The 115,343-nt window shown below is 38.2% G+C and carries 98 protein-coding genes, 1 tRNA gene and 1 other RNA gene (1 of these 100 running past the window's edge); 53 read left to right on the top strand and 47 right to left on the bottom strand.

What is annotated here, in order from left to right; translation table 11 throughout:
• Positions 1-690 carry the 5' portion of a molybdate ABC transporter substrate-binding protein gene (modA, locus tag IQ215_RS05045; protein ID WP_193800216.1) on the bottom strand. The gene continues 99 nt to the left of window position 1, outside the view, so the window shows 690 of its 789 coding nt (coding positions 1-690); its start codon is at positions 688-690; its stop codon lies off the left edge, out of view.
• A 66-nt stretch (positions 691-756) separates the two neighbouring features.
• Positions 757-2,154, bottom strand: coding sequence for a protein adenylyltransferase SelO (locus IQ215_RS05040; RefSeq protein WP_193800215.1), 1,398 nt, complete (start codon positions 2,152-2,154; stop codon positions 757-759).
• Between the two features lie 541 nt (positions 2,155-2,695).
• Between IQ215_RS05040 and IQ215_RS05035 the strand changes: the two genes are divergently transcribed.
• Complete coding sequence (locus IQ215_RS05035) at positions 2,696-3,739, top strand: 30S ribosomal protein S1 (RefSeq protein WP_193800214.1); 1,044 nt, start codon at positions 2,696-2,698, stop codon at positions 3,737-3,739.
• 83 nt (positions 3,740-3,822) lie between these two features.
• Here the strand turns inward: IQ215_RS05035 and IQ215_RS05030 are convergent, their stop codons facing one another.
• Complete coding sequence (locus IQ215_RS05030; protein WP_193800213.1) at positions 3,823-4,899, bottom strand: glycosyltransferase family 4 protein; 1,077 nt, start codon at positions 4,897-4,899, stop codon at positions 3,823-3,825.
• Positions 4,900-5,382: 483 nt separating this feature from the next.
• Here IQ215_RS05030 and IQ215_RS05025 point away from each other — a divergent pair, with 483 nt between their 5' ends.
• Both IQ215_RS05025 and IQ215_RS05020 read left to right on the top strand, forming a co-directional pair.
• On the top strand, positions 5,383-8,538 hold the full coding sequence (locus IQ215_RS05025) for an ExeM/NucH family extracellular endonuclease (protein WP_193800212.1): 3,156 nt from the start codon (positions 5,383-5,385) through the stop codon (positions 8,536-8,538).
• Between the two features lie 337 nt (positions 8,539-8,875).
• Positions 8,876-9,100 carry a hypothetical protein gene (locus tag IQ215_RS05020; protein ID WP_193800211.1) on the top strand — a complete coding sequence of 75 codons (225 nt, stop codon included), beginning with the start codon at positions 8,876-8,878 and terminating at the stop codon, positions 9,098-9,100.
• Positions 9,101-9,167: 67 nt separating this feature from the next.
• Here IQ215_RS05020 and IQ215_RS05015 read toward each other — a convergent pair whose 3' ends face one another.
• The 3 genes from IQ215_RS05015 to IQ215_RS05005 form a co-directional block, all read right to left on the bottom strand.
• Entirely contained in the window at positions 9,168-9,785 is a 618-nt protein-coding gene (locus IQ215_RS05015; RefSeq protein ID WP_193800210.1) for an ExbD/TolR family protein, read from the bottom strand.
• A gap of 121 nt (positions 9,786-9,906) precedes the next feature.
• The gene (locus tag IQ215_RS05010; protein ID WP_193800209.1) at positions 9,907-10,536 is read right to left on the bottom strand and encodes a MotA/TolQ/ExbB proton channel family protein; all 630 of its coding nucleotides are present in this window, start codon (positions 10,534-10,536) and stop codon (positions 9,907-9,909) included.
• Between the two features lie 120 nt (positions 10,537-10,656).
• Positions 10,657-11,193, bottom strand: a complete 537-nt coding sequence (locus IQ215_RS05005) for a late competence development ComFB family protein (protein WP_193800208.1) — start codon at positions 11,191-11,193, stop codon at positions 10,657-10,659.
• A 340-nt stretch (positions 11,194-11,533) separates the two neighbouring features.
• On the opposite strand from IQ215_RS05005, the gene folE reads away from it, so the two are divergent.
• The 7 genes from folE (at position 11,534) to IQ215_RS04970 (ending at position 19,037) form a co-directional block, all read left to right on the top strand.
• A complete protein-coding gene (gene folE, locus IQ215_RS05000; RefSeq protein WP_193800207.1) occupies positions 11,534-12,193 on the top strand; it encodes a GTP cyclohydrolase I FolE in 660 nt (219 codons plus the stop codon).
• A 128-nt stretch (positions 12,194-12,321) separates the two neighbouring features.
• Positions 12,322-13,311 carry a CobW family GTP-binding protein gene (locus IQ215_RS04995; protein WP_193800206.1) on the top strand — a complete coding sequence of 330 codons (990 nt, stop codon included), beginning with the start codon at positions 12,322-12,324 and terminating at the stop codon, positions 13,309-13,311.
• A gap of 319 nt (positions 13,312-13,630) precedes the next feature.
• Positions 13,631-14,077, top strand: coding sequence for an ABA4-like family protein (locus IQ215_RS04990; RefSeq protein ID WP_193800205.1), 447 nt, complete (start codon positions 13,631-13,633; stop codon positions 14,075-14,077).
• A 200-nt stretch (positions 14,078-14,277) separates the two neighbouring features.
• Entirely contained in the window at positions 14,278-15,651 is a 1,374-nt protein-coding gene (locus IQ215_RS04985; protein ID WP_193800204.1) for a diguanylate cyclase domain-containing protein, read from the top strand.
• A complete protein-coding gene (locus tag IQ215_RS04980; RefSeq protein ID WP_193800203.1) occupies positions 15,645-15,797 on the top strand; it encodes a hypothetical protein in 153 nt (50 codons plus the stop codon). Before IQ215_RS04985 ends, IQ215_RS04980 begins: the two co-directional genes overlap by 7 nt.
• Positions 15,790-17,058 (top strand): glucosylglycerol 3-phosphatase, encoded by a 1,269-nt coding sequence (gene stpA / locus IQ215_RS04975; RefSeq protein WP_193800202.1) that lies wholly within the window; start codon positions 15,790-15,792, stop codon positions 17,056-17,058. The genes IQ215_RS04980 and stpA overlap by 8 nt, the downstream gene beginning before the upstream one ends.
• Before the next feature lie 122 nt (positions 17,059-17,180).
• The gene (locus IQ215_RS04970) at positions 17,181-19,037 is read left to right on the top strand and encodes a phosphodiester glycosidase family protein (RefSeq protein WP_206688514.1); all 1,857 of its coding nucleotides are present in this window, start codon (positions 17,181-17,183) and stop codon (positions 19,035-19,037) included.
• 85 nt (positions 19,038-19,122) lie between these two features.
• Here the strand turns inward: IQ215_RS04970 and glpX are convergent, their stop codons facing one another.
• The 3 genes from glpX to IQ215_RS04955 form a co-directional block, all read right to left on the bottom strand.
• Positions 19,123-20,160: a class II fructose-bisphosphatase gene (gene glpX / locus IQ215_RS04965; RefSeq protein WP_193800228.1), complete on the bottom strand. Its 1,038-nt coding sequence runs from the start codon at positions 20,158-20,160 to the stop codon at positions 19,123-19,125.
• A gap of 145 nt (positions 20,161-20,305) precedes the next feature.
• The gene (locus IQ215_RS04960) at positions 20,306-22,948 is read right to left on the bottom strand and encodes a chloride channel protein (protein WP_206688512.1); all 2,643 of its coding nucleotides are present in this window, start codon (positions 22,946-22,948) and stop codon (positions 20,306-20,308) included.
• Between the two features lie 83 nt (positions 22,949-23,031).
• Positions 23,032-23,514 (bottom strand): DUF4079 domain-containing protein, encoded by a 483-nt coding sequence (locus tag IQ215_RS04955; protein ID WP_193800200.1) that lies wholly within the window; start codon positions 23,512-23,514, stop codon positions 23,032-23,034.
• A gap of 384 nt (positions 23,515-23,898) precedes the next feature.
• Between IQ215_RS04955 and IQ215_RS04950 the strand changes: the two genes are divergently transcribed.
• Together IQ215_RS04950 and lpxC are read left to right on the top strand one after the other, a co-directional pair.
• Positions 23,899-23,971 (top strand) — tRNA-Thr (locus IQ215_RS04950).
• Between the two features lie 111 nt (positions 23,972-24,082).
• Complete coding sequence (lpxC, locus tag IQ215_RS04945) at positions 24,083-24,889, top strand: UDP-3-O-acyl-N-acetylglucosamine deacetylase (protein WP_193800199.1); 807 nt, start codon at positions 24,083-24,085, stop codon at positions 24,887-24,889.
• 332 nt (positions 24,890-25,221) lie between these two features.
• Here lpxC and glpK read toward each other — a convergent pair whose 3' ends face one another.
• Both glpK and IQ215_RS04935 read right to left on the bottom strand, forming a co-directional pair.
• The gene (glpK, locus tag IQ215_RS04940; protein WP_193800198.1) at positions 25,222-26,709 is read right to left on the bottom strand and encodes a glycerol kinase GlpK; all 1,488 of its coding nucleotides are present in this window, start codon (positions 26,707-26,709) and stop codon (positions 25,222-25,224) included.
• A 39-nt stretch (positions 26,710-26,748) separates the two neighbouring features.
• Positions 26,749-32,853, bottom strand: a complete 6,105-nt coding sequence (locus IQ215_RS04935) for a translocation/assembly module TamB domain-containing protein (RefSeq protein WP_193800197.1) — start codon at positions 32,851-32,853, stop codon at positions 26,749-26,751.
• Between the two features lie 264 nt (positions 32,854-33,117).
• On the opposite strand from IQ215_RS04935, the gene IQ215_RS04930 reads away from it, so the two are divergent.
• Positions 33,118-34,533 carry a class I SAM-dependent methyltransferase gene (locus IQ215_RS04930; RefSeq protein ID WP_193800196.1) on the top strand — a complete coding sequence of 472 codons (1,416 nt, stop codon included), beginning with the start codon at positions 33,118-33,120 and terminating at the stop codon, positions 34,531-34,533.
• Between the two features lie 30 nt (positions 34,534-34,563).
• Here the strand turns inward: IQ215_RS04930 and IQ215_RS14470 are convergent, their stop codons facing one another.
• Both IQ215_RS14470 and IQ215_RS04925 read right to left on the bottom strand, forming a co-directional pair.
• Positions 34,564-34,695, bottom strand: a complete 132-nt coding sequence (locus tag IQ215_RS14470; RefSeq protein WP_277815524.1) for a hypothetical protein — start codon at positions 34,693-34,695, stop codon at positions 34,564-34,566.
• Between the two features lie 22 nt (positions 34,696-34,717).
• Positions 34,718-35,335: a hypothetical protein gene (locus IQ215_RS04925; RefSeq protein WP_193800195.1), complete on the bottom strand. Its 618-nt coding sequence runs from the start codon at positions 35,333-35,335 to the stop codon at positions 34,718-34,720.
• A gap of 232 nt (positions 35,336-35,567) precedes the next feature.
• On the opposite strand from IQ215_RS04925, the gene IQ215_RS04920 reads away from it, so the two are divergent.
• Positions 35,568-35,879 carry a hypothetical protein gene (locus tag IQ215_RS04920; protein WP_193800194.1) on the top strand — a complete coding sequence of 104 codons (312 nt, stop codon included), beginning with the start codon at positions 35,568-35,570 and terminating at the stop codon, positions 35,877-35,879.
• 178 nt (positions 35,880-36,057) lie between these two features.
• On the opposite strand, the gene IQ215_RS04915 is transcribed toward IQ215_RS04920, so the two are convergent.
• Positions 36,058-37,050, bottom strand: a complete 993-nt coding sequence (locus IQ215_RS04915; RefSeq protein WP_193800193.1) for a J domain-containing protein — start codon at positions 37,048-37,050, stop codon at positions 36,058-36,060.
• Between the two features lie 212 nt (positions 37,051-37,262).
• Here IQ215_RS04915 and IQ215_RS04910 point away from each other — a divergent pair, with 212 nt between their 5' ends.
• Positions 37,263-38,444 carry an RtcB family protein gene (locus IQ215_RS04910; RefSeq protein ID WP_193800192.1) on the top strand — a complete coding sequence of 394 codons (1,182 nt, stop codon included), beginning with the start codon at positions 37,263-37,265 and terminating at the stop codon, positions 38,442-38,444.
• 185 nt (positions 38,445-38,629) lie between these two features.
• Here the strand turns inward: IQ215_RS04910 and IQ215_RS04905 are convergent, their stop codons facing one another.
• On the bottom strand, positions 38,630-39,211 hold the full coding sequence (locus IQ215_RS04905) for a thioredoxin family protein (RefSeq protein ID WP_193800191.1): 582 nt from the start codon (positions 39,209-39,211) through the stop codon (positions 38,630-38,632).
• Between the two features lie 194 nt (positions 39,212-39,405).
• Here IQ215_RS04905 and IQ215_RS04900 point away from each other — a divergent pair, with 194 nt between their 5' ends.
• Entirely contained in the window at positions 39,406-40,398 is a 993-nt protein-coding gene (locus tag IQ215_RS04900; protein ID WP_193800190.1) for an NAD(P)/FAD-dependent oxidoreductase, read from the top strand.
• 104 nt (positions 40,399-40,502) lie between these two features.
• A complete protein-coding gene (locus IQ215_RS04895; protein ID WP_193800227.1) occupies positions 40,503-41,339 on the top strand; it encodes an alpha/beta fold hydrolase in 837 nt (278 codons plus the stop codon).
• Here the strand turns inward: IQ215_RS04895 and IQ215_RS04890 are convergent.
• From IQ215_RS04890 to IQ215_RS04880, 3 genes are all read right to left on the bottom strand, one after another.
• A complete protein-coding gene (locus tag IQ215_RS04890; protein ID WP_193800189.1) occupies positions 41,336-42,142 on the bottom strand; it encodes a GAF domain-containing protein in 807 nt (268 codons plus the stop codon). The two genes, IQ215_RS04895 and IQ215_RS04890, sit on opposite strands and share 4 nt — an antisense overlap.
• Positions 42,143-42,549: 407 nt before the next feature.
• Positions 42,550-43,491 carry a glycosyltransferase gene (locus IQ215_RS04885; protein WP_193800188.1) on the bottom strand — a complete coding sequence of 314 codons (942 nt, stop codon included), beginning with the start codon at positions 43,489-43,491 and terminating at the stop codon, positions 42,550-42,552.
• Between the two features lie 30 nt (positions 43,492-43,521).
• A complete protein-coding gene (locus IQ215_RS04880; protein WP_193800187.1) occupies positions 43,522-43,833 on the bottom strand; it encodes a hypothetical protein in 312 nt (103 codons plus the stop codon).
• A gap of 265 nt (positions 43,834-44,098) precedes the next feature.
• On the opposite strand from IQ215_RS04880, the gene IQ215_RS04875 reads away from it, so the two are divergent.
• Positions 44,099-45,733 (top strand): Ppx/GppA phosphatase family protein, encoded by a 1,635-nt coding sequence (locus tag IQ215_RS04875; protein WP_193800226.1) that lies wholly within the window; start codon positions 44,099-44,101, stop codon positions 45,731-45,733.
• Between the two features lie 285 nt (positions 45,734-46,018).
• On the opposite strand, the gene IQ215_RS04870 is transcribed toward IQ215_RS04875, so the two are convergent.
• Entirely contained in the window at positions 46,019-48,838 is a 2,820-nt protein-coding gene (locus IQ215_RS04870) for a response regulator (protein WP_193800186.1), read from the bottom strand.
• A 111-nt stretch (positions 48,839-48,949) separates the two neighbouring features.
• On the opposite strand from IQ215_RS04870, the gene IQ215_RS04865 reads away from it, so the two are divergent.
• Positions 48,950-49,363, top strand: a complete 414-nt coding sequence (locus tag IQ215_RS04865; protein ID WP_193800185.1) for a DUF4332 domain-containing protein — start codon at positions 48,950-48,952, stop codon at positions 49,361-49,363.
• Here the strand turns inward: IQ215_RS04865 and IQ215_RS04860 are convergent.
• Positions 49,360-49,761, bottom strand: coding sequence for a hypothetical protein (locus IQ215_RS04860; RefSeq protein ID WP_193800184.1), 402 nt, complete (start codon positions 49,759-49,761; stop codon positions 49,360-49,362). The two genes, IQ215_RS04865 and IQ215_RS04860, sit on opposite strands and share 4 nt — an antisense overlap.
• Before the next feature lie 54 nt (positions 49,762-49,815).
• Positions 49,816-51,162: an acetyl-CoA carboxylase biotin carboxylase subunit gene (gene accC, locus IQ215_RS04855; protein ID WP_193800183.1), complete on the bottom strand. Its 1,347-nt coding sequence runs from the start codon at positions 51,160-51,162 to the stop codon at positions 49,816-49,818.
• A gap of 131 nt (positions 51,163-51,293) precedes the next feature.
• Between accC and cobT the strand changes: the two genes are divergently transcribed.
• Positions 51,294-52,412, top strand: a complete 1,119-nt coding sequence (gene cobT / locus IQ215_RS04850; RefSeq protein ID WP_193800182.1) for a nicotinate mononucleotide-dependent phosphoribosyltransferase CobT — start codon at positions 51,294-51,296, stop codon at positions 52,410-52,412.
• On the opposite strand, the gene IQ215_RS04845 is transcribed toward cobT, so the two are convergent.
• Positions 52,353-52,817: a hypothetical protein gene (locus IQ215_RS04845; protein WP_193800181.1), complete on the bottom strand. Its 465-nt coding sequence runs from the start codon at positions 52,815-52,817 to the stop codon at positions 52,353-52,355. The two genes, cobT and IQ215_RS04845, sit on opposite strands and share 60 nt — an antisense overlap.
• 352 nt (positions 52,818-53,169) lie before the next feature.
• Between IQ215_RS04845 and IQ215_RS04840 the strand changes: the two genes are divergently transcribed.
• The gene (locus tag IQ215_RS04840; RefSeq protein ID WP_193800180.1) at positions 53,170-54,309 is read left to right on the top strand and encodes an extracellular solute-binding protein; all 1,140 of its coding nucleotides are present in this window, start codon (positions 53,170-53,172) and stop codon (positions 54,307-54,309) included.
• A gap of 44 nt (positions 54,310-54,353) precedes the next feature.
• Here the strand turns inward: IQ215_RS04840 and IQ215_RS04835 are convergent, their stop codons facing one another.
• The 3 genes from IQ215_RS04835 to IQ215_RS04825 form a co-directional block, all read right to left on the bottom strand.
• Positions 54,354-54,521 (bottom strand): hypothetical protein, encoded by a 168-nt coding sequence (locus tag IQ215_RS04835; protein WP_193800179.1) that lies wholly within the window; start codon positions 54,519-54,521, stop codon positions 54,354-54,356.
• Positions 54,522-54,593: 72 nt separating this feature from the next.
• Positions 54,594-56,027: a 9,9'-di-cis-zeta-carotene desaturase gene (gene zds, locus IQ215_RS04830; protein ID WP_193800178.1), complete on the bottom strand. Its 1,434-nt coding sequence runs from the start codon at positions 56,025-56,027 to the stop codon at positions 54,594-54,596.
• 168 nt (positions 56,028-56,195) lie between these two features.
• Complete coding sequence (locus tag IQ215_RS04825; RefSeq protein ID WP_193800177.1) at positions 56,196-56,945, bottom strand: hypothetical protein; 750 nt, start codon at positions 56,943-56,945, stop codon at positions 56,196-56,198.
• A gap of 119 nt (positions 56,946-57,064) precedes the next feature.
• On the opposite strand from IQ215_RS04825, the gene fabD reads away from it, so the two are divergent.
• From fabD to IQ215_RS04780, 9 genes are all read left to right on the top strand, one after another.
• On the top strand, positions 57,065-57,928 hold the full coding sequence (fabD, locus tag IQ215_RS04820; RefSeq protein ID WP_193800176.1) for an ACP S-malonyltransferase: 864 nt from the start codon (positions 57,065-57,067) through the stop codon (positions 57,926-57,928).
• A gap of 451 nt (positions 57,929-58,379) precedes the next feature.
• Complete coding sequence (locus IQ215_RS04815) at positions 58,380-59,330, top strand: circadian clock protein KaiA (protein WP_193800175.1); 951 nt, start codon at positions 58,380-58,382, stop codon at positions 59,328-59,330.
• 44 nt (positions 59,331-59,374) lie between these two features.
• Complete coding sequence (gene kaiB, locus IQ215_RS04810; protein WP_069790679.1) at positions 59,375-59,680, top strand: circadian clock protein KaiB; 306 nt, start codon at positions 59,375-59,377, stop codon at positions 59,678-59,680.
• 89 nt (positions 59,681-59,769) lie between these two features.
• Entirely contained in the window at positions 59,770-61,329 is a 1,560-nt protein-coding gene (gene kaiC, locus IQ215_RS04805) for a circadian clock protein KaiC (protein WP_193800174.1), read from the top strand.
• A 226-nt stretch (positions 61,330-61,555) separates the two neighbouring features.
• Positions 61,556-63,310, top strand: a complete 1,755-nt coding sequence (locus IQ215_RS04800; RefSeq protein WP_193800225.1) for a R3H domain-containing nucleic acid-binding protein — start codon at positions 61,556-61,558, stop codon at positions 63,308-63,310.
• Positions 63,311-63,434: 124 nt separating this feature from the next.
• Positions 63,435-64,076: a DUF3038 domain-containing protein gene (locus tag IQ215_RS04795; protein WP_193800173.1), complete on the top strand. Its 642-nt coding sequence runs from the start codon at positions 63,435-63,437 to the stop codon at positions 64,074-64,076.
• Between the two features lie 42 nt (positions 64,077-64,118).
• Positions 64,119-65,717, top strand: coding sequence for a SpoIID/LytB domain-containing protein (locus IQ215_RS04790; protein ID WP_193800172.1), 1,599 nt, complete (start codon positions 64,119-64,121; stop codon positions 65,715-65,717).
• A gap of 295 nt (positions 65,718-66,012) precedes the next feature.
• Entirely contained in the window at positions 66,013-67,392 is a 1,380-nt protein-coding gene (locus IQ215_RS04785; RefSeq protein WP_193800171.1) for a GAF domain-containing sensor histidine kinase, read from the top strand.
• Positions 67,393-67,548: 156 nt separating this feature from the next.
• Entirely contained in the window at positions 67,549-69,783 is a 2,235-nt protein-coding gene (locus tag IQ215_RS04780) for an ATP-binding protein (protein WP_193800170.1), read from the top strand.
• Between the two features lie 2 nt (positions 69,784-69,785).
• Here the strand turns inward: IQ215_RS04780 and IQ215_RS04775 are convergent, their stop codons facing one another.
• Both IQ215_RS04775 and IQ215_RS04770 read right to left on the bottom strand, forming a co-directional pair.
• Positions 69,786-71,159 (bottom strand): CHAT domain-containing protein, encoded by a 1,374-nt coding sequence (locus tag IQ215_RS04775; RefSeq protein ID WP_193800169.1) that lies wholly within the window; start codon positions 71,157-71,159, stop codon positions 69,786-69,788.
• Complete coding sequence (locus tag IQ215_RS04770) at positions 71,138-71,731, bottom strand: COP23 domain-containing protein (protein WP_193800168.1); 594 nt, start codon at positions 71,729-71,731, stop codon at positions 71,138-71,140. The genes IQ215_RS04775 and IQ215_RS04770 overlap by 22 nt, the downstream gene beginning before the upstream one ends.
• A 270-nt stretch (positions 71,732-72,001) precedes the next feature.
• Here IQ215_RS04770 and IQ215_RS04765 point away from each other — a divergent pair, with 270 nt between their 5' ends.
• A complete protein-coding gene (locus IQ215_RS04765) occupies positions 72,002-73,531 on the top strand; it encodes a YifB family Mg chelatase-like AAA ATPase (RefSeq protein ID WP_193800167.1) in 1,530 nt (509 codons plus the stop codon).
• Positions 73,532-73,807: 276 nt separating this feature from the next.
• On the opposite strand, the gene IQ215_RS04760 is transcribed toward IQ215_RS04765, so the two are convergent.
• A complete protein-coding gene (locus tag IQ215_RS04760) occupies positions 73,808-74,578 on the bottom strand; it encodes a TIGR01548 family HAD-type hydrolase (RefSeq protein WP_193800166.1) in 771 nt (256 codons plus the stop codon).
• Positions 74,579-74,685: 107 nt separating this feature from the next.
• Here IQ215_RS04760 and IQ215_RS04755 point away from each other — a divergent pair, with 107 nt between their 5' ends.
• Both IQ215_RS04755 and IQ215_RS04750 read left to right on the top strand, forming a co-directional pair.
• Positions 74,686-75,021: a 30S ribosomal protein PSRP-3 gene (locus IQ215_RS04755; RefSeq protein ID WP_193800165.1), complete on the top strand. Its 336-nt coding sequence runs from the start codon at positions 74,686-74,688 to the stop codon at positions 75,019-75,021.
• A 62-nt stretch (positions 75,022-75,083) separates the two neighbouring features.
• A complete protein-coding gene (locus IQ215_RS04750) occupies positions 75,084-75,647 on the top strand; it encodes a deoxycytidylate deaminase (RefSeq protein WP_193800164.1) in 564 nt (187 codons plus the stop codon).
• Here the strand turns inward: IQ215_RS04750 and IQ215_RS04745 are convergent.
• The 6 genes from IQ215_RS04745 to IQ215_RS04720 form a co-directional block, all read right to left on the bottom strand.
• Positions 75,616-76,629: a thiamine phosphate synthase gene (locus IQ215_RS04745; RefSeq protein ID WP_193800163.1), complete on the bottom strand. Its 1,014-nt coding sequence runs from the start codon at positions 76,627-76,629 to the stop codon at positions 75,616-75,618. The two genes, IQ215_RS04750 and IQ215_RS04745, sit on opposite strands and share 32 nt — an antisense overlap.
• A 53-nt stretch (positions 76,630-76,682) precedes the next feature.
• A complete protein-coding gene (gene dacB / locus IQ215_RS04740) occupies positions 76,683-78,116 on the bottom strand; it encodes a D-alanyl-D-alanine carboxypeptidase/D-alanyl-D-alanine endopeptidase (RefSeq protein ID WP_193800162.1) in 1,434 nt (477 codons plus the stop codon).
• A gap of 36 nt (positions 78,117-78,152) precedes the next feature.
• Positions 78,153-78,890, bottom strand: a complete 738-nt coding sequence (locus IQ215_RS04735) for an HAD family hydrolase (protein WP_193800161.1) — start codon at positions 78,888-78,890, stop codon at positions 78,153-78,155.
• A gap of 14 nt (positions 78,891-78,904) precedes the next feature.
• On the bottom strand, positions 78,905-79,474 hold the full coding sequence (locus tag IQ215_RS04730) for a pentapeptide repeat-containing protein (protein WP_193800160.1): 570 nt from the start codon (positions 79,472-79,474) through the stop codon (positions 78,905-78,907).
• Between the two features lie 100 nt (positions 79,475-79,574).
• Complete coding sequence (locus IQ215_RS04725) at positions 79,575-80,213, bottom strand: hypothetical protein (RefSeq protein WP_193800159.1); 639 nt, start codon at positions 80,211-80,213, stop codon at positions 79,575-79,577.
• Between the two features lie 92 nt (positions 80,214-80,305).
• A complete protein-coding gene (locus IQ215_RS04720; protein ID WP_193800224.1) occupies positions 80,306-80,656 on the bottom strand; it encodes a YkgJ family cysteine cluster protein in 351 nt (116 codons plus the stop codon).
• A 245-nt stretch (positions 80,657-80,901) separates the two neighbouring features.
• On the opposite strand from IQ215_RS04720, the gene psb30 reads away from it, so the two are divergent.
• The gene (gene psb30, locus IQ215_RS04715; protein WP_193800158.1) at positions 80,902-81,033 is read left to right on the top strand and encodes a photosystem II reaction center protein Ycf12/Psb30; all 132 of its coding nucleotides are present in this window, start codon (positions 80,902-80,904) and stop codon (positions 81,031-81,033) included.
• Positions 81,034-81,130: 97 nt separating this feature from the next.
• Complete coding sequence (gene malQ / locus IQ215_RS04710) at positions 81,131-82,654, top strand: 4-alpha-glucanotransferase (protein WP_193800157.1); 1,524 nt, start codon at positions 81,131-81,133, stop codon at positions 82,652-82,654.
• Here the strand turns inward: malQ and IQ215_RS04705 are convergent.
• Entirely contained in the window at positions 82,644-83,612 is a 969-nt protein-coding gene (locus IQ215_RS04705) for a glutathione S-transferase family protein (protein WP_193800156.1), read from the bottom strand. The two genes, malQ and IQ215_RS04705, sit on opposite strands and share 11 nt — an antisense overlap.
• Before the next feature lie 132 nt (positions 83,613-83,744).
• On the bottom strand, positions 83,745-84,731 hold the full coding sequence (locus IQ215_RS04700) for an RNA polymerase sigma factor, RpoD/SigA family (protein ID WP_193800155.1): 987 nt from the start codon (positions 84,729-84,731) through the stop codon (positions 83,745-83,747).
• 500 nt (positions 84,732-85,231) lie between these two features.
• Here IQ215_RS04700 and rnpB point away from each other — a divergent pair.
• Positions 85,232-85,608: RNase P RNA component class A (rnpB, locus tag IQ215_RS04695), an RNA gene on the top strand.
• Between the two features lie 5 nt (positions 85,609-85,613).
• On the opposite strand, the gene IQ215_RS04690 is transcribed toward rnpB, so the two are convergent.
• From IQ215_RS04690 to IQ215_RS04675, 4 genes are all read right to left on the bottom strand, one after another.
• Entirely contained in the window at positions 85,614-86,231 is a 618-nt protein-coding gene (locus IQ215_RS04690; protein ID WP_193800154.1) for an FHA domain-containing protein, read from the bottom strand.
• Positions 86,232-86,353: 122 nt separating this feature from the next.
• Positions 86,354-86,761, bottom strand: coding sequence for an ArsR/SmtB family transcription factor (locus tag IQ215_RS04685; protein WP_193800153.1), 408 nt, complete (start codon positions 86,759-86,761; stop codon positions 86,354-86,356).
• Between the two features lie 104 nt (positions 86,762-86,865).
• Positions 86,866-88,386, bottom strand: a complete 1,521-nt coding sequence (gene lnt, locus IQ215_RS04680; protein WP_193800223.1) for an apolipoprotein N-acyltransferase — start codon at positions 88,384-88,386, stop codon at positions 86,866-86,868.
• A gap of 152 nt (positions 88,387-88,538) precedes the next feature.
• Positions 88,539-89,363: a DUF1350 family protein gene (locus tag IQ215_RS04675; RefSeq protein ID WP_193800152.1), complete on the bottom strand. Its 825-nt coding sequence runs from the start codon at positions 89,361-89,363 to the stop codon at positions 88,539-88,541.
• Positions 89,364-89,554: 191 nt separating this feature from the next.
• Here IQ215_RS04675 and IQ215_RS04670 point away from each other — a divergent pair, with 191 nt between their 5' ends.
• Positions 89,555-90,373, top strand: coding sequence for a glycosyltransferase family 2 protein (locus tag IQ215_RS04670; RefSeq protein ID WP_193800151.1), 819 nt, complete (start codon positions 89,555-89,557; stop codon positions 90,371-90,373).
• A 113-nt stretch (positions 90,374-90,486) separates the two neighbouring features.
• Here IQ215_RS04670 and IQ215_RS04665 read toward each other — a convergent pair whose 3' ends face one another.
• Positions 90,487-91,236: a hypothetical protein gene (locus tag IQ215_RS04665; RefSeq protein ID WP_193800150.1), complete on the bottom strand. Its 750-nt coding sequence runs from the start codon at positions 91,234-91,236 to the stop codon at positions 90,487-90,489.
• Positions 91,237-91,402: 166 nt separating this feature from the next.
• Here IQ215_RS04665 and nuoH point away from each other — a divergent pair, with 166 nt between their 5' ends.
• From nuoH to IQ215_RS04630, 7 genes are all read left to right on the top strand, one after another.
• Positions 91,403-92,521: an NADH-quinone oxidoreductase subunit NuoH gene (gene nuoH / locus IQ215_RS04660; protein WP_193800149.1), complete on the top strand. Its 1,119-nt coding sequence runs from the start codon at positions 91,403-91,405 to the stop codon at positions 92,519-92,521.
• A gap of 157 nt (positions 92,522-92,678) precedes the next feature.
• Positions 92,679-93,278, top strand: a complete 600-nt coding sequence (locus tag IQ215_RS04655; RefSeq protein WP_347239018.1) for a GNAT family N-acetyltransferase — start codon at positions 92,679-92,681, stop codon at positions 93,276-93,278.
• Between the two features lie 20 nt (positions 93,279-93,298).
• Positions 93,299-93,754, top strand: coding sequence for a hypothetical protein (locus IQ215_RS04650; RefSeq protein WP_193800148.1), 456 nt, complete (start codon positions 93,299-93,301; stop codon positions 93,752-93,754).
• A 589-nt stretch (positions 93,755-94,343) separates the two neighbouring features.
• Positions 94,344-95,342, top strand: coding sequence for a Gfo/Idh/MocA family protein (locus IQ215_RS04645; RefSeq protein ID WP_193800147.1), 999 nt, complete (start codon positions 94,344-94,346; stop codon positions 95,340-95,342).
• A 144-nt stretch (positions 95,343-95,486) separates the two neighbouring features.
• Positions 95,487-96,113, top strand: coding sequence for a phosphoribosylglycinamide formyltransferase (gene purN, locus IQ215_RS04640; RefSeq protein ID WP_193800146.1), 627 nt, complete (start codon positions 95,487-95,489; stop codon positions 96,111-96,113).
• Between the two features lie 9 nt (positions 96,114-96,122).
• Positions 96,123-96,452, top strand: a complete 330-nt coding sequence (locus IQ215_RS04635) for a DUF565 domain-containing protein (protein WP_193800145.1) — start codon at positions 96,123-96,125, stop codon at positions 96,450-96,452.
• A gap of 81 nt (positions 96,453-96,533) precedes the next feature.
• Entirely contained in the window at positions 96,534-100,601 is a 4,068-nt protein-coding gene (locus tag IQ215_RS04630; protein ID WP_193800144.1) for a PAS domain S-box protein, read from the top strand.
• A 348-nt stretch (positions 100,602-100,949) separates the two neighbouring features.
• Here the strand turns inward: IQ215_RS04630 and IQ215_RS04625 are convergent, their stop codons facing one another.
• Complete coding sequence (locus tag IQ215_RS04625; protein ID WP_206688511.1) at positions 100,950-102,641, bottom strand: alpha/beta hydrolase; 1,692 nt, start codon at positions 102,639-102,641, stop codon at positions 100,950-100,952.
• 198 nt (positions 102,642-102,839) lie between these two features.
• Here IQ215_RS04625 and IQ215_RS04620 point away from each other — a divergent pair, with 198 nt between their 5' ends.
• From IQ215_RS04620 to IQ215_RS04610, 3 genes are read left to right on the top strand one after another with little or no spacing between them, the layout of a single operon-like run.
• The gene (locus IQ215_RS04620) at positions 102,840-103,409 is read left to right on the top strand and encodes a sigma-70 family RNA polymerase sigma factor (protein ID WP_193800143.1); all 570 of its coding nucleotides are present in this window, start codon (positions 102,840-102,842) and stop codon (positions 103,407-103,409) included.
• A complete protein-coding gene (locus IQ215_RS04615) occupies positions 103,406-103,774 on the top strand; it encodes a hypothetical protein (RefSeq protein ID WP_193800142.1) in 369 nt (122 codons plus the stop codon). Before IQ215_RS04620 ends, IQ215_RS04615 begins: the two co-directional genes overlap by 4 nt.
• 49 nt (positions 103,775-103,823) lie before the next feature.
• The gene (locus tag IQ215_RS04610) at positions 103,824-104,327 is read left to right on the top strand and encodes a Spy/CpxP family protein refolding chaperone (protein WP_193800141.1); all 504 of its coding nucleotides are present in this window, start codon (positions 103,824-103,826) and stop codon (positions 104,325-104,327) included.
• A gap of 108 nt (positions 104,328-104,435) precedes the next feature.
• On the opposite strand, the gene nadB is transcribed toward IQ215_RS04610, so the two are convergent.
• A complete protein-coding gene (nadB, locus tag IQ215_RS04605) occupies positions 104,436-106,103 on the bottom strand; it encodes an L-aspartate oxidase (RefSeq protein ID WP_193800140.1) in 1,668 nt (555 codons plus the stop codon).
• Between the two features lie 137 nt (positions 106,104-106,240).
• On the opposite strand from nadB, the gene IQ215_RS04600 reads away from it, so the two are divergent.
• From IQ215_RS04600 to IQ215_RS04585, 4 genes are all read left to right on the top strand, one after another.
• Positions 106,241-106,576 (top strand): hypothetical protein, encoded by a 336-nt coding sequence (locus tag IQ215_RS04600; RefSeq protein WP_193800139.1) that lies wholly within the window; start codon positions 106,241-106,243, stop codon positions 106,574-106,576.
• A 125-nt stretch (positions 106,577-106,701) separates the two neighbouring features.
• The gene (locus tag IQ215_RS04595; RefSeq protein ID WP_193800230.1) at positions 106,702-107,172 is read left to right on the top strand and encodes a hypothetical protein; all 471 of its coding nucleotides are present in this window, start codon (positions 106,702-106,704) and stop codon (positions 107,170-107,172) included.
• Between the two features lie 259 nt (positions 107,173-107,431).
• Positions 107,432-107,890, top strand: coding sequence for a hypothetical protein (locus IQ215_RS04590; protein ID WP_193800138.1), 459 nt, complete (start codon positions 107,432-107,434; stop codon positions 107,888-107,890).
• 57 nt (positions 107,891-107,947) lie between these two features.
• The gene (locus IQ215_RS04585) at positions 107,948-109,507 is read left to right on the top strand and encodes a serine/threonine protein kinase (RefSeq protein WP_193800137.1); all 1,560 of its coding nucleotides are present in this window, start codon (positions 107,948-107,950) and stop codon (positions 109,505-109,507) included.
• Between the two features lie 14 nt (positions 109,508-109,521).
• Here IQ215_RS04585 and IQ215_RS04580 read toward each other — a convergent pair whose 3' ends face one another.
• Positions 109,522-109,923 carry an acyl-CoA thioesterase gene (locus IQ215_RS04580; RefSeq protein ID WP_193800136.1) on the bottom strand — a complete coding sequence of 134 codons (402 nt, stop codon included), beginning with the start codon at positions 109,921-109,923 and terminating at the stop codon, positions 109,522-109,524.
• 298 nt (positions 109,924-110,221) lie between these two features.
• Between IQ215_RS04580 and IQ215_RS04575 the strand changes: the two genes are divergently transcribed.
• Positions 110,222-111,478 carry a Glu/Leu/Phe/Val family dehydrogenase gene (locus tag IQ215_RS04575; protein WP_193800135.1) on the top strand — a complete coding sequence of 419 codons (1,257 nt, stop codon included), beginning with the start codon at positions 110,222-110,224 and terminating at the stop codon, positions 111,476-111,478.
• A gap of 3 nt (positions 111,479-111,481) precedes the next feature.
• On the opposite strand, the gene IQ215_RS04570 is transcribed toward IQ215_RS04575, so the two are convergent.
• From IQ215_RS04570 to hemW, 3 genes are all read right to left on the bottom strand, one after another.
• Complete coding sequence (locus IQ215_RS04570) at positions 111,482-112,093, bottom strand: hypothetical protein (RefSeq protein ID WP_193800134.1); 612 nt, start codon at positions 112,091-112,093, stop codon at positions 111,482-111,484.
• Between the two features lie 46 nt (positions 112,094-112,139).
• Positions 112,140-113,354 carry a type II secretion system F family protein gene (locus IQ215_RS04565; RefSeq protein ID WP_193800133.1) on the bottom strand — a complete coding sequence of 405 codons (1,215 nt, stop codon included), beginning with the start codon at positions 113,352-113,354 and terminating at the stop codon, positions 112,140-112,142.
• A gap of 310 nt (positions 113,355-113,664) precedes the next feature.
• Complete coding sequence (gene hemW / locus IQ215_RS04560) at positions 113,665-114,867, bottom strand: radical SAM family heme chaperone HemW (RefSeq protein WP_193800132.1); 1,203 nt, start codon at positions 114,865-114,867, stop codon at positions 113,665-113,667.
• A gap of 156 nt (positions 114,868-115,023) precedes the next feature.
• Between hemW and IQ215_RS04555 the strand changes: the two genes are divergently transcribed.
• Positions 115,024-115,343, top strand: a 320-nt coding sequence (locus IQ215_RS04555; RefSeq protein ID WP_193800131.1) for a hypothetical protein, incomplete at its 3' end; no start/stop codon positions are given.

The following is a 115,343-nucleotide window of genomic DNA, read 5'->3' as shown; positions in this document are numbered from 1 at the left end:
ATCCCTAATAATTGCCACAGGATAAATAATAGACGAATGTAAATCAGCATCAGCCGTCGCAATAACCTTTACTTTATCCGAACTGATTGCATCCGTAAAATAAACAATTCCCACATCAACATTACCCGTTTCTACCGCCATAAGAGTAGAGCGAACATTATTAGTAAATAAAAATTTGGACTGAGATTTTAACTCAGAAAATATATTTAAATTATCCAATATTTCTTGTCCATATTGCCCTGCAGGAACACTTTTAGGCTCTCCCATGGCAATTAAATTAATACTACTATCCGTTAATTGAGTAAAATCATTAATGTTTAACAAACTATTATTTCTTGTAATTAAAACAATCTGATTACCCACTAAACTGACTTTACTATTAGTAAATAATAAATCCTTTTTTTCTAAAACATCCATCTGTTTATTAGAAGCAGAAATGAAAATATCAATATTAGCCCCCTGCTCAATTTGTTGTTGTAAAACCCCAGAAGAAGCAAAAGTATAATCAACATTTCCTGAATATAAACCATCAATTTTAGTTAAAACAGGTTCTAAACTTGCCGCCGCCCCCACTAATATCGATGAATTAACATTATCATTTTCTCTGTCAAAATTAGCAATAGAAACACACCCCAAAATAAAGCAAAATAATAGGGCATACAAGAAAATATATATACTGTTTTTTTTCATTGCAAAAATTACTGAGAATAATAAAATACTCTAATCAAACTGCTAAATTCATCTCAAAAAATATAATTAAATAGAAACTAAAAAATCATCAAATAACTGCCAATTATCCTCATCATTAATAGGCTTCCAAATCTCCTCAATAACAGAACGTACAGGCACATTCCGAGGATTACAAAACTCTAAAACATTTTTAATACTTACTAAATCATCCCTAGTAAAATAATTAAGCGCCCGATGATAAAGAATCTTCCAATCTTGAAAATTACTAGCAATAATAGTTCTATTTTCTAAAATTAAATCAACATCCTCATACCAACCATTATTAAAATCACTACTTAAACCCGCAAAAAAATCATGATAACCATACTGAGATTCCCTTAATAAATTAACCGTTTCCCTCACCAACGGTGAAGATAAATCCTCAGGTAAATCAATAAAACCCAACCGTTTCAACATACACTGTTGATAATAAAAATTATAAAAGTCATCAAAATTAGCCAATTCTTCCTCCAACTCAGGAAAAGGCATCACCAAAGACAAAGGAGCTTGTAACTTCTCCAAATTTAAACGACAAATAACAGGTTGATTACCATAACTATATCTTCCCCCATAATCAAAATAAGCCGCAATAAACTTGGGATCATAAGTACTAATAAAAGCATAAGGGCCATAATCAAAACTTTCCCCCGTAATCGACATATTATCAGTATTTAAAACCCCATGACAAAAACCCGCACTCATCCACTGAGCCACCAACTTTGCCACCCTTTCCACCAACTCACCATAAAACTTTTGATAAGGATTATCCTGGGCACAAAGATGAGGATAATAATAATAAATGACATGATCCAACAAATTTCTGATTAAATCAGGCCTTTGAAGGTAGTGTAAACGCTCAAAACTACCAAAGCGAATATGAGAATGACTAAACCTCACCATCACCGATGAGCGAGTAGGAGATGGCTCATCCCCACGCCACAAAGATTCCCCCGTTTCAATCAAACAAAAACAACGAGATGTATTAACTCCCAAACGGTGTAAAATCTCCCCCGCAATAACTTCCCTAACTCCCCCCTTAAGAGTCAATCTTCCATCCGCCGTTCTTGAATAAGGAGTACGGCCAGAACCCTTAGTACCAAAATCATAGAGCCTTCCATCAACCCCCCTTACTTGTCCGTATAAAAACCCCCTACCATCTCCCAAAAAAGGGTTATATTGTCCAAATTGATAACCATGGTATCGTAGAGCAAGGGGAGGACATAAACCTTGAAACTTGCCAAACGCCTCCAACCAATGGTTTTCCTCTACCAAATCAGGATCAATTCCTATTTTTTTCAACAGAGATTGATTTGTAAATCGGAGAATATGTTCAGGAAATTCCGCAGGAATAACAATATCATAATAATCTTCCCCCAAGTTTTCCATAGCGGGTTCATATTCGAGATTAAAAAAAGGATTACTCATAGTAAATTTGATTAATTGGTCAATAATTGCGCCCTCTTAAGGTAGAGGATTCCTCAAGAATCTATTATAGATAGCAATGGTTTACCGATGATTTATTGTATGTGTCGAAAAGACGAGTATAAAAAAAACTTTTATTTTACCTGTCCATAATCAATGGTCAATTTAGCTTCATTAAAAAAAATATTATCATAAATAAAGATTATCCCTCCATTACTCAACATCCTAGGTTCAAAATTCTGTATAATATACCTTAAATCAAAAATTTAGATCGTTTTTGGTGTTAAGCTAGATAATTGGGCTTGTCGTCTAGGGGATTAATTGAAATCCCAACTGGTAAAAGGTGAAAAACCAACAGCTTAATGCAAGGTACAATAATTTCACCCAAAACCGTGTCAAATTTCATCAATAGAAGTATTAAATTTTAAATTAATCTCTATGTTTATCTTTTCCAGATCACTTATAAGCATATTTTGTAAGTATATGGAAAATATTTGTAATTATCAAAAAAGTAAGTAAATTGAAAACCTTTGAAAATATGCCTATGGTCAGTCAAACAGAAACCACAAAAACCGATATTGGTTTTACCCATGAAGATTTTGCCGCTCTTTTAGATCAGTATGACTATCACTTCAGCCCCGGAGATGTTGTACCCGGTACAGTGTTTAGTATGGAGCAAAGAGGAGCTTTAATCGACATTGGAGCAAAGACTGCCGCCTATATTCCTGTACAAGAACTTTCCATCAACAGAGTTGATAATCCTGACGAGGTTTTACAACCCAACGAAACCAGAGAATTTTTTATCCTTACCGATGAAAATGAAGATGGACAATTAACCTTATCCATTCGTCGTATTGAGTATATGCGAGCTTGGGAAAGGGTTCGTCAATTACAACAAGAAGACGCTACCGTTTATTCTAACGTATTTGCAACCAATAGAGGTGGTGCTTTAGTTAGAGTTGAAGGATTAAGAGGATTTATTCCTGGTTCTCACATCAGTGCTAAAGATGCGAAGGAAGATTTGTTAGGTCAAGACTTACCTTTAAAATTTTTAGAAGTGGACGAAGAACGTAATCGTCTTGTCTTGAGTCATCGTCGTGCCTTAGTAGAACGCAAGATGAATGGTTTAGAAGTCGCTCAAGTGGTGGTGGGTTCTGTTCGTGGTATTAAGCCATATGGTGCCTTCATCGACATCGGTGGTGTAAGTGGTTTGTTACACATCTCCGAAATTTCCCATGATCATATTGATACTCCTCACAGTGTATTTAACGTCAACGATGAATTAAAAGTAATGATCATCGATTTAGATGCTGAAAGAGGACGTATTTCCCTTTCTACCAAACAATTAGAACCCGAACCAGGGGATATGTTAACCAAACGGGAATTGGTGTTTGAGAAGGCGGAAGAAATGGCGGCCTTATATCGTCAGAAACTTTTGGCTGGGGATGATGCTCAAGAAGAAGATGCGGTAGTAGTTGAACAAGAAACCACTGAATTAGTAGAAAATGTTGCTACGGAAGATGTTAACGAAGGGGTAGAAGAAACTACCACTAACGATGATGAATTAGCTTCTAGCGTAACTGAATAATTTTTCATAACTTATGGAGTTGTTTAACTAAATTTCATCAGTACATCTCGAATGTTGAAGGAGGGTTTAACCCTCCTTTTTTGTTATTCACTTTTGATACGACGATTACGCCACACTTGCCAAGAAATGTATATTAGTAACATGGTTGCCCCTAAAACATACACACCGCCACTGGGAAAACCAGAAAAAACAAGGGCAAAACTTCCTACCCAAAGGGTGAGAGAGTAGATAAATAAAACTGTTAATCTTTGGGATATTCCTGCTTCTAGGAGGCGATGATGTAAATGTCTTTTATCGGGTAGAAAAGGGGATTTCCCCTGAATGACACGGGAAAGGATGACAATGGACATATCTACTATGGGTACTGCTAGGATGATATAAGGTAAAACAACCGCAGTTACCGCAGCGGTTTTAGCAAGTCCGATTACTCCTACTCCTGCGAGAAGAAAACCCATAAAGTATGCTCCTCCATCCCCCATAAAAATTTGGGCGGGGTTGAAGTTATAACGCAAAAATCCCAATGCACCTCCTGCTAGAGCCGCGGCGATTAGGGCGGCAGCTGGTTGATTCATAAATAAGCTAACAATCAACATCACTACGGCGGCAATTCCGCATACCCCTGCAGCCAATCCGTCTAAACCGTCAATCCAATTAATGGCGTTTACCATACCAACTAGCCAAATGATGGTGATGGGTAAGCTAAGCCACCATACATCTATTTGCACTAAGCCATAAAAAGGAACGGTAAAAAAATCAATCCTTACTCCTTGCCACCATGCAAAACTAGAGACTATGGATTGTACGATGAGGCGAAAACTTGCGGAAAGGCTGAATAAATCGTCGGCAAGACCTATGAGAAAGAATAAACAAGCCCCAATGGTTACACCCCAAATTTCGGCATCTTGGTCGGGGGGTAGGATGCCAAATCCTCCCATCCACCATACGATTAATAGGGAACAGGTTACGGCGGCAAAGATGGCAATTCCTCCTATTCTGACGATGGGTTTATGATGTACTTTGCGAGGATCTGGTTTATCTACATGACCACTTTTCAAGCCTATGGTTTTAACGACGGGGGTTGACCATAAAACTAGGTTCATGGATACAAGAAAGGCAACGAGGTGGTAAGTTTCTTGGGTGGGGGTAAATTCATAGTTCATGATTGACGGTTATAAGAGGATGACAATCTTAGGTTTTTTTGCTAGTGTTACTTTCACTAATTTTAAGTCATTTCTGATCATTATTTTTCTCTTGGCTATTTGGTTGTATGGGTAGGTTATTTTTATTTTGGTGGAGGGTTAAGGTTGATGGTGATATTTTAAAAAAATACCATAAAGTTTTATGAATCTATTTTCAAAGAATGGTGGTTATTAATAATCAAAATTTAATTTAATTTTAATCTTAGTTTAAACAAAGTATGTTTCAAAAAATAGTCACTTAAACAAGTATGGGAAAAAAGTAGAAAAACTTGATTTTTTGTTATCTATAAGACATTAAATGCTTGACTGAGTTAGTTTTCAATCATTAGCATGGATAGGTTTAATAGCAGGGAAATAGATTTTATCTATCAATTTTTAAATATGTATTGCTATTAAATACAAAAAATTTCTTTTGAAGAAAGCTAAATAAATTAAGCGAAAAAAATGTCAACAATTAGTTTAAATGGTTTGAGGTATGAGCAAGATTTTAATGGTCTTGTGAATGGTGGTTCAACGGGGGATGTTTTACCTGTAGGGTGGTTTTTTTTGGAAACTGGTAATAATGCCAATCTAACGTACGGTGTTAGCGATGGTAGTAGTAATTCTGGGAATACCTATAGTTATGGTGCGACAGATTCCGATGATAGGGCTTTTGGTACTTTGTTATCTGGCTCGTTGATTCCCACCATTGGAGCTAGTTTTACCAACAATTCGGGTTTTACCATTACGGGGTTAGAAATAACCTATCGTGGTGAACAATGGCGATTGGGAAGCAATAGTAGAACGACCCCAGATCGTTTGGATTTTCAATATAGTTTGGATGCTACTTCCCTTGATTCAGGTGCTTGGGTTGATGTGGATGCTTTAGATTTTGTTGCTCCTGTTACTACGGGGGATGGGGGTGCAAAGGATGGGAATGAAAATTTTTTGGAAATTTCCGATATTATTTCGGGTATAGAAGTTGAGGATGGAGAAACATTTTGGCTTCGTTGGTCTGATTTTAATGCTTCTGGGCCTGATGATGGTTTAGCTATTGATGATTTTTCTATAATTCCTGTGGATGGGGAAGAAGATATAGATCCAGAAATTCCTGAAGATCCCGTGGAAGTTCCAATTACGAGAATTAGTGCCATTCAAGGTGATGGTATGGTTTCTCCCCTTATCAATGAAGTGGTTACCATAGAGGCGATCGCACTGGGTGACTTTCAATCTTCTGATGGCAATAGTAATCTACGGGGTTTTTATGTTCAAGAGGAAGATGGCGACGTTGACAATAATCCTTTGACTTCGGAAGGTTTATTTATTTTTGATGATAATTTTGGGGTTGATGTAAATGTGGGCGATTTAGTGCGAGTAACTGGCACAGTGGCGGAATTTACCACGGGTACAAGCAGTTTAACCCAATTACGTAGCATTACCGATGTCACGGTGGTAAGTGAAAATAATCCTTTACCCACCCCCATAGAAATTACATTTCCCTTAAATGATCCTAGTGATTTAGAGGCTTTTGAGGGAATGTTAGTGACAATTCCCACCACCTTAACGGTAACAGAGCATTTTCAATTGGGGCGTTTTGGTCAGGTGGTTTTATCCTCCAATGGAGATACCAATCAAAATGATACCGATGGCCGTTTAGATCAGTTTACTCAATTTAATGATCCCAGTGTGGATGGTTTCAATGCCTATCAACAAGAAATAGCAAAACGTCGCATTGTGGTAGATGATGGTTTGACGGTGCAAAATCCAGATCCCATTATCAATGGTAGGGGAGAAATGCCGTTAAGTCCTACCAATACCTTGCGCGGTGGTGATACAGTCACGAATTTGACAGGTATCCTTGATGATCGTTTTGGTGCATCGAATATCGGTAATTATCGGATTCAACCCACTGCCCCCATTGACTTTCAGGCAACCAACCCTCGTCCTACGGAAATTCCTGATGTTGGTGGAAGGTTAAAGGTTGCTAGTTTTAATGTTCTTAATTATTTTAATGGTGATGGTGCTGGGGATTTTTCTGGTGAGGAACAACGGGGCGCTGATAATCTTCAAGAGTTTGAGCGTCAAAGGGATAAAATCATTTCAGCTATTACTGGTTTAAATGCTGATGTCATTGGGCTTGTGGAAATTGAAAATGATGGTTATGGGGATGATAGTGCTATTCAAGATCTCATTGATGGTTTAAATGCCGTTGAAGGAGCGGGAACTTATGCTTTTGTGGATCCAGGCACCTCTAATTTAGGACTAGATGCGATCGCCGTGGGCTTCATTTATAAAACTAACTCAGTAAAAATAGCTGATGGAAGTAATATCGCCATTTTGGACACGGGAGCATTTGATCCTATTAATATAGCCCGTAATCGTGTACCTTTAGCGGTTACTTTTGAAGAATTAGCCACGGGGGAAAAATTTACCGCCGTCACCAATCACTTTAAATCTAAAGGTTCATCGGGGTTGAGTGACACCAACGATCCTAATTTTGATCAAGGGGATGGACAAGGATTTTGGAACGATATTCGCACCCAAGCATCCCAAGATTTAGCGGATTGGTTAGCCACGAATCCCACAGGAATTAATGATAGTGATGTACTTATTTTAGGGGATTTGAATGCTTATGCCCAAGAAGATCCCATCACAACTTTGGAAAATGAAGGTTATCAAAATCTGGTTTCTAATAGTAGTTATTCCTTTGTGTTTGATGGTCAATGGGGTACTTTAGATTATGCCCTAGCCACCGATAGTATGACAAATCAGGTTACAGGGGCGCAAAAATGGCATATTAACGCTGATGAACCCAATGTATTGGATTACAACACCAATTTTAAATCTGAAAATCAGATTAGTAGTCTTTATGATGATAGTCCTTTTCGTTCCTCAGATCATGATCCTGTTATCGTGGGTTTGACTTTAGGTAATACCACTTCAGGCCCCGGGGGCGCTGGTTCTGGCTCTCCTAACACCCCTTCCCAAGAAAACCCTCAACCTTTTACCCCCGCCAGAAATCCTCTCATCGATAGGGTTTTAACATTTAGTCAAGATAATGTTCAAATATTATACATTCCTTTAACGGGAAGACCTGCAGATCCTCAGGGTTTAGGATTTTGGGGCAGTGCGATCGGTGAAAATGATATTCGTTACTCTCCTTCTGCGGGTGATAGCCTGTTGAATTTACCCCAAAGGCAAACAATCGCTTATCAAAATATTATTAATGATTTTGCTAATTCTTCGGAAGTAGTGAGATTGTTTGGTGAAAATGATAATTTATTTGCGATCAATTTAATTTATAACAATGCCTTTAATCGCCCCGTAGAGCAGGAAGGATTAAATTATTGGAATAACGCCTTAGAAACAGGGGATGTTACCCTTGCCAATCTTGCTTTAGAAGTTGCCTTGGGGGCTAGTGGTTCTGATGTAACGGTTTTGAGTAATAAGGTTGTGGGTGCGGAATTATTTATAGAACGCTTACAATCTCTTGGGATTACTTCAAGATATTTTGGAGAGGAAGCCGAGATAATTGGTTTTGAGTTTTTATCCTCTGTGGGTAATACTTCACCTACTGAAAGTCAGATTGATGATTTTATTAATCGTCTGCCTGTAATTTAGTCATTATCATTAGCGTTAAGGTTCATTTTAACCTCAATTCGGGATAATATTTGTGAGTAAGGGGGATGGGGATTACGATTAGGTTTCAGGTGAGAGATCGTAGTTTATTAACGGTTCATTGTTTACACGGTGGGACAACTGCGAAGATACAATTTATCTATAATGGATTTTCCGAACTTGATATAGAATACTAAAAATCTTATCCCAAATTCAATTTATTTTAAGGGTGATCCTAGGATTAGATCGTACACTAGATCGCCCTTACCACAAAACCAATAAAAATTAAAAGATTTGATTACAATAAAATCAAGAAAAGAAAGCAAAATTAGTAATCAATATGGAAGCCTTTAGCCGTAGCGCCCCCCAATGGACTTATCAAGCCACCCATGCCATCAGTTTTTGTTGTCCCCGCTGCGGTGCATCTCCTAGAGAAGCCACCAAAGTATGGCTCAATCGTTATGCCCCCGTAATCATGGAAAATCGTCAACGAAAATGGCAAGAATTTTATGCCTGTGAATGTGAACAAGTATGGTGGGCGTGGAGTTGCGCAAGGCAAAGTTAATTTATCCGACATCGCCTCCTAGATAAAATGCCCAAACCAAAATCAATAACCCACCATGCCCCGAAACCTAAAAAGAAGGAGGAGACTCAGGCACAGGAGGCAAAGGCATATCCTCACCACCACCATTATCAGGTAAAGCATTATTACCCTCAGGATTAAGATAAGGATTAACACCAGGGGTAGGAGTTTGACTTTCCACAGGAATTTGGGAATTACCCGCCAAAGTAGCCAAAGCCACGCGATCGCCCCCTACTTCCTTCAGCATATCCAAAACCTCCACCACCTGACTATAACGAACATCCTCAGACGCATGAAGCACCATCAACCCAGAAGGATTAATCGTATTATAATTCTTAATCGCACTATATAACTGAACCTGACTAACAGGCTGTTTCTCCAAATAAAGTTGCCCCTGATTATCCAGACTAACCACCAACATTTCTCGCATTTGCGCCGTGCCAGTAGTCGCCCTCGGTAAATTTAAATTAATCGCCTGTTGTCGAGAAAAACCCACCGCCGCCAAAATGAAAAACGTCAAAATACAAAAAATGACATCAATCATCGGCACAATCTCAATCCTTACTTCCTGCTGATTATTCACATCCCCCCACAACTTCAGAGGGCGGGGACTATATTTTTGAGCAGAATTATTTTTTTCTCTTTTCGATAACGGTGTCTGTGCCATAAATATATAGACTAAAAATAATAAAAACCTGATTGACCATAGAACAATTCAAATCACACAACGAACCATCCAAAATTAATCAACCACCCATCAATTATAAACCATCAAAAATTGATCACCCCTACTCATCCACACTCCATTTTTGACGATAAATCAACTCCAAATCACTTCCCGCCTTCCGAAAAATTCTCACCTGATTAGCCCAAAAAGCCTGAAATAATCGATAAAAAACCACCGCAATAATTGCCACCACCAAACCCACCGCCGTAGAAATCAAAGATTCACCAATTCCCAAAGTTACCCCCGCCGTAGAAGCCGTACCCAAATCACTCAAAGAAATAGAACCCAACGAACGAATTAAGCCCAATACCGTCCCCAACAAACCCAAAAGAGGAGATAAAGCAATTACCCCTTCTAAAATTTTGTCCCCCTTACGCATTTGCGAAAGCTCATCATCTGCCCCCGTTTCCAACGCCAGATGAAACACCTCAGGATCTGGATTATCCAACTGCAAAGGAGTATTAAGATATTTGCCCAAAGGATGATGACGATAACGAGACGCAATCTCCCCCGCCTTACCCCAATTAGTCGTAGCCGCATCCATAATTGAATTTAAAATTTGCTCCTCCTTTACCAACACTTTCGACCAAAACCAAATTCGCTCAAAAATTGTTCCTAAAGCGAGAATTGATAAGAATAACAAAGGCCAAATGGAAAAACCACCCTTTTCTATTAGTTCTGCTAGTGTCACTGTTAATATAGTTCCTTTTTTAACAATTTATATACATCACTAAATTATTAATGATTTATTATCGATTATCAATGATCACACAGAATTTTAAAAATTGGGAGAATTTATTGCAATTAAATTTTACCCATACCAACGAATTGCCTTATTTTGCATTAAACCTTCCCCATCTTCTTCCCAATAAAAATCTAACAAATAATAAAGTTTAATAATTTCTACCGCCGTAATCTCCTCTGTCTGTATCTTATTAAGAAAATTCTCCATAAACTCCACTATCAAAGATAACTCCTCTTTAGGAACAGTTTCATCTAACTGTGTTAAAGATTTCCTCGCATCAGATATAATATCTTCCCTTTCACTCGGTAGAGGTGTAGATCTTCTCAAGGGATCTCGTTCAACTGCTGCAAAACCTTGGATTACAGCCTTAGTGATGTCTTTTTTATACTTAATGATCGCCCTTCTTTTTTGCTTTTGAATTCCTTCAGCAGAGGAAGCATATAAACTCGGAAGACGATTGAGAGCAAAAGTTGCTACTTCAATGGGATTAATATAATCCTTTACCGTCGTATTAATGGTTTTATTATGAACTAATTGATATTCTATTTCTTCATCAACCAATATTTCCATTACATTTTTATAAATTTGTTTTTCCTTGGTCATTGTTTAAGATAGTTATTTTAAGGTAAATTCAGTAGAATTAATTAAACTTCATAAAAAAAATTATTAATGCTTATATAATAGCAATTGAAACTAATTAATACTATATCCACATTATATTTTACAACAAATATTCTCATCTTTATTTTATTGAAAAAATATATTTCAAAATTCAAAAACTGAAAAATAAAAGTGTTACAATAACTCCTCAAAAACAACTTTTGTTAGTGCGTTAACATTAATACTGTTTTACTTCCCAGCGCACCTTATTTTTTCCCCATAGATTGTCAATACTACATGATAATGGTTATCATTCTTATTAAAGAGATCGGTAAAAAACAAAATGACATTAACTCAATCCTCAACCATAAAAACCATAGCAACAGCAAATCAAACCTCCTCAGTGGTGCGAGACACTCAACATCAAGTAACCCAAGCAGATATGATTCAGGCAGTAAAAACATTATTGATTGGCTTAGGAGAAAATCCCGATAGGGAAGGGCTAAAAGATACCCCCCAAAGAGTAGTCAAAGCCCTAAAATTTCTGACCTCAGGTTACAATCAATCTTTAGATGAATTGCTCAACGGTGCCGTATTTCACGAAAAATCCAACGAAATGGTTTTGGTGAGAGACATTGACTTATTCAGCTCCTGCGAACATCACATTTTACCCATTCTTGGACGAGCGCACGTAGCCTATATTCCCAACGGTAAAGTTATCGGACTATCAAAAATTGCCAGAATTTGTGAAATGTATGGTAGAAGATTACAAGTGCAAGAACGTTTAACATCTCAAATCGCCGATGCCTTACAAGGGTTGTTACAGCCCCAAGGAGTGGCGGTTGTGGTGGAAGCAAGTCATATGTGCATGGTAATGCGTGGGGTACAAAAACCAGGCTCTTGGACTTCTACCAGTGCTTTGAGGGGGGTTTTTCGTGAGGATGCTAAAACTCGTCAAGAATTTATGAATTTAATTCAACATCGCCCCACTTTTAATAATTAGGGTTTACTATTACTAACAAAATTATAGTCTATGGGGGGTTAATAACTCCCCTACTTAATCATAAAATCAATTAATTACACAAAATATATTCTGGCTATAGTATATAAAGATAAAAAAATTAAAAATATATGAATAACTTAACTTTGCCGAAAAAAGGAATGCCAGTAACCATTATTACGGGATTTTTAGGCAGTGGAAAAACAACCCTTTTAAATCATATTTTAAATAATAAACAAAATCTCAAAATTGCCGTGTTAGTTAACGAATTTGGAGACATTGATATTGATAGTCAATTATTAGTCTCAGTGGAAGAAAATATGCTCAGTTTAAGTAACGGTTGCATTTGTTGCACCATTAATGATGACCTATTAGATACCGTTTATCAAGTTTTAGAAAGTGAACAAAAAATAGATTATTTAATCGTTGAAACCACAGGAGTAGCCGATCCATTACCAATTATTTTAACTTTTTTAAGCCCTGAATTAAGGGATTTAATTCGTCTTGATTCTGTCCTAACTTTAATCGATGCAGAAAACTTTACCCCAAAATGTTTTGATAGTGAAGTAGCCCTCAAACAAATTATTTATGGCGATATTATTTTACTCAATAAAATTGATTTAGTAACTAAAGAAAAAATAGAACAATTAGAAAAAGAAATTCTGACTATTAAGCAGGGTGCTAGTATTTTACATTGTCAAAATGCCCATGTCCCCTTACCCCTTATTTTAGATATAGAACAAACTAATATTGATAATTATGCCCCCCATGAGTTAGAATCATCCCATGATCATCACCATCACCATCATGATCATCATCATTCCCATCATTTAGAAATAGATGGTTTTATTTCAGTTTCCTTTGAGTGCGATCGCCCCTTAAACGTAGATAAATTCCAGAACTTTATCACAGATAATATCATGGCAAAAGTATATCGAGCCAAAGGGATATTATGGTTTGCCGAAAGTGAATTAAAACATATTTTTCAACTAAGCGGAAAACGCTACGACTTAAACACAGAAAAATGGCAAAACCCTCCAAAAAACCAATTAGTAATGATAGGAAAAAACATATCTCCAAATGAGTTACGCACAAAACTAAAACAATGTATAGTCCCTTAATATCAAGTCCACTTGATCACTTACAAATTAGCATTATTAATATTTTAGTTCAATAAATTAAATTAAACGAACCACCATTAGCCGTGTAATTCATTACACGGTGGGGCAACTGGGGTACAATCTATTTATAACGAATTATCCGGACTTAGTATAATCAATACCTAATATAAACCTCCACAAACAACGATAATAATACTTTCGTGTCTGAATTTCTACCCTCATTCAATGATATTTCAGACAATAATTAAACAACACCTATTTATTAAACATAACTTATCATGTCAAGCATATAATAAAACAAACTCAACACAGACAAAACATGGACTTCAACCTACTATTTAACCTTGCCAACCTTTTTGTATTACCCTTTTGGATACTAATGATTGCCTTACCAAAATGGTCAATAACACAAAAAATAATGAAATCTTACCTAATATTTATCCCCCTAATTTTACTGTATATTTATCTATTCATAACCAGCCTAGACGCAGAATCAGCCCAAACCCTCTCCAATCCTCAACTACCAGAATTAGCACAAGTATTTAGCAACCCCCTAGTAACTTTTGCTGGTTGGACTCATTTTTTAGTATTAGACTTATTTTTAGGAAGGCATATTTATTGGCAAGGGCAAGAAAAAAACATATGGACTATTCATTCTCTTATTTTATGCCTATTTGCCGGCCCCATGGGTTTTTTATCCCATATCATCACCGATAGCATTCAATCAAACCTCAAAACCACAGAAACCATCCCTCATAATTCCTAAATCACAAAAGTAAACGCCCCTATTATCTCAATGAGACATGGGGGTTTATTATACTTACCATTTTTGCCATAAAAGTTATGGTTAACAATCCCCTCATCCATAACTCAATCCCTAATCCTAAAATTAAATAAAACTACAATTGTTTATTCTCAAAACTTATGTTATCTTTAAATCAAAATCTCGAAACCAGTAGATATTAAATGGTTAATAATAACCCCCTAAAACATATACTATCCCTCGAATTAAATACAGGGAAAAAAGTATTTTTACTAGAAAAAAATATCCATTCCGTGGGGAGAAGTTCTAGCAACTCCATTATTATTAATCATCGAGTTACTTCCCGTCATCATGGTAGTATCATCAAAGTAATTTATCAAAAAAAAGACAGAGATAAATTTGATATAGCTTTTTGGATTGTGGATGGAGATTTTAAAGGCAACAAAAGTAGAAATGGACTATTTGTTAATACACAAAAAATTAACATTCATAAATTATCTCCTGGAGATATTATCATATTTGGAGGAGTAGAGATAAGAGGAAAATATGATATTTTTAATAGCGAATCTCAAGTATTTTTCAGTAATAGTAGTCAAGATAACATCGAAAATCTGCCATCATTGACAGAAACAGAAACAAATATTTTTAATGAAGATATTATCCCAGAAAACTTTAACCAAAGTGATTATCAAGAATTAAAACATATCGACACAGAAAATAAATACTTTACTGACACCATTGCAGAATTAATTGAAGGAATCATATTTATTGAGCCAGAAAATACAAAAATAATAGATTGTAATCAATCCTTAGTTGAAATCGTTGGCTATGCCAACAAAGAAGATATATTAGCATTGAACATTAAAAATATTTTTCCCATTGACATAGAGATTTTAAAGAATGACATCTCTTTATTACTAGATAATCAATATCAAAGCATTTTCAGAGAATCTATTCTTAAACAAAAAGATAATAAATTTCTCCCTATTCAAATCAAAACAAGAATCATACAGCACGGCGAAAAAAATATAATTTGCCTATCCATTTTAAAGATAGAAGAACAGAAAAAATTAGAAGAACTTTTACGTTACCGCACTTATCATAACTTAATTACTAATCTTCCTAATTATAAACTTTTTAGAGAACATTTATTCTCAGTATTAGCTAGTTATTCTAATCATGAAGAAGGTTATATATCTTTGATATTAGTAAGAATAAATGAATGGAAAGAAATTGGCTATAACTACAATTATGAAGTTGCTGAATTTGTTTTAAAAAAAATTGCTAAAAAATTTAAACAATTAATTTCAGCCCAAGACATACTATACCATTGGCGAGATGATGAATTTGTCTTTTTATTAGCCCAAAATAGTACCCAATATGTTGATAAAATAAAATATGACATTTTACAAATAGCCCAACAACCATTATTAATTACTGAAGAAGAAATACAAGTAAGTTTTAGTATTGGCAGCGCCTCTTATCCCGAAGATGGAGACTATGAGGAAATTTTACTACAAAAAGCCGATCGCACCCTAACCGAAAATTATTATGAATATGTAAAAGAAAGATGTTAGGTGTCAACAATGGACAATTAACAATTGACAATGGACAATTATTATTATTTTTTGCCTATTGCCTGTTGCCTGTTGCCTGTTGCCTCGTGGCTATTGCCTGTTACCATGTTAGGGTAATTAATCTTTATCAGGAGCATAATGACTAACATTAAAAATCTACATTTATCCTTAGATCATAACTTACTAAAAGAAAAATTAATTAACACTCCTAATAGTTTAATTATTCAAGACTTAGATGGGGTATGTATGGGGCTAGTAAAAGATCCTTTAAATAGAGTTATTCAATGGGATTATGTCCGAGCCGTAAAGAAAATGAATAGTCATTTTTTTGTCCTTACCAATGGTGAACATATCGGCAAAAGAGGTGTAAATAATATTGTGGAAAAATCCGCTTTTTCTGCTCAAGAAGTAAAAGAAAAAGGTTATTATCTACCTGGTTTAGCAGGGGGAGGAGTACAGTGGCAAGACTCTTTTGGTAATGTAGAACATCCTGGAATAACTAAAAAAGAATTAGATTTTTTAGGTAATGTTCCTCATATTGTCAGGGAAAAATTAACGACTTTTTGTAAAAATAATTGTAGCTTTTTTAGCATAGAAGAAATTAATCACATAATCGATGCGGTAATTCTTGATAACCTAGTATCTCCTACGGTAAATATTAATACTTTTTATGAAAAATTAACCGATCATAATTCTATTTATATCACCTTACAAAAAGAAGTTAAATTGTTGATGGATGAGTTATTAAGCCAAGCCGAAAAAGAAGGTTTAAAGAACTCATTTTTTGTGCATTATGCCCCTAATTTGGGCAGGGATGATGATGGTTTAGAAATTTTACGCCCTGCCACAGAAACCGATTCAGGTACTACCGATTTTCAATTTATGGTAACAGGGGGAATTAAGGAAGCAGGAGTTTTATTTTTACTTAATCATTATTATTATTTACACACAGGAGAATATCCTTTAGGGAAAGATTTTAATGTGCGAAAAGCCCCGAAGAATCAAGGGGAATTATTAAATTTAGTGGTCAATAATTTTGATCCCCAAAAAATGCCTTTTATCATGGGTGTGGGTGATACTGTTAATAGTACAGTGATGGAACAAGATGGCAAAAAAATCGTCCGTAGGGGGGGGAGCGATCGCAACTTCCTACAATTAATTCAAAATATAGGTGATACATTAAACATCGATAATGCAGTAGTTTATATAGATAGTTCAGGAGGAGAAATTAAAAATAGAAAGCCTATTAAATTAGGTCAAAATGGAGAAAAAACTATAGTTTTAGAGGGACCTGGTGATAATCAAGATGATAACGAACCTTTAGTATTAAATTTCGTTTTTCCCGAAGGACATCAACAGTATTGTAAGTTTTTTATGGATGTTGCAAATAGTCGTAAAAATGACTAATTTTTTATAGTTATTTATTAATAATTAAATCTACCTAACCCCCTTACTATAGGGGGAATTAAAATTATCATTTATGATAAATAGCTATTATATTATTACTATTTACTTTGCTTATAAAATATATGAAGAAAAAGAAGTTTTTTTGGTTAAATTTAATTATTATTTCCTTCATTTGCTCACTTTTATTAAATGGCTTTAATTTTAATATAAATCAAGGAATCGGAAAACCTGTTTTTGCTCAAAATAATAGTCAAGGCATAGTGGAAACAGGAACAAAAACTTTTATCAATCAGCGAGAAATAAATTTACCATGGATAGAGTGGCGAGAAGGAAATCAAGCCTATATTGGTATTAGTGATATTGCCTTACAAAATACCCTTGGGGTTGAATTATTAAACAGTAATAATCCCAATGAACAACCTATTCAGTGGTTTAATTCTTACCATAATTTACCCGCTCGTTTTGTAAATCCTTATCGTTATTTAGATACAAGAAAACTATTAGAAAATACTGATATTGTAATAGAAAGACAGGGAGATAGTTTAATTATTAACACTCCTAATAGTCGTATAAATCGAGTATATGACATTAATCAATCTCAACAAAAAAGGGTGGTAATTGAGTTAGAAAGACCTACTTTTTTCCGTGTTAGTCAGGCAAGGGATGAAGGGGTAATTATTATTGAGGGGCAACCAACTTTTGGAGTTGCGGGGGAAAATGATGATAGCTCCATTAATCCTTATAATAATACGGGTGCGTTAGAAGACGAGGGAGATAGAGTCAGGGGGGCGCAAAATCCCGTTTCTGGTGCGCTATTTCGGGTAGAAAGGAATAATAATATTACCCTTGTGCATATCAATATTCCTGCGGGGCATAATTTGAAGGTTAATTCTTCGGCGCCCAATATACTTTTTGCGGAATTAAGTCCTACGGCGAAGGTGCAGAAAAATATATCATGGTCTAATGATCTTAGTTGGCAGGATAAATATATCAGGTTGAGTAATGGTCAAACCTTTTTTGTATCTATGTTAAAGGCGAATTTACAACGGTCTGGGCTTAGTTTACGACCCATTGTATCTAGTAATAATACCATGGTTGGTACTGCACCCCTAAGAACCATGGCACAAAGTCAAGGGGCGATCGCAGCTATTAACGGAGGCTTTTTTAACCGTAACAATCAATTACCCCTGGGGGCTATCAGAAACAATCAAAATTGGCAAAGTGCGCCCATTCTCAATCGGGGAGTATTGGCTTGGAATGATGCGGGAAACTTCCAAATTAGTCGTCTTCGTCTCCAAGAAACCATTACCAATGGTACGGGCGATCGCCTCCTATCCGATTATATCAACAGTGGTTATGTGCAAACAGGGGTATCCCGTTATACCAGCAGTTGGGGTAACAATTACACTAGCCTGACTAACAATGAAACCATTATAGTAGTAGAGGGCGATCGCATCAGGGAAAAAACCACCATCCCCCAAGCAGGAAGTAACCCCATCACCATCCCCGCCAACGGCTATTTAATCGTCGTGCGCAACTCCCCCCAACTCGCCTCCAACTTTAACCAAGGGCAACAATTACGAATTACCAGCACCACCACCCCCCCCACCATGGCTAATTTTCCCCATATGCTTGGGGCAGGGCCCATGCTCTTGAGCAACCGTCAAATCGTCCTCAACGGTGAAGCAGAGGGCTTTAGTAACGCTTTTAACCAACAAAGGGCATCCCGTAGCGCCGTAGCCCTTGATAACCAAGGTAACATCATGTTTGTAGCAGTCCATCAAAGAATAGGAGGCCCTGGCCCTGGCTTACAGGAATTTGCCCAAATTCTCCTCCAACTAGGGGCAACCGATGCCCTTAACCTTGATGGCGGTAGTTCTACCCAAATTTATCTTGGCGGTGAAATTATTGATCGTTCCCCCGTTACCGCCGCTCGGGTACACAATGGATTAGGTTTGTTTTTCCGTCCTCGCAATTAGGGTGGGGAATAGGGCATAAAAAAAAGAAGGAATGTAATTTTTTACATTCCCTCATCAAATTAGACTATGGTAACAACCAGAAATATTATTTCAATTGGATATTTTGAGGCTTATCAAACATATGAACAGTATCCACAAAACGAGCGGTACTAGATTGACTAGAAATAACTAAACTTTGGGTTCTGGCGCCACCATGGAAGAAACGAACACCATTCATTAAAGTACCAGGGGTAATACCACAGGCAGCAAATAAAACGGTTTCTCCAGAAGCCAATTCTTCAGCGGTGTAAACCTTATCAGGATCGGTGATACCCATTTCGGTAAGACGAGCGAGGTTACCTTCTCTGCTTTCACCAATTAAACCAGTTTTCACCACCGCAGGATCATAGATTAATTGTCCTTGGAAGTGACCACCTAAACAACGCATTGCAGCGGCAGAAATAACCCCTTCAGGAGCCGCACCAATACCCATAAGGGCATGGATGTTAGTACCAGAGAAGGCACAGGATAAAGCGGCGCTCACGTCACCATCACTGATGAGGCGAACTCTTGCCCCAGCTGCACGAATTTCTTTAATTAAATCTTCGTGGCGAGATCTGTCCATTACTACTACCACTAATTCTTCGGGCTTACGATTTAAGCACTCGGAAAGAATTTTGATGTTTTCGGTGGCAGATTTGTTAATGTCCACATGACCTCTGGCGGCAGGGGGGGCCGCTAATTTTTTCATGTAGAAGTCGGGGGCTGCAAATAAACCACCTTTTTCGGAGATGGCAAGAACAGCCATAGAACCATTTTGACCGTAAGCCACAAGGTTAGTACCTTCGCAGGGGTCAACGGCAATATCAATTTCGATTAATTCATCAGGGTTACAGAAGTCTTTGGCGTTGGGTTGGGTACATACGCCTACTTCTTCACCGATGTAAAGCATGGGTGCGTCATCTCTTTCCCCTTCACCGATAACGATTCTACCGCGCATATTGATTTTGTTCATTCTTTCGCGCATGGCTTCTACTGCTACTTCATCGGCAGTATCTTTTTCGCCCATACCCATCCATTTAGCAGAGGCGATCGCCGCTTGTTCTACTACTTCAATTATTTCTAGTCCGATAGTAGTTTCTATCATTGTGTATCCTCCGAAGATTTTTAAATTGAATTTTCTATAATGATTTAAGTAAATCTCATTAAGATTAAAGTCTATCAGAGTGAGGGATTTCCCACAAAAAAAGTTTTTCTAGGGAACACAGAACGCGGAACAGGGAATAGTTTTAAGATGGTAAGCGGATTAAAATAACGGTGGTATCAAGTTTAGAGGCGATCGCATCGGGAATGTTACCTTGAATCGTCTGTTTTAATAAACCATCTCGGGAAGCACCGATAATGACTAACTCCGCATGGTGATTGTGGGCAACTAAACGAATACCATCCACCACGGAATTAGAGGCAATGGAAAGGGGTTTAACCATGGTTTCCACATGGGGTTGTAATTCTTCTACGGCAAAATATAAATCGGAGGAATCAACTTTTTTGGCACTAGCCGGATAAACCTTGGTTAACCACACGGGGGGTAAACTGCCCTTATGATACACATTGAGGAAAGCGGGTAATAGTTTCAAACCTTCACGCGCATTGGGGCCCCCTGCCATGGGTACTAAACAACTACCTCTGGCCATTAAATTGTGGGGATAACTATGGTTTTTTCCTAGTTTAATTAAAATTAATTCGCAGGGGGCTTGGGTGATTAAATTATCTACTAAATGGGAAAATATAAACTCTTGAGAAGTGGAATTTTTACCCCAGCCCATTACTAATAAATCGATATATTCTCGTTTAATAATTTCTAATAATAATCCTGTGCGGTGGTGGGTAATAACTATTCTTGTATGGGTTGGTACATTTGCTTTTTTCCCTATTTTTTCTAGGGTTATCATCAATTTTCTGGCTTCTTTTGTGTCCACATAGGTACTGTGGGGATCTAAATGTTTGGCAACTTTTAATACTTTAATAAACTCAATTTCATAATCATGGTAAAGGGCGATCGCCACGGCAATTTTAGCCAAACTTTCATAATCATCCTCAGAAGTTACAGGCACTAAAATAGAACCTTTTCCCGTGGCAGGGGAACGACTTTGATATATGGTATAAGCTACCTGAGTTTTAATGGCCGCATCCGCCTTCAACTCATCCACCTCCACCCGAATAATATCGGTGCGGGTAATAATCCCCACCAAACGCCCATCTTGCACCACGGGCAAACGGGAAAGGGTGTAACGGTTGAGCAAGTATAAAACATCACTCAAATAAGCATCTGGATTTACGGTAATGGGATTGGGTGTCATAATCTCCTTGGTGAGTAATAAGGAAGAAGGGTTACGCACCTTGACTAAATCCGACTGGGTAACGATACCCACCAACTTTCCATCATCTACCACGGGGAAACCTCGATGGGAAGACAAGGACATCAAATCTAACAATTCAATTACCTTCATACGGGGAGAAACGGTTTCCACGTTAGTTTGCATCACCGCCCCTGCCTTCAATTCCCTTAAAAAATTGTTTTGACGATCGCTACTTTCCTGATATTCGTCTTCTAAATCATAGCCCATGTGCTGTAACAATAACTGATCCATCGATCCCTTTTGCACCGCTTCGGCGCTAATATAAGCCACCGCACAAGTAATCATCAGGGGTAATACAAGGTTAAAATTGGCGTTTAATTCAAATATCATCACAATGGCAGTGACAGGCACTCTGACAACCCCCGTAAAAAAAGCCCCCATCCCCGCCAGTGCAAAGGTTGCCCTAGCGTCTATATCTATCCACAAACCCCCTAAATCAGCGATTAAATAACCTAAAGATGAACCCATAATCAAGGCTGGGGCAAATAACCCCCCAGGAGCGCCCGAACCTGCGGCGATGATGGTTAAAATAAAGTGGGCGGCTAACACTAGGGCAATTTGTTCCCATGATAACTCCCCTTTTACTAAAAATTCCCTCAATCCTGCATTATCACGGAAATAGGGGGGCAAAAGGGCGATCGCACTTCCACACACCAACCCCGTTAAGCCAATTTTTTGCCAGAGGGGCATTTTCAACCGTTGATTAAACTTGACACTTTTTAAAACCCCCTTATTAAATAAAGCCCCCAACAAACCCCCCGAAACACCAAGAATAAGATATAAAGGAATATCTTGGGGAGAAAAACTAATACTATCCGAAGGTAAAAGGCTAGAAGGAAGACTTAAATCGGGGCTTTGTAAAATAATTGATACCACCGCCCCCGTAAAGGATGCCACAATGGCCGTTTCAAGGGTGAGGTTAGACACATCCCGCATCAACTCCTCAATGACAAACATCACCCCCGCAATGGGGGTATTAAATCCCGCAGCCAATCCTGCCGCTGCCCCGGCCGCTATCATTTGTCTTCGATGCTCGGGGGATGTTGGCACTAAACGGGTTAATTCTGCCGCCAAGGCCGCCCCAATATGCACCGTGGGGCTTCTTCTACCTAGGGTTAACCCTCCCCCCAAAATTAAAATAGTACCGATGATCTTAATAAATGCGATCTTCAAAGATAATGGCACTGCATAACGGGCAAGGGAGGCTTTTACTTGGGCTACTCCTCCTCCCCCTGCAGTGGGTGCTACATATTCTAATAATAGCCCTGCTAATGCCCCAAAAAAGAGTCCGAAAAAGGGTAAAGTTGCGATCGCCCCCCACTCATTAACTAAATCAATTCTCATACCCCCTAACCAGCCGATACCCTGTTTGAGTAAAAGGGCGGCCAAAGCCCCAAACACTCCAATCAAAGCCGCTTCTACCAAGGCATAACGAGGGGAAATGGAATTTCTCGCCCAATGGCGAGATTTTAACCAAACTAAACCTTTTTGGAGCAATTTCCGGGGCAACAAACTATCCACAGCAAGAGTAATTTAATTTTAAGTTGCTTAAAGGGAGAAATGGGAGGGTATTTTATTTATGGATAGGTTTAAGATTAAATGGAAAGTCCTAGTTTTAATCCTAAAATGGCATGGATAACCATTACAGTTACGGCAATGCTACCAAGATAAGCATGGGCAGTGCGTAAACTATCTTTATTTCCACCAAAGCCAGTGATAGAGATTAAGCCATTCAATCCTAATAAACCAATAACTAACGAACCTGTCCAAAAGTGAGGGCTAGATAAAATAGGCTCTCCTTGCATCACTAAGGATAATAAACCACCACTATAACCCATGGTGACGAATAATGTCATTAAAGGGGCTATTTTACGATGATTCATTTTATTTTCTGCGACCTCTCCTTCGGTAGTCAATAGACGACTACGCCACCCTGTCACCGCTACGGCACTACCCATAAAGAAAATGACAATACCCATAAAAAAGGGATGTCCCCAGTGTACAACGATTTCAGGAGTATTGAAACCAGAAAAAAGATCCGCTGCGGGTTGTAAGATTTCTCTAATTGTTTCCTTCATATTTTTTAGTAGTTCTTCATAGTTCTTAATCTAATATGAAGTATAACCGTAAATATGGGCAATGGGTAAGGGGCAATGGGCAATGGGTAAGAGGTAAAATAATTGATTACTCATTATTTATTTTTCAATATTTAATTGATGTGACGTAATTTTTTTAGCAGGTGCAGGTTAAAAATATGAAAAGTTTTTATTAGGTTATTGAGGGAGTGAAAATAAGACCATTAATTAATCTAAAGTTGTTCTAAATTTTTGAACCTGATACCCGATACCTGATACCTAACACCTCAAACCAAGAACTAATTATTTTTTTTTGCGTAACATCAGATATTTAATAATGACTTATGATGGGAGTTTTTGTTATAATTGTTTTTGGTGTTTTTTTGTGCTACCTTGGCTCAATTGGTAGAGCGAATCATTCGTAATGATTAGGTTGTGGGTTCGAGTCCCATAGGTAGCTTGGAATAATTGACAATGGGCAATGTACAATGGACAATTAACATTGTCAGGGAATAGGCAATGGTTTCTCTCAAAATTCAATTATCCATTATCAATTCTCAATTATTTTTTTATGTTTAAATCTTTTCAACTGTCGGGAGTTGGGCTTCATTCTGGCAAGGTTAGTACGGTAAAGTTATTTCCTGAAGAAAGGGGCAAGGGTAGATATTTCGTCAGGGTAGATTTACCCCATAGCCCTTGTATTCCTGCAACCATTGATTCTTTGGATACTACTTTATTATCTACGGAGTTGGCACAGGGAGAAGCGAAGGTACGTACGGTGGAGCATTTATTGTCTAGTTTGTGTGCCTGTGGTGTTGATGATGTGCGTATGGAAATTGATGGGGCAGAAGTGCCTTTGTTAGATGGTTCGTCAAAATTATGGTGCGATCGCCTTTACCACCCTGACTATAATTTTAGTGAGAGTTCATATAAAATTAACGAACCAATTTGGGTAAGACATAAAGATGCTTTTGTGGCTGCCTTACCCTCAGAAAAAATGGTTTTTACCTACGGTATAGATTTTCCCTACCAAGCTATCCAAAATCAATGGTTTACATGGTATCCTGAACGGGAAACCTTCCAAAGTGCGATCGCCCCTGCCCGTACCTTTGGCTTTGCCGAACAAATCGAACACTTACAAAACCAAGGATTAATCCTTGGAGGCAACCTCAGTAACGCCCTTGTGTGTAGTCAAGATGGTTGGGTAAACCCCCCCCTACGGTTTGAAAATGAACCAGTGCGCCATAAAATCCTTGATTTAATCGGTGATTTAAGCCTTCTTGGTACTATTCCCACCGCCCATTATCTAGCCTACAAAGCCAGTCATCGACTACACACCCAACTAGCCCAACAAATCAAAAAAATTTATCTAACCTGAGTTCGGGATAAAATTTAGGCGTTGGTGAATTAAGGTATGATTTCTTGTTGAGGAAGGGAACAGGGAACGGGGAATAGGGAACAGTTATAATATTTAGAAGTCTTAGTTTTTTGTGTAATTCAATAATGTTTCATACTCAAAATCAGCAATGCCAAAATTTATAGTATTGTAAAGGCGTGAATAATTGACAATTGACAATGAGTAATTGAACTATTTTACCCTTACTCCCCATCCCCCGTACTCCTCATCTCCTGCAACCTGTACGGACGTACCATGGTACGTCCCCTACCATACCGACAAATCCCGAACTGAGGTTAAATAATTGTCCATTACTACGCCCAACTGTGCGCCCTTTCCACCGCATCAGCCCAGCGACTGGTTAAAGCATCCCTTTGGGATGAAGATATTTTAGGTTTAAACACCGTCGTAGTGGTTTCCAACCGTTGAATCTCCTCTAAATTCTGCCAATAGCCCGTCGCCAATCCAGCAAAATAAGCCACACCCCGGGCCGTAAGTTCAACCCCCGCAGGGCGCTCCACAGGCACTCCCAACAAATCCGCTTGGAATTGTAACAAGAAATCACTACGGGCAGCGCCTCCATCCACCTTCAATAATTCAAGGGGAGTATTAGACTCCTTCTCCAAACTGCGCACCACATCATACACCTGAAAGGCGATACCCTCTAAAGTAGCCCTTGCGATGTGAGCTTTTGTTGTCGCACGACTGATGCCTACAATAGTACCTCTGGCATATTGATCCCAATAGGGAGAGCCTAACCCAGCCAAAGCAGGGACAAAAAACACATCCCCCGTATCGGCTACAGACTCCGCTAACTCGGTAATTTCCGAAGCTGATTTAATTAACCCTAAGCCATCCCTGAGCCATGTAATTGCCGATCCTGCCGCCAAGATACTCCCCTCCAGACCGTAGGTTATCTCGCCATTCAAGCCCCAACAGATGGTGGATAAGAGACTTTTTTCTGAGGGTACTAACTCTTTTCCCGTGGGAGAAATTAAAAAACATCCTGTACCATAGGTATTTTTAGCAATGCCCCGATGGAAGCCCGTATGGCCAAAGGTGGCGGCCTGTTGATCCCCTGCGATACCTGCGATCGCAATTTCTTCCCCAAAGATGCTAGGATCAGTGTAAGCTACAACACCACTAGAATCGCACAATGTGGGTAGCATATTCATGGGTACATCAAACAATTCACACAAAAGCACGTCCCATTGTACCTTGTTAACATTGAGTAAAAGAGTGCGAGAAGCATTACCCACATCAGTAATATGGGTTTTTCCCCCAGTCAAATTCCAAATTAACCAACTGTCAATAGTACCAAAAGCCAGTTTTCCTGCCTTAGCAAGTTTTCTTGCCCCTTGGACATTGTCCAAAATCCACTCTACTTTACTACCCGAAAAATAGGCATCGAGCAAAAGTCCAGATCTACTTTTTACCTCTTTTTGTAACTCCCTGCCCTTCAAATCATCAATGGTGGCGGAAGTGCGTCTATCTTGCCACACAATGGCATTATAAATGGGTTTTCCCGTTTCCTTGTTCCAAACTACCGTGGTTTCCCGTTGATTAGTTACCCCAAGGGCTTCTATCTGTTTTTTTTCCACATTGGCTTTATCACAAACCCCCTCAACCACTGACAAAACTGATTGCCAAATTTCTTGGGGATCATGTTCTACCTCCCCCGGGTTAGGATAATATTGACTAAATTCTTCTTGGGCGGTGGCCAACACATGACCGTTTTTTTGAAATAAAATTGCCCTAGTGCTTGTTGTTCCTTGGTCTATGGCTAAAATATATTTATTCATGGTTGTGTCTATAATCTGTTAACAGCAGTTAGCAAGATGTTAAAATCTTCTCTGATAACGTATCCGAAATTCATTGAAAATATAGTCGTAGGATACGGAGATGTTAGAGCGATTTTGTAGAGGATAAACCCCTTCTACGAGGGGAAATACCCTTAAATCACTCATACCCAAAGGACTTCCCCAGGTGCTAACTCTTTCGTTTATACCAAAAGTTACATCATTTAGGAGGGGTACTACTACAAATTGTAATAATCCGCTCTCAATTAAATCAATATCCCCTGAGCCTTCTAGTTGATTGAGTAACCCTAAAAATTGCCCCCCGACGATGAGATTTACTAATTCCCCTTGTCCACGCCCTGGAATACTGGTTAACCTCACTAGGGGAGAATTGAGAATTTCTAAATTAGTATTATCGGGGTTAAATCTACTGGCTATGGTGGTACATCTTGCCACGGAGTCTAATTTTTCTTGATTCCATCCTTCTTCTGGTTGATTAACAATGACGTTATCTGATGGGGTAACATTACAGGAGTTGTTAGCGGTTTGCCCTGTAATTAAGGGGGTGAGGGATTGTAGATTACCCCTAATGGCTAATTCTACCCTGACGGTTTCTCCTCTACCTCCCCTGACGATGGGATCTAAAATTTCGTTATTTCTCGTGGTACTGAGTTGACGGGAATAATCTACTACGTCTCCTTCTACTAATATATCAACTTCTGGATTTAAGATACTTTGATTTGGTCGGAAAGTTACTCGATTTTCGTTGGTGCGGGAGAGATAGAAGGTATTTTGTTCGCCGATGGTGTTGGTGACAATTCCAGACCCTGATGATCCCCCTATGTTAATGCGTCCTCTACGGAGGTTTAATTGACCTTGGGCGGTAATGTTATCGGGATTTAGACCCCGACCGTTAACTACTAAATCACCGTCAAATAAGAAGCGATAAACCCCAAATTGGGAAATATCTAAATCCTTTAAATTAACTTCAAAATTATTGATTTGCGGTTGAAAAATGCTTTCAGAAATGGGGCCGTTTTCCCCTAGCCATTGACTGGCGATGTTTATTTCTTCGGGGGTGAGGGGTTGCCCGTTATTATTGAGGTTAGGAATGCTGACTCTACCCCTAGCAAGGTGGAAAAATCCGCCGACAACGGGGTTTAAAACCGTGCCATCGATGCGAATTTCGGCGTTAACTCCCCCTCGGTAGAGATTGGTTAAATCAAGGGTTTGATTAGGAATGGAAATGGTGAGGGGGTTTTCATTGTCAGGTTGGGCAGTGGTGAGAGGTAAACTGCCCCCTAGATTAATTTCAGTATCCTTTATTTTAGCTTGTACTTGGTTAAGGGCGATCGCCCTGCCATCAATATCTACTTCCCCAGACACAATCACAGAATCTTCAATACTAGAAGACTCTAACTGCGCATTATCCAAATTAACCTTACCCCTAACCTGCACCTGATTTAAATCAGGATTTTCAATAAAACGATTCAGAGAAGCAATTTCCACATCAAATTGCGCATTAGCATCTCCTCCAGTCAAAGCCAATTGCCCTTGGGTTAAAATTCCCAACACCTCCAAAGCCTCCCGAGAAAGAGACACATTCAAAGTAGCAGGAAAAGGAGTAGCCAACAAAGGATGATAAGGTAAAGTAGAAGTTATCTGTATCTCCTCAGGGGCGGTAGAAGCAAAATTAAACAAATAATCCTCATAAACAAAATCACCCCTTACTTCTTGGGCTAAAATTGCCCCATCGAAACTACTATCCCTCACCACCACATTACCTTCAATCACAGGATTTAACAAATTACCAGATAAACTTCCCTCCATATCCAAAATTCCTCCAAAATCAGAATCAGGAATAAAGGCGCTGAAAGTATCTAAAGATAAATTAGAAACCCTAAAATCTCCCTCCTGCCTATTCCACGACAAATTACCCGCAAAAGCCACCTCACTATCATTAATCCCCAACACAAAAGGTTGTATTTCCAAATTATTATCCCGAAACTCCGCCCCTAAAGTTATCTGAGGAATAATCACAGGCTGACTCTGTTGGATAACCAAACCCAAACCATCCACCACATCAGGATAAGCCGGTTGGGGTAACCATTGCCAATTACGCCCCTCAAAATCCACATTTACAATGGGATTACGTAAATTCCCACCGATAACAACTTCCCCCCGATAAACCCCCATCACATCCAAATTAGAAGGAATACCCCCCTCTTGAATTTGTCTTGCAACCTCCTTAATTTGCCTATCAATATTCGCCAACAAATTAACCTGATTACCAATAGTGTCATCCCCATCACCCACCGACTGAGGGGGAATGCTATCCGCCGACGCAAAAACATCTTGAGTTTGAATCTGTTGTAAAATCGAAGTCAAAGTTTCCACATCGCTAATCTGTAGAGTAGTAAAAATATCCCTCACATCACCATCCACATTTAACCTACCCTCAATATCCTGAGTCGCCAAATTAAAACTGCCCTGCAAAGCATAAACACTATCCCCAAAACGCAAAGAAGCCTCTCGCAACTGCGCCACATCATCCCTAAACACAAAATCCGCATTAATTTCATTGGCGATAATATTACCAATACCAATTTCCTTTAAACGAATATTTCCCCTACTACTAAAATCCCTCAGATTAACCGTTGTCTGTTGTTCTACCCTACCCTGTAGATTACCCACTATACCAAAATTTGCCACAGGGCTAATCCTTAAACTAGCCAGATTGAAATTATTAACCGTAGCCGTAAATTCTTCCCCCCTTCTTTCCCCTTGCACCAAAAAACCATCTTCTCCCCCTTGAGAAATAAGCACTTGATCAGGAATAAAAGCAATATAATTATCAGAAGTAACAGGGGTAATATTATTAGGTATCAACCTTGCATAAATAACATCCTCCTCACCCCGTAAATCGAGAATAATTCCCTCACTACCATTGACATTTAAATTACCAGCCAAAAAAGACTCAAATTGAATATCATTAAAAATTAAATTAGCTACCTCTATATCTCCTCCCAAACGAAGATTATTTTCTCCGAGAGGATTCGTTAACAAATTATTCCCCGTAAACCTACCGACAAAATTACCAATCCCAGATAAATTTGCCTCATCGGGTAATAACCTAATACCCTCCTCTTGGGGAAATTGTGCCAAGATAGCATTAGCAGGAATTGTTTCCAAATCTGCTTGGGTTTCTATATCCAAAACCACATTAGTTATATCCAGATTAGATACCAAATTAATCACATCAAATCTGCCCCTAGCATTGAGGTTGGTTTCACCCACATTAACCAAGGCTTGGGTAACTTCCACCACGGCGGAAGGATTATTACTAAAAATAGGGGCAAGACTTCCCCTCAAATTCACTTGACTATTAAGGGGAGAGTTAGCCAGTAGTTGATTATCTAAATTAAGCGCCAATTGTTGGGCAAGGTTATCAATATTTATATCCTCAGTATTTAAATTAATGCCCCATTGATTGTTACTTATATTCGTTACTGCAACTCCTCCCCCTTGGGCAAGGTTAAAGTTACTATTGGCATTTAATACCAAACTATTGAGAGGGGAAAGAGTTTGAGTATCGAGATAATTAATTGCCGTGGCGACAACTTCTTGGAGGGATACATTAACATTTATCTGACTATTAACTTGATTAACATCGAGGGGAAAATCAGCAATTAATTGTTGGGCGTTAATATTTTGGGCATTGGCGTTAACTCTTACTAAACCATTACTAATATTCGTTTGACTGTTAACAACTCCCCCTCCTCCCAGAAGACTATTATCTGCATTGACTGTCAAACTGGGTAAGGAAGCGATAATATTTTCTAGGGATGTAAAGTTAGTTTGATTATTAATTAATTCAGTAGTAAGGAGGGATAAGTTTACCCGACTGGTTTCGACTGTAATGGGAGATACAGGATTGAGATTATTTAAGTTAATTCCTGAAGCGGTGGCAAGAAAAGCAGTATTTTGAGGATTAACCCCCCCTGAAACATTAACCAATCCTCCATTTACTAATACTTCACTACTCAGATTGAGATTTAGGGTAGTAAGATTTCTTTGCCCAAGGGTAATTAATTCTTGGATACTACTTTCTAGCTGTAAGTTACTGGTAATAATATTAGTATCTACCGCAAAATCTGTAATCAAATTATTTAAATTAATTTCCCTTGCATCGGCATTGGCAAGGATAACACCATTTTCCAGACGGCTATCAACTTCTATGCTTCCCCTATCTACATTTAGTTGTAAGTTGCTGATAGCGTCAATGTTATCTAAATCGAGATTGTTAAAATTACCCCTTGCCTGAATATTACCTTGATTGGCGCTGATGAGGGTGGCGGTGTTTATGTTTTCTGGGCAGTTACCCATAGTTAAGCAATATTGACGCACAAAGGGGGTAAGGGTAAGGGAGTTGATGACTAAGTCGGCATTCCAATTGCTGGTTTCTAAATCTGCTAAACCGTTAACATTGATAGTACCATCGTTAACTATTAATTGGGTATTATTAACCCTTAGTTGATTATTGTCATAGGCTAATTCTCCCCTGCCTGTAATGTTGCCTAATTCTTGGTTATTGTTATCGGGAAGATTGAAGTTAACTAAAGCCGAAGGGTTGCCAATATTTCCTATAATGTTTCCTGTGGCTTGTAATCTACTAACCGTAATCTCAGGGGGTAAAAGGTTATAGACATTGATTAATTCTTGGGTGGGTAAGTCGGCATCAAGATTTATTTGTAGGGGAAAGTCGTTAATATTGATGGTTTCTTGATTGGTTATTTTTTCCCTAAGATTGGTATTGATTAAACCTGAGAGAAAAACTTCTCCCCCTGCAGTGGGATTAATTTCTAATCTGTTTAAGGTAATGGCATCTAGGTTACTATCTAAGGATAAAACTGTTTGCCCTAAGTCCATTTGATCAACTATGGTATTTTCAATGGCAAGATTAGTGTTAATTTGGGGGTTGTCAATTTCCCCTGTGATAGCTAAATCTCCTTGAAGGATACCGTTAAGGGTAACGGGGGAAATCACGGCAAGGGATGCAAGGGCATCGTTAACATTAATGGGGTTAAGATTTCCTTGAATGTTATAACCTTGGTTTAAGTCAATGTTTCCTGTGAGGTTTCCTGCTAGGTTGCCAAAATTGGCGTTAGCTTCTAAAAAGTCGATGGTTTGCCCGTCAACTTTTATATATGCTTCACTGCGTAGGGGTTGAATAATGGTTTGTTGATTATTTTCACCAGAAAAGATATAGTCTCCTTCTAGTTGGTTTAGGGCAATGCTTCCGTAGGCTTGAGTTTCTCTTAGATTGGTAAAGGAGGGGATATTTATTTCTAAGTTAATGTCGATATTACCTTGGTTAATATTAAGGGGTAGGGCTGATGAGACAATGTCGTTAAGTTTGGTTAAGTCAAGGTAGTTTATTTTTATGTTGTTATTACTTTGGGTTGTGGCGAGGATGGTTTCTCCTCTCAGGTTAATGCTACTATTGTCGATTTTCGATTGGATATTATAACGGAGGGGATTGGTGTCGTTGTTATAGAGAAGGTTAAGGTTTATTTGATTTTCTGTGTCAATGGCTTGGGTTGTGGCGTTGGGGGTGATGGCAAGGGTGGCTTTTTCAATGTCAAGGTTTATATCGGCGGTGATGGGTAATTCTGGTAAGTCTATGGTTTCGGGAATTTCGCTTTCTTCTTCTTCTGTGGGGGTGATAAGGGTGTCTAGTTGCCCGAGGGCGGTGATTTCTTCGATGGTAATATCGAGGGGGAGTTGGTTTTGGAAAAGGATATTAAGGGGATTAAATTGGGCGTTGATATTTTTGATTTCGACAAAGCTATTATCTTCGCTGGTGGGGGGGAGAGTAACATCATTGATGGTGAGGTGGGAAAAACCGAAACTGGTTATTTCTCCTATGTTTACTTCTCTTTCAAGGGCTTTTTTTAATTCGTCTTCGATGGTGGCAGGTATGACTTCGGTGATAATATATTTTGCACCTAAATAAGCGCCTGAGGCGATCGCACCTCCTCCTACTACTACAATAATGATAGTTCGTGGGGAAGTAATCACTCGTTTGAGTTTATGAAAAAGAGTATTGGAATTTTCTTCGGGTTGGGGGGATTGTGGATTTGTCATTTGCCTCACTCACACCGTTATAATTGCTATTCATAAGTTACCTTAAGTTTAGATTTTTTTCATTATCATTATTTTATGGATTTAATGCACAAGTGCTTTACTTTTCATGAGGGATAAGAAATTAATTATTTTTACTTCCCATCTTTTTTATATACCCACGAGAGTAAACTTGAATAAATTTTAGGTAATTAATCTTTAATTTATCTTTATTATCCATTTTCAATTCTTTATTTTTAACACTTAATAATTAACACTTTTTTTCCTATGTTAAAATCCCAGCTTCCTAATATAACCGTTGAACAAATCACACAAAATATTTTACAAAATGCTAATAATCAATCATCCCAATTTTCAGAAATCTTAGATAATGAAACTCGATTAATGGAAACCCATAACTTTAATCAAGAAGAATTTACCAAGGAATCCAAGGAATTTGACCATTATATCGATTTAGCACACCATAGAGGACAAATAAGAAATAATCTACCTGAATCTTTTAATCATTTTCCTCGCTCAATTTTTAAACCATTGGGAAAACTATTTTTAAAAGTATTATCGTATATTTTTAAAGATCAAAGGGAGGTTAATTTTAATTTTGAAAAAACTTTAAGTATTCTTAACAAAAAAGACAAAATATTACTTGAAAGTATTGAAAATATATTTCAAAATAATCCTTTATATAAAAAACAACGAGAATTAGAAGAAGAAATCAACTTTTTAAAAGAAGAATATAAAAGAGAAAGAGAAAAAAATATTGCTAATTATGAAAGCAATAATCGTTTTTTACAAAGACAAATTAACGATAATTTTAATAAAAATAAATGGGAAATAGAACAGCTCAAATTATCAATTCAAGAATTAAATAAAAAGAATGAAGATCTATTTCAAAAAAATATATACTTACAAAAACATTTATTTCAGCAAGAACAACACATCGAAAAACTATCCAATATTGATATTAAAAACATAGAAGGTAATTTATCAGCTATAAAAAATATTGATAATGAAATAAAAAACCATTCCTTAGATAACTTTTATTTAGCATTTGAGAATAAATTTAGGGGCGATCGTCAACACATAAAAAAAATATTAAATCAAGACTATCGATATTTAATTGACAGTTTAAATATTAATAAAAACGATAACTTATTTATTGATATTGGTTGCGGTAGAGGAGAATGGTTAGAAATAATCAAAGAATTGGGCTATCAAGGTAAGGGAGTTGACCTCAATCAAATAATGGTAGAAGATTGTAACTACCGTGGTTTAAAAGTTATCGTCAGTGACTGTGTCGAATATCTAACATCCCTTGATGATAATTCCGTAGATGTAATCACAGGATTCCATATCGTTGAGCATTTACCCCTTAAAACCATACTAGACTTATTTAAAGAATGTTTACGAGTATTAAAACCCCATGGCATGGTGATATTTGAAACACCTAACCCCGATAATATTTTAGTCGGTAGTCGTAATTTTTATAACGATCCAACCCATCGTAATCCAATTCCTAATGCTACCTTAACCTTTATGTTAGAATCTGTCGGCTTTCCTAAGGTTGAAGTATTAAAACTACATCCCATACCCAATCATGATATTACAGGGGATGAATTGGCTTTGCGTTTCAGTGAATATTTCTATGGTTGTCAAGATTACGCAGTGATTGGATTTTTACAATAAACAGGGTGTTGGTGAATTAAGGTATGATTTTTAGTTGAGTTTGGCAATAGGGAATGGGCAATGGGCAATAGTAATAATAGCTTTAATACTATATATACATTTACTGTCATTCAATAATGCTTCATACTTAAAATCAGCAATGCCATAAATAGTAGTGGGCATAATAGCCCACCATATCATAAACTTAATCAATTAAAGCGTTTAAAAGTACCTGACTTAAAGACATTTGTTGCATATCATCTAAAGTAATAGTGTCAACAATGTCAAATTTTGCCCCAGCTTCCTCGAGTAAATCATCTAAAGCCTTAAAATATTCTGTCGCTTTTCTATCCTTACCAATTTGAATAAAAGAAATACCTAACTCCTCATCCTTCTCTATTTTGTAAGTAGCATCAATAATAAGTTTAATAATTTCTTTTGGTTCATCAGGAATACCATCAGTTATGATAATCATGGTTTCCCCATTGGGTTTAGTTTTTCCCTCAGCTTTCCTTTGAAAATAATTATCAAGGGCATCTTGCAACACACTCTTTAAGTCAGACTTACCCATAGGCTCATTGAGAGCATAAATTTCTTTAATTTTTTCTGCATTGACGTTATCATAACGACGGAAACGCCCTGAATAAAGATAAATGGTAATACCATCATAATCTAACTCATCACATTGTTTAGCGAGGGCAAAAGTTGATTCTTGAGCAATTTGCCAACGGGTTTTTCCCGTACCATCATCAGTATTTAGGCTACTACTTTTATCAATAATTAAAGTATAGTCCCGATCATTTACAATCTCATTTATATTCATATAAATAATTCCTTTACATTATCTCTATAAAGGATCATAGCTAAAAATCTTTAATAGATTATCAAAAAAATATGAGAATTTTGATAATTGATAAAAGTCCCAACAAATATTAATTTTTTATAAAGAAAAAATAATGTAAATTGTTATTGCAAATCTGGTAAAAATCTGAAAATTTGAGCTAAAACAGACTTACACCGTTAGGTTAAATATAGTAATTTTTTTTATTGAGACTATGAATAACGAAAATAAATATCGGATGATTTGTACCCTATCCTTTGGGGATATTTATGCTCAAATTATAATTTGGTTAATTGTGATTTTTGTTAGTTTAGCCAGTACCCTTGCTCTTTGGAGTAGTACCCGACAAATTTACGCTTTTGCTACGGTAGGTATTGTTTTAGTGTTATCTCTACCCTTCTTGTTATTTGCGTTTGTCACTACTTTATTTAATCATATTGAATTTGTCCCCGTGGATCAAGAAGAAGACAAAAAGTCAAGGGCTAAGGCTAAATTTCAAGGGAGAAAACCAGCGGAAGCGGTTTAATAAAAATAGGGCATTGCAGGGGTTATGGTATGAAATATAGTTGAATTACACTAAAAACTAAAACTTCTAAATATTATAACCGTTCCCCGTTCCCTGTTCCCTTCCTCAACCAGAGAAATCATACCTAAAATCAGCAACGCCAAAAAATACCATCCATAAGGATTAAAGCCCTTTTGTATTATTGATAATAGTTTAGTAAATCTTGACGGGGATTAAAGGTTTCAATTTCCCTAATTTGTTTATATAGCTCTTTTTCTTTTTCGGAAACCTGATTGGGTGGTACTATTCTAAGGATAACCATTTGATCGCCCCTTTCTCCCCTAATGTTGGGATAACCTTTATCTGCTAATTTTAACCTTTGTCCAGATTTTACCCCTGCGGGGACATTCATTTTAACTAAACCATCAATGGTGGGAATTTCGATCGCACCGCCAACGATAGCTTCTGCGGGGGTTAGGGGAATTTCACAGGAAATGTCAGTTTTCTGTAACTTAAAAAAAGGATGTTCTTCAATCAAAATCTTTAAATATAAATCACCTCCCCGAATACCTTGCCCCTTGAGCCTGATTTTTTGCCCATGGTACATCGCTGGGGGCATATCGATTTCTAAAGAGCGTCCATCCTCAAGTCGAATACGCTCTCTACCGCCAGAATAAGCCTTTTCTAAGGGTAAAGATAACTTAGCCTCAATATCTTTTGCCTTAGGGCGAGGAGGCACGGATTTAATTCGTTTTGCGCTACTAGACTGATAATCTTCTGTACGGGTAGAACGGGTACGATTAAAATTAGATGTACTACTACGAGGGGAATTATTTTTAGGAATATTAGTTTTGGTATTACTGCGTAAATCATCCCACACATTATTAATATTAGTAAAAGGAAAACCAGAACCATTACTAGCTTTCGGACGCACCACACGGCGACGGGAAGCACCAATTAAGAGATCATATTGGGAACGTTTACTATCATCAGAAAGAGTGTCATAGGCTTCATTAATTTTTTTAAACATCTCCTCAGCATTTTTATCCCCCGGATTCAAATCAGGATGGTAACGCCTAGCAAGACTACGAAACTCTTTTTTAATATCTACTAATGTTGCTGAAGGGTCAACCCCTAAAATTTGATAATAATTATTCACAGTAGTGCGCAAATTTCCCTTGTCAAAACTCATAATAATATTGACATCTTCCCATTAGTAAATCAAATTTAGAGATTTGCTAGGAAGAATTTACCTAAACAGTATAACATCTACCTCTGTTTGATGAATAAGTGGATAGGGAAGTGGGGGAGATGGGGAGTTAGGGTGATTGGGATTAAAATTACATTATCAATGATCAATTGCTACCATGGGCTTATATTCATTTTAATAATGTGGTGTAAATTATGCCCTACGAAAAATTAAAACTTACCACAGAAAAACCCATCCTATCATGGGCGAGTCATGAATTAGGAGCAAAAGAAACCCAAATGGCGAAAAATGTCGCCTCCTTACCCTTTGTTTATAAACACGTTGCCTTGATGCCCGATGTGCATTTAGGAAAAGGGGCGCTGGTGGGTTCAGTGATTGCCACACAAGATGCTATCATTCCTGCTGCGGTGGGGGTAGATATTGGTTGTGGTATGTGTGCCATGCAAACACCATACAAAGCTGAGCAACTAGAAGGAAAATTAAAAAAAATTCGTCAGGATATTGAAGCAAGTATTCCCGTTGGTTTTAATGAAAATAAAGACATCGAAAAAAAAGTCACTAATTGGCAGGGGTGGAAAGACTTTCGTCATCTCCATGGTGGGGTGCAACGTTTAGAAACCAAGGCAATTAAGCAAATTGGCTCACTAGGTGGAGGTAATCACTTTATCGAGTTGTGTTTAGATACCGAGGATCAAGTTTGGTTGATGTTACACTCAGGCTCAAGACACATCGGTAATCAGTTGGCAGATTGTCATATTAGAACGGGTAAAGAGTTAGCTAAAATGGCAGAAGATAAGTTACCAGATCCTGATTTAGCCTATTTTGTCAAGGGTACAAAAGAATTTGAGGATTATTGGCGAGATTTACAGTGGGCGCAAGAATATGCCCGTTTTAATCGAGAAGTGATGATGAATCGCTTTAAAAATATTGTCGATAAATATCTGGCAGGGGGAAAACCTAGTAAACCTTTATTAACGGTGAATTGCCATCATAATTATGCGGAAAAAGAAACTCATTTTGATGAGGAAGTATATGTTACCCGTAAGGGCGCTGTGAGGGCAACCCAAAGCGATTATGGTATTATCCCAGGCTCAATGGGGGCAAAGTCTTTTATTGTCAAGGGAAAGGGTAACCATGAGAGTTTTTGTAGCTGTAGTCATGGGGCAGGGCGTTTGATGTCTCGGGCGATGGCAAAAAAAAGTTATTCCCTTGAGGATTTAATTAATCAAACTGAGGGTATCGAATGCCGTAAGGATAAGGGGATTATTGATGAGATTCCCAGCGCCTATAAACCCATTGAGGAAGTAATGAATCAACAAACTGATTTGGTGGAAATTGTGGCAACTTTAAGACAATTAATTTGTGTGAAGGGATAATGTTAGGTATCAAGTTCGGATAATTCGTTATCAATAGATTGTATCTTCGTACCCCCACTGTGTAATGAATTACACGGCTAACGATGGTTCGTTCAATAAATTGAACTAAGATATTGATATTACTAATTTGTAAGTGGTCAAGCAGACTTGATATGATGGGGCAAGAAACGCCCCATGACTAATTTTTAGCCAAAGTAGTCGGGTTCGTTACCTTTTTTCCATTTGATGTTACAGCCGAGGCTAGGTTTTTGGTTTTCGTCTATTTGTTTGCCTGATAGCAGTGCTTCGATGGCGTTGCGCATATCTACCCCATTGACGGGAATATCAAGACTGGGGCGACTATCATCTAATTGTCCACGGTAAACTAATTTTAAATCACTATCGAAAAGATAATAGTCAGGGGTACAGGCGGCACGATAAGCCTTGGCTACTTCTTGGGTTTCGTCATAGCAGACGGGAAAGTTAAAGTTTTCTTCTTCTGCCATTTCTTTGAGTTTTTCGGGGGCATCGTCGGGATAGTTTTCGATGTCGTTGGGGCTAATGGCAACGATGCTTAAACCTTGGGGTATGTAGTCTTTACTCAGTTTGGCATATTCTGCCCTAACGTGTTTGACGAAGGGGCAATGACAGGATAGGAAGATGATAAGTAAGCCTTTTGAGTCGCTGAAGTCTTGTAGGGAAATGTTTTTCCCTGATACGGTATCGAGAAGATTGAAGTCAGGGGCTTTTGTGCCTAGTTCTAACATTGTAGAGGGTGTACGTGCCATATTTAATCTTTTTTGATGGGTTTACATTGGTTATTATCCCATGATTTTTTATTTTTTTTACTGGGGGTAAACCGAAATTGGGGACTGTTTATAGGTGTTAAGGTCTAAGTTATATAATGTTTTTATAGACATGAAATTTTTTTTTCTAAATAAGGTTTTGTGTTTTAAATAAGTTTTTTATTGGAGTTACAAATATGAAATTATCTAGCAAAAATTATGAGTCACGGCTTGATACGGTTTATGATGCCATTGTGGTAGGTGGTGGCATGGGGGGCTTATCTGCGGCTATTTATTTGGCTAGATATGGTCTAAAATGTTTGGTTATTGAAAAGGGTAAGGGGCGCTCTATATGGATGCAGGATTTACGTAATTATTTAGGAATTGATCCTGATGCCCCCGGTAGGGATTTAATTCAACATGGTACTAAACAAGCTATTGACTGGGGTGCTGATCATCTTAGGGCTTATGTGGAGGATGTGAAGGATGAGGGAGACACTTTTGCGGTTAAGGTAAAGGTGGGTAGAAAAGACAGTGTTTATCCTGTGTTTCGCAGTAAATATTTGATTGCGGCTTCTGGGGTAATTGATGTTTTACCTCAATTGGAGGATATGCAAAATGTTTATGATTATGCTGGTTATACTCTCCATGTTTGTATGATATGTGATGGGTTTGATATGTGGGATCAAAAGGCGGTTTTAATTGCTGGAAGGGAATCGCAAATTAATGCGGCTTTTGTGCTTGATTGGTTTACTCCTTACATTACGGTATTAACCCATGGTTTATTTTCTGTGGGTGATGAGATGAAACAAAAACTAGCAGAGCGTGGTTATCCTTTGTATGAAAGTGCGATCGCCCGTTTCGTTGGCGAAAATCATAAAATGCAAGGGGTAGAGCTGGAAGATGGTACATTCATTGAAGCTACCACCGGATTAATTAATATGGGTTCAATTTACCATAATCACTATCTTAAAGGCATTGAAGGCTTAGAATGGGATGGAGAAAACCTTATTACTAATGATATGGCACAAACTAGCCACGATCGCATCTTCGCCCTAGGAGACTTGAAAAAAGGTTTAAACCAAGTATCTGTAGCCGTGGCAGATGGCACATTAGCCGCCACCCAAATTTGGCGTAATATTCGCCGTAAAAGTGAGCCTAGAAAGTGGTTGGAAAACATTAAGGGATAAATAATGATTAGGTATTAAGTGTTAGGTAAATAACCTTTATTTGGGATAATAATTCTTCATGAGACGATAATAAATCAACCTTGCTTTTTCCAGCGCCCCTAACCATGACAACCAGAAAAACATTCATAACAAACCGCAACATCGAAATATCTTACCTAGAATGGCATCAAGGAAAAACTCCCCTATTACTATTACACGGTATGGCCGACCATAGCCTAGTATGGCAGAATTTAGGAGAATACCTACAATCAAAATATCATATCGTTGCCCCCGACCTCAGAGGACACGGCAACAGCAGTAAACCCACAACGGGTTACTTTACCCACCACATCATCAACGACCTAGAAGCCCTTCTCCATCACCTACAATGGAATAAAATTCATATCCTCGCCCACTCCTGGAGCGCCAAACTAGTACCCATTTGGGCAAAACAAAACCCCCAATTATTTCAAACCATGACTCTAGTTGATCCCTTTTATATCAACAAAATTCCCCCTTGGAGCAAAATTACTTTCCCTTTTTTATATAAAGTATTACCTTTTCTCAAAATGACAGGTACTTTCCCCGATTATCAATCCGCCAAAAATACCGCCCAATCCCTAAAACAATATCAAGGTTGGTCAGAGTTACAACAAAAAGTGTTTGAATATAGTATTATCGAAAACGAAAATCAGCAATGGTCAAGTAAATTTGCATCCCACGCCAAAGATGAAATTTTTACCGATGTCATGCTACAAGCAGGATTAACCGAAACCATTACCATTCCCACGCTTTTTATTAAACCAGAAAAAGGACTCAATAAAAGTTCATGGCAAATTAAACCCTTTCAAAAATATTTACCCAATTTAACCATTAAAACAGTACCGGGAAACCATTGGGCTTTTTTAGTTGAACCAGAATCATTTAATCAAGTTATCGAAGAATTTTTGGAACAAAATTAACTTTCTTCCCGATGTATTTTTTCTCTTAACAAATCAAGAATTTCCCCAGTAATATTAATAATTTGATTAGAGCCAAAACCACCTTTACTCAACTCCTTAAAAATAGCCTTCGCCACAATATGAGACACTTTAGCAGGATCTGGGGTAATATTAGTAATATTATTACCTCTTTTTTCCACCTCTTTAGATACGGCAATTTCCAGAAATCTTGACTGCAACATATTCTGTAACTCAATTATTTGTATTGACTTACCAATAAACAAAGCAAATATTTTTAAAATTTCTAAATCTTTCTCATTAAAAGGTTTATGATTATTTTGCTCACTAACATTAATAACCCCTATTACCTGATTACCAATAAAAATAGGTGCAGAAATTAAACTCTTATAATCATGCTCTTTTTGTCTCGCAACTTGCACAAATGGAGATTTATTAATATCCTCAACTAACAAACATTCCCCCGTAGAAGCAACATATCCTGCAATGCCATCATTTAGCTGAGTTATTTCTTCGTAGGCTTCCTTGGGTAAATCACCATAGTGGGTAAATACTCTTAAATAAGGCTCTTGTTTTTTATTACCATGGCTATCTATAATTCTGGTTTGTAATAGCATGATAGAGCATTTCTGAGATTCTAAGATTTGGGCGCTCATGTATGCTAAATCTTTTAATCCTGTTTCAACGTTACTATTTTTCTCTAAAAAGTTAGTAACCCCTAATAGTTGAAATAAAAAACCTTCTGATTTTAAAGATGGTTGTCTTTCTCTGGTGTGGTGAGAGCTATCTAAGTCTGTTTTTATCATCTTTTTCCTCTCATATTAATAATAAAACCATATATAACTTTTGTTTTAAAAAAGTCACAACCCTTATTTTGCTCCATTTTATGTCATATTTTTTTTCGACTTACCCATAAGATAATTTATCTTTAGTTTATATAGTCGTAAAAATAAGTTGATAATATCAATTAACTATGAATGGAATCATAGGATTTACTCGTTTATATTAATAATTTTATACCATGAAACAAATTTACATTAATATTCTCGATTTTTCTTAATAAATTTTAATATAAACATATAAAAATAATCATATTATATAACTTATTAAATAAGTGTAAAAAAATAAAACAAAATAAAAAAATATCTTTTATTGCTAAGAATATTTACAAAATAAATATATAAATATAAGAAATAAATTATTAAAAAAATAACTACAACCGCTCAATATGTTCCGCTTTTTCAGGTAAACTAGCCTTTTTTTGGGCATTACTTCTCAATCTACCAACCATCATATCCAATGGAGTTTGAATTAAATCAACAAAATTTCCCTTACCCATTAATAGTTTGAGCGTATTTTTAGGAAACTCTTTGATAAACCAAACTAACAGACGATAACTATATTTTGAAGTAGAATAATTGGGCATTAAATTTGAGCCGTGGAGTTGATGAAGATATTTTGCTGACTTACCATAACGCCTCCATTGACTTTGAAAATCTTTCAGATTATCTCGATGACGATGTAAGACTAAAGCATCGGGGACAAATTTTATTTCCGATTCAATTTCTTTGAGAATACGCCAACAAATATCCGCATCCCCCCCCGTGGTTAGATAAGGGCGGAATAATCCTACTACCTTGAGGGCTTCTTTGCGGAGTGCAAGATTAGCGGTTTGTCCGTAGGGAGAAAACTCATTGGCGAGGGTATATTTCTGAGATAAAATTTCTCTTTTATCTGCATATTTTTCGAGGATATTATCTCCTTGAACGGCTTTTATTTCTCCTGCTACAATCATAGTGTTAGGATCTGAAAATGGTTGAACTAATTTTTCTAGCCAGTCTTTTTGGGGGCGACAATCTACATCGGTAAAAGCGATAATTTCTCCTTGTGCTTCTTTTATTCCTCGATTACGGGCGGCGTAAGAACTTTGTATTTCTTGTTCTTGAATAGGTTTTATGGTTATGTTTTCTAGTGGTTGAATTTTTTCTTGTATTAGTTTAAAGGTAAGATCTGAACTATTATTATCTACTAAGATAAATTCTACTTTTTGAGGGTTATAGGTTTGATTTTTTAAGCATTCTATTAATGGTGGAATATCTTTTTCTCCATTGTAGATGGGAATAATGACGGAGACAAAAGGTTCAATTTTGCTCATGATATGTAATGTTGCTTTAAGATGGTTTTTTTAGAGGGTGGGTACGGTGGTTCGATTGTTGGGGATTGGGTTATTGGTGGGGATATTTTGATTGTTGTTATCGGTGGATGGGAAAATGGTATTTTCCGAGGGGGTTGGGGTTGTATTTTCTGGGGGGTTAGAATTTTCTGGGGGGTTAGAAGATTCGCTGGAGGTTATTTGAGCATTACAAAGAAATCCGAGGTTAATTACTTTTCCTCTCCTATCCATGACGTAGCATTCGGGCATGGCAAAAACTGTTTGAGTTGGGATGATGAGAAGGCTAGTAATGGTTAATAGTTGTAGTGGTTTTTTGTAGTTCATATTTATGGTTGATTGATATATTTTAGGTGGGCAAAATGTAAGTTTTTTAATATATGCTTGATGGGTTTAATTTTTTTTGTTGCTCTATGGGTATTAGTCTTGTTTCAGTATTTTATCTACATTGAGCATTTTTCTTCTGATTTTTGATTTGCTTTTATTTATTATCTCTTATTTCACCGCAACTATATCAATTATTCATTGATTTATGGTAGAGTTAACCTACAGGACAAAACCACCACTACCGCTATCTTTGAGCAATTTTATGATGGTAAATATTAATAATCAATCTGTTGCTTATCAGAGCTTAAATAGTTCTCGTCAATTAAAGGATTGTACCCTGGGGGCGATCGATATTGGTACGAATTCCATTCATATGGTGGTGGTGGAAATTAATGCTCAAATTCCTTCGTTTACGATAATTGCTAAGGAAAAAGATACAGTGAGGCTGGGCGATCGCAACTTAGAAAATGGTAATCTAACGGTAGAAGCCATGGAAAGGTCGTTATCTGCCCTCAAACGGTGTAAAGACTTAGCCGATAGTCTAAAAGTAGATCAAATCATTGCCGTAGCCACCAGCGCCACCAGGGAAGCCCCTAACGGCATCGAATTTTTGAGCCGTATAGAATCAGAATTAGGCATCAAAGTTGATTTAATTTCAGGACAAGAAGAAGCCAGAAGAATTTATTTAGGGGTACTATCGGGCATGGATTTTGAAGGGAGAATCCATAGTGTAATCGACATTGGGGGTGGCTCAACGGAAATGGTATTGGCCGATCCCCAAGAAACTCGTCACTTGAGTAGTACCAAAGTAGGCGCTGTAAGGCTCTCCCAAGATTTTATCACCACAGATCCCGTTAGTGAAAAAGAATTTATCCGTCTCCAAGCCTATATCAGAGGAATGTTAGAGCGTCCCGTGGATGAATTTAAAAACGCCCTACCAGAAAAGGAAAAACCCCTGTTGGTGGGTACATCTGGCACCATTGAAACCATTGCCGTTATCCATGCCATGGATACCCAAGGTAGTGAACCAAATCCCCTCAACGGTTATGAAATTTCGAGGAAGGATATTGAAGCCATCCTTAAAAAATTGCTGAAGATGGACTATGACGAAAGGGCTTCTTTGTCGGGAATGTCCGATCGTAGGGCAGAAATCATTGTACCGGGTATCACCATTTTATTAGAAGCCATGACCATGTTGGAAATTGATTCTATCACCATTTGTGAAAGGGCTTTGCGTGAAGGGATTATCGTTGATTGGATGTTACAAAATGGCTACATTGAAAATCGTCTTGTTTTCCAAACCAATGTGCGCGCCCGTAGTGTGATGAAAATTGCCCATAAATATCAGGTGGATTTACCCCATGCCCAGAGGATTGCTCAATTTGCTCTGAAGATTTTTGACCAAACCCAAGGGGAGTTACATGATTGGGGAGAGAAGGAGAGGGAATATCTATGGGCGGCGGCCATTCTTCATAATTGTGGTTTATATATTTCCCACGGGGCGCACCATAAACATTCTTATTATTTAATTCGCCATGCTGAACTTTTAGGCTTTACAGAAATTGAGGTGGAGTTAATCGCCCAAATTGCCCGTTATCATCGCAAGAGTAAACCGAAACGCAAACATGAGTCTTATTATTGTCTTGCCCATGATAATCGTAAAATAATTAAACAAATGAGTGCTATGTTACGCCTTGCGATCGCCCTTGATCGTCGTCAGATTGGGGCTATCAAGGATTTAGAATGTAAATATGACTCGGAATACAAAAAATTACATTTACAACTAATTCCCACTGTTAAAAATGATGACTGTGCGCTGGAGTTATGGAATTTGGACTACAAAAAACCAATTTTTGAAAACGAGTTTGAAGTTAAAGTACTAGCCACCCTTACCAATTAACTAAAAAACTTCTGTTTGGGATAATAGTTTAATATCAAGTCCGTTTAATCACTTACAAACTAGGGCGTTGGTGAATTAAGGTATGATTTTTAGTTTAGTTTGGCAATAGGGAATGGGCAATGGCTTGGAGATGAGGAGTAAGGGTGATAGGGAGTAAAGGTACAATAAGTTCAATTTATTGAAAGAACCATCGTTAGCCGTGTAATTCATTACACGGTGGGGGTACGAAGATACAATCTATATGATCACAAATTATCCGAACTTCGTATTAGAGTTTATTAATTGTCAATTACTAACATATTTTTTAATAACCCTAGTGAGTTTTTGCACATTAATAGGCTTAGTAAGATAATCATTCATACCCACATGAAAACATTTTCCCCGACTATCATCATCATCATTGGCAGTCATCGCCACAATAGCGGGAATTGTTTCAGGGGTGTAAAGTTGATGAATTTTTCGGGTAGCTTCTAACCCATCCATGATGGGCATTTCCATATCCATAAAAATTAAATCGTATCTTTTTGTTTCAAGGGCGTTGATAACTTCGGCCCCATTACTAGCCACATCGGCACTGTAACCAATTTTTTTGATTAAATTGACAAGCAGTTTTTGATTGACTCGATTATCTTCGGCGATCAAAATTTTGGTAGTATTATTTGATTGAATATAGGTTTCTTTTTCAATTACTGTCAATCTTTCTATGGTTAGGGGAGTTTCATAGATATATTCTAGGTTGAGGTAATCTTTAATTTTTTCAAACAAAAGAGCCTGAGAAAATGGTTTACTAATAACGTCATCACACCCTGAGGCTAAAATTATTTGTCTTTCTTCCATAAAAGCGTGGGCAGTAAGGGCAATGATAACGATATTTTGTGCGTTTTCTTTACTCCATTTTTTGATAATTTTGGTGGCTTCATCCCCATTCATATTAGGCATTCCAATATCCATTAAAATGAGGTGAGGATACCAATTTTGAGTACGGGCGATCGCCTCTAATCCATCTTCTGCCTGTTTAACTTGAAAACCAACGGGAATCAATAACTTAGTTAATAATTTACGATTACTTTCATTATCATCCACCACCAAGATACGATAAAGAGATTGACTAGGCGCTAAACGTAATTGTTGATGATTATTTTCCATCAGGGGCAAAATACTAGGCGCATCGGCTGATTTAAAGGAGATAGTAAAATCAAAAATGCTACCCTTATTCATCACACTGGTAACTTGAATATTACCCCCCATCAAATGAACAAATTCTTGGGAGATAATTAAACCCAAGCCGCTGCCTTGTTGTGATTGTCGCCCCGACTGAGACTGAAAAAAGCTCGAAAATAACTTCCCTAATTCATCGGGGGCAATACCCATTCCCGTATCTTCTACCCGAAAATGGAGAGTATGGGGGTTTAACAATTCGGCATGAAGGTTAACACTACCTTTTTTAGTAAATTTGATCGAGTTACTGAGGAGGTTTAATAAGACTTGTCTGAGTTTTCCTTCATCGGTGATAATAAATTCTGGTAAATCCTCTTGTAAATTAAAGTTTAGTTGGACATTTTTTTCTGTGGCTTTAATTTGTAACATTGACTTGAGAGAGGCTAAAACTTCTTGGAAATTGAAGGGATTTTCGTTGAGGGTGATTTTACCTGCTTCAATTTTTGATAAGTCCAAAACATCATTAATAAGGGATAATAAATGTTCTCCACTTTTGATGATAATCATTAAATTTTCTTTGTTTTCACCGCTCAAATGTTGATCATCTCCCATCAATTGAGCAAACCCTAGAATAGCATTAAGGGGGGTTCTTAATTCATGGCTCATACTAGAGAGAAATTCACTTTTAGCCCGATTAGCTTTTTCTGCCAATTCTTTGGCTTTTTCTAATTCTTCTGTGCGATGACGTACTTTTTTTTCTAATTCTTGATTAATTTTTTTGAGACTTTTTTCTTGTTTTATGAGGGTATGGACAAGTTTATGTAAACTAGAGGATAAAATGGCGATCGCATCTTTACCCTGATAAACTTGGATAGAGTTTTCCCTATCCCCTGCGGTAATATTTTCTGCTTGTTTACTAAGGGTTAATATGGGTTTGGTAACCCTTTGGGCTATTTTCCAACCGATAATTGAAGCGATACTGGCTAACACTAAACCCCAAAATAGCACCTGTTTTTGTAAATAATAGGCAGGTTTAAAGGCGATCGCACTTTCTTGCTTTACCACCACTCGCCACCCTAACCCTGGATAATCTAAATAACCCTGATCCACACCATAACTGATCAAATATTCTCGATTATCAATATTAGCCCGTTTACTCACATAACCATCACTCTGGGTGGGTAACTCCAAAAAAAGATTTTTATCAATCTTTAAATCTCCCATATCTTCCCTGCCCGAATTAAGAAGAATATCCCCCTCCTGACTAACAATTAGCACATCAATTTGCCCTTGTTGCCCGATATTCCTCATCAAACTATCTTCCAACGACTTCACCCATTCCCAACTCAAATGCGCCCCCAACACCCCCCTTAACTGCCCATTCTCATCATATACGGGGGTAGATATATCTAAAAAACGTAACACATCACCATCATCAGGGGGAGGAAGAATTTTCGCCAATAACTTCGCATCATGGACATCTCCCACAAAAGAAGATTGTAAACCTTCCACAAACCAGGGGCGCTGATTGACATTTACCCCCTCCAAAATTTGCCCTGTGCTAACCTCCACAACCCCTTCATTATTAGCAAAACCAATCCAAGCATAATTGGTATAGTTTTCTTGTAACTGATTGAGTAAAAAACGCCTTGCTTCATTATTACCTGTGGTGGAGCGAAATTCAGATAATACGGCTATATTATTTATATCTTTATAACGTTCCAACATTCCCTGTTGAAAGCTAGTTAATAATTCTCGGTTAATTTGTTTGAGTAAAAAGGTTTTATCTTCTTCTACTTGGTGTTTTACCCATTGTCCCACCATTAAGCTAAAAATAATGGAGACAGCAAAAGTTAGGGTAGCAAATGAAAAACCTAGCTTAGTTTTTAATGTCCAATTTAACCAAATTTTACGCAGGGCGGAGCTTGATTTAGAGTTATTAGCCATGAAGCAATCACAGGGGTTGGAATCCGTTAAAATTTATTTTATTCAATATGTAAAAATGTTACCTATCAGTTTAAACAACAAACTCTCCACAATTTATTATTATCTTTTATTATGATACTTTCCGTTGCGATCGCCCAGCTCCCCGGAATTCATCCCCTAGAAGTTAAACAACTACAATCCCATGGTATCCAAACCAATATCGATTTACTCAAAAGCACCACCAACCCACAACAAAAAACATTACTCGCCAGTAAAATGGGATTAAACATTAAACTACTCAGTAAATGGGTTGCTTTATCTAATTTAGCTTGTGCGCAGAGTATTGGAACAAAATATTGCGGTTTGTTACTCCATGCGGGTATTCCTTCCCTAAAACACCTTAGCACCACATCCGCTCCACAACTGCATCGTCAAATTATGCGTCTTCAGGTATCAACCTTCAAAAGAAAAGATTTATGCCCCCCCATATCCCTTGTAGAGCAATGGATTAAGGAAGCAAAACAGTTAACCATAGGTAAGAATTAAGAATTATTTTTCATTCTTTCTTCAATATCTTCAAAGGTTTTGAGTAAAAGAGTTTGGGCTTCTAATTTCCAGCCTAGTTGTTGAATTTTGATAGCAATGGGAAGGGCGATCGCCGTTGCGATAAAATCAAGATACTGTTGGGAAGATATGCCAAATAATAATCCCAATCCCGCAATACCCCAAAAAGGAAGGGCGAAGGTTTGACGACTTTCTTCTATTTTTTTGAATAAAATACCCTTAGGCTTTTTGTCTAACAACTCCTGCTTTAATTGTTGTTGTTGATTGTAGGGTAAAGCAATACCGATTTTACGGCGTAACTTCTCAATTTTACGAGCCGTGGTGCTATATTCGGTTAACTCATCCTCTGCCATGCGCAAAAGTCCTTCTAAATTTGCCATTTTGTTTTTTCCTTAATTATGTTGTAGTAAAGGCTTTAGCCTTTGTGTCAAAAATTACTTTAAAAAATGTTCCCCAACAAAATTAGTATAAACATTCCCCGCAATAAACTCAGGATGATTCAATATTTTACGATGAAAATCAATGGTAGTCGGCACTCCCGTAATGGCACATTCCCTTAATGCCCGTTTCATCCTCTTAATAGCCGTCTGTCTATCCTCACCCCAGACAATGAGTTTACCAATCAAAGAATCATAATAGGCAGGAATTTGATAATCAGGATAAACAAAAGAATCCATGCGCACCCCCGGGCCTCCTGGGGGTAAATAGGCGATAATTTTACCAGGATTTGGTCTAAAATCATGGTTAGGATCTTCAGCATTAATGCGACATTCGATGGCATGACCCCGTAATTGTATATCCTTTTGAGAGAATGATAATTTGTTACCCTGGGCGATCGCAATTTGTTCCTTAATCAAATCTAACCCAGTAATCATCTCCGTTACAGGGTGTTCCACCTGAATACGGGTATTCATTTCCATAAAATAGTAATTACCATACTTATCCACCAAAAATTCTACCGTACCAGCCCCCACATAATTAATAGACTTCGCCGCCCTTACTGCCGCTTGGCCCATTTTTTGGCGTAACTTAGGATTTAAAATCGCCGAAGGTGCTTCCTCCAATAACTTCTGATGCCTTCTTTGAATCGAACAATCCCTTTCCCCAAGGTGTACCACATTACCATAACTATCCGCCAAAATTTGAAATTCGATGTGTCGGGGTAACTCGATAAACTTCTCCATATAAACTCCCCCATTGCCAAAAGCCGCTTCCGCTTCCCCTTGAGCAGCGTGGAAAAGACGCACCAAATCAGACTCCTGATGCACCAAACGCATTCCTCTACCACCCCCCCCAGCAGTAGCCTTAATAATCACAGGATAGCCAATTTCGGCCGCCACCCTCAGGGCTTCTTGTTCATCGGTTAACAACCCCTTACTACCCGGAATCGTAGGCACTCCTGCTTGTTCCATGGTTTTTTTGGCGGTGGATTTATCCCCCATGGAAGTGATAGACTCAGGACGAGGCCCAATAAAAGTCAATTGATGATCCGCACATATCTGGGCAAAACGGGCATTTTCTGCCAAAAATCCATAACCAGGGTGTATGGCTTCAGCGCCCCTAGTCAGGGCAGCGGAGATAATGTTAGGAATATTTAAATAACTCTTGTTACTAGAAGGAGGACCAATACAAACGCTCTCATCTGCTAACTTAACATGGAGGGAATCACGGTCAATGGTAGAATGAACCGCAACGGTGGCAATTCCCATTTCTTCGCAACTGTGGATAATTCGTAGGGCGATTTCGCCTCGATTAGCAATTAAGATTTTGGAAAACGACATTTAGTATCAGGGTCATAAATCTAATAACCTTTGTATCTTACGACCTTTTGGCAATTCTGACAAACTAAGCAATTGACAATGGACAATGGACAATGGACAATTAATTTGTCTTTCTCTTCATCATCAAATAAATGACCTTCCCCGAAGCTATTAAGATCTACAATAATTATGAAAGAGGGATAAAATGGCTTAATCGTTATGCTGGTTGTCGTCCAATTTTTACCTGTACCCTTGGCTTTACTGAGACTGCCCTCTTAGAAGGGATTTCTGCGGCTGGAGTAACCCCCGAATCTCGTCGTTATACGGCCCTGGCGGATGCGGAATTTTTGGTTAATGGTGTTCGCCCTAATCCTGTTTTTCCCCTTCCTCCTCTGACGGTGGGGGTGTCTCCTACGGTGATTACGAGGGCGGTGGTGGAGATGTTTGATTTACCTGTGTATGTGTTTAATGCTGGTTTGGTGGCAAATCCTTCGGTGCATACCATTAATTTAGAAGGAAAGGCGGCACGGTGTGTGACGACAGGTAAGGCTTTACCCTTGGGGGTGGTGATGGATTTATATACTAAGGGTTTGCAATGGGGGGAAACATTGGCGAATCAGGCAGGGGATAATTATTTAATTCTCAGTGAATGTGTGGTAGCAGGTACGACAACGGCTTTGGCCGTGTTAACGGCGCTGGGTATGGATGCGCAGGGGATGATTAATAGTAGTCATCCTGTGTGTAACCACGGGCAAAAATGGCAGGTGGTGCAAAAAGGGTTAAAAAATGCTCATTTTTCTGGTTCTAGCACTCTTTTTGACATTGTAGCAGGGGTCGGAGATCCCATGCAGATTTTTGTGGCAGGGGTGGCTTCTTCTGCTTCTAAGAGGGTGGGGGTAATGTTGGCAGGGGGTACGCAAATGTTGGCGGTATATGCCTTAATTCGTGCCATTAAAGGGGGTTTTTATCCTGCTACGGATTTAGATAATATTGTGGTGGGTACTACCCGTTGGGTGGCCGAAGATGATACGGGGGATACGGTTAGTTTAGCGAAGATGGTGGGAGATGTTCCCCTCTGTGCCACTGACTTAAATTTTACTAATTCCCGTTATCCTAGTTTACAGTGTTATGAGCGTGGCTTTGTTAAAGAGGGGGTAGGGGCTGGGGGAAGTGCGATCGCCTCTCATCTTTTAAATATCACTCCCAAGCAATTAATGATGGCCATAGAAAGGATTTTGTCCACCTTCCCTCATACTACGATTAGCCAATAATTGGTCTTCCAAGGAAGCAATACGATGATAGGCTGCGGTTAATTGCGCTGTCAACCGTTGCACCTGATCTTCGCAGGATATATCATCTTCAGGGAGGGAATTAATCGGAAATCTTTTTGGACTACCTTCTTTTTCATCCACCAAAATATCTTTATGGTTATCCTGAGTAACTTCCAAATCATCCTCCGCAATCAATTCTCCCTCAGAGTCAACCGATTGTAACTGTAAATCCTTTTGACGGGCAGTAAAATCATTCACCAATTCAAAATCTTCATTATTTTGAACACTAAAACATAAATCTTCTACCCCTTCCCAACCAATACGACTTCCCAATTGTTTTACAATGGCATACAGTTGTTCTATTTTTTGGTTTAATTGCCAAATTTCTTGTCTTTGTACAGTCATAAGTTCAATATCTTGATATATAGTGCTGTTTTTGCTTTATTTTTCTGAAAATATTTACTCAGGGCAACCCCATGAAAACTTGCTAATGATTAGGCCCTGTAACTCCGAAAATAGCGTTCATATTCAGATAAAATGTTTAGGCACACAAGCTAGAAAATAATCTCTGGTAACTATCCTAAGATCATTTTCTAAAATAGTCTTATTATTCCTGATTAATTTAACAATTCCCTCAGAGCTTAATATTTAGTCAATTTTAGCCTAAATTAATCTTAAACTTCCGTCCAATATCTCAGACAAAATCTAATCAAATTTCACTAAAAATTATCATAAAAAGGCGAAATCATAGATAATCATGAACCGTAGATCCTTTATTCTTACTAGCACTGCCCTTACTTTGAGTAGTTTAATGGGAGGTTGTCAACAAAATTATGACCTAACAATATTATTGCTTCAAGGTTCTATTCCTGTGCAACTAATTACCGCTTTCAATCAAGAATTAAATCAGGGTAAAAATATTAACTTTAAGCCCCAAACAAACCTCGGGGAAATATATAAATTACTACAAAAATGGCAAGGAAAAAATCCCCCTTCCAAACCAGAATCAGGGTTACAATTACCCTCCCTTCCTTTTACATCATCGGAGATAAAAAAAGCGGATATAGTGACTCTGGGAAACTATTGGTTATCTCTAGCCATTAAAGAAAATCTGATTAAACCTCTCAATCAAGATAATTTAACTAATTGGGATAGAATTCCCCCCAGATTTCAAAACTTAGTAACCCGTAATCAACAAGGTAACATAGATTCTAATGGACAAATATGGGGCGCTCCCTATCGTTGGGGTTATACCATGATTGCCTATCGAGAAGATAAACTTGCACCTTTTGGCTTTACCCCCCAAGACTGGACTGATTTATGGCGTATTGAGTTAAAAAATCAAATTTCTTTATTAAATCAACCTAGGGAAATAATTGGTTTAATTCTCAAAAAAATGGGTTATTCTTACAATACAGAAAATATTGAGGAAATCAGTGATCTTAAGCAAGAATTAATTACCCTTAATAATCAAGTAAAGTTTTACAATTCTACGAATTATTTACAACCATTAATTAATGGTGATACGTGGTTAGCGGTGGGTTGGTCAACGGATATTTTACCCATATTAGAACAACATCGAAATATTAAAGCTATTATCCCCCAATCGGGTACAAGTATTTGGGCTGATGTGTGGGTTAATCCCTATGAAAGTAATATTAATGAGGAAAAATTAACGGAAATATATCGTTGGATAAATTATTGTTGGCAAGAAGATTCAGCCACCAGAATTAATTTTTTTACTAAAGGTAATTCCCCTCTTTTGTCTGGAGAGAATGCAGAAAATAGGTTAACCATGAGTCAAGAAGTTTTTGCAAAAAGTGATTTTATTGAGCCTTTATCTGAGGTGGTTATGGCTAAATATAACAAAATTTGGCAGGGATTAAATAATGGTTAATATTATTATTAATTAACGCTACTGACCCAATTTTTAATCAGATCCTATTTAGCAATACTTTTTTTTATTAAGTAACCCAAATAAAAGCTAGTAAGAGCAGTAATCGTCACATCCCAAAACTGGGGCAACATCAAAGAATATCTTTGGGCGATCGCCCCTAAAACAATAAAAATCCCCAAAAAAATCGCATACTTATCCCTTTCCTTAATCATCGCCAAATCCTCACCAAAAAACTAAAAAAAATATCCCCCCTATCAAAGGGAGGAAAATCAGCAAAAATCAATCTATCCCTTAGAAGCCAAAACCGCCTCGGCCGCCTGTCTTCCAGAAATAGTAGCCCCCTCCATACTATCAATATAATCCTGTTGAGTATAACTACCCGCAAGGAAAAAATTATCAATGGGAGTCTTTTGAGCAGGACGATAAACATCCATCCCAGGTGCTTCACGATATAAAGATTGAGCCAACTTCACCACACTAAACCAAGTCATATTCAACTCCCGAGAAGAAGGAAATAACCTATGTACCTGATCTAATACATGGTGAGCAATCTTTTCATTACTTTCCTTAATAAAAGGATCTCCGGGGGTTAACACCAACTGTAACAAAGAACCCTCACCCTCTCGATAATAATCCCCGGGGCTAGACAAAGCCAAATCAGAAAAACAAGAAAAATCAGCATCCGCCGTATAAAGTAAATTATCAATACCCTCAGCTTTTTCCAACTGACTACGTTTTTGAGGATCATTTAACTCCGTTACCCAGCCATCAAAACGTAACTGCACCGTAGCCACAGGCACAGCATCTAGCTTGTAGATATTATCAAACTCAGACCACTTGCGCCACCCCTCAGGTAATAATCTTTGAATCCCAGGCACATCACAAGCACAGACATATTTATCCGCCGTTATCAACTCCTCACTTTCCCCATCAGCAATCAATAACCCCGTAACCTGAGCCTTACCATTTTCCTCATACTGAATTTCCCTTACCCGGCGGCGAGTGTGAATCTTAACTCCCCTTTCCTCCAAATAATTAACGATGGGTTTATGTAAATATTCATGGGGAGAGCCTTCCAACATTCTTAAAACAGAAGCCTCCGTTTTCGCCGCAAAAAATTGGAAAATCGTTAACATACAACGGGCAGAAATATTTTCAGTATCAATAAAACCCAAAGCATAGGCAATGGGATTCCACATCTTATCCAAACTGCCTTGATTTCCCCCATGGCTTCTAAACCAATCGGCAAAGCTAACCTTATCTAACTTGCGAATATCTCGCATTGCTCCCTCAAAATCCACTAACCCTCTCACAATGGGGCTAGTGCCAAGGGCTAAAGAATTAGCAACCTTATCCACCGCCGAAAGCTGAGAAGTGGTAAAAAAGGCTTTTAAACCATTAAAAGGAGCGCCTGTGATAAAGCGAAAGTCAAGCTCTCCTACCCTACCACCCTCATTAATGAAAGTGTGAGTGTGTTGTTTTAAACGTAAATTATCGATCGCCCCTACCTTTTCCATAAGAGCAAAAAGATTGTAGTAACAACCAAAAAAGACGTGTAACCCCATCTCAATGTGATTACCATCCTTATCAACCCAACTACCAACCTTGCCCCCCACAAAAGGACGGGATTCAAAAATTTCTACCTCACAACCCGCATCAACTAAATCAATGGCTGTGGCTAATCCTGCTAATCCAGCACCGACGATGGCAACTCGCATTCTTTTTTTATCATACTCTTAACTTTTCTTTACATATTATAAACAATTAACCATCAAACTTAATCACCGTCTGCGGATTTACTCAAAACCTTATATTGGGATAAAACACTAGGATCATTCAATCATATTTAATATCATGATTAAGCAATGCATTATTTTTCGACAGCTTTAGTTATCAAAAAGACTTTCTTGATAAGAAATCGCCTGGTGTAAAAATTTTTCATTCACCAACACCCGAAAAGTATTTAAATTATCTTGCCACCCATTAATCTTATCCATCATCATATTTAACTGATTATCAGCCCCCTGGATTTGGTCAAACTTATAGGTAAAATTTCCCGCAAATAGAATGGCCGCAATGACGGTATTATTCGACTGTTGTAACCTAGCAGGATTAATATTCACCGCCAAACTATATTCAGGCAAATTATAAAATAAATTGAGAGCCGCTTGAGGTTCAACCCCTTCAAACTGTGACCAATTGCCCTGTTTGAGAAACTCTTGATTAATTAATCTTCTCCCAGCGCCCTCATCCCCCGACAAAGGAACAATTATTTTAGGAGAAATACTCAAACCCTGATATTGGGCATTAGATAATTTTTTCACATAGTCCATGGCAACCTTAGCAAAACTCAAATTGTTAGAATCTTTATTGGCCAAACCTTCAATAAAATTAATTAAACCCCGTTGAGCGATAATTTTTAATCCATTCTTATACATAATCTGAGTGCCGTTAGCCGAAACGACAGGTTTTTGAGCAACTTCCCAATCTGAAGGAATGATACCCCCCATCTGTAAAAATTCGGGACTTACCATGGTAGGGTTAAAGTTTTGGATGGCAATACCGAGGGTTACTTCTTCTATTTGTTGAGGAATTTTAATAGAGACAGGATTATTAAATTGATTTTGTAAATTCATCTGTTAAATATTGTTCTTTACAGTCTAAGGTTATCTCAATTTAGTCTTGATGCTTAACTTTGTTCCCTGGTTTGAACTATAATGTCACAGCGATACAGTTATAAAAAAAAGTATATAAAATGACAAAAATCGCATGGGTATTTCCAGGACAAGGTTCACAAACTCAGGGTATGGGTTTATCTTTAAATGAGACGGTAATCGGTAAACAAAAATTTGCCCAAGCCCAAGAAATCCTTGGTTGGTCAGTGTTAGAGGTGTGTGAGGCGGGGGATGAAAGACTTTCTCAAACAATTTATACTCAACCCTGTTTATATACCGTAGAATGTATTTTAGTAGATTTACAAAAACAAGAAGGCAAACAACCCGACTTGGTGGCAGGACATAGTTTAGGGGAATATGTTGCCCTTTATGCGGCGGGGGTTTATGATTTTGCCCAAGGATTACAATTGGTTAAACGTCGTGCCGAATTGATGAGTACCGCCCAGGGTGGTAAGATGGTAGCTTTAATGAAGTTTGATCGTGATATATTAGAAGGTGCGATCGCCTCTAATCCTGATGTGGTCATTGCCAACGATAACAGCGAAGGACAAGTAGTCATCTCAGGTAAACCAGAAGCCATTGACCAAGTATTAGAACAGGTACAAGCTAAAAAAGCAGTTGAACTCAACGTTTCAGGCGCATTTCATTCCCCCTTCATGGCATCGGCTGCCACAGAATTTGTTCAAGTTTTAGATACCATTACCTTTAATGATGCCACAACCCCTATTATGTCTAATGTTGACCCCATACCTAGTACCTCAGCCCCAGAAATTAAACAAAGACTAATTGCCCAAATGACGGGGGGGGTGCGCTGGCGAGAAATCATGTTAAATTTCCCTCACCATGGTATCACCGACGTAGTGGAAGTAGGCCCGGGTAAAGTCCTCACAGGATTAATAAAACGCACCAATAAAGAACTTAATTTAACTAATATATCAGGGTAAGTAATTTGAGGTCGGGATAAAGTTTTATAGTCTTGTCAAGGTATCAGGTGTTAGGCTCAAGAATTTACCGAAACTGTATTTTATACTGAATCAGTCAATCAAAGTACATCTTAGTTCAATTTATTGAACGCTCAATTGTTAGCCTTGTAATTTATTGCAAGGCCAGTGATTATAAAATCGGATTTAGTATTAATAAATTTTTTGGTATTTGGTTCTTTAAAATAAACTGATAAGGTTGCTCGTATTTTAAACCTGTACGGACGTACGATGGTACGTATCTACCACCTGCAACCTGTAAGCTAAGATCATACTGACAAATCCCGAACAAAGGTTATTGAATGTTAACCACTAGATGAAACTATTTTTTGTTTCCATTGATTATTAATCAATTCTCAAGCTACCATATAGGTAAAGTATTATAATTATTAATCCGTTTACCCCTTAAAATCCTTTGTCTTCTCGATTATATATCTGTATTTTTGCCCCAGATTCCGCCGTCAGTGAGTCCGTTACAAAATGGCTCAAGGATGATGGTGTAGTTGAATCGAGCGATCGCCACTACCTCCATATCATAGAATCCGACACCGAATTTAACCACTTCATTATTGAAAATAAAGAAAAAATAGACTGTCTCGTTATCCTATACAACGATACTAGCCACCACATCATTAATAACCTCTATGAAGAAGGGCTACTACTACCCGCCGTTATCATCGAATCACCAGACTACCCCATCGAAGAAGCCGAATATCAAACAGACTTAACCCAAGAAATTCCCCCCAAACAAAACCTCTCCATCATTTATCATGTCGGTGAAATCAAAATTAAACCAGAACAAATCAAAAACATCACCATCCATGTAGATAAAGCCATCACCCAATTCCTCTACCTCGCCCCCAGTTGCGCTGTCAGTGAAAAACAAACCAGCCCCCCCCCAAAAAGCGAAGAAAGACAAAACTTTCTACTACTACAACAAAGAAGATTAGCCTCAAAACTCAAAGAAAGGCTAGGATACCTAGGGATTTATTACAACCGTAATCCAGAATACTTTTATCGTAATTTAACCCCCGAAGAACGTCAAGAATGTCTAGGACAATTAGCTAGTCAATATAGAGAAGTGATCATCCTTTATTTTGGCGAAGAAAACGAAGTAAATCAACTAATAGATCAATTCGTTAATCAATGTTTTTTTGCAGATTTATCCGTATCACAAATCCTCGAAATTCACATGGAATTAATGGATGAATTTGCCCAACAACTGAAACTAGAAGGACGAAACGAAGAAGTATTATTAGATTATCGTCTCGCTTTAATTGATATAATTGCCCATCTTTGCGAGATGTATCGGCGCTCAATTCCCCGGGAAGATTTACCTTTCGAGGTATTGTTTCCAGTGGACTAAAATAGTAAAATAAACTTTAGTTAAAAGCTGATAAAAAAAATTATATGAGTCCCCTAAGAAAAACCTATGTCCTTAAATTATACGTAGCAGGAAATACCCCCAATTCCGTAAGGGCATTAAAAACATTAAAAACCATTTTAGAAGAAGAATTTAAAGGGGTATATGCCCTGAAAGTGATTGATGTTCTTAAAAATCCGCAATTAGCAGAAGAAGATAAAATTTTGGCAACTCCCACTCTTTCTAAGGTTTTACCACCCCCTGTAAGGAAAATTATTGGGGATTTATCCGATAGAGAAAAAGTTTTAATTGGTTTAGATTTACTCTATGAAGAAATCAAAGATCGAGAATAAGTTATGATCTTTTATGAATAATTAGATAAATAATAATTTTAAATAACATTTTTTTTAAATATTTTTTTTAAATTCACTTAATATTAACAATGTCTAAAGAATTTATAAGTAAAGAAAGAAAAGAAGAATTAAGGGCAAAAGGTGTCAAAAAAAGACGCACCATGATCGAAGGATTTGACGAAATTAGCCACGGTGGTTTACCCATTGCCCGAACAACCCTAGTGAGTGGGACATCAGGCACAGGCAAAACCCTTCTAGCAATTCAATTTCTCTACAACGGTATCAAACATTTCGACTGCCCCGGTTTATTCGTCACCTTTGAAGAATCCCCCAACGATATTATCCAAAACGCCTACAGTTTTGGTTGGGACTTACAAAATCTCATCGATCAAGGAAAACTGTTCATCCTAGACGCATCCCCAGATCCCGAAGGACAAGAAGTGGTGGGAAACTTTGACCTATCTGCCCTCATTGAAAGAATTCAATACGCCGTTAATAAATACAAAGCCAAATTAGTTTCCATTGACTCCGTCACCGCTGTTTTTCAACAATATGACGCAGCCTCTGTGGTACGTAGGGAAATTTTTCGCCTTGTGGCAAGATTAAAACATCTTGAAGTTACATCCATTATGACCACCGAAAGGATCGAAGAATATGGTCCTGTGGCACGATTTGGGGTAGAAGAATTTGTTTCCGATAACGTGGTGATTGTGCGTAACGTTTTAGAAGGAGAAAGAAGAAGACGCACCGTAGAAATTTTGAAGTTGCGTGGTACTACCCACATGAAAGGGGAATATCCTTTTACCATTACAGGGGATGGTATTAATATCTTTCCCTTGGGAGCGATGCAACTTACCCAGCGTTCCTCCAATGCCCGTAGTTCTTCTGGTATTAAAACCCTTGATGAAATGTGCGGAGGTGGTTTCTTCAAAGATTCAATTATCCTCGCCACAGGGGCGACGGGTACGGGTAAAACTCTCTTGGTTAGTAAGTTTTTGGAGGAAGGTTGTCGTCAGGGAGAAAGGGCGATCTTGTTTGCCTATGAGGAGTCTAGGGCGCAATTATCTCGTAATGCTTCTTCTTGGGGCATTGATTTTGAGGATATGGAGCGTAAGGGTTTGTTAAAGTTATTGTGTTCTTATCCTGAGTCTGCTGGTTTAGAGGATCATTTACAGATGATTAAATCTGAGATTGCGGAGTTTAAACCCAGTCGTATTGCCATTGATTCCCTTTCGGCCTTGGCTCGGGGGGTTACCAATAATGCTTTCCGTCAATTTGTGATTGGGGTGACGGGTTATGCAAAACAAGAGGAAATAACGGGTTTCTTTACTAATACAACGGATCAGTTTATGGGAGCGCACTCTATTACTGAATCCCACATTTCGACTATTACCGATACGATTTTGATGTTGCAGTATGTGGAAATTAGAGGGGAAATGTCGAGGGCGATTAATGTGTTTAAGATGCGCGGTTCCTGGCATGATAAGGGTATTAGGGAATATAGTATCAGTAGGGAAGGCCCTCAGATTAAGGATTCTTTCCGCAATTATGAGAGGATTATTAGTGGTTCTCCTAGTCGCATTAGTGTGGATGAAAAAACTGAGTTATCTCGTATTGTTAAGGGGGTAAAGGATAAAACTCAGGATTAATCACAGGCTAAGGATATAGGGCGTTATTGACTTGAGACATGGTTTCTGATTTAGGCAGAATTAACAATGGACAATTGACCATGGATAATTAAACTATTGTCACTCCCCATCTCCCTCACTCCTCATCTCCCTCACTTCCTAATATCTAATTTTCGATAATGAAGTTTTGTTACGAAAATTTAAGTTATCATGGGGGGTGATGAGTCTTTACCGTGAAATTTTAGGAATGGAAGAAAAACTGCCTACCCACAGAATGGAGATTACTGATGATCTCGATAAACTTTTACACATTTTGCCCTTAAGTATTCAAAGTGCGATCGCCTCTCATCCTCAGAAAAAAAATTTGATCGAAATTGTTTTAGACTTAGGCAGAAAACCAGAAGCAAGATTTATCGACAAAACTTGTTATCTAAGCGAAGATGTAGTCAGTCGGGAAGACCTAGAACATTGTATCGCTAGGGTTGGACATTTTAGCGCCGACAACAGAGCAGGTATTGAAGGAACATTACACCGCATCAGCGCCATTCGTAACCGCCAAGAAAAAATTATCGGTCTTACCTGTCGTATTGGTAGAGCGGTATTTGGTACTATTTTGATGATTCGAGAATTGGTCGAAAGTGGTCAATCAATTTTACTATTAGGACGGCCAGGGGTAGGAAAAACCACCGCCCTGAGAGAAATTGCCCGAGTTTTAGCCGATGAACTAGAAAAAAGAGTAGTAATTATAGACACCTCTAACGAAATCGCTGGGGATGGAGATATACCCCATCCTGCCATCGGTAGGGCTAGAAGAATGCAGGTAGCCCATCCTGAATTACAACATCAAGTGATGATTGAAGCGGTGGAAAACCATATGCCAGAAGTGATTATCATTGATGAAATTGGTACAGAATTAGAGGCCCTCGCCGCCCGTACCATTGCTGAAAGGGGAGTTCAACTCGTCGGCACTGCCCACGGTAATTACCTAGAAAATCTCATCAAAAATCCCACCCTCTCAGACTTAATCGGTGGCATTCAATCGGTTACCCTAGGGGATGACGAAGCCCGTCGCCGAGGCTCTCAAAAAACCGTTTTAGAAAGAAAAGCTCCCCCCACCTTTGAAATCGCCGTGGAAATGTGGGAGCGTCAAAAATGGGTAGTCCATGAAGAAGTAGCCCAGACGGTGGATAATATTTTGCGGGGAAGGCAGATTATTCCCCAATTACGACAGGTTAATGATGCGGGGCAAGTTTCCATTACTCGAGATCCTAATTTAGCTCCTAGTAATAACGATATTACCGCCAGTGCGCCGCCCCTTTGGGAAAATATGATCAATGCTCCTGCTAAACCCACTGGGTTAAGGGCATCGGGTAAAATGCAACCCCTAAAAAGTCCTGAGACTTCCGCCCAGGTAGAATTTAACCAATTGTTAGATAAATCCTGGTATCAAGCCGATGAGGTGAATAAAATTCGTACCCCTGGTCCTAATGGGGAGGATTGGCCCGTTTATCTCTATCCTTACGGTGTGGGGCGATCGCAACTAGAACAAGTTATTAACGTACTCAAGATGCCCATTTCCCTCACCAAAGACCTTGATTGTGCCGATGCTGTGTTAGCGTTGCGATCGCAAGTAAAACACCACGGGAAATTGATGGAACTAGCCAAAAATAACCAAGTCCCCATCTACAGCATCAAATCCAACAGCATACCCCAAATCACCAGAGCCTTACGCAAACTGGTTAATATGGACAACCCAGATACCTCAGAATCAGCCGATTTACGACTGTTTACCAAAGCAGGAAACGATGACGAAATAGAGGCGCTCGAAGAAGCAAGACTAGCGGTAGAACAAATCGTCATTCCCCAAGGGCAACCCGTCGAACTACTACCCCGAAACGCCAAAGTGCGCAAAATGCAACATGAACTCATCGAACACTATCGCCTACGCTCAGACAGTTTTGGTAACGAACCCAATCGCCGTCTGAGAATTTATCCAGCCTAAAAAAATCACTGAAAAACATTACAAATAGCTTATGGTAATATAAAAATCGGATAAAAAAAGAAACCTTTTTCAATCCAAAACATCAAAACTATTAATACTCGTCAACATTACCAAAAATTTTCAGATGACCCAATCTGTACCCTTAACCCCTAACCCCGATAACGATTCTAGCAGTGGCAACAACTTTTCTCCCGTAATACTTAATACCCTGCCAGATATTGTCCTACCTCCCACCCGAGGAATGTTAAGGGTACAACAACAACTAGACCTTTTATTATTAGCCATTGAAGCCCTAAAATTAGGCGCATCGGAAGAAATGTTAGCCACCTGTCAACATTTAGGACTCCAAGGCATCATCCATAACCGAGTGGACTTGTGGCGCTTACGGTGTACCAATCCTTGGCGTAAATGTTATAACCGAGAAACCCTTAGCCCAGAACAAATCAAAACCTTAATCCTACTAACCAACACCTGTGCTAAATATTTACTCGTACCCCTTACCCAACTATTATTAGCCGTCCAACAGATGAGGGATAAAGACATACCCTTAGAAAATAACTTCCGACTATCAGAATATTTTACTCGCTTTAGATCCCATTTTACCTCTCGGATGAACCCCCGAAGGGCAAAAGTTTCCGTTTATTTAGCCTCTCCCCAAGAATTAAACCAACTAGCCCTTTCCCTCTTAGAAGAATTATTGTTTTGCAGTGGCACAAGGGGCATTGAAAGACTTTCTGTGCGTTTATTTGATGGAGAAGTGGACTAGGTGAATAAACAAAAATCCTTTATCTCTATCAAATCTAAGCAAATGTATTCTAAAAACTGGCAAATTTTACTTTCATCTTTCCTCATGTTTGGTTTTACCATGGCTACTCCCGTGGTAAATGCCGTTGAATTACAAGTGGGTATCATACAAAGATTTGGCGAAGAAACAGAAGATAAATTAACCATTAGTAGCACCGAAGGAGATAATCTTAACCTGCGATTTAGGGAGCAAGATAATGATGGTAACACCTCTATCCGTAACCTCACCACCAATCAAGTTACCTTAACCATTAGCCCCAAAACCCTAGAACAACCAAAGATTGAAGAAAAAGTAATTTTGGGCGATCATGCCACCTTTGAAACCGCTGAGGATGACGCTAACCGTTGGCGAAATCTGGGCATTGAAGTGGAAATTACTCAACCAGGGCGCTGGCAAGTGTGGGCGAAAAGGGATGTTTATAATACTCCTTTACTTAAAAGACTGTTGCTACAAAGTATTCAAAATTCAGAAATAGAGGGGGTTTACATTGAAACGGAAGTTTTATTAGATATTCCCACCGTAGCTTTTAGTGTCAATGGTAGTAGTTTTACCGTTGATTATCTGGATATTTTAACTAGCAAAAACCTTGTGAGGGTAAAGGAGGGGGATGAGGGAACTACTCGTTTATATGGAGGACGTTTAAATATTCAGCCCAATGCCTATGGTAATTATACTTTAGTCAATCGAGTTGATATAGAAACCTATTTACGGGGGGTTGTTCCCCATGAAATTGGGCCTAATGCACCTCGGGCGGCCGCAGAAGCACAAACCATTATTGCCCGTACCTATGCCCTGCGCAATACCCGTCGTTTTGAGGCCGATAATTATCAGATGTGTGCTACAACCCATTGTCAGGTATATTATGGATTAGGTCAAACCTCTAATTTATCGGATCGGGCGATCGCCTCTACCCGTGGCTTAGTATTAACCTATGATAATGAATTAGTAGATGCCCTCTACTTTTCTACCTCTGGGGGCATCACCTCCTCCTTTAGCGACACTTGGAATGGGGAAGATAGACCTTATCTACAACCTGTTATTGATGCCCCTAACCCCCTATGGGATTTGGAAAAACAACCCCTCAACCTAGAAGCTAACTTTCAACGTTTTATCTCCCTCGATAGTGGTTTTAATGAAGTAGGACGGCGTTTATTTCGCTGGAATCGTTCCCGTAATTTAAATGATCTTAAAAGTGATTTACGTAAGTATTTAGAACGAATTCGTCATCCCCTCGCTGAATTTGCAACCATCAAAAACATGGAAGTTACTCAACGTTCTATTTCTGGGCGAATATTAGTCATGGAGGTAGAAACGGATTTAGGCATTATCACACTAGAAAAAAATGAGGTAAGGAGCGCCTTTGAACCCCCCGTAAGTACCCTATTTTACCTCGAACCTATCTACACCAGTGATAATCAACTAGATGGTTATCGTTTTATTGGTGGTGGTTTTGGTCATGGAGTTGGTTTAAGTCAATTTGGTAGTTATAGTTTAGCTAACAGGGGTTATTCTGCCCAACAAATTCTCGAATTTTATTACCCATCTGCAACGATTCAACCCCTCAATAATGCCATTGTTTGGTGGCAACAAGCCAATGAGTAAAAGATAATTAGCCATAAAATTTTTGCTCATCTCCCTTACCGATGATTTCCAGCGCACCTTATATCAAGTCCCCTTGATCCCTTACAAATTAGAGTGAAGTTTTAGGTGACTGGTTGTAGGTAGTAGTTTATTAATTGTCCATTGTTAATTGTCAATTGTTTGAAGATACAATCTATTGATAACGAATTCCGAGAACTTGATATTAATTATTCTTGAAAAGACTAAATTTAAACGCTAGTTAAACAAAAAAAGATATAGAATTTTAGAAGACAACTAATATTAAATCCTTAGTCGGATGCTAACCCCCTTATTCTGTCAGTGGCATAATGAATCTCCAGAAGATAGAAAGAATCGTCATCAAAGGGCGATCGCACGGTTAGAGCTACGAAAAAATAGGGTAATTCCCGTATTTGACGAAGCCACACAAATATCAGCCCGAACCCTCAACGCCCCTATCTGTATTCTCGGAATCCTCGATGGGGAAGAATATTGCTTTAAATCAGGATTTGGGGTAGCCAACTTTGGCTTTAACAGTGAACTAATTCGCTCCCGTAAAATAAATAAAGAGGACTCCTTCGCCACTTACGTAATAGACAGCAAAAAACCCCTCAAAATCGAAAATACCATCAAAGATCCTTTTTTTTTCCAAAATATCCTCGTACAACACCATCAAATTAAAGCCTACTTAGGTGTACCCCTCATCACCGCCCAAGGGGATTGTATCGGTTGCTTAGAAGTTTTTGACCTCGAATCCCGTCCTTTTACTCCCGAACAAATAGAATATATCTACCTTACTGCCCGTTGGTGTATGGCAGAATATGAAAGAGACTATCTCATCAATCAAGCCCCACTTCTCAACCAAAACAACGAGCATAACCAATCTGCCCCCCCATCACCAGACAATAAACCCAACCAACCCAATACCTACTCCCTTAACCTCAAAATAAAATTAGTTAATCAACTAATTCAAAAAATATCTCTGCCCCTCACCTCCGTTATCGGTATGTCAAGCGTCCTCAAACAAGGCATCTACGGTAAAATCAACGATAAACAATTAGAATACCTCAACATTGTCTATGATAGTGGTCAAGAAATTACTGCCCTTTTAGACGAAATTATTAGCCTCGGTATCATTCACAAAAACGATAACCTTGAGTTGAGTTTAGTTGACATAGAAATTATTGGTGAACAAATTAGCCAATCCTTACAAATGTCCGCCAAAAATAAACAATGTACCCTCAGACTATCTTTTGAACCGGGGGACAAACTTTGGTATTTAGATAGAGAAAAAGTTCAACAAACAATATATTACCTCGTTACCACCATTATTGAAACCGCAAGACCGGGGGGAAATATTCAGATTCACTTCTCCCATCAATCATCTCAAATCAAAATTAATATTCTGATTAAACATCCATGGTTAGGAGATGGCATACCCTACGAAAAAACCGAAGTCTATCTCCAAGCCATTGAAGAATATTATGATGTTGATCATAACGATACATATCAAGAAGAACTAGAAAACTACAGCTATGACATCATAACCTTACTTTTTAGTTGCTACTTAGCCAAACTACAACAGGGAAATATTCAAATAAAAGGCACTCCAGAATTAGGTTATCGCTTTGAAGTCAATATTCCCACGACTCCCCACTACTTTGAAGCACGTCGATAATTTCAGTGGGAATTGATATACTATGTTAATAGCTTCAGTATATCATCTTCTAATCTTTAGAAAATATTACAGTTTTATCCAAATAGCTAAATACGATTCATCATAGTAATATAAGCGAATTAATTTTAGCCAACCCATTTTAATAGAATATCTCCAATGGCTAACTATAATCTCTCTCTCAATAAAAAAATCATCTCTGGGCAGATGTTAAATAAATTGTGTCATCTCTGGGAAGAAACTGCAAAAAAACAGGGAGATGAGTTTATGTTTATCACTCAGCATAATTTTAGTAAAGCTAAAAAAATAGCTATAAAAAATACTTCTTTTCATAATTTTCGATTAATTATTAACCCTGAATTTCAAGCACTCCTATTAATTGAGAAAGAAATTAATGATTTTTATTCCCAGGTTAATATTAGCTTTTCTACACAAGAAATACTTTTTTTTTATCACCAAATTAAACCTTTTTTTAGTTTACAATGTAATAAAAAAATACAATCATATATTAATAAAATATCTCCAGAAAATAATAGTTATGGAGAAAAATTTATCGTTCAAGTTCTAGAAATTTTTAGTAATCCCCTCGATTTAAAAGAAAGGGGGAAAAGTGCGATCGACAATGATTCTCCCATTGAAAACATTCTACAAAATAGGATCAAACAAGAAGAAATATTACACACATTAACTCAAAAAATACAGGATAATTTAGACCTAAAACCCATCATTCAAAGTACCCTAGATCAAGTTCAAAATTTATTACAGATAGACCGTCTTTTAGTGTATCAAATAAAAGTTCCCTGTCAAAAAAATGGTGAACAAAAGTTAGTGGATACCGTCACTTATGAAACCAAAGCATCAGAAAAAATTAGTTCTTTATTAAATCTTAGGGAAGATGACTGTTTTAAAGACATTAACTACGATCATCAATATCCAGAAGATTTTATACTCATCGTCGATGATGTGGATAACTGTAATTTAGATAGTTATCTAATTGAGGTGATGGAGAAATTAAAAGTTAAGGCAAAAATAGCCCTGCCCATTGTGGTAAAACATAGAACATGGGCTTTATTAATTGCCCATCAATGCGAAAATGTCAGACAATGGCATGATAATGAAATTAAATTTTTAAAGCATATTAGCGAATATTTAGCCGTAGCGGTTTATCAATATGATTATTATCAACAATTAGAACAACAAAAGAAAGCCTTAGAAAAACAAGTAGAAAATAAAGCCAAGCAATTGCAAGATGCTTTAATTTTAGCGGAGGTTGCCCAACAGTCTAAGAGCGAGTTTTTAGGTAGTATTAGCCATGAATTAAGAACCCCTTTGACTTGTATTATTGGTTTATCTGGTACTCTATTACATTGGTCTAAGGATGGTACAAATAATATTTTAACTCCTGAGAAACAAACCAGATATTTGAAGATAATTCAAGATAACGGTAGAAAGTTATTACAGTTAATTAATAATATTCTTGATTTTACGGAAATTGAGTCGGGTAAATATTTATTAAATATAGAGGAAGTCTCCTTAAAAAATATTTCTCAAATGGTATTGCTTTACGGTTTAGAAATTGCCCGTAATAAGGGGGTAATGGTACAAATGGATTATCAAGTTGAGGAGGATGGAGATTTATTTTATGCGGATGGGGAAAGGTTATATCAAATTTTGCTTAATTTGACGGATAATGCCATTAAGTTTACGGGGGCGGGGGGAGAAGTTACTTTGAGGATATGGAGAGAGGGTAATCAGGGGGTTTTTCAGGTGGAGGATACGGGTATTGGTATTTGTGAGGAGCAACTTCCTTTGTTATTTACTAAGTTTCAACAGTTGGAAAATTATCGTACCCGTACTAATCCAGGGACGGGTTTAGGATTGGCATTAACGAAACATTTGGTAGAACTTCATGGGGGTATTATTGAAGTAGAATCTTTGGTGGATAAGGGTTCTAGTTTTACGGTTTATTTACCGAATTCTGATTCTAGTTCTTTGATTAGACAACAAGAAAGGTCAAATTCTTTGGCTACTCAGGAGACTAATAAGACGGTGGTGGTTATTTGTGAGGATGATGAAATTGGGACTTTTTTATGTGAGTTGTTGACGGCGGCGGATTATCAAGTAATTTGGTTGTTGGATGTGACGGATGCGGTTAGTAAGATTGAGGTAATTAATCCTCGGGTAATTATTTTGGAGCAAAATCAGTCTGTTTCTATGAGTTTGGCTATGGAAATTAAGGCTTTGACTAATCCTGATGTGTATTTGATGATTATTCGTGATGAAATTAGTGGGCAGGATTGGGCGCAGTTGTCTAGTTTTGGGGTAGATGAGTATTTATTGAAGCCTTTACAACCAAGAATTTTGTTGAAAAAGATTAATAAGGTGATGGGTTAATATTACCAAGGACTGCCGATGATGGTAAAAGGGGCCCAGTAGAAGGGGTGGGATAAGTCGTCATCACCAAATTCCGTTAGTACGGCGGGTAGGGCTAGATTTCCTCTGGTGCTTCGTAGTTGTCCATTATTGACATATACTTGGTGATTGATCATGGATATTTGAGTATCTCTAAGGGCATCGGATTTTAATAATAGGTCGGTTTTTGTTTGGTAGGATTTTAGATGTTGATAAAATTCACTCATCAGGGCTAAAGTACCTGCATCGCTTACTTGCCAATAGCTACCTAGGGCCGATCGCACCCCGGATTGTACTGCTAAACCCCCAAAACCTAATTGGGCTTGAGCATCACCGATGGCAGTTTCACAGGCACTTAGGGTTAATAAAGATACAGGGGGATTATCCCAGTTTAACTCTCGGATGTCGTTTAGGGTTAAGGGGCGATCGTTTAATTGAATAAATGAATTGGTTGGCTCTCCAGGCTCAAATTTGGCGTGGGTGGCCAGATGAATGATTTCGTAGGGTTGTTGCTCTCTTTGAGCTTTTAAGTTATCTAGGGTAAATAGATTTTCGGTCATTTTGACCCCATTCCAGGGGGCGGGAACTATATTATTAATCTCAAGGGTTACTCCTGGTAGGGGGCTAAGAAATTCAAAGGTAGAAGTACCCATGGCGAGGATTTGCACTTCTTCTTGATTTTTTGGGCTAACATCAAGGTTGGTGAGGGTAAACGAAGGCACAATGGCGATGCTATATTTTTCTACCAAAAAGTTATGCCCGTCATGGAGTGCGGCGAAGGGAATACTTCTGAGTCTAGGCCCTACACAGATGATGAGGGTGTCTATGTTTTCTGCTTCTAATTGGGCTTCTAGGGGTTTGATTATCCACCGATGTAGTTTTTGGGCAGGGGTGAGATAGGCGGTGGAGTTGCGGATACCTAGGGGGGGAAAGGGATTGGTAAGTTGGTTAATATATTCTTTGACGGTGTTATCGATGGTGAGGGCATCGGCTTCTAGGGCAATTCCTCCCATGGGCTGATTTTGGGCGGTAATCATGGCTACTTCTAAGCTATCAGGATATGACCATACCCAAATGGCGGCGGTTTTTTTTTCTGTTTGTTGTTGGAGGTTTTTTAGCTGATTAACTACTTGTTCTATTTCTAGGGTTTTTTCGGTAAAGTTTGTTTTAAAAAAGTCTTGATAATCTTCTTTACAATCTTCATCCATTTTGACCATTTCTTGTACCCAATTGACATTATCACTGGTACGATTCATGGCAAATGCTTGTTGATGATTTATTTTGTTATTTAAAAAAAGTGTTACTAAGTAAGTAACAATAAAGGCGAAAATAAGTATTAATTTTCTTCTTCTAAACATCCTTCTTTTTCTGTTTTAATGGTGGGGGCTTGTTCTAATATTTCTCCAATGGCGATCGCCTCTGGATAGGGATTAACACTTCTGGTAATGCCTCTACTACGTCCGACACGGGAACTATGGGTAAACAATTCTTGTAATACTTGAGGGGGATTATCGTCTTGTTCTAGGGTTAATAATACACTGTCATAGGTGCGATCGCCCCTAGAAATCACCTCATCTTTGCAAACATAGGGTTGTTGGGGTAAATTAACCCTATCCGCCACACAAAGAACATTTTGATTATTAACACGACCATGGGTAACATAAACTAAACTACCTTCATCAGAATGAACCTGAAATCTATCAGTAACCGCTTGACAACGTCTTTGGGGAGTCCAATTATTGCCCAAAAAATAATCACTTTTCCACTCAATTAATTGAATAGTACCTCTTCTGGTGATCACCCTTGTGACGGGGGTGTCTCCATCCATTACACACTCATATTTATTTCCCGTAGTTTGACCATGGGTTTGCGGTGTAGAAAATAGTAAACTAGATACTACAAAACCGACTAAAACTGATATTTTATTCATAGGAATAAGTAAAAAAACTATAACAAAAAAATAACAATATAAAAAAACTAATAAACAAAAAAATAGAACTTATTATTAAACCCAATTCATTAACTTCTACTTGGGTAAATAAAGATCAATTATCCGTAACTTTTACATACCATTAGAAAAGATCTTAACACAACAAAATCTTAAGCATTACTTTTTTAAACTTTTATAAATAAAATCTTTATTTTTGAGAACAAAATTAATTAAAATATGAACAAATAAAATAAAAGGAATAAAATTGATATGTTGGCGAGGGTATGGAGTGCCACGGTGGTAGGCGTTGATGCCATCAAAGTCGGAGTCGAAGTAGATGTTTCAGGGGGATTACCAAAAACCACCATAGTGGGCTTACCTGATATGGCGGTACAAGAATCGAGAGAAAGAGTCAAAGCCGCCATCAAAAACTCAGGATTTGCCTTTCCCATGCGTAAAGTAACCATCAACCTCACCCCTGCCGACTTAAGAAAAGAAGGGCCTAGCTTTGATTTACCCATTAGTATTGGTATTTTAGCTGCTTCCGAACAAATTGATCCTCTCCTATTAGGAGATTACCTTTTTTTGGGGGAAATGTCCTTAGATGGCAGTTTACGACCCATTGCGGGGGTTTTACCCATGACCGCCGTCGCCCTTAAGTTGGGCTTTAAAGGAATTGTTTTACCCAAGGAAAATGCCCAAGAAGCCTCGGTGGTGAAAGGTTTGGATGTCTATGGTTTACGAAACTTGAATGAAGTGGCTAAATTTTTACAAGAGCCTGAAAAATTTAATCCGACAAAAGTAGATATAGGGGAAAATTTTGAACCTCTTTTTGCCTTGATGGATAATTTAAAAGATGTAAAAGGGCAAAATCACGCCCGTAGAGCTTTGGAAATTGCCGCAGCGGGGGGACATAATTTAATTTTTGTGGGGCCTCCTGGCTCGGGAAAAACCATGTTGGCAAGGCGCTTACCGAGCATTTTACCTCCCCTTAGCTTCGGGGAAGCGTTGGAAGTTTCACAGGTGTATTCCGTGGCAGGATTATTAAAAAATAGTGGTTCTTTGGTGCGATCGCGCCCTTTCCGTAGTCCTCACCATTCCGCCAGTGGAGCATCATTGGTGGGGGGTGGTAGCTATCCTAAACCGGGAGAAATTTCTTTATCCCATCATGGGGTATTATTTCTCGATGAGTTGACGGAGTTTAAAAGGAGTGTATTGGAATTTTTACGACAACCCCTAGAAGATGGTTTTGTAACCATTTCCCGCGCCCGTCAGTCGGTGGAATTTCCTGCCCAGTTTACCCTTGTTGCTAGTACCAATCCTTGTCCCTGCGGTTATTATGGAGATTCGATTCAACCCTGTAGTTGTTCCCCCCGTCAAAGGGAGCAATATTGGGCGAAGTTGTCTGGCCCTTTGCTTGATAGAATTGATTTACAGGTGGTGGTTAGTCGTCTTAAGCCTGAAGAAATGACGAGTCAGCCCCAAGGGGAAAATTCTGAATCCGTGAGGGAGAGGGTAAAAAAAGCCCGTGCGATCGCCCAGGAGCGCTTCCAGAATGACCCCAAAATTAGCAGTAATGCTCAAATGCAGTCAAAACATCTACGGGAATATTGTGCATTGGATGAAACCTGCCGTACTCTTTTAGAAAATGCCATCCGTAAACTAGGGCTGTCGGCACGGGCAATGGATCGTATTTTAAAGGTATCACGCACCATCGCCGACTTAGCAGGAGATAGCCATTTACAAAGTTATCACCTTGCCGAAGCCATTCAATATCGCACCATCGACAGGATGCAATAATATCAAATCCCCTTGATTACTTACAAATTAGAGTGAGGTTTTAGGTGACAGGTGATGGGGAGTATGGGAGATAGGGAGTATGGGAGATGGGGAGTATGGGAGATGGGGGATATTAGATCATTTACTATCAATTGTTAATTATTTGCATCTTTACAAGACTATAAATTGTATCCCCAATTCAGATTATCATAAGTCAATTTGTTGAACGATAAACTGTTAGTCTTGTAATTCATTGCAAGGCGAGTGATGATATATTTTCTGGCTTTATATAAAAGATTAACAACCCGAAAAATCAATTACCCTCGTTAAAACCTCTTGCGCCCCTGCATCAAGCATTTTTTTACTGTAACCAGCAATTAAACTTTCATGGTGATGAATATGGGGAGGTAAAACGGCGATCGCCCTAAAATCATCATCAGGTTTAACAGACTTAGCCCGAGTAATAGTCATCATATCAGCCACCGTATCACCCAAATAAAGCACAGGTAACGACTCCCGAATATTATTTCTCTGTTTAATAGATTCTACCGCCATAAACAACCCCGTAGGATCAGGCTTTCCAGGAGCATCCTCCATGGCTACCAACACAGGGTTTTTTAATCCTAAACGACGAGTTAGAATATATTCCGCCGAACCCCTGGTTGCCCCACTAAAAAAACCCCAAAAATAACCATTATCCGTTAAACCTTGAAAAAAATCTCCGTCCACCAACAAAGGCTCTTGAGTAATATAACCATCCCAAGTATCAGCATTTTGAGGATCTCTACCACGGTAACGACATTGGAAAAAATGAACAATTTCCCCATAAGAATAATTTACCTGTGAACGAGGCGTACCCACCCCCTCATAATAGCGATAAATTAACTCCTGAGAACCTTCCCAATCATTATTCCATACTCCTTCTCCCTTAAGGTTATCAATCTCCTCCATATTAGGGCGATGATTTCCCCCCGTAAAATGTTCCACCGTATCAGCTAACGCCCGACGATAGGAATTAGTAACATCACGAATTACCCCATCAATATCAAAAACTACAATCGCGCTCATAGAAAATAATTACCTAAAAACTTAAGTGAGTCAGTATCTAATTTAGGTTATAATATACTATTGTCCAAAATTGTTACTATATATAAAATTATTATTTGGAGGTTTAATTGGAAGCTACAGTAGAAACCTTAGAAACAAACATTGACGGTCGCTTTGTATTAAAAGTCGTTTGGTTAGACAAGGATGTTGCCTTAGCGGTAGATTATGTGATCAGTAAAGGTACAAGCCCCCTAACTCCCTATTACTTCTGGCCTCGTAGCGATGCTTGGCAAGACTTGAAAGACGAGTTAGACAAGAAAAATTGGATCACTGATACCGAAAAAATTGAGTTATTAAACCAAGCTACCGAAATTATTAATTTCTGGCAAGAAAAAGGTAGAGTTACCTCTATGGCACAGGCTCAAGAAAAGTTTCCAGGGGTCGTTTTTTCTGGCACAAACTAATTTTTTATGAGAGGGGGTAAAATTTACATAATTATCCCTTCAAAAAGTTTTATTTTTTATAAATGATTGATAGAGAAGCAAATCGTCCCTCATGGGATGAATATTTTATGTTGATGGCTAAATTAGCCGCCACTCGTTCCACTTGTTTAGCCTTTCCTGTGGGGGCAGTAATTGTCAAAAACCGTCAGGTATTAGCCACGGGTTATAATGGTTCTCCCTCTGGTTCGGTACATTGTACCGCCCAAGGCTTTTGTTATGAAGGTTTAAGTAGTTGTGATGCTAGTAAAGATTTACCTTCTCGAGCAGTTCATGCAGAAGCAAATGCTATCGCCCTTGCCGCCCGTCATGGTATCTCCACCGAAGGTGCAACCATTTATGTTACTCTCGAACCCTGTATTTCTTGTCTAAAATTAATTATTTCCGCAGGTATTAAGGAAGTTTTTTACGAAACCGATTTTAATAAGGGCGATCGCCTCACCGTTAGAGATTATTATGTACAAGATGGTTTAGTAAAACTCCATAAAATGGTTATTCGGGATGGTGTGGCCATCAAAAGCGGAGAATTTTTAACCAATCCCGTTTCTAGGCCTCAAACTACAACTGAGATAACAAATTCTGAGTCATAGAAGTAGGGTTATCTCCCTGCATAATAGCCCGAACCACAGCCACACGACTAGCCCCCGCCTTTACCACATCCCCCACATTGGTTTCATCAATGCCCCCAATGGCAAACCAAGGTACAGTGGCATTAGCCTGAGCATAACGGACATATTCCAATCCCGCCGCCTTCTTTCCAGCCTTAGTAGGGGTTTCATAAACAGGACCTACCCCAATATAATCAACCCCTTCTGCCAAGGCCTTAGCCATTTCTTGGGGATTTGTGGTGGACTTACCGATAATTTTATTACTCCCTAACATTTGCCTAGCCAAACCAACAGGCATATCCGTTTGTCCTAAATGTACCCCATCCGCATTCACCGCAAGGGCGATGTCAGGGCGATCGTTAACAATAAACAAAGCCCCATATTGATGACATAACTGCCTTAACTTATAAGCCTCCTTCAGCTTTACCAAATCATCCTGATTTTTATGACGATATTGAACTATTTTTAAACCCCCCTTCAAAGCCAACTCAATCACCCCAAAAAAATTATCCACAGGCATCGTCACCAAATACAAACTCACCCTATTCAATAACTCCTGCCAAGACTTACCAATTAACTTACTCTCCAAACCATAAACTTGATAACGTAATTGTTTCATCCCTGTGGCAAACTCGCCATTATATAGCTTTCCATACTCCTCCAATACCCTCAAAGCCTCCTGCACACGACAAAAATTCGCCTGTAACAAAGCCTCCAAACTCTCCCTCTCCTCCTCTTGAGGATGGGTTAATTGAGTACCAGGATCATTAGGAGTATCCCTAGAAGTACGTAAATCATCACTGTGCCAACCCCCTAACTCCTGACGCATATCCTTACACACAGAAGCACTCTCACCATCATTTAAACCAAAGCGACACCATTCCTCAACAATTCTCAACCCCTCCCTTGCCCTATCTAAATTAGCATCCAAAATGCGATATATAGCAGTTTTTTGATTAATCATAATAATAATTTTTAAAAAGACAAATATATAGTTACTTAACTGAGCATAGGAAGTCAATCACATACCATTACTCTAGCCACCGTATTAACAATATTATCTGTCGTTTCCCTCAAAATAACAGCCCCCTCAGAAGATTGATTCACCATTACACTAACAATCAAATCAGGATAACTTTCCATTTCCAGATAACCAGAAAGAGCCGTAACCCCCGTTAGAGTACCTGTTTTTGCCAAAAAACGTTCCCCCCCTAAACTATCCTGAAAACGGTTTCTAAGAGTACCATCTACCCCCGCCATAGGTAAAGATTGGCGAAAAAAACTCTGATATGGACTATTTATCATTCCTTCTAAGGTAGCAACCATCGCCGAAGGAGTTACCAAATTTTGTCGAGAAAGCCCAGAACCATCCCGAAGATTATAGGTTTCCCCATTCACATTGATAGTGGTCAAAATTTCCCGTTGAACATCAAACTCACTTTTATTCTCCTCTCTTAATTGTCTTAATAATATTTCAGCAAATAAATTATTACTATCCTTATTCGTCGTGTTGATTATATCTGATAAATAATGGGATTTAATTTCTATCAATGGTTGAGCTAAATTCACATTATCATCACTAACCACTTGAGTGCGAGAAACTAAAATATCTTCATTTTGTAAAACCCGTTGGAAACTATCCAAAAAATATTGATGGGGATTCGGTATAGATAACCACCACTGACGAGATTCTTGATTTAACCCTAATTCCCCTGTAACTTCTATGGTTGATTCACGCCAATTAGGAACTAACCTAACATTGTTATCCTCAGGATTATTAGTAGTAAGAACATTATTAATAACCCTCCACTGTTTTCCTGCTACATGATCCGACCATTCAATTATCGCAGGTTGATTAATATCTTCCCCTCGCAGACTAACAGTAACAGTATTTTCATTAAGAATAATATCACTTACAGGGGGAGCATAATAGTAAGGTAAATCTGAGTTTTCCCATGTACCATTAATCATCTCACTAAAAGAGGCATCATCTTTAACAATCAACTGATTAATACTATCAATTCCCCTTTCCTTTAGGTGTTCCGCAACTTCTTCTAACTTAGTAGTGGTCATGGTAGGATCTCCACTACCAACTATGATTAAACTATCTATACGAGGCATTTCCCCCGTGTAATAAACAGGGGTAGAAATTTGATAATTCGTACCTAATTTCAGCAAAGCCGCAGCGGTGGTTAACACCTTGGTATTAGATGCAGGGATAAAATATTTTTCACTATTTAACTCATAAAGAATATTTTCCGAGTTAGGTTCTTTAACCAAAATACCCCAAGTAGCTCTTTTCTGGAGCGGATTTTCTAAAATAGTGTCGATATGTTGCCCTAAATCTTGCTCACATATTTTGTTGTTATTTTGTGCTTGTGCAGGGTATTCGGCAAGGGGGTTAAGAATAAAAAAAAGGGAAAAAACAACTTTTAAACTGATTTTTAACATGATTTTGTTCTCAGATTAATCAAATCAATATAATACTTAAATAACGGAGACCATTGCTAAATCAGAAATTACCACATCAGCACTTTTTAGGTGATGGGCTTGGGGATTATTCCAACAAATGCCTATTACTCCCGCCGCTCCTGCGTTTTTTGCCATGGCAATATCTCCTTGAGAATCTCCTATCATTAGGGTATTTTCTGGACGAACATTCATTTTTTCACAGGCTTGAAGGAATAGACGGGGATCTGGTTTTGATAACCCGCTATCGACCCCCATGATAAGATCGATATAAGAACTTAGTTGATGGTTGTTAACAAATTCAGCAACTCCTTGGGTGCTATCGGCGGAGAGAATACCAAGGGGTAATCCAGCTTCCGATAGGGTTTCTAAAACTTCGAGACTTCCTGCAAATAAAGGAGATGTATTTCCTCGATTCGGTAGGGCTTTATCGGCTTCATCAAAACTATGTCGGGCAATGGTTAAGGATTCAAACCAACTTCTACCAGTTTCAGCGATATATCCTGCGGAGACAATCAGGTTTTCATGATGACTACCTACCGCCATTAATCCTGTGGGGTTGAGGTAGTCTCTTTCGACACCATAGGCCATGAGTAAAGGTTCTGCGGTGCCTGGTATTTGAGCATCAATTATTCTGGCACGTTTGAAGGCTAATTCCCTAAGAAAACTTTCAGAATCGGCCAAAGTACCATCTTTATCAAAGATTATGGCTTCTATGTTGGTAAATTGTTTGCCTTGACAGATAATTGTTCTCATTTTGCTTGAAAATACTATGGTTGTAAGGATTCAGGGTTGATGGTTTTGGATAGATTCACATGGGATAAATTAGCCCATCGCAAATCGGTTTGATGGAGTGTGGCATAATCCAAGTTAGCACAGACTAAATAAGCCTTACTAAGATGGGTGTTGACTAATTGGGCGTGGCTAAGGTTAGTTTTGTAGAGATATGCTCCGATAAGCTCGGTTTCATAGAGATTGGCATGGCTCAAATCTGATTCGTTAAGGGTACAGCAAATCATATTTGCTTCGCTCAGGTTGGCTCTATTTAATTTTGCTTGAATGATGTAGGATTCTCTTAGGTTAGCTAGTCTTAGGTTAACTCCAATGAGGTTACATTGGCTTAGATTTGCTCCTCTTAGGTCTGCAAATCGAAGGTTACTACCGATTAGGTTAGCGTTGGTTAGGTTACAGTTGCTCAGGTTAGCTTTTTCAAGATTAATGTTACTTAAGTTGATGCCTGAAAGGTCGATTTGCTCGTTTTTTTGGGGGTCAAATTTTCTTAGTTGATTCCATTTATCTATGTCTCTTGTTAAGAGTTTCCAACTGATTTCTTTACTCATGATCAAAGATGTCGATAAATAATAGGGTTTTGTTATATGTATGGATTATAGTTTGATTTTTTTTGATGGTAATGGTGTTATTTTTGTGATGATTTATTAATTATTCTTGAATGTTTTTCAAACTTCCTCTCCCACCGATAGACTCAATGGCGGTAAGGGCGGCGGCGGCTCCTGCTTTTATATCTCTTTCAGCGCCCCCTAGATATAGTCTGCCAAAACTACCGACGGCTTGAACGGTAAGAATATTAATCAGGGCCGCTTTTTCGGCTTCATTGGCGGCAAGGGCGGCATAGGCGGCGGGTTGTACTTCGAGGACGTAGAGGGTTTCCCCTGCTAGAAGCATTTGTCCTCTACGATTACGATTAATGATTTGAGCTTGATAGGGGTCAATGTTACGAATAATTTGGCTCGAGACGACTTTTGGTTTGATAGAATCTTCTTTATTTACTCCTAAAGCATCTAGGATTGCTCTCCCGGCGGCTTTGGTTTCTCCTTGGTTGGTGGAGTGAATTTCTAATAAACCATATAATCTTTCTACGAATTGAACCCCCGGGCGCACCACTGCAGATTTAAGGGCTACATCGGTAATGCGATTTATTTCTATGCCGGGGGATATTTCTATCCATAGGGAAGCGTCTCCGGGGAGGGGCAAGAATCCGAGGGCGACAGTGCCAATATACGCAGCGTGTTGAGGTTGTAAACGATCTAAATATACATAACTACGTAATTCGACACCCATTTTTTCCTTCTACTGTTGTGCTAGTAAGTCAACACTGACCAATTATACAGGACTTTGAGACTCTGTGAGCAAGTAATGGGGATTGGGCATTGCTAACTTTGTGTTTGGCTGAGATAGCGATCTAATTCTTCACTGGGATTACCGTGGATTGCTTCAATTTGTTGGATACAACAATCCATGGCAAATTCGTTAAATTCTTCTGGTTCGATGGCAAACATTTTTGTAAAGGTTGCTGGGGTGACTCGACAAAAACTGGGTCTATCTTCATAAATGTTACATTTTCTGGTGTCATGGTTATAGTTGATACACCAACCATTTTCCCCTACCATGCTCAGGTATAGTTGCAGATTTTCGGGGGTTAAATAGGATTCTAAATCGGGGCGATCGCCCGGCTCTAAGTTACAACAAGCACCACAACCTTCTATACAACGCCATGTACCCATAAAAATACCTCTTAACAAAACTTAATAGATTTTCCTCAATTTAGCATTATCGAGGGCAACCTTTCCTAGTATGATATATTTTGTCAGTATAAAAAATAAAAACTGCTAATCAAGCCATCAAAAAAGTATTAAGACCTCACAGAGTAAGAGATCCCATCACATTTATCATAGTGAGGGATTATGGTTTAATACCAAAAAGGCGAAATCAGCGTCATAAATAATAATTTAACTATTTAGGAGCAAATATGGACTTTATCACAAACTTTTTTAGTAATGTAAACTTTGAAGTAATTTTACAGTTAACCTCCGTTAGTTTAATCCTCATCGCAGGACCTGTAATTGTTTTTATTCTCTATGCCCTAAGAGGAGACCTATAAAAGCCCCATCATTCAGCTTTCAGTCATCCCACTGATGGCTGAATAAAAATATCGTCTTTGCTAAGATAAAACCGTACAAAACAATTAACTACAACTCATGTTTGATCGTCGCTCTAGTGGAATATTACTCCATCCCACATCCTTACCTAGTGCTTACGGTATAGGAGACTTAGGAGGAGGAGCTTATGGATTTGTCGATTTCCTTCATAGCAGTGATCAACAAGTATGGCAGATTTTACCCCTAGGGCCAACGGGAAGCGGTAACTCCCCCTACTTATCCTATTCAGCCTTAGCAGGTAACCCCCTCCTAATCAGTCTTGATATTCTATTCGGGGACGGTTTATTAACAGAGGAAGACATCAACCAAGCTAAGGAAAAATTTGAGAAAGTTGACCCCTCAAGAATCAATTTTCAGTTAGTGATTGAAACTAAATTCCCCTTGCTCAGAAAAGCCTTTGATACTTTTCAGGAAACACCAGAGGACGAATATAAGCAAGAATTTGATCAATTTTGCCATGACTATAGTTATTGGTTAGAAAACTACTCCCTTTTTATGGCTCTCAAAGAATACCACCATGGTGCAGCGTGGTTTCAGTGGGATCAAGACATTGCCAAAAGAGAACCCGAAGCCATCCATAAATGGCAATTAAAGCTAGGGGATGAAATGTTCTACCACAAGTTTTTGCAGTTTAGCTTTTTCCGCCAATGGTGTAATTTAAAAAACTATGCCAATGAAAGGGGAATCCAGATTTTTGGTGATATTCCCATTTATGTCGCCCATGATAGTGTAGATGTCTGGGCAAATCAAGGCATCTTCCGTCTCGATGAGGAAACGGGGGCAGCTGCATCTATGGCGGGAGTACCGCCCGATTATTTTAGTGAAACTGGTCAATTATGGGGTAATCCTGTTTACGATTGGGAAGCCTTGGAAAAAACTAACTTTGCTTGGTGGGTACAAAGAATTAAGGGGATGTTGCAATATGTGGATATAATGCGCATCGATCATTTTCGGGGTTTTGAGTCTTTTTGGGCTGTGCCTCAGGGGGAAACCACGGCGATGAATGGGGAATGGGTAAAGGCTCTAGGGGATGAATTTTTTACTATTTTGGAAAAAGAGCTGGGTATATTACCCATTGTGGCCGAAGATTTGGGAGTGATTACCCCTGAAGTGGAGGCGTTGCGGGACAAGTTTAGCTTTCCTGGGATGAAGGTACTTCATTTTGCTTTTGATTCCGATCGCGCCAATGGTTTCTTACCGTACAATTATGATAATCGCAATTGTGTGGTTTATACGGGTACTCACGATAATGATACAACGGTGGGTTGGTTTGAAAAGCGTTCTTTTGAGGAGCGTAATCGTGTGGTGGACTATCTTGGTTCAATTTGTAAGGAAGGAATCCATTGGAGTTTGATTCGTTTAGCCCTTGGTTCGGTGGCTAATATGGCGGTTTTTCCTGTGCAGGATTTATTGGGGTTAGGTAGTAATTCTAAGATGAATACCCCTGGTACAGTGCAGGATAATTGGAGTTGGCGTTATCAGGATCATGATTTAACCGAAGATGTGGGGCAACATCTCCAGTATCTAACTTATCTTTATGGACGCCAACCGATTAATGATTAGGGGTTTTTGTGAACTCTAATAATGGTCCTACGGGTACAATACCTGTGGGATTGATGGTGGGGTGACTTTGGTAATAGTGTTTTTTGATATGGTCAAAGTCAACGGTTTCGGCTATGCCTTCGATGGTATAAAGGTTGTTTAAATAGCGGGAAAGATGGGAGTAGTCGGCGATACGCCGTAGATTACATTTAAAATGTCCCACATATACGGCATCGAAACGAATTAGGGTGGTAAATAGTCTCCAGTCTGCTTCGGTGATTTGATTTCCCGTTAGATATGTTTTTTGAGATAGGATCGTTTCTAGCCAATCTAGGGTTTCAAAGAGGGGTGTTAAGGCTTCTTCGTAGGCGGATTGGGTGGTAGCAAAACCACATTTATAAACCCCGTTGTTGATGTTGTGGTAAATGCGATCGTTGAGTTGATCAATTTGGCTTCTTAAATGGGGAGGGTAATAATCCCCTTTTTTTGCACCAATACCGTCAAAGGCATTATTAAAAATGCGAATAATTTCCGATGATTCGTTATTAACAATGGTATTAGTTTTTTTATCCCATAAAATTGGCACAGTGACTCTCCCTGTGTATTGTGCGTCGGCATGGGTATAAATTTGATGGAGATATTGGGCATGAAATATGGGATCAGCAATAACCCCTGGGGCGGGGGCAAATGTCCAGCCTTGTTCGCCCATGTACCAGTTAACGATGGAAATAGGGATAATTTCTTCTAATCCTTTTAGTTTGCGAAAAATAAGGGTACGGTGGGCCCAAGGACAAGCTAAGGATATGTAAAGATGATAACGTCCTAATTCGGGTTTAAATCCTCCTTTTCCTGTGATACCTGGCTCACCATCGGGGGTAATCCAGTTACGAAATGCCGATGCTTGGCGGATAAATTTTCCTTGGTTTTTATCGGTGTCGTACCATTTATTCTGCCAGACACCGTCAATTAATAGTCCCATGGTTAATTATATGATTGGTTTGTATTTCTAGTTTTGTTGTAGCAGTTTTGAGGAAGAAAAAAACCAGATTATGAAATCTTTAAGAAGTCTTAATCTGGCGAATATTTGATGGATATTGATGATGGCTAGTTGTTAGCCTGTGACGATGTATTCTCTGACGCTTCCTCGTTTTTTGCGTAGATGGGCTAGGGCTTGTTGTTCTAGTTGACGAACTCTTTCTCTACTAATACCCATTCTTTGACCAATTTTGGCTAGGGATAATTCTTTACCGTCTTCTAAGCCAAAGCGTAGTCTTACTACTTCTTGTTGTTGGGTGGTTAATTCCCCTAGAAGTTTGTGTAAGTCTTGACGCATGAGTTCTTGGGTTATATATTTGTCGGGGGATAATCCTTCATCTTCTAGGAGTTCGGATAATTCAGTATCTTGGTTATCTCCCACTTTTACATCGAGGGAGATGGGTTGACGGGCGATGCTGAAGTATTCTCTGATTTGGGAAGGTTCTAAGTCTAGGGCGTTAGCTATTTCACTTTGGTTGGGGCTTCTGCCTAGTTTTTGAGATAATTCCCGTTGGGTTTTTTTGATTTTATTTAGTTTTTCTGTGATGTGTATTGGTAAACGGATTGTTCTGGCTTGTTGTGCGATCGCCCTTGTGATAGCCTGACGAATCCACCAGTAAGCATAGGTAGAGAATTTAAAACCTTTGGTGGGGTCAAATTTTTCGACACCCCTTTCTAAACCGAGACTACCTTCTTGAATCAAGTCCAAAAACTCCATGTTTCTTTTTTGGTACTTCTTGGCGATCGCCACTACAAGACGTAAATTCGCCTCAATCATTTTCTGCTTAGCACGTTTACCCTGATGGATAAGTTTCCTTAACTCCGCAGGACTTTTTTCCACAGCCTCTGCCCACTCCTCTAAAGTTGGTTCATGGTCCAATTTTTCGGCTAGTTCTTCTTTCTGGGCATACAAAGACATCATTTCCTGTACTTGCTTCCCAAAAACAATTTCTTGCTCATGACTCAGAAGGGGGACTTTTCCGATTTCTTGTAAATAGGTACGCACCATATCTACAGTATTAACTTTTTTCTTGTCCATTCCGTTTAATTTGGCAGTGGGCATAGGGCTTATCTTCTCCTAACTTCAATCGCAATTTTTTGTGATAGGATTGTTATCATGAAACATATCCTTTTACATTTCTGGAGTTCGTTAATGAATCTCCACAATGTGTCTATTTTTTATAATACTGTTTCTATAGACTCCAATTTGTTAAAAAAAGTTCACTATTGTAAATTTCTTTCTTTAAATTTCCCTAATTAGGCATTGAGGACTAAAAAAGGTTTACAAAAATATAACAATTTGTTAACGACTACTTTATATGATGACTCATTTTGAGTTATTATGAAAGGTTTTTTAATTGAGTAATTACCGAACGTACATTTTCGGTTCTCTTTTCTTCCTCTTTTTATTTTTCCCTTTTTGGAGATAAATCCATCATGGATAAATGTTTGATCTAGGCTGGTTTCTAATCAATCATTGAAAATAGTAAAAGTCCCCATAGATTTGTAGCTCAGAAAATAAATGTCAGTGGGGGTTTGAGAGTGATAGAATAACTATAATAGAGAGTTAGTGAGGTAGTTGCAAGTTAGGGTTTTCCTGTGAACCTAACTTGAGGAAAGTCCGGACTTCCTAAAGATCAGACTTGCTGGGTAACGCCCAGTGCGTGTGAACGTGAGGATAGTGCCACAGAAACATACCGCCTTTTGATTAAGGTAAGGGTGCAAAGGTGCGGTAAGAGCGCACCAGCAGTATCGAGAGGTACTGGCTCGGTAAACCCCGGTTGGAAGCAAGGTCGGAGGAATGAGGGTTGGTCTTTTTCCTATTCCGTTTCTGGTGTACCGCTTGAGGTGTTTGGTAACAAACATCCTAGATAGATAACTACCCTCTATGATAAATAATATTATAGAGAACAGAATCCGGCTTATGTCTAACTCTCTTTTTTTTTTAATTTACTTGAAAAATAAAAGTTACTTTATCTTCTTTACCGAGGGCGATGCGATCGCCATTACTCAAACAATGACGATTACCCCTTGCCAAAGGAACATGATTAACATAAGTACCATTGGCGCTACCAGTATCTTCCAGGAAATAAGAGCCATTTTCCTGACGGATATCGGCATGAATACGGGAAACAATTTGCGAGTTAGGAAAACCCGACACATCAATATCAGGAGGCACAGTTTCATTAGCCTTCCCTAAGTGAATCACAGGTAAATCAGAGGCTAATTCAATGGTAGTATTAGTTTGTACATGGAGCAAACTCGCCGAGGGCATCTGTAAAAAGGTTTCTTGTTTAATGGAAGTTTCAGCCCTAGTGGCGGCCGAAGGAGTTTGATAACTAGCCTCTTCCATATTTATATCATTTATGTTGACATCATCAGTCCCCACCGAGTTTGTCAGACTAAAGCCACACTCCCCACAAAAAGTAGCATTAGGAGGCACATCGGCCTTACAATTCGGGCATTGTGTCGTTACAGCCCCTTCTCCTAGGGGGGTAAAACAAAGTTCGCAAACTGTCGCCCCGTCAGGATTTTCATATTGACAATTAGGACAAGTAATCATTGTTTAAAAAGTAACTAGATTATTATAATTTGATTTTATTTATCCCATTTTACCCTTACTTACCAACCCTAGAAGAAAAGAATCTTTAAGAAAATTTACGAATTAAATAAAGGGAAAATGTATCAATTTTCGATGGTTTGTTGCATTGCCCGTAGGTGTTGTAAATGTTTATTTTGTTGCTCAATTTGGATAGATAAGGAATTACACACCAAATCACACAATTCAAAAACAAAAGCATTGGATATTTTATAGTAAACATTAATACCTTTTTGAGTACGGGTAACCACCCCAGCCCCCGCTAGAATTTTCAGGTGTTTAGATACATTGGCTTGTCCTAATTCTGTAATATCAATGATTTCAGAAACATTTTTTTCGCCACTACGTAAAGCACAGACAATATTTAAACGACTACTTTCGGATAACACTTTGAAAAAGTCAGCCACCAAACCCAATGCAGAAGGAGACATTTTCGCCATTAAACATTCTGAGGCAACAACGGCGGAGGTTTTTTCTTCGGTTAAATTACTCATATTCTTAATTAGATTTAATATATTAATTATTCGCTAAACTCTCATCTTAGGCGCTCAAAAAGATTCTGACCATCAAGTTATGAAAGATATGCATGGTTAGAATACTATATTATTATACAGTAAATTAATAGCCCCGTAAGTATAATTACAAATAAGCCATTTAACCAGTCTCCCCAACGGACATAGGGAGTTTGAGTTTGACGGCGGTATATATCGCCCTTATAAGTTTGATATTGATTAATATCAGAGCGCCAAATGGTGTTACCATGGGGGTCAACAATTCCTGAATATCCTGTGTTGGTAGCCCTTGCCATCCATCGATCATTTTCAATGGCTCTCATTACGTCTTGGGCATGGTGCTGAGAGGGCATAGCTTGGCTGTAATGGGCGTTGTTGGATGATGTAATGATAAATTGCCCTCCTTGGTTGGTTTGCGCTCTGAAATGCTCTCCATAGGCTGATTCGTAACAAATACCCACAATGGCTTTTCCAAAAGGGGTTATGAAGGTTTGATGTTTTTCTCCTGCTATGAGGTGAGCATCAAGGGGGGATAGGCGGTTGATAAACTTACCTAAGATGTTGCCTAGGGGTATATATTCTCCTAGGGGTACGAGTTTAATTTTATCATATTGTTGATTGTTGTTTTGGGGTGGATCAATCAAAAAGAGGCTATTAGTGAAGTTGTTTTCTTTTTTGCCGAATGCTCCTAAAATCAGGGGGGTATTTTGTTTTAAGATGGTCGAATATAGGTTGGTTTTAGTTTTTATATCGTTTAAGTATAGGGGGATGGCTGTTTCGGGGGTGATTATTAAATCTACTCCTTCTTGGCTTAATGTTTCGTAGCTTTTTGTGTAACGGGCGATCGCCCTTGCTACCCCAGATTCATATAATTTGATAGTATTAGGTATATTGCCTTGAATTATGCCAACTTTAACAATTTCATTAGGATTATTAAAGATAGGTTGAACATACCAAAAATAACCTATACCATGAAATAATATTAATAAAAAAAATCCTAAAGGTATAGATAAATATTTTTTTTTGTCATCCTTGAAAAAAGAAATATACCTATATTTACTTCCTTTAAAAGCTATACATCCTTCAGCTAATAAACTATTAACCAATATTAACAACGAAGTTACTATAGTGATTCCCGATAGCTTTAAAAACTGTAAAATAGATAAATTATAAGGACTTTGACTATAAGAAATTGATGACCACCATAAGGGCGAAAAACTCCAAACTTTTTCCAATAAACACCATATCATTATCCCTAGAAGTATTTTCCAAAATAGATAAATAGAAGATTTTTTTACGCTACTTAAATAAACAATAAATCCATAAAATATAGCTCCCCAACTAACAACTAATCCAGCACCCCAAAAAGTAATAAAAATCCAAGCAAATAAAGCAATTAAAATACTATTAAACCAACTCACCCCCATCCAAGTCATGGGATGAATTCCCGTAATCCAAAATAAAGCTAAACCATGATAACCACAACCCCAAGCAAAACAAGAAAGCAAGGTTTCCGACAACGACTCTTTTTTTATCCCCATCCAGAGGGGTATCATTGCTACCCAACCTAAAAACCAAAAATTTGTTGGGGCAACAGTTAAACCCATTAAAATACCACCGAAAAAAGAAAATAAAATACTCACAGTTGATGGGTGACTAAGTTACATTAATTAATTTTTATTTCTGACAAAAGTATCATTATCCCTAATGTTGATGATAGACAATTAAGGATTAAAAGTTAATTGAGATAATTTGACGATTAATTATTAGTAGAAACAGAATACTGGGCAGGATTTAACCACCGTGATACCTCTTTTTCTAGGCTGTAAATATCCTTAGAAAAACTTTGTTTCACCCATTGCCCAATGGCATCTAAAGGGGTAAAAACTTCACCGACTTCCCATTCAATATCTTGGGCTAGGGGGGTAAGATGATTTCCTTGTAGGGTTAGGGTAGAAATCATATTGGGAAAAAGATTTGTCAAAATCGGTTGTAATGTTAAAGTTTGATCAATGTTATCGTTGCTAAACTTAATTAATAGGTTACGGCGGGTTGTATAGTTTTCTTTGATAATATCTTTTGTTTCTTCAGGGGAAGGGGTAAATTCAAATTGTAGGTTAGGATCTATTTTCCAATTATTTTTTATATTATCGGTAATGGATGGGATAATTTGATCCATGAAAGGAATTGCTTTTTGTAAAGGATAATTATTAAAAGAAATCAGAATATTTCCGGCCCTTTCTACTTCAAATAAACTGCCAATTAATAAATGAAGTTTACAACCCATACTATGCCCCATACCATAAATCGGTAAATATTTTACGTCTAGGCCTGTGTTATTATCTAATTTTTGTAACAGATTTTCAAATTTATTTAATACATATAATGCGATATTTTTATGATCTAATGTATTAATAAAAGGAGTGGCTATGATTAAGTAACCTTGATATGCTAGTCTTTCTAATAACCAACGATAGGTTACATGGGGGGCGGTTGCCACAAAAGCACCACCGAGAAAGTGGATAATACCAATGGGTTGAGAAGGGGCTAATACCCAGTTACCATTTCTTTCTTGCCATTCCATGGAAATATATTGTATTTTTTGTTATTTTTTGCACTCATAACTATTATAATCACATTTAAAAGAGATTGTTTGCTAAATATTTTAATGGTGACTTTTTTTTTCATGTTTTCATGTGATGCTTAGTTACTATTATTTATTTAATTTTGTTTATTTTTTTGTTTTTATTAATTATTTTTTTTAGTTTAATTTAAATGTTTTCTATTTTTATTCTTACTTATAACGAAGAAATAGATATTGCTGATTGTATTAAATCTGCTTCTGAGTGTGACGATATTATCGTGGTTGACTCTTTTAGTAGTGATAAAACTATTGATATTGCTTCAAAATTTCCCGTCAGAATTGTTCAACATAGTTTTGAATCTCACGGTAAACAAAGAAATTGGATGTTAGAAAATATTGAAACTAAATATGATTGGGTATATTTATTGGAAGCTGATGAAAGGTTTACTCCTGAATTATTTAATGAGTGTTTAGAGGTTGTTAAAAGTTTGGAATATGTGGGTTATTATGTGGCGGAAAAAATGATTTTTTTGGGTACTTGGATTAAATATAGTAGTCAATATCCTCGTCATCAGATGCGTTTGTTTAAAAAAGATAAGGTTTCTTTTATTGATTTTGGCCATGCGGAAAGGGAAGTTTGTGATGGTAAGACGGGATATTTAAAAAATATTTATCCCCATTATACTTGTAGTAAGGGTTTAAGTCGTTGGTTAGAGAAACATAACCGTTATTCTACGGATGAGGCGATGGAAAATATTCGGCAACGGGAGGTAAATAAAACTATTCGTTGGCGAGATTTGTTTTTTGGAGAAACGGAAGTAATTCGTCGTCGTGCTTTGAAAGATTTATCTTTTAGGATTCCTTTTCGGCCTTTTTTTCGTTGGTTTTATATGTATTTTATTTTGAGGGGTTTTTTGGATGGTAAGGCAGGATTTGCTTGGTGTGTTTTACAGAGTTTTTATGAGTATTTTATTATTTTAAAGGTGGAGGAGTTGAAACAAAAGAATTAATATTTTTGGCGTTGGTGAATTGAGGTATGATTTTTAGTTTAGTTTGGCAATAGGGAATGGGCAATAGTAATAATATTTTTAACCTGCCACCTGCTTAAAAAAATTACGTAACATCAGTCGTTAATTATAATTTTATGATGATATTTTTGCGGAATATGGAGAGGTTTGTTATGGATTTGTGTAGGGGAGTAGTAGTTAATATTAGGATTAATTTGATTTATAAGATAATTTAATTTTTCAAGAATGATAGTGTCATTTTCGTTATTTTTCATGATTAATAAATAATCAATCATTTGTTGAATTTGATTAACATTTAACTTACCCGTATGCCAAAGACTGATGAGTTGATTTAAGCCGTATAATCTTTGCAGGGGAGATTCAGCGATGAGGTAATTAATATTTTGTTCAAAGGTTTCTGATTTGTGGTTTTTTTGCTGATAAAAATACCAACCTAACAAGGCAAATGTACCACTGCTGATTAATCCTTGCAGAAGGATAGCACTAGCCAACCAATGGCTATCGATTTCTAACCAAATTTTAGCACAAAGATAAAGGGCGATCGCCCCTAAACCTCCCCCTGCCACCGCAAAAGTAAAACGACGATGATGGGATGAAAAAAAACGAGAAAATATTTGAAAAAAAGAAAAAGAAACCCTCTGATAATTATAGATAAAAAAGAGAAGGGCGATCGCCCCTAAACTAGAAAAAATTAAACCCCTATCACCCACAACAATCATTAAACCAACCAAAAACCAACAGAGACGACGATAAATTTTTGGAGTATAACCCGCACTCAAGCCATGGGAATATTGAGAAAATAACCTACGAGAAAAATAAAAACTAGATCTTTTAACCTTCACCATAGAATAAAAAACAACAGTAACAACCCGTCTCCCTTCAAAATAATAATCCTAGCACTAATCCATACTCATCAAAACCTTTTTTTAGGCAAAAAAAGAGCAAACTTTGGTTCAATAACTAACTTTAATATAAAATGAAGTCCAGAAGCAAATAAATAAAACAAATAAAATGAACTCAGGAATCGATTTACAAGGAAGTTTTATAACCTCCCTCATCGACTTAGGATTACCCCCAGAGTTAGCCAAAACCCTGTGGATACCATTACCCCTAGTCTTAATGATTATCGGTGCAACCGTGGGAGTATTAGTAACCGTATGGTTAGAAAGAAAAATCTCCGCCGCTGCCCAACAAAGAATTGGCCCAGAATACGCAGGCCCCTTGGGCGTATTACAACCTGTCGCCGACGGTATTAAATTAGTTTTTAAAGAAGACATTACCCCAGCCAAAGCAGATCCATTATTATTTACCTTAGGCCCTGCAGTGGTAGTAATTCCCGTATTTTTATCATATTTAATTGTACCCTTCGGACAAAACCTCGTTATCACCGACTTAAACGTAGGCATCTTTATCTGGATTTCCCTTTCCAGTATTGCCCCCATCGGTTTACTAATGGCAGGTTACTCCTCCAACAACAAATACTCCCTATTAGGAGGTTTAAGGGCGGCCGCCCAATCCATCAGCTATGAAATTCCCCTTGCCCTAGCCGTCCTCGCCGTGGTAATGATGTCTAATAGTCTTAGTACCATTGACATTGTAGAACAACAATCAGGGTATGGTATCTTGGGATGGAATATTTGGCGCCAACCCGTAGGATTTCTTATCTTTTGGGTAGCCGCCCTAGCTGAATGTGAGCGCTTACCCTTCGACTTACCCGAAGCTGAAGAAGAATTAGTAGCAGGGTATCAAACCGAATACACAGGCATGAAATTCGCCCTCTTTTATGTAGGTTCTTATGTTAACCTCGTGTTATCAGCCCTAATTGTAGCTGTACTTTATTTAGGTGGTTGGGATTCCCCTATCCCCATCCAAAACCTTGCTAGTTGGTTAGGAGTCAGTGAAACAACCCCTTGGTTACAGGTAATTACCGCTTCCCTTGGTATCTCCATGACAGTATTAAAAGCATACTTTTTAGTATTTATTGCGGTATTATTACGTTGGACAGTACCTAGGGTAAGAATTGACCAACTTTTAGACTTAGGCTGGAAATTTTTACTTCCCGTAGCCTTAGTTAATTTACTACTTACTGCAGCCCTAAAACTTACCTTCCCCATTGCTTTTGGAGGATAAAAAATAAAATCTTGGGCGGACATTTGTTCGCCCCCATTAAATAAACCTAGATTTACTTAACTGGTGATAGCAAATAAAAATATTATTTATCAATTATCCATTCTCAAATATCAATTACTTTCCACTTTTTGATTAAATCCCCATTAAATAAAAGCTGGTGACATCATCATTATCATTTTCCCATCATAACCCCTCCTCATCTTCCCATCGCCCTTTAATTCGCCTTGCTACCTCCGAGGATATTTCTGAAATTGCCGAAGTGTTAACCCATAGTTTTCATCATTTTTCGCCATGGATGGCATGGCTATATCCCCTCATGAAAATGGGTATTGCCGAGGATTTGCGCGATCGCATTTATACGCATAACACAGAATATTACTGCTTAATTGCCACCCTAGAGGATAATAACAGCAAAAAAGAAAACATCGTCGGTACTGTAGAAATATCCTTCAGAAACCTTTATGGTAGTTGGAGTAAAAATAAAAAATGCCCCTACATCTCCAACCTTGCCGTAAAAAAAGAATTTCGTCGTCAAGGCATCGCCACCCAACTCTTGACAAAATGCGAAGAAATTGCCCAAAATTGGGGACATAATAACCTTTGTCTCCACGTCTTAGCAGAAAACACCACAGGGCAAACAGTCTATATGCAAAATGGTTATACCATAAAACAAGAAGAAACCAATCTTTATAGCCTATTTATCAAAAATAAACGTCGTCTCCTCCTACAAAAATCCTTTATCAATAAACCAAAATAACTAACCCCCATCCCCTTCCCATGAATCAAAGTAGCCAAAGTAATAATACTTATGATGACTTAGATAAATTTGTCCAAGAAAAACCCTTATTAATTATTAACCCTAAAAAGAAAAATGGTCTTATCCTAATTAAAAAATATTATGCCGAATTTGCAGGACCTGGCGCCATCGTCGGGGGTTTTTTTGACCAAGACTTAATAGATGTTATCCCCGTGGGTAAACTATCTTTATTTATACCTCAAAACAGTTCCGAAAGACAAAGGGCATATCTAATTAGAAGACAATGGGTAAAATTAATTCACCAAATTACCGCCAACCCAATACCCTGTGAAAGGGCGCAGGTTATCCTTAATCAATTTGAGCATTGGTTTGATTGTACAACCACCGAAAAACTACCCGATGAAGTATTTGGGCTTTTGGTGGGAGTATTGCCCGACACCATAAAAAAAGCTAGGGATTTAGTTAATCGTCTGTAAGGTTTTTGTTAATCTAGGGGATGCTTAATTAGGGCATAAAATAGAGTGAAATTATCCAAATTAAGTTAGTATTCAAAATATACCATTGTTTAATCATGGTATGAAAATATAATTGAATGACGCTAAAAAGTGAGAGAATATATCATCACCCACCTTGCCACCTTGCAATGAATTACAAGGCTAACAGTTTATAGTTCAATAAATTGAACTAATATGAAATAGAAAAAAGATTGCTATAAATATAATTAACTTCAGTGAGGGATAATTGTTTATGGAAAAAAATAGCCCTTTGAGTATTTCCCGCCTTGTAATGAATTACAAGGCTACGGATTTTTCGTTCAATGAATTGAACTTTTATGTTTGGAAATAAATGGATTCAGCGCCCATAAATCTATACAAGGAATGGTCAAGGGTTTTAACCTAAATTGAGGTTAATTGGGCTGGGATTTTATTTGTCGTAAACATTTAAGTATTTCATATAAGAGATATTTTGATTCACTGATTCAGTGAGAAATCCTTGTTGAAATTAAATAATATTTCATGTCATCATTAATGGAATAATTTCATAAAATTTTAATCTTAAACCGTGATGAGTCAATATAATATTGTCAAAACTCCTCTCAAAGTAGGTATTGTTGGCACAGGATACGCCGCCGCTAGACGGGCAGAAGCCTTTAACGCATCACCCCATACCCAATTGGTTGGGGTTAGTGGTAACACCCCTGAAAAAACCACTACTTTTGGCAATACTCATCATGTAAAAACCGTATCTAGTTGGCAAGATTTAATCAATGACAAGGAAATTGATTTAATTTGTGTGTCTAATGTCAACTCTCTCCATGGGCAAATTATCAAGGAAGCCCTATTGGCAGATAAACATATTATTGTGGAATATCCCTTAACTATTAATAGTAGTGAAGCCCCCGAGTTATTAAATTTAGCCAAAGTAAAAAGAAAATTACTTCATATTGAGCATATCGAACTTTTGGGGGGAGTGCATCAAGCTATTAAACAACATATTTTTAAAATTGGTAATCCTTTCCTTGCTAGTTATGAAACTATTTTGTCTAAGCCGAAGGTTGCCCCCCATTGGACTTATAATTATCATGATTATGGTTTCCCTCTAATTGCGGCACTTTCTCGCATTAATCGCTTTACGGATTTGTTTGGGGAGGTGGCAACTGTTAGTTGTAATGCTCGTTTTTGGGATGCGCCTGAGAGTGGTTATTTTTCGGCTTGTTGGTGTCAGGCACAATTGATGTTTAAAAATCAGGTGGGGGTAAATATTACTTATGGTAAGGGGGATAAGTTTGCCCGTAGTGGTAGGGTGTTGACTATTTATGGCGATGAGGGGGTTTTGTTGTTTGAGGGGGAAAAGGGTAAGTTAATTCAGGGGGATAAGGTAACGGATTTGGAGGTGGGCAGTCGTCGGGGTTTGTTTACCCAAGATACGGAATTAATTTTAGAACATTTATTAAATGATGCTCCTATTTATACGACTAATCGCCATAGTGTTTATACTTTGCAGGTGGCAAATGCTGCCCTTGAGTCTTATAAGAGTAAGCAAACCTTATCGATAAGTAATTAACCTCCCTTGGGGATAATGGCTGTCAGTATTATTAGGTTTTAGGTGACAGGTTAGAGTTTATTAATTGTCCATTGTCCATTGTTGTTCATCTTGCCAAAGTTTGAGATAATCTAGGGTGGACTTTAGTTATTGATTAGCTGATAAATGAGCGCAATTATTTCTCCCGATGTTAGTGTTGAGCAGTTAAAATCTGATATTCCTGTTAGTTTGGGGGTGATGGCTTCGGGTAGTGGTAGTAACTTCGAGGCGATCGCCCGTGGTATCATCAATGGAGAATTAAATGCTAAAATCAAAGTCCTCATTTATAATAATCCTGATGCTAAAGTTAAGGAAAAGGCAGAAAAATTAGGCATCAAAGCGGTATTATTAAATCATCGAGATTTTAAAACCCGTGAAGAATTAGATCAAGCCATTGTAGAAGTATTCCAAAATCATGGGGTAGAATGGGTGGTAATGGCAGGATGGATGCGGATTATTACCAATGTATTGTTAGATGCTTTTCCCCGTAAAGTGATTAATATTCACCCTAGTTTATTACCTAGTTTTAAAGGTATCAATGCCGTTGAACAAGCACTCAAGGCAAAGGTAAAAATTACGGGTTGTACTGTGCATTTAGTAGATTTGGCGGTGGATAGTGGCCCGATTCTCATTCAATCTGCCGTACCTATTCTTGATGATGATACCCCCGAAACCCTACATCAACGGATTCAAGTCCAAGAACATCTTATCATGGTAAGGGCGATCGCCCTCCTGCCCCATCTAAAAAGTTAATTAACCATCATGCAAGACACAAGACTAAACATCTTACTCACAGGCATAGTCAATCAAACCGTCAACTTTTTTCGTAATCCATGGCGCCGACTATCCCTGAATATCATTGGTTTTTTACTAGGCTTTTTTCTGGCTTCGGCCATTTCTTCCATTGCCGGGCAAGCCGCGCGCTGGGATGTCACCTTTGCTTTTTTCTTCCTTATTTTTACCGAAGGTTCAAATATAATCATTTATAAAAATCGAAACCCCAATAAACCCCTATGGCGCACCACCCTCAACGCCCTTAAAATCGGATTTGCCTATGGTTTATATCTCGAAGCCCTTAAACTGGGATCTTAATTTTGATTAAAATTGGCTAATATGAAGTAATAAATTATTAGCCTAACTTTTTCTCGCCAACCATCACCTACCATGGCGATAATGAATCCCAAACCTTCAACCTCCACCAAAAAAAGTTCCCCTTTTTCCCTCCGTTGGGTTTTAATCGTCCCCTTTGTAGTACAAATCGTTACCACAGTAGGAGTAATCAGTTATTTATCTTATCGCACAGGGCAAAACACCGTTGAAAGTCTTGCTGATAGACTGTTACAGGAAACGAGCGATCGCACCTTAGAGCATTTAGATAATTATCTAGGAAAAGCAGAGCAAGTCAACGGAATAAATGTTAGAGCATTTCAAACAGGAATCATCAACCTAGAAAACGATCAAAATAACCTACATAAATATTTTTACAGTAAAATCAGAGAATTTAACCTCGGTTACATCAACTTTGCCGACTTAGAAGGAAATTATATCGGAGTAGGTTACGGACATCACCAACAAACAAACCTCGAAGTAGCCATTATTGACAAGGAAAATCCTGACCAAAAAATATATTACCACGTAGATAATCAAGGAAACCTCATCAGTATAGCCGAAGTCAAAGAAAATTCTGCCTCCCCCAACCCTTGGTATCAACAAACCCCTACCTCCCAACTTCCCCGATGGAGTCAAATATACCGCTGGAATAGTGAAAATGCTTTCCCCCCCATTCTTGCCATCTCCCACGCCACCCCCGTTTATGACAGCAATAATAATTTAATCGGCACCCTATCCATTGACTTACAATTAGAACAAATTAACAACTTTTTACAAAAACTTAATTTTGAAGAAGGTAGTATCAATTTTGTTATCGACACCCAAGGATTAATGATTGGTAGTTGTCGTCAAAACTTTCTCGGGGGTGTTATCAACAACCATAGCCAAAGAATATCCGCCCTCGATTGTGAAAACCCCATGGTAGCCCAAGTTACCCAAAGCCTTAAAAATGAATATGAAGATTTAAATAACATCAACAGCGAAAAAATTATCAAACTCTCCACCAATGAAGATTCGATGTATGTCAAAGTAACCCCCTATGAAAATAGGGAAGGCATCCATTGGCTAATTATCAGTATCATCCCTGAATCTTTATTCACCGAGCAAATTAGAAGTAACCTTAATACTACCTTTTTCCTGAGCGCCCTAAGTGTCTTATTTTCTGCCTCTATGGGTTGGTTTGTGGCAAAAAAAATAGCCAAACCCATTCGACAATTAAGTAAATCAACCACCGAAATTGCCCAAGGTAACTGGCAAGGGGAAATTATTAATTATCAACCGAGCAAAATTAAAGAGCTTGATATTCTATATTCTTGCTTCATGAAAATGGCACAACAGCTACAAGTCTCTTTTGCCCAAAAAGAAAAAGCCCTGAATGAGTATCAAAAAATGTATGAGCAAGTGATTAAAACTCAAAGTGATTTTGTCTTGCGCTCTTTGGCTGATACGACAATCATTTTTGCTAATCCTGCTTTGTGTGATGCTTTAGGATGTACTTTAGCACAGATACAGGGTAAGTCGTGGGCTGATTTGGCCAATCCTGATGATTTGCCAGAAATCCTTGAGCAAATTAATAATTTAAGCCCTGAGAATCCTACTTTTGTCACGGAAAAACATAATTATCAAGAAAATGGAGGGCAGGGGTGGACGCAATGGATTAATCAAGGTATTTTTGATCAACAGGGAAATCTAGTGGAAATTCAATCTGTAGGTAGGGATATTACGCAGTTGAAACAGAAGGAGTTGGAGTTACAGGCTTCCCAAAAAAGATTGGCTTCTATTTTAAATAATGCCCCCCTGGAAATATGTGTTAATGATTTGGATGGGCGTATTTTAATTGTTAATGATTCTTTTGCTAATACCCTCGAGAAAAAACCTGCTGAGGTGGTGGGTAAGACTTATGAGGAACTTTTTTCTCCCCAAGAAGCTCAAATGATTCGTAAGTGCGATCGCACTGTATATGAAACAGGGCAACCGATGGTTTTTGAAGAGGAATTTACCATTAACAATCAAGTTAAAACCCTGCTAGTGACTAATTTTTTGATCCCTAATGAAGAAGGAGTTTATAATCATTTATGTGGTATGTCCTTTGATATAAGCGATCGTAAAAAAATAGAAAAAGCCCTAGAAGAAAGCAACACCAGATTTCGTCGCCTCACCCGTAATGTACCTGGCATCGTGTATCAATACATCATTGATAAAGAAGGCAATGATCGTTTTACCTATATTAGCCCCAAATCAAGGGAAATTTATCACCTCGAACCAGAAGACATCCTCCAAGATAGTGCCATCCTTTGGCAAAAAGTTCACCCCGATGATTTACCCTCCCTCATCACCGCTGTCAATGAGTCAGCCCAAAACCTTAAGCCCTTTAATTCAGAGCATCGCATCATTTTGTCCAATCACGTCATAAAATGGGTTCAAGCCACCGCAGCACCCGAAAAAATGCCCAATGGAGACATTATTTGGGATGGGTTGATTAGGGATATAAGTAAGCAAAAAAATGCCGAGCAAAAGTTGCGTAAAAGTGAGTTGCGATTTCGTCGTTTGAGTGAGAATGTGCCTGGGATTATTTATCAATATTTATTAACTCCTGAAGGGAAAGATAAGTTTATTTATGTGAGTCCAAAATGTCAACAAATTTGCGGTATTGAACCCGATAAATTATTAAAATCTAGTTTATTTTTATGGGAAAGAGTTTTCCCCGATGATATTATTTCCATTAGACAAAAAATTGTTCAATCAGCACAGTTTTTAACTCCTTTCTATGCGGAATTTAGGATTAAAAAAGATATTGATACGGAAGAATGGCAATGGTATGAAGCCTGTTCATTACCCGAAAAACAAAGTAATGGAAATATATTATGGGAAGGCTTTTTAATTGATATAACTACCCGTAAAAGAGCAGAAATTTCCCTGAAAAAAGCCAAGGAAAAAGCAGAAAAAGCCACCAGAACAAAAAGTGAGTTTTTAGCCAATATGAGCCATGAAATTCGTACTCCAATGAATGGGGTAATTGGCATGATAAAATTACTAGAAGATACTCCCTTATCGGAGCAACAATTAGACTTTGTCCACACCATCCGTGATAGTGGAGAAACCCTATTAACTATCATTAATGATATTCTTGATTTTTCTAAAATTGAATCGGGTAATTTTACTTTAAATAAAGAGATTTTTAGTTTAGCTAATGTCATTAAATCCATTGCTAAATTGTTTGAGCAACAGTTACAAGATAAGGGTATTCGTTTTGTGTATCATATTCCTGAAGATTTACCCCCTTTTATTTATGGTGATTCTTCCCGTTTACGACAGATTTTACTTAATTTGATTGGTAATGCCATTAAGTTTACCGAAAAAGGACAGGTTTCCTTTTCCCTTAATCATCAAAAAATTACCGACAATCATGATGAGATTCTTTTCTCCATTGAGGATACAGGTATTGGTATTAAGGGCGATCGCATTTACCAACTATTCCAACCCTTTACCCAAGCCGACAACTCCATAAGCCGACGCTACGGAGGCACAGGATTAGGATTAAGCATCAGTAAAAATCTGGTACAACTTATGGGAGGACAAATTTGGGCTCAAAGCCATGGCAGAATAGCAGGAAATCCCCCCCCACAATGGCAACCCCAGCGCACCATAGAAGAATCCCAAGGGGCTACCTTTTACTTTACTATTTTTGCCGAAATCCCCATCAATGCTCCTTCATCCCGTCTCCATAACCAAGAGAATTCCCCCGCCCCCATGGATGCACCCCCCTTAAAAATTTTATTAGCCGAAGATAACTTAGTTAATCAAAAAGTCGCCCTCCTCACCCTCAAGAAACTTGGTTATCAAGCCGATGTAGCTAAAAACGGAGTGGAAGTATTAGAAAAAATAGAAGATACTCCCTATGATGTGATTCTCATGGATGTACAAATGCCCGAAATGGATGGTTTAACGGCCACCAAAATGATACGCAGTCGCCACAACCTACCTCAACCCTACATTATCGCTCTCACCGCCAACGCCCTAGAGGGTGATAATCAAGTTTGCTTTGATGCAGGAATGAATGACTACATTTCTAAACCTCTACGTATAGAAGCCCTTCAAAAAGCACTTAATCATAACCTCAATTCGGGATAATAGTTGTGAGTATGGGAGATGAGGAGTAGGGGGGATGGGAGTGAGAATAGTTTATATTAAATTCGTAAATCAACATATACCTTAGTTCAATTTATTGAACGATAAACTGTTAGCCTTGTAATTTATTGCAAGGCAAATAATGATATATTTTCAAAATCGAATTTTGTATTAGGTACTAGGTCATAATTTGTCCATTGTCCATGGTGAATTCTTCACACCTTTAAAAAGCTAAAAATGTTATTCCTAACTCTATTGACATATAGTTTTTGTCAACTTCTTAACCTGACACCTTATACCCGATACCTGACACCTTTTTTACAAGACTATAAATTTGATCCCTAACTCAGATTAATCATTACTAAAAATAATGTCAAAATTATTATCAACAAATCGTCGATAAACTTCCCTTAATGCAGGAATAGATTCTTCATCCACCAAATAGGTTTTAAACTCTTGCCCTTGACTTAAATATTGTGCATATCCAGCCTCAAGATAAGGAGCATAATTATCATTATCTCTTATGTGTACCTCGAAAAACGCCAACATCATCGAATGGGTATATTCATTTAAAAGCACAGGGGAAGGCAGAGTTAAATTAGTAACAGTGTTTAATAAATCACTGATACCCGCATCTAGTTGAGAAAAATCAACGTGGGCTTGTCCTTCTTGTAGTTGTAAATAAACATTATTGATGTCTAAGAGAGGATGGGTTTGGGCTAATTCAAACACAAAAGGGGTGGCGGGATCGTAACTTCCTGCCGCAATGAATAAAGGTGTATCTAAATTATTCAATCCCTTTGGCCCTAAAATACCTCCATTGACGGGATTCATGGCAAAAACAGCTTTTATCCTCTCATCTCTAAATTGATAGTCTTCTTGGGGCAGTTGTAAGGCTCTACATTGTAAAATCAGAGCGGTATTAAGATTACCTACATCTAGGCTACAACGTTCCCTCAGTCTTGGCCAATCCAAGGTTGCACCCCCCACAGTTAGGGCAGTATAACCACCAAAGGAATGACCAAAAATGCCAACATTTTCTAAATCTAAGTTACCCCGCCACCTAGTTTGATTTAAAAGTTCTAGTTCATCAAGGGTGTGGGTAATGTCGAGGGGGCGATCAATAAATTCTTCCCTAACAAATAATTCTCCTGTGTATCCTTTGATAAAATCTTCTGTTTGTTGAATGTCACTGCCGATGTGTTGGGGCATAATTACAAAGTAGCCGTAGGAGGCTAGATGCTCTGCTCTGGCCTGGAAGTCTTCGGGACGAGAGCTAAGACCATGGGAAATGACCACTACGGGGGTATTTTCGACTGTTTGGGTGGGGTAATATATTTCGGCATAATAGCTTCTATTGCGGGATTCGTCTTCTAGGGTGATGGTTTCTTGAGCGAAGGGGGTGTTTCCCTGTTTACGAATATCGGGAAGGTTGTTGTAGTTGATTCCTAATGATTGACGACTTTGAATTTCTGCTTGTCGAATGACTTCTTGTTCATAAATGGCACTGCCTTCGAGGACGGTTTCTACTTGTTGGGTGTAGCGTAGGATGCGCTGAATGTCGATTTCTACATCTACGGCGAGGTTTCTGAGGATGTTAATGAGTTTTAAGCCTTCGGGTTGTAGGGCGGATGTGATTAATGCTCCACGGATGAGATATTTGCCGTTACTTCCTCCTTTGACGTTGATGACGCTACCGAAGTAGCTTAGTAATCTTTCGGCTTCTTCGGTGTTGAGGGAGCGCGAAAGCAAGACGGGATCTACTGTTACGGGGGTTGTGAGGGCTTCTCTGAATAGTTGTTTTTGTTGTTCATCTACCCCTGCTAAGTTGAGATAGGTTTGTAGGTTACGGTTTACTTCTCCTGTTTCGGCGAATAGTTCTAGGGATTCTACTTTTAGGGTAAGGCTTAAGGGGTTATAGATGAATGAAATGTTACGGGCGATCGCCTCTTGTTTGCTTACCATTTCTGCAATACCAGTGGTGGTTAAAGTTGCGATCGCACTTAGGGCAAGGGCTGTAATTCTTCTAGTGGCAAATATCATGATAAATTATTTTTTTTATTACATACTAAGGGATATGGGCTTGGAGAAGATTGATAGAATTAGAATAGTAACCGTTGCCCATGGTTAATATTTCCGATTTTTATTTTTAATTGTCCATTATAAATTGTCAATTATTTCTTGAACCTTTTTTAAAACCCTTGTGTCTAAAATGGTGAGTCAATTAAAAAACAAAAATTTATGACAGTGTTAGCGGATGATCATACCAAAATCACCGATTCTGAATTAATTCAGAGGTGTCAAATGGGGGACGAGAATTCTTTTCGTCTCATTTATCAACGTTACCGACATAAAGTTAGGGCAACCCTGTTCAAACTGTGCGGTCAAGAAATACTCGATGATTTAACCCAAGAGGTTTTTTTCAAGGCGTGGAAAGCCCTACCAAAACTAAGGGAGTCGAATTATTTTTCTACTTGGTTATACCGCATTTGTTGGAATGTTGCTTGCGATCGCCGCCGACAACTCGCCAGAATCCGTAGAGACAAAAAAACTCTTTATCAATATGCCCCAGAAATTATCTCAGACCAAGGAGAATTGCTGCACATCCACTATCAAGAAATAGTACAACAAGGGTTAGAAAGTCTCAAAATGGATCATCGTGTGGTTTTAGTATTACACGACTTAGAGGACTTACCCCAAAAAGAAATCGCTGAGATATTATCGATTCCTTTGGGTACGGTAAAATCAAGATTGTTTAATGCTCGTAAAGCCATGCGTAAATTTTTAGAACATCAGGGAGTGAAAATATGACTGAATTTTTTAATAACCATTCTTCCGATGATGAAGAGCTTGTGGACTTTCTTAAAAACTATTGTCCCTCAACACCTTCTCAATGTTCCAACCATGAAGAGCGATTATTTCAGGAAATCCGCCAAGAAAAAAGATCCCATCATCAAAAGAAATCTGCCCTATTTTGGGTTATTCCCACGGGCTTAATCACGGGATTACTAATTTTTTGGGGAACATCCACATCTCAAAAATTTACTCCCCAACTAGCACAAGAAGTAACTGAACTAGAAGACTTTATCTTTGAGGTTTGGTCTTATTCAGCAATGGATCAGAATCAAGAGGCTAATCCTGATTCTGAGTACGTTACCTTTGGTAACGAATTTTAAAACGTAACATACCAATCAGATTACACCACCAATGAGGTAAAAAATGATTATGAAGAACAATATTCGCCATTTATTCGCCCTAACGATGCTTCTAACCTTCACAGGGGGTGCAAGGGCGATCGCCCTTGATGCAGACATCATCAGCCTTGAAAACACCCTTAACGAAACCATAGAACTAGCCCAAGGGAAAGAGGAAAACAAAAGATGGGGAGCTAAAAAAGAAGGTCAAAGTCGTCTTATCCAACAACTAAACCTCACCCCCGAGCAACAACAACAAATGTTAGAAATCAAAAATAGATACGAACCACGCATGACGAACCTTCGACAAGAGATTCGCACCGAACGTCAAGAACTTAGAACCATGATGAACAACAACGAATCCACCGAAGCCATTCGAGCCAAAAATCAAACCATCTCTAACCTTACTCAACAAATGCGGGAACTAGGTTTTGAAACCATGTTAGAAATGCGCGAAGTTCTCACCCCCGCACAAAGGGAAGAACTAAGTCAAATCATGAACCAAAGAAGGTCAAGTAACCGCCCCAATCGGTAAGTTTTAACTTCTGATACTAAATCAGTGAATCAAAATATACCTTAGTTCAATTTATTGAACGATAAATTATTAGCCGTGTAATGAACTACACGGTGGGGCAAGTGCGAACTAGAAAATCACATTTTCTGACCACCAGTTATGGTGTTTGATGAGGGTGTGACATTCCCACTTTTCTTGGGTTTCTGGATAGTCAAGGCGATAATGCCCCCCTCGGCTTTCGGTGCGAAATAGGGCAGATTGGACAATGAGATAACCTATTTCTAAGAGGTTGAGGGTTTCGGCACTGAGTTTTAATTGTTGCTCTACTATGGGAGATTCTAAGTTATAGGAGTTTTTTGGCTTAAGGTTTTTGAGAAATTGACCTATTTTTAGACCATCTATTTCATTTTGCCATTGTTGGATAAGGGCGATCGCCCCTTGTAACATATCATGACGACGACAAATCCCCGCCACCTCCCAAACTAAAAGAGGTAATTCCTTACGAATTTTATTAATTACCGTCATTTCATCCTGCCAACCATCACCCTGTAAAGGATGAATATGGCCATCTAAAGAAGGATAAACCGTTGCCCCCACATCCAAATCCTTGAGAGTTTCCCCAAACACTAAACACTCTAAAAGAGAATTACTCGCCAAACGATTTGCCCCATGTACCCCCGTGTTAGCAGTTTCACCGATGGCGTATAAACCCTCAATGGAAGTTTTATTATGTAAATCCACCGCAATTCCCCCCATCCAATAATGGGCGGCAGGGGAAACGGGAATCGGCTCGGAAAATACATCAATGCCCCAATCTTGACACCTTTTAATGATGTTGGGAAAACGATACTCTAAGCGAGGGCGAGGAATCGGGCGTAAATCGAGAAAAACATTATCTAACGCTGGATTAGGACTAATTTTGTGTAAATGATTATAAATAGCACGACTAACCACATCACGGGGGGCCAATTCCCCCTTAGGATGATAATCGAAAGTAAATCTTTTGCCCTCCCTATCAATTAGGTGCGCTCCTTCCCCCCTCACAGCCTCACTGATGAGAAAACGGGGAGCATTTTCCTTTTTTAAAGCCGTAGGATGAAACTGCACAAATTCTAAGTTGCGCAACAGCGCACCGCTACGCCATGCCAAGGCGACTCCATCCCCCGTGCTTACCTTGGGGTTAGTGGTTTGAGCGAAGACTTGCCCCCCGCCTCCCGTGGCAAGAATAACGGCTTTTGCCCCCAACCAACTAATTTTGTTTTTATGTAATAAACAAAGGCCCTGACACTTTTCCTTTTCTTCGTCTAACCATAAATCTAGGGCGTAGGCTTGTTCATAAACGGAAATATTTTCACTTTCCATGGCTCTTTGCCTTAAAATGGATACGATTGCCCTACCTGTGGTATCTGCCGCATGGAGTACCCGAGGAAAAGAATGGGCCGCCTCCAATGTCATGGCTAATTGATCATTGTGACGATCAAATTCTACTCCCATTTCTAATAACGAGCGAATAGAGGTTACCGCATTTTCCACTAAATATTTTACCGCAGTGCGATCGCACAGTCCCGCCCCAGCCTTTAAAGTATCCTCTAAATGTAGTACAGGTGAATCATTAGGGGCGATCGCAGCAGCAATACCCCCTTGCGCCCAATCACTAGCACCCTTTTTTAACTTATCCTTAGTGATTAAACCAATGCGTAAAGTTGTAGGGAGTTTTAAGGCCGCATATAAACCAGCAGCCCCCGAGCCTACAATGATAACATCAAAATGATCGGGAAAACGAGGAATAGAATTCAAGGCTTTATAAAATTAAATCGGGGCGAAATAGTTATGTTTGCTCATTTTAGCTAATCAAGGTAACCTTTGCCATTGTTTTTTTGATTTACCCTTACAATAAAAGAAAGAACCATCAAAGATTGGAGATATAAAAACCTATGGCCGAATCAGAAAATATATTCCAAAAAGCCCTTTATTTAGGCATCGGTATCGCAGGATATGCCGCCGAAAAAGCAGGAGATACCCTTCAAGAATTGAAACAACAAACCGATAAAATAATTAATAATCCCAACTTTCCCCAAGAATTACAAAAAATAGCCGATGACATGGTAAGTAAAGGGAAAATTACCACCGAAGAAGCTAGAAAATTTGTTGATGAAACCATTCAACAAGCCAAAGAAAAACAACAAAAGAATACCAATTCTCAGGACTCATCATCTACCCAACCTCGCACCATTGAAATTATTACTGACGATGACGACAACGATAATTAAAAGAACCCTTGCAACACTCCAATAACCACCATAAAATCAATTATTATCCTCCAAAAATAAAACTTAATTTTTAATATTTTAAGAGGTTTAATAACCAACATTATTACCACTACTCATTATAATTCATGGATAATTGGGAAGAACAATTAATTAACTGGTTAAATCAAACAGAAAATAACTTTAATAATTTTTGTGACGAAATTACTCAAGAATTAGAAAAAACGGCTACCAACACAGAATTATTTATTGATAATATAACCAAAGAAATAGAACAGAATATCCCCCCTCAAATCGAAGAATTTTTGTTGCAAATAGATGATTTTTTTGAACAATCTATGATCTTTTTGAGTGAAGAAATATTATCCCACATATTAGAGGACTTTCCCCCTTCCCCTCCATCAGAAGATGACCTAGAAAACCATGGTAGTATCATCTGGTTTGATGAAGAAAAAGTGAATCCCGATCATAATTTTCATCCTGCTTGTATGGGCTGTAAAAACTATCATGGTCGTAGATATAATGGTAATCTCTTAGTTTGTGGCATTCACCCCTACGGATGGAGGGATGAGAATTGCCCTGATTGGCAGGAAGATTAATCAACTATTGTTCATAAAAAAATATATTTTCTCCCATAGAAAAAAGTATTGATCACTACTTAGGAAATTAACCAAAACCATGTATAATAACACTAAATATTTAGTTGTATAAGCTATTTTAGTAATAATTTCTACCAAGGAGAAATAATAAAACTTAAAATTAAGATGTTAATTGTCTATTAATAAAAAATAAAATAAGTCATTAGTTTATCAATTTATTATCTCCCTATAAACTCCTTTATTTTTACAAAACATATTAATGAGTCACACTTTTTTATTACAACCGAGTAGCTGGATTATTAAGGGAAATGTAACGGATAAAAATCAAATTATTACTCCATTTAAAGGGGCTACCATCATTGCCTGGGATCAAAGTAGTTGGTTTACCATGAAAACTAAGTTGGTGTTTGAGAATAATCATTCTTCTTCAGAAAATGCCCATAATTTAGAGTTTGAATATAAAGGATTTTTACCTAATAATAAATATAGTTACAGTTACGTTTTAAAAAGAAGTGATTTCGATAAAATAGAAGGTGAAGGATGGATTACGAAAAGTTCTATTATTCAACGTTATTGGATTTTAGGTGATAGTCGTCGTCGTAGCGTACTTGAAACCATGTTTCAGTTGGATGAAGACAATTATCATTTCTCTAGCACCATGATAGCGGGTAACAATATGGTTAATGTGACAGAAGGCGTTTTTGAGCGTCATGGATAAAACTAGATAGTATAGGTCAAAATATAAGTACAACAAGATTTGATGGACAATTAAATCATGAGTTTAGGGAAAGGCAAACAAAATAGTAATCAGCGTATATTAGCAGATCGTTATCAATTAGTCGAGTTAATCGGCAGCGGTGCGATGGGGCAAGTATATCGTGGTGAAGATAAACTGCTTGGCGGTGTGGTGGTGGCGGTTAAGTTTTTGTCTCAAACCCTGCTCAATGACAAAATGCGTCATCGATTTGAGAGGGAGGCGACTATCAGTGCCCTTTTAGGGGAAAAAAGTATTCACATCATTAGGGTAAGGGATTATGGTGTTGATGAAAATGAAGTTCCCTATTATGTGATGGAGTTTTTGGAGGGAGAAAGTTTAAGTCAGGTAATTAAGTTTCAGCCTTTGCCCCTTAAACGTTTTCTTTATTTGAGCCGTCAAATCTGTGTGGGTATGGATGCGGCCCATAGTGGCATTATGCTTAAGGGGGAATTGTGTCAGGTGGTGCATCGAGACATTAAACCCAGTAATGTATTGGTAATGCAAGATCCTACTTTGGGCGAATTGGTGAAAATTTTGGATTTTGGGATTGCTAAGTTGGTTCAAGCTAATGCGACTCAAACCCATTCTTTTATGGGTACTTTGGCTTATTGTTCCCCTGAACAAATGGAGGGTAAAGAGTTGGACAATCGCTCTGATATTTATAGTTTAGGGGTGATGATGTATGAAATGCTTACCCTTGAGATGCCTATTCTACCTGAGTCTTCTTCCTTTGGGGCATGGTATAAAGCCCACCATGATTTTCGGCCTCGTCCTTTTGATTCCCATTTACAAATTCCCCAAGATTTGAAAGATGTGATTATGAAGTGTATGGAAAAATCCCGTGATAATCGCCCTCAAACGGTGGCGGAAATTTTACGGGTGATTGAGGGTTTAGAAAAGACGACTAAATCTAGTCGTGATACCGATCGCATGACGGCTTTTAGTGGTCAAAAAACCATTGTGGCTGATACCTATGATTCTGAGCATGTTACCGCTAGGGGCGATCGCACCGAAGTTGCCCCCAAAATGGATTTAAGTGCCACTACCATATCAAAAAATCTCACTTGGCCGAATAATAAACCCATTCAAAAAATCGTTTTTCCGAAGGTGATAATTAGCTCAGGGCAAACCTTTCCTAGTCTTTGGGTAATGATTGAAAAAGATGATATTCTCAGCCGTATTAAGGATATGAGATACAACCAATTTCTTTTCCTCAACTCTCCCCATCCGATGATACTTTGGATTACAGTGATTTATAATCCCCATCGTGGCCCCCGTTGGTTACCCTGTTACCTAGACTTAAAATCCCAAACCTCCCGTCAGGTAACCGCCGCCCTTGCGAAAACTGGTAGTTATAAAATACTCTTTTTTGCGGTGGAAGAGCCTGGAATGTGTCAACATGTCACTGGTTCAACCATTGCGGCTAATCAGTGTAAAATTATGGTTGAATGGTTAGAAAATAGTAAAAACTTACCCAATAAAGGGGATGCAAGAATGAGTAAGCAAAGGTTGAGGGATGAGTTTAACAAGTTAAAACCTGTGATTCTTTCTAAACTAAAAAATAGCTATAAATCTTAAGGAGATAATGGGTATTAATCATCATTTATTTTTCCAAACCTTAAATAAAAAGGTAGAGATTGAGTTTTTCTGGTTTGGGGGTTAATACAGACATGGCGAGTTTTGCCCGTGGCTACTTTTTGATCTTCTTTCTCAATGGTATATTCAATTTCAAAGGCTTTTGAGTTAAGGGCAATGAATTTTAAATATACTTGAATGGTATCTCCACAAAATAGAGGGCTAAAAAAATCGATTTCCCCATGAACAATGGGAATCGCCATGGTAGGGTTTTGAAAAAAACCGTGTAAATCTATCTCTAAACTTTCTAAATAAGCCTCGTAAGCCTCATGGCACATAGAAAGAAGTTGGGCAAAATAAACCACCCCCGCACTATCGGTGTCAGCAAAGTGAATTTTTCTATCATAAATAAATGTCATTATCTTTTAAGCTCTAAAATGGTTACAGAACAATTGACAATTAACAATGGACAATAAATGACCTAGTACCTAATACTAAATCCGATTTTGAAAATATATCATTATTTGCCTTGCAATAAATTACAAGGCTAACAGTTTATCGTTCAATAAATTGAACTAAGGAATATTTTGCGGATTTAATATAAACTATTATCTCCCCTACTCCTCATCACCTTAATACCTGCAACCTGTACGGACGTACTATGGTACGTCCCCTACCATACTGACAAATCCCAAACTGAGGTTACAATATCAAGATATGTCTAATTCTTTATTTGCCGATGCCAATATTAGGCTAGAAAGGGCTTTAAAATATGTTTCTATTTCTCCTTCCACAGAGGAAAAGTTACAGTATCCTAAATCGAGTTTAGCGGTATCGATTCCCGTGAGAATGGATGATGGCTCTTTAAAAGTTTATCAGGGTTATCGAGTTATTTACAATGATAGTCGAGGCCCTGGCAAAGGGGGTGTCCGTTATCATCCTTCCGTTAATCTTGATGAGGTGCAATCCCTTGCTTTTTGGATGATGTTTAAATGTGCGGTGTTAAATCTTCCTTTTGGGGGTGCTAAGGGGGGTATTTGTGTTAATCCTCAGGAGTTATCAAAGGGCGAGTTAGAAAGGCTTTCTAAAAATTATATCGGTGCGATCGCCGATTATATCGGTACAGATAAAGATATTTTAGCCCCCGATGTTTATACTAATGAAATGATTATGGGTTGGATGGTGGAAGCATATAACAACATCACCAGAAAAATAAGTTTGGGAGTTGTTACAGGAAAACCTTTAACCATGGGAGGAAGCGAGGGGAGAAGCACCGCTACGGCTACGGGAGCATTTCATGTTATTCAAACTATTTTGCCCAAATTTGACCAAAAACCAGCAGAAACTACCGTGGCAGTACAAGGTTTTGGTAATGCGGGAGCGCACATAGCCGAATTATTATATAACAGTGGATATAAGGTAGTGGCGGTGAGTGATTCGAGGGGGGGGATTTATTGTGGAGATGGCTTAGATATTCCTAGCATCCGTGAGTATAAGGAAAATAATAGCACCGTGAAGGATGTTTATTGTCAGGAAACGGTATGTGATTTGAGGGAAAATGATGTAATTACCAATGAGGAGTTATTAAGTTTAGATGTAGATGTTTTGATTCCTGCAGCCCTTGAAAACCAAATCACGGAAGATAATGCGGGGGAGATTCAAGGGAAATTTATTTTTGAAGTAGCTAATGGCCCAATTTCCTCTGCGGCGGATTTAATTTTAGAGCAAAAAGGTATTCAGGTAATTCCCGATATTTTAGTTAATGCTGGGGGAGTTACTGTTAGTCATTTAGAATGGGTACAAAACCGTAATGGGATGTATTGGAATTTAGAAAAAGTACAACAACATCTCAAGGAAGGAATGGAGAGGGAAACGGAAGTAATTTGGCAACTTGCCCGAGAATATGAGGTTTCCATGCGTACTGCTGCTTATATTCATGGCCTTCAACGTCTTAATGATGCCATGGGGTTTTGATGATTAATTATCTATGCTACTACTCAAGGATTTTAGTTCAGGGTTATGGGCGATCGCCTCTACGGTATTATAAAGAATATAAGGTAAACCAGAAGCCTTTAAACCCTTCAAAATACGAGCATTAGTATGAGGAAAAACCACAAAAATAGGGTGAATTTTTTCCGCCCTATCACTAAACATATGATCATTTGTCTGGGGCATAATCCATTCATACTCATGGGCTAAAGCCGTTTGAGCATTGCGCCAACGTAACAAAAGATCAGAAAAATCCTCCTGGGGGCGATGGATAAAAACCAAAATTTCTACCCCCATCTTAATCTTCCATTCAGGATCGCACATTAACACCGCAATATCACAGGGAATTGATACCATTTCATCCACCGCCATAGAATTCATCCCCGAAGGAACATAAGAACGAGATCCCATGGAGGATGTACCATTAACATGGCGTACTTTTGCTAAAGGTAAAGGAATAGTAATTAAACTGTCACTAGGACGGCGCATACTCGGCACCATGGCTAAATATTCCCGATACTGACTCAATAAAGCTAAAATTCGTTCTTTATCAGTATAATCAGCCAAAGCTGTTTCGTAATCAGATTGATTTATAGACATTAATTAAAATTCACATTCAACGGTGGACAATAGTTTTTTTTGAGGTTTAAGCGATTTGATCGAAGATAGAGAACATTGGTAAATACATAGATAACAAAATTGTACCAACCATCCCCGCAATACCGACCATCATTAAAGGCTCAATTACACTGGTGAGGGCTTTAATGGCTTGTTCCACCTCATCTTCGTAGAAATCAGCCACCTTCATCATCATGGCATCTAATTCCCCCGTTTCTTCCCCAATGCTCATCATTTGTACCGCCATGGCAGGGAAAACATTTTTAGACTCAATGGCCGTACTTAACATACCCCCTTCCAACACAGAATTTTTAGCCGCCCCGATGGCGTTACCAATTACCCTATTACCGATGGTTTCTTCCACAATTTCCAAACATTGTAAAATCGGTACTCCAGAGCGGGTAAGAGTCCCAAAAACTCGACAAAAACGAGCTACCGCACTCTTTTGGTTTAAATCGCCAAAAATGGGCAGTTTAAGGGCAATGGTATCAATTTGTAGTCTTCCCGCTGGGGTTTTGTAATATTGTTTAAAACCAAATACAGCACCGATAATCACCAACACAGGAATAACGGCGGCAGGGCTACGTAAAAAGCCACTCAGATTAACCATAAATTGAGTTAGAGCAGGTAATTCGGCTCCTAATTGGTCAAAAATGCCTGAAAATACGGGAATCAGAAAAATGGTCATTCCTAAAAAGGCAATGACAGCGAATAAACCCACAGTAACAGGGTAAGCCATGGCCGATTTAACTTGGTTTTGAAGTCTTGCCACATCTTCTAGTAACTTTGCTAGTCGATTCATTACCTCATCTAAAACCCCCCCAATTTCCCCTGCTTCTACCATGGAAACGTAGAGTTGATCGAAACAATCGGGATGTTTTGCTAGGGCTTCTGATAGATTTGTACCCTGTTGTACATCTTCGTTAATGGCACTGAGGGCTTTTTTAAATTTGGGGTTAGAAGATTGCTCGGCTAATACGGATAAGGCCCTAACAATGGCCACCCCTGCGTTAACCAATACGGCAAACTGACGAGAAAAAATAGCTTTGTCTTTGATACTAACTTTACTCAGCGCCGCTTCTATACTGGCTAAGTCAAAGTCCATTCCTGCTTTTTTTATTTTGCCAATGGCGGCAAATCTTTTTCTTAAAATTCTTCTTGCTTCATCGGCGGATTCGGCGGTAACTTTTTCTTGTAATATATTTCCTGATTTGTCTTTTACTTGAGCGATAAAAGTAGCCATGATTTCACCCTCTATTTACTCAATGATAATCGCTATTCCTATATTGTGACATTATTTCATAGCTTCGGTGTCTTTAAATTGAGGGGGAAACAAATCGTTAATATTAACCTGAGTTCGGGATAACATTTTCTGGGATTGGCAGGGAATGGGCAACAGGCAAAAAATAATAATTGTTTATGATCAATTGTTACAGGGCGGATAATAGTAAACCTTACACGGTATCACACTGTAATTAAGCAACATCATACCTCCAACCTACACCCCAAAACTTGTGATACTCATAACCCGTTATCCCCAATTGAGGTTAATATTATTCAAATTCCATGAATAAGTCACTTAGCACGGAGTTGGAATAGAGAAAGCCTTGGGGGTCAGATAGTTTTAAGTTTGTTTTATCTTGGGATAAAATGACTAATTTTTTTGTGATATATGGTTGAAGGGTGTGAAGAATTTTGTTAACGGTTTCTTGTCCAAATTTTTGTCTAATAAGGCTTAGATTGATTCCTTCTTTTAGTCGTAGCCCTAACATGAGGGTATCTAATAATTCTTCGGTTATGGTGGTTATTTCTGAGTCAATTTTTCCTTTATTTTTGATGAATTCTTGGACAAATTGGAAGTATTCTTGACGGGTGCGAGGGCGACTAAATCTTTGTTTTTGGGTATAACTGGCCGCACCCATGCCAAAACCGTAGTAGGGTTGATTGTGCCAATAGACGAGGTTATGGCGACATTGATAGCCTTTTTGGGCGTAGTTGGAGATTTCGTAGTGGGTATATCCGTTTTCTGGGAGAAGATGGGAGGCGAGGCGATACATTTGGGCGGTGGTTTCGTCTTGGGGGAGGGGGTTATCTCCTGCTTGATATTTTTTGCCAAAAACTGTGCCTGATTCTAATACTAAGTCGTAGCAGGATAGATGTTTGGGTTTAAGGGCGATCGCCCTTAGGAGGGAATCTTGCCAATGGGTGATGGTTTGATGGGGTAATCCTGAAATTAAATCCAGACTCCAATTATCGATACCCACTTGATGGATATGTTCTACTGCTTGATAAATATCTGGCACACGGTGCGATCGTCCACATTCTTGCAATAGTTGATCGTTAAATGATTGTACCCCCAAACTAACACGATTTACCCCCAATTTTTGATAATGTTTTAATTGTTCTATGGTAAAGGTAGCTGGATCAATTTCCATGGAAATTTCAATGTTAGGGGCAAAGGAAAATTTATTTTCTAGGGTGACTAAAATTTTTTCTAACCCTTCTAGGGCAAGTAAGGAAGGAGTACCACCCCCAAAAAAAATGGTTGCTAAGGGAGTGGATTTTGCCTGATTTATGGTTTCGATTTCTTGACATAAAAAATTCACGTATTCTTGTTGCCATGGGGAATATTTCCCCCCTGCATTGTTACCCAACACCGTAATGGGAAAATCACAATAAAAACATCGACGACGACAAAAAGGAATATGGATGTAAGCTGAAGCTATGGACAGTGAACAATCATCGATTTTAGTCATCTCAATGTAATATCTTTAATATTATTATTTTTTACTCTATTTTATTGTTAGTGGAACTTTTTAAGGGTTTGTCAATTCTGTCTAGTAACCTTTATCATGGGGCAGAATCAAAATATTTTTTTATACATTTGTCATTTTCCTACAACCATTAACATTATGATTTCATATCGATTATTGCCAAAAAATATTCATCTACTTTTTCCCCTTTGTACTATGCTATTTTTAGTGGGAAATCATCAAAAGGCGATCGCCCAACAAATCCAAGTCATTGGCGTATCCCCTCACAATCAAACCCCCGAAAACAATCCTCTTTTAGAATCAAACTATTCTATTCCCCCCCTTCCCAGTCAAACTCCTCCCACCGACACCATCACCATTAACGGTAATCCTACCCCCAATCGACCTTCTATCCCTGCAAATATCCAAGGAATTGGCTCTACTCAAAGTTTACCATCACCCCCGCCCTTATCCGAGCC

The sequence above is a fragment of the Cyanobacterium stanieri LEGE 03274 genome (assembly GCF_015207825.1).
Classification (GTDB): domain Bacteria; phylum Cyanobacteriota; class Cyanobacteriia; order Cyanobacteriales; family Cyanobacteriaceae; genus Cyanobacterium; species Cyanobacterium stanieri_B.
This window is presented reverse-complemented; position numbering and strand designations above follow the sequence as displayed.

What these genes read in the sequence shown, in the direction of transcription:
- IQ215_RS05040 (WP_193800215.1), bottom strand. Translation starts at nt 2,154, where the DNA reads ATGAGTAATCCTTTTTTTAATCTCGAATATGAACCCGCTATGGAAAAC.
- IQ215_RS05035 (WP_193800214.1), top strand. Translation starts at nt 2,696, where the DNA reads ATGGTCAGTCAAACAGAAACCACAAAAACCGATATTGGTTTTACCCAT.
- IQ215_RS05030 (WP_193800213.1), bottom strand. Translation starts at nt 4,899, where the DNA reads ATGAACTATGAATTTACCCCCACCCAAGAAACTTACCACCTCGTTGCC.
- IQ215_RS05025 (WP_193800212.1), top strand. Translation starts at nt 5,383, where the DNA reads ATGTCAACAATTAGTTTAAATGGTTTGAGGTATGAGCAAGATTTTAAT.
- IQ215_RS05020 (WP_193800211.1), top strand. Translation starts at nt 8,876, where the DNA reads ATGGAAGCCTTTAGCCGTAGCGCCCCCCAATGGACTTATCAAGCCACC.
- IQ215_RS05015 (WP_193800210.1), bottom strand. Translation starts at nt 9,785, where the DNA reads ATGGCACAGACACCGTTATCGAAAAGAGAAAAAAATAATTCTGCTCAA.
- IQ215_RS05005 (WP_193800208.1), bottom strand. Translation starts at nt 11,193, where the DNA reads ATGACCAAGGAAAAACAAATTTATAAAAATGTAATGGAAATATTGGTT.
- folE (WP_193800207.1), top strand. Translation starts at nt 11,534, where the DNA reads ATGACATTAACTCAATCCTCAACCATAAAAACCATAGCAACAGCAAAT.
- IQ215_RS04995 (WP_193800206.1), top strand. Translation starts at nt 12,322, where the DNA reads ATGAATAACTTAACTTTGCCGAAAAAAGGAATGCCAGTAACCATTATT.
- IQ215_RS04990 (WP_193800205.1), top strand. Translation starts at nt 13,631, where the DNA reads ATGGACTTCAACCTACTATTTAACCTTGCCAACCTTTTTGTATTACCC.
- IQ215_RS04985 (WP_193800204.1), top strand. Translation starts at nt 14,278, where the DNA reads ATGGTTAATAATAACCCCCTAAAACATATACTATCCCTCGAATTAAAT.
- IQ215_RS04980 (WP_193800203.1), top strand. Translation starts at nt 15,645, where the DNA reads ATGTTAGGTGTCAACAATGGACAATTAACAATTGACAATGGACAATTA.
- stpA (WP_193800202.1), top strand. Translation starts at nt 15,790, where the DNA reads ATGACTAACATTAAAAATCTACATTTATCCTTAGATCATAACTTACTA.
- IQ215_RS04970 (WP_206688514.1), top strand. Translation starts at nt 17,181, where the DNA reads ATGAAGAAAAAGAAGTTTTTTTGGTTAAATTTAATTATTATTTCCTTC.
- IQ215_RS04955 (WP_193800200.1), bottom strand. Translation starts at nt 23,514, where the DNA reads ATGAAGGAAACAATTAGAGAAATCTTACAACCCGCAGCGGATCTTTTT.
- lpxC (WP_193800199.1), top strand. Translation starts at nt 24,083, where the DNA reads ATGTTTAAATCTTTTCAACTGTCGGGAGTTGGGCTTCATTCTGGCAAG.
- glpK (WP_193800198.1), bottom strand. Translation starts at nt 26,709, where the DNA reads ATGAATAAATATATTTTAGCCATAGACCAAGGAACAACAAGCACTAGG.
- IQ215_RS04935 (WP_193800197.1), bottom strand. Translation starts at nt 32,853, where the DNA reads ATGACAAATCCACAATCCCCCCAACCCGAAGAAAATTCCAATACTCTT.
- IQ215_RS04930 (WP_193800196.1), top strand. Translation starts at nt 33,118, where the DNA reads ATGTTAAAATCCCAGCTTCCTAATATAACCGTTGAACAAATCACACAA.
- IQ215_RS14470 (WP_277815524.1), bottom strand. Translation starts at nt 34,695, where the DNA reads ATGCCCACTACTATTTATGGCATTGCTGATTTTAAGTATGAAGCATTA.
- IQ215_RS04925 (WP_193800195.1), bottom strand. Translation starts at nt 35,335, where the DNA reads ATGAATATAAATGAGATTGTAAATGATCGGGACTATACTTTAATTATT.
- IQ215_RS04920 (WP_193800194.1), top strand. Translation starts at nt 35,568, where the DNA reads ATGAATAACGAAAATAAATATCGGATGATTTGTACCCTATCCTTTGGG.
- IQ215_RS04915 (WP_193800193.1), bottom strand. Translation starts at nt 37,050, where the DNA reads ATGAGTTTTGACAAGGGAAATTTGCGCACTACTGTGAATAATTATTAT.
- IQ215_RS04910 (WP_193800192.1), top strand. Translation starts at nt 37,263, where the DNA reads ATGCCCTACGAAAAATTAAAACTTACCACAGAAAAACCCATCCTATCA.
- IQ215_RS04905 (WP_193800191.1), bottom strand. Translation starts at nt 39,211, where the DNA reads ATGGCACGTACACCCTCTACAATGTTAGAACTAGGCACAAAAGCCCCT.
- IQ215_RS04900 (WP_193800190.1), top strand. Translation starts at nt 39,406, where the DNA reads ATGAAATTATCTAGCAAAAATTATGAGTCACGGCTTGATACGGTTTAT.
- IQ215_RS04895 (WP_193800227.1), top strand. Translation starts at nt 40,503, where the DNA reads ATGACAACCAGAAAAACATTCATAACAAACCGCAACATCGAAATATCT.
- IQ215_RS04890 (WP_193800189.1), bottom strand. Translation starts at nt 42,142, where the DNA reads ATGATAAAAACAGACTTAGATAGCTCTCACCACACCAGAGAAAGACAA.
- IQ215_RS04885 (WP_193800188.1), bottom strand. Translation starts at nt 43,491, where the DNA reads ATGAGCAAAATTGAACCTTTTGTCTCCGTCATTATTCCCATCTACAAT.
- IQ215_RS04880 (WP_193800187.1), bottom strand. Translation starts at nt 43,833, where the DNA reads ATGAACTACAAAAAACCACTACAACTATTAACCATTACTAGCCTTCTC.
- IQ215_RS04875 (WP_193800226.1), top strand. Translation starts at nt 44,099, where the DNA reads ATGGTAAATATTAATAATCAATCTGTTGCTTATCAGAGCTTAAATAGT.
- IQ215_RS04870 (WP_193800186.1), bottom strand. Translation starts at nt 48,838, where the DNA reads ATGGCTAATAACTCTAAATCAAGCTCCGCCCTGCGTAAAATTTGGTTA.
- IQ215_RS04865 (WP_193800185.1), top strand. Translation starts at nt 48,950, where the DNA reads ATGATACTTTCCGTTGCGATCGCCCAGCTCCCCGGAATTCATCCCCTA.
- IQ215_RS04860 (WP_193800184.1), bottom strand. Translation starts at nt 49,761, where the DNA reads ATGGCAAATTTAGAAGGACTTTTGCGCATGGCAGAGGATGAGTTAACC.
- accC (WP_193800183.1), bottom strand. Translation starts at nt 51,162, where the DNA reads ATGTCGTTTTCCAAAATCTTAATTGCTAATCGAGGCGAAATCGCCCTA.
- cobT (WP_193800182.1), top strand. Translation starts at nt 51,294, where the DNA reads ATGACCTTCCCCGAAGCTATTAAGATCTACAATAATTATGAAAGAGGG.
- IQ215_RS04845 (WP_193800181.1), bottom strand. Translation starts at nt 52,817, where the DNA reads ATGACTGTACAAAGACAAGAAATTTGGCAATTAAACCAAAAAATAGAA.
- IQ215_RS04840 (WP_193800180.1), top strand. Translation starts at nt 53,170, where the DNA reads ATGAACCGTAGATCCTTTATTCTTACTAGCACTGCCCTTACTTTGAGT.
- IQ215_RS04835 (WP_193800179.1), bottom strand. Translation starts at nt 54,521, where the DNA reads ATGATTAAGGAAAGGGATAAGTATGCGATTTTTTTGGGGATTTTTATT.
- zds (WP_193800178.1), bottom strand. Translation starts at nt 56,027, where the DNA reads ATGCGAGTTGCCATCGTCGGTGCTGGATTAGCAGGATTAGCCACAGCC.
- IQ215_RS04825 (WP_193800177.1), bottom strand. Translation starts at nt 56,945, where the DNA reads ATGAATTTACAAAATCAATTTAATAATCCTGTCTCTATTAAAATTCCT.
- fabD (WP_193800176.1), top strand. Translation starts at nt 57,065, where the DNA reads ATGACAAAAATCGCATGGGTATTTCCAGGACAAGGTTCACAAACTCAG.
- kaiB (WP_069790679.1), top strand. Translation starts at nt 59,375, where the DNA reads ATGAGTCCCCTAAGAAAAACCTATGTCCTTAAATTATACGTAGCAGGA.
- kaiC (WP_193800174.1), top strand. Translation starts at nt 59,770, where the DNA reads ATGTCTAAAGAATTTATAAGTAAAGAAAGAAAAGAAGAATTAAGGGCA.
- IQ215_RS04800 (WP_193800225.1), top strand. Translation starts at nt 61,556, where the DNA reads ATGGAAGAAAAACTGCCTACCCACAGAATGGAGATTACTGATGATCTC.
- IQ215_RS04795 (WP_193800173.1), top strand. Translation starts at nt 63,435, where the DNA reads ATGACCCAATCTGTACCCTTAACCCCTAACCCCGATAACGATTCTAGC.
- IQ215_RS04790 (WP_193800172.1), top strand. Translation starts at nt 64,119, where the DNA reads ATGTATTCTAAAAACTGGCAAATTTTACTTTCATCTTTCCTCATGTTT.
- IQ215_RS04785 (WP_193800171.1), top strand. Translation starts at nt 66,013, where the DNA reads ATGCTAACCCCCTTATTCTGTCAGTGGCATAATGAATCTCCAGAAGAT.
- IQ215_RS04780 (WP_193800170.1), top strand. Translation starts at nt 67,549, where the DNA reads ATGGCTAACTATAATCTCTCTCTCAATAAAAAAATCATCTCTGGGCAG.
- IQ215_RS04775 (WP_193800169.1), bottom strand. Translation starts at nt 71,159, where the DNA reads ATGTTTAGAAGAAGAAAATTAATACTTATTTTCGCCTTTATTGTTACT.
- IQ215_RS04770 (WP_193800168.1), bottom strand. Translation starts at nt 71,731, where the DNA reads ATGAATAAAATATCAGTTTTAGTCGGTTTTGTAGTATCTAGTTTACTA.
- IQ215_RS04765 (WP_193800167.1), top strand. Translation starts at nt 72,002, where the DNA reads ATGTTGGCGAGGGTATGGAGTGCCACGGTGGTAGGCGTTGATGCCATC.
- IQ215_RS04760 (WP_193800166.1), bottom strand. Translation starts at nt 74,578, where the DNA reads ATGAGCGCGATTGTAGTTTTTGATATTGATGGGGTAATTCGTGATGTT.
- IQ215_RS04750 (WP_193800164.1), top strand. Translation starts at nt 75,084, where the DNA reads ATGATTGATAGAGAAGCAAATCGTCCCTCATGGGATGAATATTTTATG.
- IQ215_RS04745 (WP_193800163.1), bottom strand. Translation starts at nt 76,629, where the DNA reads ATGATTAATCAAAAAACTGCTATATATCGCATTTTGGATGCTAATTTA.
- dacB (WP_193800162.1), bottom strand. Translation starts at nt 78,116, where the DNA reads ATGTTAAAAATCAGTTTAAAAGTTGTTTTTTCCCTTTTTTTTATTCTT.
- IQ215_RS04735 (WP_193800161.1), bottom strand. Translation starts at nt 78,890, where the DNA reads ATGAGAACAATTATCTGTCAAGGCAAACAATTTACCAACATAGAAGCC.
- IQ215_RS04730 (WP_193800160.1), bottom strand. Translation starts at nt 79,474, where the DNA reads ATGAGTAAAGAAATCAGTTGGAAACTCTTAACAAGAGACATAGATAAA.
- IQ215_RS04725 (WP_193800159.1), bottom strand. Translation starts at nt 80,213, where the DNA reads ATGGGTGTCGAATTACGTAGTTATGTATATTTAGATCGTTTACAACCT.
- IQ215_RS04720 (WP_193800224.1), bottom strand. Translation starts at nt 80,656, where the DNA reads ATGGGTACATGGCGTTGTATAGAAGGTTGTGGTGCTTGTTGTAACTTA.
- psb30 (WP_193800158.1), top strand. Translation starts at nt 80,902, where the DNA reads ATGGACTTTATCACAAACTTTTTTAGTAATGTAAACTTTGAAGTAATT.
- malQ (WP_193800157.1), top strand. Translation starts at nt 81,131, where the DNA reads ATGTTTGATCGTCGCTCTAGTGGAATATTACTCCATCCCACATCCTTA.
- IQ215_RS04705 (WP_193800156.1), bottom strand. Translation starts at nt 83,612, where the DNA reads ATGGGACTATTAATTGACGGTGTCTGGCAGAATAAATGGTACGACACC.
- IQ215_RS04700 (WP_193800155.1), bottom strand. Translation starts at nt 84,731, where the DNA reads ATGCCCACTGCCAAATTAAACGGAATGGACAAGAAAAAAGTTAATACT.
- IQ215_RS04690 (WP_193800154.1), bottom strand. Translation starts at nt 86,231, where the DNA reads ATGATTACTTGTCCTAATTGTCAATATGAAAATCCTGACGGGGCGACA.
- IQ215_RS04685 (WP_193800153.1), bottom strand. Translation starts at nt 86,761, where the DNA reads ATGAGTAATTTAACCGAAGAAAAAACCTCCGCCGTTGTTGCCTCAGAA.
- lnt (WP_193800223.1), bottom strand. Translation starts at nt 88,386, where the DNA reads ATGGGTTTAACTGTTGCCCCAACAAATTTTTGGTTTTTAGGTTGGGTA.
- IQ215_RS04675 (WP_193800152.1), bottom strand. Translation starts at nt 89,363, where the DNA reads ATGGAATGGCAAGAAAGAAATGGTAACTGGGTATTAGCCCCTTCTCAA.
- IQ215_RS04670 (WP_193800151.1), top strand. Translation starts at nt 89,555, where the DNA reads ATGTTTTCTATTTTTATTCTTACTTATAACGAAGAAATAGATATTGCT.
- IQ215_RS04665 (WP_193800150.1), bottom strand. Translation starts at nt 91,236, where the DNA reads ATGGTGAAGGTTAAAAGATCTAGTTTTTATTTTTCTCGTAGGTTATTT.
- nuoH (WP_193800149.1), top strand. Translation starts at nt 91,403, where the DNA reads ATGAACTCAGGAATCGATTTACAAGGAAGTTTTATAACCTCCCTCATC.
- IQ215_RS04650 (WP_193800148.1), top strand. Translation starts at nt 93,299, where the DNA reads ATGAATCAAAGTAGCCAAAGTAATAATACTTATGATGACTTAGATAAA.
- IQ215_RS04645 (WP_193800147.1), top strand. Translation starts at nt 94,344, where the DNA reads ATGAGTCAATATAATATTGTCAAAACTCCTCTCAAAGTAGGTATTGTT.
- purN (WP_193800146.1), top strand. Translation starts at nt 95,487, where the DNA reads ATGAGCGCAATTATTTCTCCCGATGTTAGTGTTGAGCAGTTAAAATCT.
- IQ215_RS04635 (WP_193800145.1), top strand. Translation starts at nt 96,123, where the DNA reads ATGCAAGACACAAGACTAAACATCTTACTCACAGGCATAGTCAATCAA.
- IQ215_RS04630 (WP_193800144.1), top strand. Translation starts at nt 96,534, where the DNA reads ATGAATCCCAAACCTTCAACCTCCACCAAAAAAAGTTCCCCTTTTTCC.
- IQ215_RS04625 (WP_206688511.1), bottom strand. Translation starts at nt 102,641, where the DNA reads ATGATATTTGCCACTAGAAGAATTACAGCCCTTGCCCTAAGTGCGATC.
- IQ215_RS04620 (WP_193800143.1), top strand. Translation starts at nt 102,840, where the DNA reads ATGACAGTGTTAGCGGATGATCATACCAAAATCACCGATTCTGAATTA.
- IQ215_RS04615 (WP_193800142.1), top strand. Translation starts at nt 103,406, where the DNA reads ATGACTGAATTTTTTAATAACCATTCTTCCGATGATGAAGAGCTTGTG.
- IQ215_RS04610 (WP_193800141.1), top strand. Translation starts at nt 103,824, where the DNA reads ATGAAGAACAATATTCGCCATTTATTCGCCCTAACGATGCTTCTAACC.
- IQ215_RS04600 (WP_193800139.1), top strand. Translation starts at nt 106,241, where the DNA reads ATGGCCGAATCAGAAAATATATTCCAAAAAGCCCTTTATTTAGGCATC.
- IQ215_RS04595 (WP_193800230.1), top strand. Translation starts at nt 106,702, where the DNA reads ATGGATAATTGGGAAGAACAATTAATTAACTGGTTAAATCAAACAGAA.
- IQ215_RS04590 (WP_193800138.1), top strand. Translation starts at nt 107,432, where the DNA reads ATGAGTCACACTTTTTTATTACAACCGAGTAGCTGGATTATTAAGGGA.
- IQ215_RS04585 (WP_193800137.1), top strand. Translation starts at nt 107,948, where the DNA reads ATGAGTTTAGGGAAAGGCAAACAAAATAGTAATCAGCGTATATTAGCA.
- IQ215_RS04580 (WP_193800136.1), bottom strand. Translation starts at nt 109,923, where the DNA reads ATGACATTTATTTATGATAGAAAAATTCACTTTGCTGACACCGATAGT.
- IQ215_RS04575 (WP_193800135.1), top strand. Translation starts at nt 110,222, where the DNA reads ATGTCTAATTCTTTATTTGCCGATGCCAATATTAGGCTAGAAAGGGCT.
- IQ215_RS04570 (WP_193800134.1), bottom strand. Translation starts at nt 112,093, where the DNA reads ATGTCTATAAATCAATCTGATTACGAAACAGCTTTGGCTGATTATACT.
- IQ215_RS04565 (WP_193800133.1), bottom strand. Translation starts at nt 113,354, where the DNA reads ATGGCTACTTTTATCGCTCAAGTAAAAGACAAATCAGGAAATATATTA.
- hemW (WP_193800132.1), bottom strand. Translation starts at nt 114,867, where the DNA reads ATGACTAAAATCGATGATTGTTCACTGTCCATAGCTTCAGCTTACATC.